Source organism: Nonomuraea sp. NPDC052129 (assembly GCF_040680095.1).
Taxonomy (GTDB): Bacteria; Actinomycetota; Actinomycetes; order Streptosporangiales; family Streptosporangiaceae; genus Nonomuraea.
On record NZ_JBFAVX010000028.1, the window covers coordinates 1 to 115343 of the forward strand.

The window sequence follows — 115343 nt, forward strand, 5'->3', positions numbered from 1 at the left end:
GCTGGGCACGCCGACCACATCGCAGCCCGCAACATCGCCACACGCGGCATCGCGGGCTGGGCTGCCATCAACCAGCCACACGCTACCGACCTCCCTTCAACCAGACGGGACCGCGAGAGCAAACCACCAGCTTCAACCAGTGGTAGTTGATCTACCGATTCACCGCACCGGCCGGGACCCAGCAGCTCCTGGTCGAGGTCGACCTGTGGAACCAATACCTGGTCACGGCCGCCACCACCGCGCCCACCCGGGTGGAGCCCTTCCCGTATTTCCGGGACTACGCGGCGGCGATGCGCGCAATGGTGTTCTGGCTGCCGCCCTCGGGGGAGACGGGCAAGTTGCTCGACGAGATTCTCAGCAAGGTGAAGCCCACCATCCCTTACACGGGCTGGTTCTCCAATGGCGTGGCGGGTGAATGGGGCGGCGTGGACCGCGCCGCGCCACCGGCATGGACCTGGTCTACGCCTACAACTATCGCAACCCGGAGAACACCGGCTGGGTGGCGTTCGACGAGCGCATCGCCGGCTCGTACCGGAAGAACACCCCGGTGCGCGGCATCATCCAATCCTGGGAAAGCGGCGATCTGCAGACCCGACTGGCCGGCATTCCGCTGATCGGCAATTTCTCTCCCCAGGGAAAGGCCCAGGAGTATCGCGACACGCTGCTGAAGCACATCGAGGGCTGGGACGGGAAATCACCGCTGTTCATCGCGGGCGCGATCAACGCCTGGAACTGGACACCGGCCGACGTCGCCGAGCTCGGCGCCCTGCTCACGGACCCCTTTGAGATCGTCCGCGGCGACACGTTCTTCAAACTGCTGAACGACGACTTCGAGCGCCGTGGCACCCACTGATCCGATGCTCTGACCGTACGAAACGTCAGTTCACGGCCGGGTAGGTCCATAAGATCCCACCGTCTCCCCGCCGCTCATCTGGTTTTCCCGGGCCGGGCCGGCGGCGGGAGAGCGGCGACACTGCGGTCGCGGCCTCGTTGACCACCCGTTAGGATACGACTGTATCTATAAGGGAGATGAGGCCATCATGCGCATCCCTGACCGACCCTCCGCCTTCACTAGCGACTCTGCCCGCGACAAGTACTACGCCGCCTACGACCGAGTGCTCGGCGAGCTGTGGCCGGTGCCGGTGGACGCCATCGATGTGGAGACCCGCGCCGGCAGCGTGCGGATCCTCCGGGCCGGGCCCGCCACGGGAAACCCCATCGTCCTCGTGGCCGGCTCCGGCGGGAACGCACTGGCCTGGTACCGCTACATGGAACCGCTGGCACGCATGCGTCCGGTCCTCGCCGTCGACCCGCTCGGCGAGCCCGGCCGCTCGGTCCAGAGGCAGCCGCTCTCGACCGGTGCCGAGGCCGGTGGCTGGCTCACCGACGTCCTGGTCGCGGCCGGTGCTGAGCGCGCACATGTGGTGGGTTCCTCTTACGGCGGCTGGATCGCGGTGGAACAGCAGCTCGGCGGGGGCGGCCGGGTCGCGGCGCTGACCCTGGTGGACCCGGCCGGCTTCGCGCCGATGACCGGGCGGTTTCTCCGGTGGCTCATCGTCGGCGGTATGGCCGCCCTGCTTCCTCGTGCGCCGCGACATCGTGTCGCTGACGCAGTGGGCAACGGCACGCTACGCGAGGACGCGCTGATGAAGCTGGTGGCGGCCGGCCGGTCCTTCCGCCGGCGCCTGCCCATCCCGCCCGTCTACACCGACGAGCAGGTGCGCGAGCTGTCAGTGCCCATACAGGTGCTGCTGGGCGCCCGCAGCGCGATGCACGACGCGCAGGCGATGGCCGCGCGGCTGGCAGAGATCGCGCCGTCGTGGCGGGTGGAGATCGTGCCCGGCTCCGGACACGCGCTGCCCGTGGAAGCCCCGGACCTGGTCGTCGAGCGGATCCTTGCGTTTCCCGGCCAGGCACGGCTCGGCATCGCGACGTCGAAGCACAGCTAGGAAATCGACATGCCCAAACAGGTAGACCATGATGCGCGACGGCGCCAGTTGACCGAGGCGCTGCTGCGCATCGCCGGCACCCGTGGCTTGCAGGCGGTGTCGATGCGTGAGATCGCCGCCGAAGCCGGGGTCTCGCTGCGCGTCGTCCAGTACTACTTCACGAACAAGCAGGCCCTGCTCGACTCCGGCCTCGCCGAGTTGGGCGCCCGCATGGATCGCCGGGTCAAGCAGCGGGCCGCCGCTGCGGCGGGCGGGCTGTCCACGCGAGATGTTCTCGCCGCCGTCCTCGGCGTGATCATTCCCTCCGACGACCAGAGCCGCCTGGACTCGCTGGCTTGGACCGCCTACTACACCGCCGCCCTCACCGACCCGGCACTCGCCGCGGCCGGGCTTACCCTGCCCAACGCACTGGAGAACTTTCTCACCGTACGGATGACCGCCGCGCAGCAGGCAGGGGAGATCGACGCCGATCGTGACCCGCGTATCGAAGTCGCCGGCCTGCTGGCTCTCGTCAACGGCCTGACCTCCAGCGTCCTCAGCGGGCAGCGCAGCCGCGAGGCGGCCATCAAGATCATCGACTACTACTTGGACCGCCTGTTCGGGCCGGCGGCGGCTTGACCTAGCGGATCCCCCTTTTACGCGTACGCTGGGTGCCGCAGTTTCCGAAGCTCGTCGAACCGCCGAAGGCCTGGACGCTGGAAGCCGACGAATTCTCGTTGGCGCGTAGGTTGGTGACAAGCCCACTGAAGGCGACACAGACGTCCTTGGCCTGCGCTATCACCGGACCCGCGTAGTACTTGTAGGCGTCCTCTTCCTCGAACTTGTCGGCGTCGTTTCGGCCGGCGACCTTGACGAAGAGGGTCGCCCTGGTCAGGGTGGGCTGCCCCACGAAACTCGACTTGATGGTGACGACGCAGTTCTCCCCGGTACGCGCGTTGTAGAGCAGGTGGACATAGCCCCGGACGACGCGCTTCACGTCGGTCACCGTCCGGGTGCCGCCTGCCACCTTCCCGAAGCCGCTGCCGCACACCTGCTCGGGGGTGTACCCGCTCGCCGCGGTGGAGGCGGAGGCCGGTAACGCGCTGAGGGCGGTCGCGAGCAGGGCCGCTGCGGCGAATCGTGCCGTGAGCCTGCTCATCCGCTCGTTGTCGCTGAAGCTCATGCTCAGAACCTCCTTGGGTACGGTCGGCCGGAATCTTTGGCAAAAGGCCCGGTACTTCGGAGGTTGGCGGGTGCGGCGGTTGTCCGGAACCGGTTCGGCGTGAAATCGCTGGTGAAGTCCGGACAATGAGTTGTCCGCGGACAACCGTTCTGCTCAACTGATCATCAGAGAGGGAGGGGAGCGGGAGGGAGGCGACCGCGATGAGCGGCCGGGTGGGCAGGCCCCAGGGCAAGCCGAGAGGGAGCACGGAGCAGGCGAACGCGCTGGCGGAGTTCCTGCTGACGCTGACCAGCGGGATGACCGTCCGCGAGCTCGCCGGGCGCTACCACGTGGGCAAGACGCTCTGGGGCGAGTACCGCTCCGGCCAGAAGATCATCCCGCTGGAACTGCTGCGCCGGCTGATACAGGACCGCACACCGGACGAACGCACCCGCCAGGTACGCATGGAGACGGCCGCGCGGCTGCACCAGGCGGCCCTTGAGGGACCACTCCAGACGCCCGCTCCAGCGGCCTCGCCGTCGATCACCGGACCTTCGACAGCGCCAGAGCCCGCAAAGGCCCCGGAGCCCATAAAGGCCCCAGAGCACCCACCGGGCCTGGACTCTGCGCCGACAGCGGGACCGATACTGGCCGCAGGAGTGGTATCGGCCGGGAAAGCGGCATCGGCTGGGAGCCAGCGCGCACGCCCCCTGACGCGCAACCTGCTCAGCAGCGGTGGAGCCGGAATCGTGGTCCTCGCGGTGCTCCTGCTGCTACTCGGGTTAGGCCCGGCCAGCAGCATGGACAGCGCCGCGAGCGCGCCGGGCACCCCCGAAGTCGGCGATGCCCCGACGGTCGCGCCGCTCACGGGCACCAGCGTCTTCGCCATCGGACCAGATGGCCGTGGCGTCTTCCAATGGGACGGCGACGACGCGACCCGGTGGACCAGGATCGGCGCCGCCGCGAAGCAGCTCTGGTCCGGGCCCGCGGGCCTGTTCGCGACCGGGATGGACAACCTGCTCTACGCGTACGGAGGGCGTCCCGGTTTCTGGTTCCCCATCGGCGAACCGGGCGGCGACCTCGCGGTCAGCGGCACACACGTCTACCGGCTGGCCGCGGACCGTCAGGCCGTACACATCTGGGACGGACACGGCACGTCATGGACCCAGATAGGCGGCCCGGCGGCGCGGTTGTACGGCGGTGAGCCGGGCCTGTTCGCGACCGACCCGAACGACGGCCGGATCTTCACCTACCTGGGCCGCCCCGGCCAATGGGGTTTCGTCGGGACGGCGGGCGCCTCGTTCGCACTCACTGACCGGCACCTGTACGGCCTCACCCCGGAACGGACCACGGTCAACCGCCGGCTCGCGGGAGCGCGACCACTCTGGGTCTACGCGGCGGGCCCGGCCGACGACCTGTACGGAGGCGCCGCCGGCCTCTTCTCCACCGACCCGTCGCGCGAGCGGCTGCGCGTCCTCACGGAGCCGGGGACCGACGCCAAGAACCAGAACTGGCAGGACATCGGCCCAGCGGGCGCGGAGGTGCGGGTCGGCCGACAGGAGGTGTACGTCCTGAGCAAGGATCGCTCGCAGATCCTTCGCTGGTCCCGCGACACCTCCGCCTGGCGCCGCATCGGCGGACCCGCCCGAACTATGACGGTATGGGCAGCACAGGATGACCCGGGCGCGGGGCGAACCGGCAACCCGTAACGGTTTGTGGGATGCGCTGCTGTCAGAGCTCGCCACCGCCGTCACGCCGCGTGTATCGGCCGCTCCCCGTGCTCACCGGCGCCGTCCGCACGGGCCGGGAGAAGCACAGCGGTGACGATCACGGCCACGGACAGCACCGCGCCGATGATGAAGGCCAGCCGCATGCCGTCGAGGGTGGCGAGCACCTGCGTGACTCCCTCGGATCTCAGGCTTTCGGCTCGCGCGCTCATCACGGTGACCACGAGCGCGGTGCCGATGGCCGCGGAGACCTGCTGCAGCGTGCTCAGGATCGAGCTGGCGTGGGAGTAGAGCGGCGGGGGAACCGCGCCGAGCCCGATGGTGAACACCGGGGTGAAGGTCGCGGCCAGACCCACCATCAGCAGCGCGTGCAGACCGAGGAGCTGCCAGAACGGCATGGTCATCGTGATCTGGGTGAAGCCGGCGAGCGCGAGCGTGATGCCGATCGCGCCGGGGACGACCAGAACCCGGCCGCCGTACTTGTCGAACAGGCGGCCGACGATCGGACCGAGCAGCCCCATCGCGAGGCCGCCCGGCATCACGAGGAGTCCGGTCTGCAGGGGGGTGAGCAAGCGGATGTTCTGCAGGTACAGCGGCAGCAGGATCATCGAGCCGAGCATCGCCATGAAGGCCACGGACATCATGATCAGCGCGACCGTGTAGGTGCGGTGGCGCAGGGTACGCAGGTCCAGCAGCGGCGTGCCGCGCTTCTGCAACGACAGCTGGCGCACGACGAAGACGGCGATGGCGAGCAGGCCGGCCGCCACGATCGCGGCGGCGACGCCGACGTCACCACCTTCGAACCGACTGAGCCCAAAGACCAGCCCGCCGAAGCCGGCCGCCGCGGTCACGACGCTCAACCAGTCGATGGTGCTGAACTCGGTCTCTCCGACGTTCTTGAGCTGCTTCAGGCCACCCCAAGTGATCAAGGCGGCGATGGGCAGCACCACGGCGAACAGCAGCCGCCAGGACCCGAATTGCAGGATCACCCCCGAGACCGCCGGACCCATCGCCGGCGCGACGGAGATGGCCAGGGTGACATTGCCCATGACCCGGCCCCGCTCCTCCTCGGGCACCACCTGCATCAGCGTGGTCATCAGCAGCGGCATCATCACCGCGGTCCCCGACGCCTGGATGATGCGAGCGCCGAGCAGCACCTCGAACGACGGCGCGACGGCGGCCAACGCCGTGCCGGCCAGAAACAGGCCCATAGCGGTGGTGTACGCACTGCGCGTGGACACCCGCTGCAGGAACCATCCGGTGATGGGGATCACCGCGGCCATGGTCAGCATGAAAGCGGTCGAGAGCCACTGCGCGGTCTGCTCGGTGATGTGCAGCGCTTCGATCAACCGAGGGATCGCATTGATCATGATCGTCTCGTTGAGGATCACCACGAAGGTGGCGAGCACCAGCAGCCGGATCACGGCCGGGGTGCGACCCGAAACGGCGGTCGCGGATTTGGCGGGTGAGTCGAGCTCTGGGCTGAACACGGCACCTCTATCTGGGTTGTCGGACATGATGTGGTCATCGGGCTCACACGATGTTGTGGTCACGCAAAGACTGACCGGCACCACCGACAAAACTCATCGCCCCCGCCCCAGCATTCCGGTGAGTGATGCGAAATGTCACCCGGTTTTCACTGGCGGCCGATGACGATCTCCAACTGGTACGGAGGCCGCTACTAGGGGTCACTGGAATGGCAGGCGTACGGCGCACGATGACACATGACGGGGAGGCCGCTCGCCACGTCCAGCACCACGCGATCACCCAGCGGCTGGTCGAGGCTGATGACGTCGTGGCCGGACAGGCCAACCCCCGCGCACGGGCCGCCGCTTCCCCGATAGGGGACGTCGATCCCCAGGACCACTACATCCGGCTTCTCGCTGACTCGTGTGCGGACATCGAGCGGCTCTCCGCCGCAGGAGCCGTAGTCGTAGCTCACCCATACTGTGCGTTCGTCGAGCACCTTGAAGTCGGTGATCCCTTCACCTGACACGCGTTCCTCGACGGCGTCTTCGACGGTGCCGACCGCGTCCTGATCGACCGCGACGTAGTCGATCGGTCCAGGCAGGTTCGAGAAGTGCAGCCGCCATGCGGGCACGGTCGCCATGCCGCGTAGGGTCTCCAGCCGCATCGTCGTGTAGGTGGCGCTGGTCAGCTTGTACGCCTCTCCGTCGGGAAAGGTGTATTCCTCGGGCCAGTGGAACAGGGCCTGCAGCGCCTTTCGCGGCCCGATCACGGGGACACGCATGGTGGACCCATCGTCCCAGCGGACCTGCGCCTCGGCCGGGGGTGCGGGGAGCGGGCCGGCCACGACCCAGCCGAACTCCTCATCGTGCTCGATCTGCTTGTACACCTCTTGCGACATCGCGCTCAGGTCTCCAAGGGGGACGAACCCCTTGCGCCAGATCTCCGACGCTCCGCTGGTTCGCCACGTCCAGGCGGTCCATGCGGCATATTCGTCAAACGTGAGCGGTCTCATCCATAACTGGCCACTGCTGAGGAGCAGCACCACCGCCAGGAGCGTCATGACTAATCGCGGCATGTGGTGATCATGGCAGGATGCCCTCTGGCCGGTAGGTTGAACGACCATTACCCTGTGCGGTGATGAGCGTTGAAGGTGATCAACGCCGAAGTGGGCTCCGATGCCCGCCGCCTGTTCGAGCGCGAGTTCGCCATTCTGCGGCGCGTCTCCAGCTTCTGTACGGCGCAGGTCCTCGACGCCGATGTGACGGCCGACCCGCCGTACATCGTCAGCGAGTACGTCGCCGGTCAATCCCTCCACGCCTTCGTCGCCGAACACGGGCCTCTCACGGGAGCCGAGCTCCCGCTGTCCATCATGGATCTCGGCGTCGGCTCCCCAACCGAGCCGCGTCCTGCCGTGCGAAAACCAGCGAGATGGGCGCGGCGGACGATATTAGCGTCGAGCGCGATCGCCACGGCCCTCATCCTGGCGGGCGGCGCGCTCTGGTGGGCGAGAGGAAGCGTCGCCTACACGATCATCAACAGCTTCGACTACAAGACGCTCGACAAGGACCTCCGGGCAGTGGATGACGCGACCACCGGACGTGCGGGCGTGGAGTACACCGGCCACCTCCAGGACCAGGCGCGACAGATCCGCGACGAGAAGATGGTGCAGCGTGCGGTGGCATCCGAGAGCGGAATCGTCACCGCACAGGCTGATCAGGTCGTCGTACTGGTCTGGGGCCAGATCAACACGACCAAGGGTTCCACCTCCGACTACCATCTCGGCGGTGTGGTCATGGAGATGCGCAGCGTCGGAACGGTGTGGAAGCTGGACCACGTCTGGCCGCTGAGCCCGCAGCCGGATTCGGCCGAGATGACGACGGGGAGTGGCCGTCCGGCCGGACGACGGCGCTGCTGTCGGCCGCGTCGGGCAACGGTACGCGCGCCATCGCCTTGGAAGCGCTCACCGCGACGGGCGCGCGGGTGTTCAGCCTCGGCACGGACGGAAATGTGAGCAGGCTCAACCTGGTCCCCGACGGCAGTTCCTTCCGGGTCGAGAGCAGCCGGGAGCTTGGCGCGTCCTGAGCCGGCATGTTATGCCGAGGCTTTATCGGGGCTTCTGCACGTGGGTGGTGTCGGTGCCAAGGCGGGTGCCGTCGGCGCTGGTCGGCGCGATTTCCGGCACAGGGGCGCCGTGCTGGTCGACAAGGGTGGAGTGGGTCTCGCCGGGGGCGAAGGCGTGGCGTTCTCCCCACTGTCGCAGGGTGAGGATGACCGGGAAGAGGTCGCGGCCGACGTCGGTGAGCACGTATTCCTGGCGGCGCCCCGATGGCGCGGTGCGCTGGGCGAGGAGCCCGTGAGCGATGAGCTTGCGGAGGCGGTCGGTGAGGATATTGCGGGCGATGCCGGTCCGCCGCTGGAACTCGGTGAACGATCGCGCCCCGTCCATCGCGTCGCGGATGACGAGCAGGCTCCACTTGTCGCCGACGAGGTCGAGCGTGCGGGCGACGGGGCACTCGGGGTCGGTCCAGCCCGAGTTGGTGATGCTCGGCACGACACCTCCCGATCAGTTGCGGATTGAAACCATTATGCCGTACGGTCAAATTGGTTGCAATCTGCTACTGATCGGGTTTGGAGTGCGATGGACGTGTGGCGGCGGTTGCTGCTCGCGGTGGTGTGTGGTGTCGCGGTGGCGAGCATCTATGCCGCACAGCCGGTTCTGGAGCCGATGGGACGCGATCTCGGTCTGTCGGCGGAACTCACCGGGTGGATCGTGGCGATCGGCCAGTTCGGCTATCTGGCCGGGCTGTTGCTGCTGGTACCGCTTGGTGATGTGGTCGACAGGCGCCGACTCATCGCCGCGCACCTGGCGCTCACCGCAGTGGGCATGATCCTGACGGCCTCGGCGTCAGCCGCATGGGTGGCGTTCGTGGGGCTCGCGATGGCGGGGGTGTTCGCGGTCGTGGTGCAGACCACGGTGGCCTACGCCGCGTCGGTCTCGCCGCCCGCCGAACGCGGACGGAACATTGGCGTCGTGACCTCGGGCGTTGTGGTCGGCATCCTGGGCGCGCGGGTCGTCACCGGCACGCTCGCCGAGGTGTGGGGCTGGCGGAGTGTCTATGCCGTACTCGCGGTGCTGTCACTCGGGCTGGCGGCCGTCGTCCTCGTCGTACTGTCAGAGGAGCGCCCCAACCGACCTGCGGGGTACGGGCGGGCCGTCGTCTCACTCGGCGGACTGTTCGGGCAGCGCGTCTTCCTGACGCGCGGGCTCATCGCGTTCTTCTTGTTCGCATCCTTCGGAACCCTGTGGAGCGGACTGTCCCTGCCGCTGGCGGACACGCCGTGGCAACTGAGCGAGAGCCAGATCGGGCTGTTCGGCATCGCCGGACTCGCCGGCGCACTCGGTGCGGCACGCGCGGGACGGTGGGCGGACGCGGGACGGGCGACCCCGGTCACCGGTCTCGCGCTCACCCTGCTCATCCTGTCGTGGGCAGCGATCGCGCGGCTGCCGTGGTCGCTGTGGCTCCTCATCGTCGGAATCGTGGTTCTCGACTTCGCGGTCCAGGCCGTGCACGTGAGCAACCAGCACCTGCTCGCCGCCGCGCATCCGGAGCGCACCAGCAGCGTCATCGGCGGCTACATGGTCTTCTACTCGCTCGGCTCCGCCCTCGGCGCGGCCGCGACCACCGCCATTTTCACCGCTCACGGCTGGGCGGGCACCACTCTCCTCGGTGCCGGATTCGCGGCCTGCGCGCTGGCCGTCTGGGCAACCGCCAGGCGACTGCCCCTCGATAGTGTTGCCAGACCCGGCATCCTGTGCGCTGATCAGGGGTGATAGGTGAAGCCCGCGAGCCCTGCCGCGCCCGCCACGCACACCCCCGAACCGTCGGGGAACCACGCGACACCGTGCAGCTCGCCGTCCAACACGATCCCGCTCTCACACCTGCGCAGGCCGAAGTGCCACACGCGCAGGCATCCGTTGGCCGCGGTCGTGGCCAGGCGGGTGCCGTCCGGGGAGAAGGCCACCCCGGTCAGCTCGTCGTCGTGCCCGAACCGCGCCACCCGCTCGCCCTCCATGACGTCGAACAGCTCGACAACGCCGCCCATCGTGCCCGCCGCCACATACCGGCCGTCCGGTGTGACCGCCAGCGCTTGGACGTGCTTGTCCGCCTCCATGCCGGGGCCGAGCGCGCGGCCGTCCCGCGTCCACCGTCGTACCTCCCGGCCCGCCGCGACAGCCACCCAGGAGGAGTCCGGGCCGATGGCGACCGCGCGGACGTCGTCGTCGTACGGTCCCAGGACCACCGACCCCTCGCTATCCCGGGTCAGGATGTGGACCTCGTCGTCGGCGGCGATGGCCATCCAAGCGAGGTCCGGCGCGATCGCCGCCGACGGCAGATTGGCCGTGGGCCTGTCGGAGGGCACGTTCTCGGTCCTGCGTACGCGGCCGTCCGCGTCCAGCATCAGGATGAGCCCGCCCCCGTCGCCCGTGAGCAGGAACGTCCCGTCGGGGGAGACCGCCACGCTCTCCGCCCACGCCCGGGGCCCCTTCCCGCGCGGGCTCCCGTCGGCATTCCACAAGCGGACGCCGTCCGGCCCGGCCGTGGCGAGGTAGGAGCCGTCAGGTACCACCGCGACGGCATACGCGATGTGCCGGCCGCCGCCGGGCTCGGCCGGAGCCTCCCGCAACGCCAGGTCCACGTCCCAGATCCGCACCGTTTTGTCGAGACCCACCGAGGCCAGCCGGTCGCTGTCGGGCGTGACCACCAAACCGTTGATTACGGCGGTGTGGCCGTGCAGGCGGGCGCGTACCGCTCCGCCCAGGTCCACGACCACCACGTTGTCGTCGTAGTCGGCGACCGCGAGCCAGTCGCCGCCCGGTGCGACGGCAAGGGCGTTGTCGATGCAGGATACGTCGAGCAGGGCGCGCCGGCTGCCGTCGGCGTTCACCAGCAGGACGCCGTCCTCGACGCCCAGCAGCGCCAGCCACTCTCCCGAGGGCGCGATCACCAACGCTCCGGCGTCGTCGTCCTCGAGGATGGTCGCCCGGTGCGTTCCGTCGGCGTTCCACAAGCGGGCGCCGCCCGGCCCGGTGGTGGCCAGCCATGTCCCGTCAGGGGAGATGGCGATGCGCTCGTAGTCGTCGCCCTCCTCGACGCGGGCGCGCAGCGTCCCGTCGGCTCCCCAGAACCACAGGAACCCGTCCCCGGCCGCAGCCAGCCACGTCCCGTCCGGCGCGATCGCCACCGCCTCGACGCCGCCGGGATGACCGGTGAGGACCGCACGCGGCGTCCCGTCCGCCTCCCACAGGCGGACGGTCTCGTCCCAGCTCGCGGTGGCCAGCCAGGAGCCGTCACGAGCCGAGGTCACCGACGTGACCATGGCCTCGTGGCCGAGCAGGCTGCCTGGCCGTACGCCGTCCAAGCCCCAGCGCGGCACCCGGGCATCACCCGAGGCCGCCAGCCAGGCTCCGTCCCCGCTGATCGCGAGGTCGGGTAGCCCCACAAAGTCATGGCGGAACGTGCGTAGCAGCGCCGGATGCGGCAGGCCCGGCGGCGTCCAGCGGGACTCCAGCCAAGGCCTGCCGACAGCGTGCAGCAACCTGCGGAACTCTGCGGGCCGGCCCGGGATCGCGTGCAGGCGGGCGGCGAGCGTGGCCAGGACGCCCACGCCGATGCCGTGACGCGCCGACTCCAGCACGTGGGCCGAGCCACCCAGGACACGGCCGAACGCCTCGGCCGGTCCGGCGCCTGCCTTGGCCAGTTCCGCCATCGCCGCCTCGACGCCGGACTGTTGGATGCGGGTGGCCAGCCAGAACCCATCACAGACCATATCCCGCAACTCTTCCATGTCTCCGGCGTCGGCATACAGGGTGGCGATGCGCCGCAGCAGCCACTCGAAGGTGCCGGGCAGGTCGACCCAACCCTCCGGGTCCTGCTCCATGTCGGCGTCGATCAGCGCCCGGCGCGCCCGGGCCAGGCCCTCCGGGCCGAGCAACTCGCGGACACGGGCGCCCGCCTCGCGCACGAGCACCAGATTCGCATCATCGGTACGCCGCCTGAGCAGGGACAGCCCCTCCAGCCTGGCGATCAGCGCGTCGAGCCTGCCGCCTGCCATGCCGCCGTCCGCGTTCCACATCATCGCGGCCACACCCATGGGAACGGTCTCGTCCGCGCCGAACAGGCCGAGCTCCAGGAACCGCTCGGCGGCGGACGGATCGACCGTGCGCAACCAGCCGACGGAGTGATCCACGAGGGCGCCGATCAGCGCCGCACGCGAAGCGGGGTCGGCAAGATCGACCCGTTCCGCGATCCGCCCCGCGATCCGCGCCGCCACCGCGCCGGCCGGGTCTCCCGTGACGACCTGATCGGCGATGGCCCCGTGGATCATGTCCAGGGCGAGCGGCCAGCCACCGGTCAGCTCCGCCAGCCGGGCGGCCGCCGCCTCCTCCAATTCGGGCAGATCGCGACGCAGCAGCTCGACAGCCTGCGCCGACGTCATCGGCCCGACGGGCACCGTGACGGCGAACTCCGGCAGGTCATCGGCGACGGCGGTGGTGACCAGCCACGTCCACCCCGGTACCCAGGAGACCAGCGGCACGACCAGGCCCGCGTTCGGCAAGCCGTCGATCACCACCAGCCGAGCCCCGGGCTTGAAGATCACTTCACCCAGGACCTCCGACACCGCGTCCTCGTCGTGGATGTCCGGAATGTCGTCAAACCGGGACAGGAGCTGATCCTCCTCGCCATACAGGCGGCCCAGAACGTCGATCATCTCGGAAGCCCACTGCTCCGGGTCCCCGCCGCCGGCGTTGAGCCAGCCGATGCCCTCGGTGAAATGTTCGGCCACTTCGGGGCGGCGCAACGCGGCCGCGACGACGGCGGTGACGCCCATCCCCTCCACGCCGCCCACCTCCGGGACCACCGCCACCAGGCCGCCGTCCCCGGAGGTCAGCGCCGCCACGACCCGATCCACCTCCGCCGAACGCTCGACCCACCCGTTCGTACCGGGAATCGCCCCTGCCCGCGCCATCCGCGCCCCCTTCGTCGCCTAGAGGATCAACGACACAGAGCGCCGAAACGTTCGCCCCGCGTACGCGGCGCCTGCGGCCCGACACGGAGACCGGCCGAGCTCACGATCACGTACAGGCCGCACCTGCCCGCCCTGGCCACCTCTCCGATGGCGTCGTACCGCTTGCTGATCTTCTTCCCTTTGATCAACGGGCCCATGGCCGCGACCATCCGGGGATCGTCACAGCTCTTCGGCAGAGCGAACGGCCGCGCCAGTGCGGTCGTCGCCGTCAATGTGGGCGGTGCGCTTGATGTGACCGGTGAAGTCGGTGCGGAGGACCTTGAGGGAGCGGCGGGGCTGCCACCACTGCACCCTGTGAGCAAGCTGCCGAGGGGTGTCTCCCCTAATAAGACCCTGGAAATCATGGACATGCGCCAAGTACCCAAGATCGCCGGGTGGCCAACCAGGACCGTTTCTCAGGGAGTTCTAAGGCGGGCTTTATAGCACTTTCGACTGAGTTTTATGAATATGGGGTGATGGAGCGCGGGCCGCAGGAGGCTGATGCGGCCGAGGCTCAGGGAGCCATGGCCGGGAGGGCTCGGCGGTTCGTCGTCTGGGGCGGCGCGCTCGTCGTCGTGGCGCTGCTCGCGTACTGGCTGGGAAGCAGCGGTGGGAACGGCGAAGGCGCCGCGCCCAGGCCGAGCCCGACGCCGACGCCCAGTGCGACTCTCACGGCATCCGAGGTTTTCAAGAGGGTCGGGCCGTCGGTGGCGGTCATCGAAACCGGGAAGTCACTCGGAACCGGGGTGATCGCGGCCGAGGACGGGACGATTCTGACGGCGTACCACGTCGTCAAAGGCAGTAATAAGGACAACGTCACCGTGACGTTCGCCGACGGCACCAAGACGAAGGCCACTATCGCGTCGGCGAACCCCAAGCGTGACGTCGCGACCCTCAAACCCGCGAAACTGCCGGAGATCGTCGTCCCCGCGACGCTCGGCGGCGCCGTGGCCGTGGGCGCGCCCGTCACGGCGATCGGCAATCCGCTGGGCCTGACCTACAGCGTCTCCACCGGCGTGGTGTCGGGCCTGAACCGGAGCGCCGAAAAAGGCGACCTGAGCGGGCTCATCCAGTTCGACGCCTCCGTCAACCCGGGCAGCTCCGGCGGTCCCCTCCTGAACGCTCGCGGCCTCGTCATCGGGATTGTCGTCTCGATGGCCGACCCGGGAGGCGACGAGGCGTTCGCCGGAATCGCGTTCGCGGTGCCGATCGGTGTGGCCCTGGGTACCGAAGGCGACGGCCCGTCAGGCCCGCAGATCTAGAAGGAAGACAATGACCTCGACCAAGTCCCCCGAGTCGGCCCATCCGCTCGAACAGGTGTTGTTCGAGGTCAAACGTACGATCGTCGGGCAGGACGTCCTGCTGGAGCGCATGGCCGTCGCGCTGATCGCCGACGGTCACCTGCTCGTCGAGGGCGTGCCGGGCCTGGCCAAGACGCTCGCGGTGCGTTCGCTGGCCGCCGCGATCGCCGGGAGTTTCCAGCGCGTCCAGTTCACCCCCGACCTGGTGCCCGCCGACCTCGTGGGTACGCGGGTCTACCACCAGCACTCCGGCGAGTTCCGTACCGAACTCGGCCCGGTGTTCGCCAACCTGCTGCTGGCCGACGAGATCAACCGCGCCCCCGCCAAGGTGCAGAGCGCCCTGCTGGAAGTGATGCAGGAACATCAGGTGACGATCGGCCGTGAGACGTTCCAGGTGCCGGAGCCGTTCCTGGTCATGGCGACGGAGAACCCGATCGAGTCGGAAGGCACCTACCCGCTGCCCGAAGCGCAGGTCGACCGCTTCATGATGAAGGTGGTCGTCGACTATCCGACGCAGGCCGAAGAGCAGGCGATCGTCGCGCGGGCGCTGCGTCCGCCGGAGCCGCCACAGCCGATGGTGACGGCCGAGGACCTGGTCGCGATGCGGGCCCGCGCTCAGGAGGTGTACGTCGATCCGGCGATCGTCGATTACGCGGTACGGCTGGTCGCCGTGACGCGTTCCCCTGCCATGGCCGGGCTGGGCGAGCTGGAACGGTACGTCACCTACGGGGCGAGCCCACGGGCGTCCATCGCGCTCGTCACGGGCGCCCGGGCGCTGGCGTTCCTGCGCGGTCGCGAGTACGTCCTGCCGCACGACCTGTCCGAACTCGCGCTCGACGTGCTGCGTCACCGCCTAGTGCTGTCGTACGAGGCCCTCGCGGACGATGTCGACGCCGACACGATCATCACCAGGGTGCTCGGCGCCGTCCGAGCGCCCGACGTCGTCCTGCAGAAGCGCTGAACCATGGCCACCGCCCCCGAGAAGCTCCTGCTCCGCCTGGAGTGGAAGGTCGTCCGCCGACTCGACGGCCGGCTCCAGGGCGCTCATCGCACGGTGCACCGCGGCTCCGGGATCGACTTCACCGGGTTACGCGCGTACGGCGACGGCGACGACGCCCGGCACATCGACTGGAATGTCACTGCACGGCTGGACGAGCCGCACCTGCGCGTGTTCACCGAGGACCGCGAGCTGACGGTGTGGCTCGTGCTCGACCGGTCGGCGTCGATGGCGGCCGGTCAGCCGGGGCGTGGCAAGCACGACGTGCTCGCCGAGCTCGCGCTCGTTCTGGCTCGGCTGTTCGGCCGGGGTGGTAACCGCGTCGGCGCCCTGCTGTTCGACACCGGGATGCTGCGTGTCGTGCCGCCCGGCACCTCCCGGCGGCACGCGCTGCGGATCGGCGCCGAGCTGGAACGCACCGCCGAACGTACCGCTGGATCGAGCGGCGGCAAGCTGGAACGAACCGCTGGGGTGCGCGGTGGCAAGCTGAAACGCACCTCCAAGGCGCGTCCCGGCGTCACCACCGACCTGGCGGAGATGCTCGATGCGGCCGGACGGCTCGCGCGCCGCCGCGCCCTCATCGTCGTCCTGTCGGACTTCATCGGCGACGGTGACTGGGAACGCTCGCTCCAGCGCCTGGCCCGGCGGCACGAGGTGGTCGCGCTGCGGATCGTGGACACGGCCGACGACGTACTGCCCGAGGCCGGACTGATCGTGGTCGAGGACGCCGAGACCGGCGAGCAGCTCGTCGTCGACTCCGCCGACCCGCTGTTGCGGGTACGCTTCCGCGCCGCCGTCGACGCCCGCGACGCCCGGCTCGCGGCGGGCATGCGCCGGGCCGGGGTGCCCGTCCACCGCATCGACACCGACCGCGATCTGGCCGAGGCGCTCGTCGAGGTCGTCGTCCGAACCCGGGACCGGTCGCCATGACCGAGCCCATCAAAGGCGAAGGAGGGCTCATGACCCTGTCCTCCCCGCTGCTGCTGGTTGTCGGACTGCTCGTCACAGCGGCGCTCGCCTGGGCAGCGGTCGTCTCGGCGCGCCGCCGGACGGCCGCGCTCGCCGCGGCCGGTGTCGCTGTGCCGGGCGGACGCCGGGCGTACCTCGGCATCGGCCTGACGATCGCCGGCGTCGCCGTACTCGCGATCGCCACCGCCGGACCCGCGGCCATGGTGCCCGTCCCACGGACCGCGGGCACCGTCATCCTCGCCATGGACGTCTCCAACAGCATGGGTGCCGACGACGTCGCGCCCACGCGGCTGGCGGCCGCGCAGCGGGCGGCGCGCGCGTTCGTGGCGGCGCAGCCCGATAGCGTCGACATCGGAGTCGTCGCGTTCGAGAGTGGCGCGCTCACCACCGCACGGCCCGCCGCCGACCACTCCATCGCGCTCAAGGCCATCGACCGGCTGAAGATCACCGGCGGTACCTCGCTGGCCACGGCCATCACGGCCTCGCTGACGGCGATCACCGGCAAGCAGGTGGCCATCGGCCGCGACGGCACCGCCCCCGACATCGGCTACTGGCCGTCGGCGACGATCGTGATGTTCTCGGACGGTCAGGACCGGGGCTCGGACGTCGAACAGGCGGGCGTCGAACAGGCCGCCGCCGTGGCCCAGAAGGCAGGCGTACACATCCACACGGTCGGGGTCGGCACGACGGCCGGTGCGACGGTGCAGGACCGCGGCTACCACCTGCAGACCTCGCTCGAAGAGGACACCCTCACCTTGATCGCGCAGACCACCGGCGGCGCCTACCGCCCCGCCTCCGACGCCGCGCGCCTCGACGGGATCGCCGACACGATCGACCTGCGGCTCACCGTCTCCGACGAGCCGCTGCCCCTCGCCGGCGGGCTGATCGGGCTCGCCCTCGCGCTGCTCGCCGCAGGAGCGGCGCTCACCGTGCTCCGGTCTGGACGGGTGATCTGAATGGTGTTCTCATGGCCGTGGGCGCTGCTGTCGGTGCTGGTCATCCCGCTGATCTTCGCCATCCGCGAGTGGGCTAGGCGCCGCCGTCGGCGGGCCGTCGTGCGTGTCACTTCGATCGCGCTCGTACGGACTGCCCTGCCCAGTCGTACGCGCTGGACGCGGAAAATCCCCGCAGCACTGTTCATTGCCGGACTCGCGCTGCTCGTGGTCGGAGCCGCGCGACCGCAGGCGTCGGTGCCGGTGCCGATGAAGTCGGCGACGATCCTGCTCGCGCTCGACACTTCTGGCTCCATGTGTTCCACGGACGTCGACCCCAACCGCATCACCGCCGCGAAGAAGGCCGCCGCGGACTTCATCGAGTCGCAGCGGGGCGGCCCGCGCATAGGCCTGGTCACCTTCGCCGGCAACGCGGGCCTGCTCGTCCCTCCCACCGACGACACCAAGTCGCTGATCGACGCGCTGGACGGACTCACCGTGTCGCGCGGCACCGCGATCGGGCAGGCCATGCTCACCTCGATCGACGCGATCGCGGAGGTGGACCCGTCAGTCGCCGCCACCGGGGCGAACCCCGTCGCCGGCGGGGAAGGTTACGCCGGTGCCGCGATCGTCGTACTCACCGACGGCGCCAACACCCAGGGCGTCGCCCCGCAGACCGCCGCCCAGGAAGCGGCCGTGCGCCGCGTCCGCGTCTTCACCATCGGCTTCGGCACCACGAACCCGGCCCCGATGGTCTGCGACAACTCACAGTTCGACGGCGGCTTCGGCGGCTGGGGCGGCGGCTTCGGCGGCCGCGGCGGATTCGACAGAGGCCGCAACCCCCGCACCATCGACGAGCCCGCACTCAAGCAGATAGCCCAGACCACCGGCGGCTCCTACCACCGCGCCGAGAACGCCGACCAGCTCCAAAGCGCCCTCGCCGCCCTGCCTGGCAGCTTCACCGTCATCCAGCAACGAGTCGACACAGCCGCCGCCTTTGCCGCCGGCGGCGGCATCCTCATCACCGCGGCCTTGTCCCTCTCCCTCTGGTGGAACCGCCCCCGGCCTCCGACCCGCTGACGGTACGGGTAGCCGAAACGCCTCAGCGGTCCCCGCCGGTTCGCGGCGGTCCATCTCGGCGATCTCGTTCTCGCGAAGCAGGCCATGATCGTGGGCGATCGCCTGCTCAACGCCCCTCGGGGAAGCTGATCACCCCACCACCCGTCGATGCCGCGCGCCCCAGCCTTTCCACGACCTGGACCTCATCAGCGTGAACTCGGTCCCCTCGCTACTATGCCCGGCGTGAGCGATGACCCTTCTGCAATGAGCACCGGGCGCCTGGAGGCGTTCAGCGACGGCGTGTTCGCCATCGCGATCACCTTGCTGGTGCTGGAGATCCGCCTGCCCGAAGGCTGGGAAGAGGACCTCGGGGGCGCGCTGATAGGCCTGTGGCCGTCCTACCTCGCCTACGTGGTGACGTTCCTGCTGGTGGGGATGATCTGGATGAACCACCATCGGATGTTCCACTTCATCCACAGGACTGATGGCATGTTGCTGGCCCTCAACGTGCTCCTCCTGATGGATGTCGCCTTTCTGCCGTTTCCCACGCACGTGCTAGCAGAGGCGTTGCGCTCCGAACACGGCACCCAGATGGCCGCCGTCTTCTATGGAATCGTGCTGGTGATCGGCGGCATTTTCTACAACGCCGTGTGGTGGTACTCCTCGTTAGGACACCGCCACCTCGGCGGGCACATCACCCCGGCGGAGGCCCGCTCGTTGCGATTTCGCTGGGGAATGGGGCCGGTGCTCTATCTCGTCGCGACCGTCATCGGCGCGTTCAGCGCGATAGGCGCGCTCGTGTTCTACGTGTTGCTGCTCGTCTTCTACATGTTCGACATGCGCCCCAGGCGAAAGGCCATGTAGCACCACGTTTCGCGCCCTTGCTGTGCGGGCGGCGCCGTGCGTCAGTGCTTCGCGGCGCAGTCGTAGAGGGTAGTGCTGCCTCCAGCCATTGGACTGCTCGGTGCGGAGGCGGTGGGACTTCCCCCATACGCGGCGGCGGGGACTTCGGTGCAGTTCTCTTTCAGCCATTGCGAGCGGTGCGTGCTCGCCCCGCCCATCATGGCGCTGAAGCCGCCGAAACTGGATCCCAGGACGAAGCGTAGTTGCCCCGAACTCGTCCACTCCTTCAGCTGCTGGACGGTCGGGGCGTCGTCGATGCCGATGAAGCCGCCCATGCCGATGACGGTGGCGTCGCTGTTCAGGATGAAGGTGGAGGCGAACATGGCCCCGCCCTCGGTGGCGAGTTTGATCCGGGCGGGGCCGGACTGCTTGACGGCATAGTCCAGGATTTTGCGCTGGTCGGAGGTGAGCTCGGCGCCGCCGCCGGGGAAGCCTCCGGAGAACCCGGGTGGCATGCCACCATTTCCGCCGGGAAATTCCCCAGGAAGTCCTTCGGGGAGCTGCATCCCTTCCGGGAGCTCCATGCCTGATGGGAGTCGCATCCCTCCTGGGAGCTTCGTGCCTGGCGGGAGCTGCATGCCTTCCGGGAGTTCGAAGCCGCCCGGAGCCGGGCCGCCTCCGCCCGCCCCGCGGCCGAACGGCATGGTCGGCGGCCCCGCGGTGGGGTTGGCGCCGCCCATCGCCGATGTGGAGCCGGGGACGCTGATCGCCCAGGCCGCAGGCCCCGAAAGCACCGCCAGGACCGCGACGCCGACGGCGGCGGGCAGCAGCTGTGGCCGCCCGGCGGGCAACAGCCGCCGACCCGCCGACAGCAGGAGCAGGACGATCGCCGCCACCCCGGCCGCGCCCACAAGCCACGCCACCCAGCCGTTCCAGGACGGGGCCCGCCCGATCACGACATACGCCCAGGCCGTGGTCACCGCGACGGCCCCGGCTCCCAGCGGAAGCGCCCAGCGAGCCCCCGCCCGGTGGGCGCGGGCCAGCGTTGTGGCGAAGCCCGCGGTGACGGCGGCGACTGCCGGGGCAAGCTGCGTCGTGTAGTACGGGTGAAAGGTCCCCTTCTGAGTGGCGAACACCAGACCGCAGACCACCAGCCAGGTACCCCACAGCACCCATCCGGCTGCGGCAAGCGGCTCACCGGGCAGCATGACTCCGCGCCAGCGCAGCACAGCGCCAGCCACGGCCAGCACCAGCGCCACCCCGCACAACGGCAGCAGCCAGCTGATCTGCCCGCCGACCTGATCATTGAAGAGCCGTCCCAGACCAGCCGCTCCACCGAACGAGATGCTGAAACCGCCCTCGCCACCGAAGATCCGGCCGAGACCGTTGTAGCCGACGACCAGGTCCCAGGCACTGCCGTCAGTGCTGCCACCGATGTACGGACGGCTCCCCGGCCAGAGCGCAACCACGGCGACCCACCACAGAGAGGACACCACGAGCACGACGCCCCCGATCAGCAACTTGCCAAGCCGCCCGAGCCAGGGACCGCGCGCCCCGACCAACCAGGCCGCCGCGAACGCCGGGATCACCATCCAGGCGGCCAGCATCTTGGTCATGAAGCCGAGGCCGATCAGGAACCCGGCCGCGCACAACCACCTCAGTCCGGAGGTTGTCCGCATGGCGCGGGTCAGCGCGTACGCCGCCCCCACCAGCGTCAGCACCAGCAGCGTGTCAGGGTTGTTGTCGCGGTTGATCGCCACCGTGATCGGGGTCAGCGTCAGAACCAGCGCGGCCAGCATCCCCGCCGCCTCACCTGCCCACAGACGTACGGTCCGGTGCAGGAGGAACACCGTGGCGATGCCCTCCAGCACCTGAGGCAGGATCATCGCCCAGCCGTGCAGACCGAAGATCTTGGTACTGAGCACCTGCGGCCACAGCGCCGCCGGCGGCTTGTCGACGGTGATCACGCCCGCCGGGTCGTACGCGCCGAACAGGAAGTTCGTCCAGCTCTGGCCCATGGACTTCACGGCGGCGGAGTAGTAGCTGTTGCCCCAGCCGAGGGAGCCCAGAGCCCAGCCGTACAGCACGGCGGCCAGGAGCAGGATCACCGCGAGCGCCGCCCGTCTGGGGAGCGGGCGGGGGGTGGATGGCGGAGTCATCTCGTACGTCACTCTCTGGAAAGGATCAGGGGGTGCTGCGGCGGAAGACGGCCAGCCGCAGCACCAGGAAGCGGACAACGGTGACCAGCACGGACGAGGCGGTGAGCACCAGCGTCTCTGCCGCGGCCGACGCCTCGGGCTGTACCTCGCGGAACAGCAGCACGGCGGCGGAGGTGACGACGTACCCGAGCAGGAACAGGAGACCGGCTCCCAGGTGTGCCCGCCCGGCCCTCGTACCGGACCAGCGGAAGGTGAGACGGCGGTTGGCCTCGGTGTTGAGCACGGTGAGGACCAGCAGCGACACCAGGTTCGCGAGCACGGGCGGCCACCAGGCGCGCAGCAGCCAGTACAGCAGAGCCTGACCGGCCGTCGAGAGCACGCCGATGGCCACGAAGCAGCCGACCTCCCAGGTGATCCGGGAGCGCGCCCTGCTGGGGGCCAGCACGGCGTCGGGGTGCTCGGCGGTGGGAGCGGGGCGACTCGGCAACGGGGCCCGCGCGGCGCCCGACGCCTTCATGCGGGCCACCCGCCACAGCCCGCGCAGATCGTCCGTGGCGGTGCTGACGACGTCGACCCGCGTGTCCACATCCTCGACCCAGTCGACCGGGACCTCGTGGATGCGCAGCCCGTTGTGTTCGGCGAGCAGCAGTAGCTCGGTGTCGAAGAACCAGGCGTCGTCCTGTGTCCGTTCGAGGAGCGGGCCGAGCACGTCCGTACGCGCGGCCTTGAAGCCGCACTGCGCGTCACTGAACCGGGCTCCGTGCGTGAGCCGGATGATCGCGTTGTAGCAGCGGGAGATCAGCTCGCGGCGCGGTCCACGTACGGTACGCGCGCCGGGAGCCAGGCGGCTGCCGATGGCGAGGTCGGAGTGGCCGCTGGCGAGCGGGGCGATCAGCGGCATCAGCGCGTCCAGGCGCGTGGACAGGTCGACGTCCATGTAGACGACGATGTCGGCCTCGCTCGCGCCCCACACCGTACGCAGCGCGAGCCCGCGCCCTTTCCTGTCGAGGTGGACCACGTTCGTTCCGGGCAGTTCGGCGGCCAATTCCCGGGCCACCTCCAGCGTCCGGTCAACGCTCGCGTTGTCCGCCACGGTGAGCCGCCAGGGGAACGGCATCCACTGACTGAGGTGTGCGTGAAGGGTACGCAGACAACCTGGGAGCGCCCGCTCCTCGTTGTAGACGGGGATGACGATCTCGACCGTGGGATGCGGAAGCTTCGAGGGCTGGAAATCCCGGAGGACGCTCCGGCCGCGGGTCGTGTTGGTCATCGATGTCCTCCGGAAACAACTGCCGGCTCTCCGGGGGTCTCGGCGATGGGCGGTACGGCGGATCGCGGCGCGCGTCTGGCCCGGATCTTCTCCTTCCGGCTTTCGACCATGGTGTACAGGGTTGGGACCAGGATCAGCGTGAGCAGCGTCGAGCTGATCAGCCCGCCGATGACCACGATGGCGAGTGGCTTGGAGATGAACCCGCCGCCACCGGTGATCCCCAGAGCCATCGGCAGCAGGGCGAAGATCGTTGCCAGCGCGGTCATCAGGATGGGACGCAGCCTGTTGCGCCCGCCTTCCACGACAGCCTCATACAGCGGCATCCCCTGACCGCGATACTGGTTGATCAGGTCGAGCAGCACGATGGCATTGGTGACCACGATGCCGACCAGCATCAGCAGACCGATCATCGCCGCCAGCCCGAGCGACGTACCGGTGATGAGCAGCAGCCCGATCGCCCCCGTGGCGGCGAACGGGATCGACACCAGGAGCAGCAGCGGCTGGATGAGACTGCGGAACGTGGCAACCATGACGAAGAACACCAGCGCGATGGCCGCCACCAGGGCCAGCCCGAGGCTGCCGAAGGCTTCGTCCTGGTCGGCGCTGGCACCGCCGACGGAGTAGGTGGCACCGGCGGGCAGCGTCAGCTTGGCGAGTCGGCTGTCCAGGTCCGCGCTGATGGCACCGAGGTCGGCGCCGGTGCTCTTGCCGGAGACGGTGACGGTACGCTCCCCGTCGACCCGGCTGACCGAGACCGGCCCGTTGACCTGCTTGACCTCGGCCACGTCGGCGAGGTCTCCCTTCCCGGGCAGGTCGAGCTTGCGCAGCTCACCGAGTGAGACGGGCGCGTCGCCGGTGTCCACGACGACGTCGGCGGTGGTGCCGTCGAAGGTCAGCTGGGTCACGGTACTGCCGCGGAACGCCTGGGCGACCAGCTGGCCGACAGCGGCCTCGGTCAGGCCGCGCTCCGCCGCCTCCTTGCGATCGACGGTGACGTCGATGCGGGGCGCGGTCTCGGCCAGACCACTGGTCACCTCGGTGACGCCGGGGATGGCCGACATGGTCTGCTGTACGACGCGCGCCGCGTCGCTCAACGTGTCCTGCTCACTGGCGTGTACCAGGACTTCAAGCCCGTCGCCGCCGAAGCCGCCCGTCTCGCCGATGCTGATCTCTCCGGCGTCGGGCAGCTTGCCCAGCTGGTCGCGCAGGGTGTTCTCCACGGCCGCGGTCTCACTGCCCTCGCGCAGGGTGAGCGAGTAGCTGGCGCGGGCCGTACCACCGCCGCCTCCGTTTGGACCTGCGCCCGCGAACCCGACGCCGCTCGCGCCACCCACCGTGACTTGGTACGACTTGACCGCGTCGAGGCCGGTCAGGACCTTCTCGACCTCCTTGGCCTTCCTGTCGGCTGCGGCCAGGGACGTGCCGACGGGCAGGTTCTGGGTGATGTTGACCGTGTCCTGTCCCGCGTTGTCGATAAAGCTGGTCTCCAGCCGGGGGACCAGGGCGAGTGTGCCGATGAGGATCGCCAGAGCGCCGGCGACCGTCGTGAGCCGGTGCCGGGTGGCGAACCGGATCACCGGGACGTAGGCGCGCTGGAGCAGGCTGCGGCGTTCCTTCTCCTCCGCCTTGTGCCGGTCACCGTTCTTGGGCGGCTTGAGGAACCAGTAGCTCAGCACCGGTACGACGGTCAGCGACACCAGCAGCGACGCGAGCAGCGCCACCGTGACGGTGATGGAGAACGGCCCGAACAGCTCACCGACGAAACCGCCGACGAAGGCGATCGGCAGGAACACCGCCACGGTGGTGAGGGTGGAGGCGGTCACCGCGCCCGCGACCTCGCGTACACCGTTCTCGATCGCCTGCCGTTTGGGCTCGCCGTAGGAGAGGTGGCGTTTGATGTTCTCCAGGACCACGATCGAGTCGTCGACGACGCGGCCGATCGCGATGGTGAGGGCGCCGAGGGTGAGCATGTTGAGCGAGTAGTCCCAGGCCCACAGCGCGATCAACGCGATCAGCACCGACAGGGGGATGGAGACCGCGGTGACCAGCGTGGAGCGTACCGAGAAGAGGAAGACCAAGATGATCAGCACGGCCATGGCCAGGCCCAGGAGTCCCTCGGTGGTCAGGCTCTCGATCGACTTCTCCACCTGGGGTGCCTGGTCGTAGACGATGGTGAGGGCGGCGTCCGTGCCTAGGGCGGTGGCTAGGGCGGGCAGCTTGGCTCGTACGTCCTCGGAGATCGACACGGCATTGCCGCCGGGCTTCATGGTGATCGAGACGCCCAGGCTGGGCTTGCCGTCGGTGCGGGTGAGCGTGGTCGATTCGGCCAGGCCCAGCTTCACGGTGGCCACGTCGCCCAGGCGTACGGGCTTCGGCTTCTCTTTTGTTGGGGTTGCCTGTGGGGAGCCCGGCCGCTGATTTTGGTTTTGGGGCTGAGCCTGGGCCTGGGGCTGGGATGTCTGCGCGGCGGGGGCGAGGTAGAGGTCCTTGAGATCCTTGATCGACTCGAACCTGCCGCCGACCTGGACGCTCAGCGTCGTGTCCGCATGGGTGAGGGATCCGGCGGGAATCGGCTGGCCAGCGCCCTGGATGGCGGTGGAGATCGCGCTGGTGTCCAGCCCCTTCTTCTTCAGCTCATCGGCGTCGGGGGTGATGGTGATGACCTGATCCCGGGTACCCGTGACGGAGGCCTCCTTGACCCCCTCGATGCCGGTGAGCGTCGGGACCACGTGGGTGGTCAACTGCTCGGCGAGCCGCTGCTGGGATTTGTCGGAAGCGGCGGCGAGCTGGATGACCGGCAGATCGTCGGTACTCCCCACGACAACCTTCGGCTCAACCCCGTCCGGCAGCCGGTCGGCCAGCCCGCTGACCACCTGCTGGATCTTGCTCTGCGCGTCGTCGATATCGGTCCCGAAGTCAAAGGCCACCTGGACCGTCGAGCTGGACTCCCGCGAAGTCGAGTTCACCCCGGTGACGCCGGTGACCCCGCGTACCCCCTCCTCCAGCGGCACCGTGACCCGGTCCTCGACGATCTCTGGAGCGGCGCCGGCGTATGACGCCACGACCGATACCTGGGGGAACGACAGGGAAGGCAGGAGTTGCTGCTGCAGCGCCGGCGTGACGTAAACGCCGAACGCGAGCACCACGACCGTGATGAGCGCGATGAGCCCCCGTTGGGCAAGGCTCAATCTAGCCAGAAACGACATCTTTCCACTTCTCTTTGCATGGGGGTCAGATCGCACGGTGCGCGGGAACGGGCGAGCCGGACCACTTGGGTCACCACTTCAAGCCTCGGGGCGTGGCTTTGGGCGGGCGTCCGCCTGGAGGAGGGTTCTGATCTGCGGCGATCGCAGTAGACGCGGGCGCGGGCTACTGCGTCCGCGGTTCGTGGGCGATCAGCTGGCCCGCTTTTGTGAGTAGGGGGGCGCCGTGGCCCCCGCCTTCGGTTTGCGGGCGATCAGGGGGCTGCGGTGGCCCGCGCCTGTGGTCTCTATTTGGGGGCGATCAGCGGGACTGGGGACGGACGAGACCAGTCTCGTACGCGATGATCACCAGCTGGGCGCGGTCGTGCGCCTTCAGCTTGGTCATGGCCCGGTTGACGTGCGTCTTTGCGGTCACCGGGCTGATCCCCAGCAGATCGGCGATCTCGTCGTTGGTACGCCCGTGGGCCACCAGGATCATCACCTCGCGTTCGCGCTCGGTGAGCACAGCAAGATCTTCGGGCACATGCTGGGCCGAGACGCCGCGCCCGTCCAGGAAGCGGGTGATCAGCCGTCGGGTCGCCAACGGGGACAGCAGTGCCTCGCCCCTGGCTACCACCCTGATGGCCTCCTGCAGCTCGCCGGCCTCCACGCTCTTGCCGAGGAACCCGCTGGCACCCGCCTGCAGCGCGGCGAAGACGTACTCGTCGATCTCGAACGTGGTCAGAACCAGCACCCGTACTCCGGCAGTGGCCTCATCGCAGGTGATCTCCCTCGTCGCGGCCAGACCATCCATTCCGGGCATACGAACGTCCATCAACACCACGTCGGCCATGGTCTCCCGCGCCAGCCGTACGGCATCATGACCGTTGGCAGCCTCGCCGACCACCTCCAGGTCCGGGGCCGAGTCGATCAGCACCCGAAACCCGGCACGGACCAGCGCCTGGTCGTCGGCCAGCAGCACTTTGACGGTCATGACCTGTTCTTCCTTGAGACGGGGAGCGTGGCGTGCACCCGAAACCCACCACCGTCCACGGGCCCAGCGAGGAAGGTCCCATCGACTGACAGGGCTCGCTCCCGCATACCGATCAGCCCGTGACCGGTCCCGTTCCCGGAGGAGGCTCCACCCGCATCACTCCGCCCGTTGTCGGCCACATCGACGATCACCTCGTCGGCGGCGTAGTCGATCCGCACGGTCGCGGTCGCCCGCGGCGCATGCTTGCTCACGTTGGTCAGCGCCTCCTGAACGATCCGGAACGCGGCGAGGTCCACGGGAGCAGGCAACGGCCTCGGATCGCCGTAGATGAGCCAACCCAGCTCCAGCCCGGCCGCAGTGAAGGAGTCGACCAGCTCAGGCAGCCGATCCAACCCCGGCGCAGGCTCGGTCAGCAGCTCCTCGCGGCTACCTGGCCGCCGCAGCAGCCCCACTGTCGTCCGCAACTCGTCCAACGCCTCCTTGCCCGCTTCGCGAACATGGCCCAGCGCCGTACGGGCCTGCTCGGGTTCGGTCGCCAGCAAATGCGCGGCAACCTGCGCCTGTACGTTGATCAGCGCGATGTGGTGAGCGAGAACGTCGTGCAACTCCCGCGCGATGTACAGCCGTTCCTCCATCACCCGCCGTTCGGCCTCCTCCTCACGCGTCTCCTCGGCTCTGCGCGCCCGCTCCTCGATGGCGGCCACATAGGCCCGGCGACTGCGCAGCGAGTCCCCAACCGCGGTGGCCATACCGATCGACGCGATGGGTGCCAGCATCTCGGGCGTCAGCCACGCGCTTCCACCGAACGCCACCCTGGCCACAGTGACCCCGAGCGCGGCAAGTCCTCCGTAGGCCCACGCGTGCCGACGCGGGACTCGCGAGGCCACTGTGTACACCGCGATCGCCGACCCAAGGTTCAACGGGCTCCGCCCGCCGTCGATCACGGCGTAGGCGACGAACCCGGCGACCGTGACGGCGAGAACCGCGCGGGGCCATCGCCGCCGGAAGACCAGAGCACCGCAGACGACCGAAGCCAGCACGATGCCGTAAGCAGTGAGGGGCTGCATTTGGCCGCGCCACTCCGCGCCCGGCGGCGGGGGCGCGCCCGGCGCCAGCAGGGTCATCGCATACACGCACACGGCCAGGATCGTGTCGGCCACATAGGGTCGGGAAAGGAGCTCCCGTCGCAGCCAAGTCACGGTACGCACCCCTAAACAGTAGGTCTGACCTGGGCGAATTCCCTCATCCCGTGGTACCCCTCGGCTCTACTGCGACCGCAGTACGGCCGGGTCGGGGTGCTGCGAGGTCAGGTGATTCGGGCGCACGACCAAAGTCCGGAGGGCGAATCGGCCTGGCGGAGCCGACGCGCACCTTGTCGGCAGCCGCAGCAGACACCGGGGGTGGCCGAGGCTGGGTCGGCGCACGGCCCCAGATCGCGGTGCCACCGGTCACGCCCTGGAGCCAAGGTGTGGTCCTCAGGCTCGTCAGTTGCGTCGATCACCGGCTGCAACTGCGGTTTATCTTCTGGACGAAACGGTTGCATTTCGTCATAAACCGCCACGGCCAGCCGAGGCTACTCCTCCTCGGGTGCTCTGCGGGCGGCTCCGCCTCGGCACGCGGGCAGCGCATGAAGCGTTACCTGCGGGACGCGTTCATGTGCCGGACGCACTATGCGGCCCAGCTCAACGGTAACGCTCAGCGCGTCGGCGCCATCCTCTTCCGCGCATCCAGAAGGGCACTGAGGATCTTGTCCTGGTGGTCGTGTCGGCATGGTGGACCTCGGGGGTTCGAGGCCCAGGCGGGGGAGAGTCCTTGGCGGATTTCGAAACCATGAATCGCTGAATCTCAGAAAGGTATACCTCCGCGGAGGTGCCCACTTTCAGGCTGGAAGCATCCTTGGACCATCTGCCGGAGGGTGACGTTTCCCATGCGGTGAGTATGGAGCTGCGGCTCAGGGCCAGTCGAACTCTCCCCTTCGCACGCCAATCACAAAGGCGACCCAGTCCGAACGACTGAACTCAAGAACGGTTCCGTCGGGTGAGTTGGAGTCCCGGACGTAAGCAGAAACTGGGCCGAACGCAACCTCCACGCACTCGCCCGACGCACTCGCGGAACTCTTACACCAGATCAGCTCAGGCGGATCGCCAGGACCTTGAGTCATCAAGCTATCCTCCAATGTCGGTACTGAGAATAGCCCGGCCAGTCAAGATCGTACAGAGCTGCTCAAACTGGCGGCAACGCTGGCCGGCGGTACTCCAGCGCGCGAGAACGGGACGGCCTCATCTCATGCCGTCAGCGACGTCGGTGATGAACGAAAGCGATTCGGCTGGGCTCAGCGCCTCCTCGAGGATGGCCTTGAAATCGGCATGGACGTCGGAGATTCGTGGATCCTCGCCGGTGACCGTCTCATGGAGATCACCGCATTCGATGTGCAGCAACTCACCCAGTCCGCTATCGAACTTCAGCAAGGTAAAAGCGCCGCGAAGCATGCCGATGTGGGACCCCACGCTGAATGGCACGATCCTGATATTGATCTGTTCGCTACGCTCCGCAACACTCACCATATGCCGAAGCTGGGTCGGCATAATAGTGCGATCTCGACGCACCCCGACATGTCGGCGAACTACCGCTTCGTCGAGCACAAAGATCTCACGCGGGGGAGTCGAGCGCTGCCTCAATGTCTCCTGGCGCATGAGGCGGAGCTTGACCAAGCTATCAAGGGCATCCGGATCATGTTCGGCGTGCGCGAGAGATTCCGCATACGCCTGTGTCTGCAGCAGCCCGGGGATGGCCAAGGGCTGGAACTGCCTAATTTCGGATGCTCCCGCTTCGAATCCTACGTAGGCCAGATAGGCGTTACTCACGTCATTCTTGAAGTCGCTCCACCAGGCCTTAGCGCGCGCTCCCTGATTTAGCCTATGGAGTTCGTCCATAAGAGCAGGGTCGGTGACACCGTAGAGACGCCCCAGTGCGTCTAGATCAACCTTAGATATTCCGGTCCGCCCGCCCTCGACTCGGATCAACTTAGACGTGTGCCATTCCAGAGCTTTGGCGACGTCATCCTGAGTCAAACCGCGTTGCCTACGCAGCTCCGCCAGCCTTCTCCGGAGGAGCGCTCCCTGGATCACAGGGCCGCATTGATCCACCGCACCGCACCTCACCTTCCGTAGTCGCCCATGGCTTGCCTACTTGCAGCGCGCAACGTGACGAGCCCACGCTACCCCAACCCTCTTAGGGGTCCCTCGACTGCCTGATGACCTCACCCAGCAGTACAGACATCTGCCCATGTTCCCGGCGTGGCGTGTTGTGCGCCGGTTCTTTACCCTCTGCTAGGGTATGCCATGCAAGGTAGTAGTTTGCTACCTTGCACAGCGATTGTACTGACGGAGTGTGATGCTCATCACGGGGCTTGATGCGGAGAGGTGACCCGCGGACGCGACAGGAGTATTCGCGGGGGAAAGCAGCCAGAGGTCTGAGGAGGTCGCTACGACACAAGATGCGATAGGCCACCGCTCTGGGCAGCCACAAGAAAAGTCTTGGCAGTCGGGGAGGGAAAGTGTCCAGAGTCCTGTGGCACGGGATGGCGGGTGCCGATCTAATGGGAATCGGGAACAGGGCCGTCCTGCGCAGGCTTCTGAAAACAGCAGAGGAAGACCTCCGCTTCCCGCCGCGCGAAAACTCTTCCGACGAGGGGTGGGTCCGTGGCTGCGAGGGGAGGATAGCGTGGCGACGCGCGACTCCGGCCTTGGGGGACCCGAGTGCTTGCGATGAATCGGCCGACTATTACTTGGTATATCGCGAGCCCACCGAAAAAGAGTATCGCAATTCAGAGAGTGGGCATATAGCCTTCTGCATCATGCGCGTGCTGCACTGCTCGGACTTGGAATCGCTTGGAACATAGTCAAGGCCAGTCGATGCCGAGACGCCTTGCCAGGTCTTCCGTCAGCTGATCGCCGACTTCGACATCATTATCGACCTGATTTGGCTCCTGCCCGCTCTCCTTGGCCTCGCGTTCAAGGTAGCGGGCAATGAGCTCACCTTCCAAGCCTTTATTGAGCAAGGGAGAGATGAGGGCCACGAATCTGCCATGGCGGGTGATGATCGCAGGCTCGCCGGAGTCATTAATCTCCTGTATCACTTCGGCCGTTCTCTGATTGAGGTCGCGCATCTTGTAAATACGCACGTCTCCTCGACCCGCTCGTGACTTCTCAACAGTCATAGGACATCCCCGCAAATCTGCGTACTACCTTTGTACTACATCTATCCTTCCGATGCGACCCAAGGCCGCAATACAGACAAGGACTTGGCCATGAGCATCCCCGCCACCGAGCCGACTCCGTCGGCGGCGAGCGACGTGTCCCAGGCTGCCGACCTGCGTGTAGCTGCGCGGTGGCTGGTGGGAAGCAGCGCTTCGGTGGTCGCCTTATTAGTCGTCCCAATTCAGTTACGAAACTTTTCGGATCTCACAGAAGTCGGGCCGTGGGCGGTTGCGTTGGCTCTGCTAGGGTTCCTTGCCGCGCTGGCGAGCGTCGTATGGACGCTCTACAGTGCGGCGGCGGTTCTGGCCGTGCCCCGTCGAAGCATCGGCGAGCTTGCCGAACTCGACCGTGCGGACAACAGCAATTATCCGGATTCCCGCGTAGAACCACCCACGTCAGCGCTCATCACTTATCTGGTTGACAAGCGCCGCGCAGACTTGCTGGGGAGCGCTCGGGATGCTGTCTGGCAACTCGCCACGGACATGGTTATAGCCCACAAGGCATCAATGCTGCCTCGAACGGGAGAAAAGATACAAATAGGTACACGCGAGTACGATCTAGGAAGCTCTGCGGACAACGCGGCGTTGGCGACTCTTGTCCTCGACCTCGAGAGACGCGCCCAGCGCGTCGTGGACGCTGCAGCGGCCTTCGAAACTCAGCAGCGCTATGAACGATTGGCAAAGGGCATGAAGCTGGTGGGCGCGCCCTTCGCTGCCGGCTTTCTGCTTCTCCTGTGGTTACAGACGCTTCCAGCTGCATCTATGGCTGTGAAGACTCCGACCAGTGTTCAGATCGTCGTACCGGCGTCTGGGAAAGATCCCTGCAGGGGAAAGGTTCTGGAGGGCGTCGCCGTGGGCGGCACAATGGACGCCCCGGTCGTAGTGATCCCCTCGCAGCCGGGTTGTCCCGCCAGGAAACTTACCGACACGGACGAGTTCATCGTCATACCACGCACCGCCAAGTAGCTCTCACAAGACCGCCTGCGCTTGTCAGCTTCACAAGCAGGCCGGCGTGGCGGACGTTGCTAGTGATGGCAGGTCGATATCGCGCCTGGACGAGGTGGCATCAGAGCCCCGGACATCCCAGCTGTGCGTCGAGCCCCGCGGAGAGGCGGCCTCCGGTTCATCCGTGGCCACCAGTCGCATTCTTCTGGACGTGATGAAGTAGTCGCGTGCTTCTCGGTAGCCGTACCGCTGCAGGAAGGCGTCGCGGCCTAGTTGGTCGTGCTCCTCGATAGCCGCCAGGACCATCTCGCGATCGAGCTCGGATAAAGCTATTGGATCACGATATGCCTGGAGACCGGCAGCCGTGTGGATGCTGGGCCTCCCTCTGGCATCGAGCACGGGCTGGACTGGCGACCAGCCTGTTCGATGCGGTATGCCCGTTCACTCCGGGTCGGGCCCGGTGCTCCGCCCCTCTGCCGTCGGGCGTCTGAGTAGCTTGTCGATGCTGCGGCGTTCGCGTTTGGTGGGGCGGCCCGCGCCTCGAGTTCGTACGGCCACGGTGACGATCTCTTCGCGCGGAGGGGGCGGAGGGCTTTGTCGATGTAGCATTCGGCGGCCACGGGGGCGCCGACGCGCTTGGTGATGATCCGGGAGACGACCACTATGCGTTCGTGGCCCTCGTGCCGCAGGCGGACCTCGTCACCGACCCGGACGACATGCGCGGGCTTGACCCGCACCCCGTTAAGGGTGCTGTGGGCGGCTGCTGTGGCGTAGCCGGAGTGCGGCGACGACGAGCAGAGCGACCGTGCCCGCGGTGAGGATGGCGTTGCTGGTCAGATCCTCCGCCGGGCTCGCCGGCTCGATGGACTTCCATGGGAAGGAGTGCCAGGCGTAGGTCAGCATGGCCCCGCCGGCGAGCGCCAGGCGGTGGGCGTCCGACCAGCCGGGGCGGCGCGACCAGCGGACGATCAGCGTGCCGACGGTGACGAACAGGGCCAGATAGATGACCACGCTGAGCCACGCGGGGAGGGGAAGCGCCTTCGCGAGCCACGGCGACAGGCCTGTGGGGTCGACCGCGTACAGCAGTACGAAGACCGCTCCCGCAACCAGCGCGAGTGCGCCCGCCGCCCACGGGCTCGGGGCACGGCCGGCGGTCGGCAGGGCGGTGCGCCTGCCGAGGCTGAGGCCGATGGCGATGATCGCGGCGATCACTACGCCGGCGCCGATGAGCTGGGGCGCGGAGGCGACGCCGTCGCGGTTCATCGTGACGCGGGTGCCGAGCAGGACGATGGCCAGGAACAACGCGCCTGTGACAGCGAAGCCGACCTTCCCCAGCCACGGTGTGGTGCGCCGTGAGCCGGCGAGGATTTCCACTACCGCGATCGGGACGCTGATGCTGAACACCGTGTGGACGCCCACCATGAACAGCGTCCAGGGCGCGGCTATGCCGAGAGCGGGGATGAAGCCGTAGTCGAGGATGCGCACGCCGGACCAGTTCGGGTTCCACAGCGTCTGGGTGGTGTACGCCTCCTCGATCATGCCGTAGGCCAGCGCGAGGGTCATCATGGTGGGCCACCCGCGTCCGGTACGGCGGGCGAACTCACGGATCAGTAGCGCGCCGGTGCCGTATGGGGCCAGGGCGATCACAAAGACCACGCTGATGCTGGTGACCGGCGCGTTGCCCATCAGATATTCGGCCACCAGGGGAGCCAGCACGATCAGTCCGAGCACGGGTGCCAGGCGAGTAAGTAACGGGATGCGGGGGTGGATGGGTGATTCAGATGCGGTGGCTCTGGTCATGGCGCCCTCCAGGGGCGGGTGAGGGTGGGTGGGGCGTGGGCGCCTCACCCTGCACACAAAGAAAACCGCAGACAGCGCATTTTTGCAACCTATGTATAAACGCAGGGTCTGTTAGAATCGCGACGTGACTGCTGAGCCGGGACATCGCGAACGCAAGAAGCTGCGGACACGCCGCGCCCTGGTCGAGGCGGCCGTGCGCCTGTTCGAGGAGAAGGGCTACGACAACACCACCGTGGCCGACATCGCGGCCGCGGCCGACGTGGCTCCCCGCACCTTCTTCACCTACTTCCCCAGCAAGGAAGACGTGCTGTTCCTGCCTGTCGAGGGCCGGTCGGAGGCGCTCGTGGCGACACTGGCCGACCACCCGCCCGGGGAGCCCCCCGGTCAGGCGCTGCTGCGGCTGTACGACGCCATCGTGCGGTCACAGGCAGAAAGTGATGGCCTGGACATCGTGCTGTCCCCCGTGCGAGCCCGGCTGATCATGACCGAACCTGCCCTGCGCGCCCGCGCCGTGACACTCATGTCCGACGCGCAGCCCCGGCTCGCCAAGGCGCTGCACCAGGCCTACTCCGACCAGCTCGACCTCATCACGGCAGCCGCCGCCGTCGGCAGCTTCCTGGGCGCCATCACCTCGGCCGAGATGATCGCCCGCGAACGCGGCGACTCTCCAGAGCAGGTGATGGGCGCGGGCCGGAAGGCCGTGGAGATCGTCGCCCGCGGCCTGGCCCACATGGATGATCCCGACCCGAGCGCACCCGGGAAGTTCAGCGTTTCGGTCGCGCCATAAGCCACTGATCCCTAGCGCTTCAGAATGCACTGCACTGTTACAGGCCAGTAGGGGGCTTGTCGGCGGTGCGGTCAGGTACTCGTGCGGGTGAGCAGGCGCAGCCGGCAGTCCAGGCCGTGGTGCACGGTGTGTCAGGCGGGCCAGGCTGTGAGGGCGACTTCGGCCAGGCGCTCGAGGTCTTCGTGGCTGGCTCCGTCGCAGGCTTGGGTGTTCATGCCCTGGACGACGGCCGCGTAGAAGGTGGCCAGTGCGCGGGCGTCGGTGTCCTTCGGTAGGCGGCCGGCGAGGACGTCGCTGGTGATCTTCTCCTCGATTGCGTGTTTGGTTCCCTCGCGTACGGCGCGGAGTTCCGCCTTGACGTCTTCGGACGCCGGCGTGCAGTTGGTCGCGCCGCTGATGACCAGGCAGCCCGGGGGATGGCTGGGGTCTAATGAGGGAGCCCGTCATGCCTGTACACGCCCTGCCCAAGACGGCCTACGCCCGCACCGTCCGCGGATCCGGCCCCGGACTGGTCCTGGCACACGGCGCCGGTGGCGGCGTCGAAGCAAATTTCGGCCCGATCCTGGACGGGCTCGTCGCCCGCCACACTGTCGTCGGCGTCGACTATCCGGGCGCCGGAGCGACCCCCCGGTCTGAGGTGCCCCTGGACGTGGACGACCTGGCCGACCAACTGGTCGGCGCCGCGGACGCCGAAGGACTGGACACCTTCGCGATCGCCGGGTTCTCCCTCGGCGGTTCTGTGGCGATCTGTGCCGCCGCCCGCTACCCCGACCGCGTCAGCGCCCTTGTGCTGACCGCCGCCTTCGCTCACCGGGACGCCAAGCTGGGCCTGGCCGCCAGCCATGGTTCGTTCCGGGGCCTTCCCAATGCTCGGTGAGCCGCCATTCGTCCTTGGCTGGGACATCAGCGGTGTCGTCGAAGAGGTGGTGCCCGGCGTGACCCGCTTCCAGGTCGGTGGCGAGGTCTACGGCATGCCGTTCTTCCCCCGCCAAGGCGGCGCGTACGCCGAGTACGCCGCCGTGCCGTCCCGCCAACTGGCCCGCAAGCCCGCCACCATCGACCACACCCACGCCGCGGCCCTGCCGCTCGTTGGCCTCACAGCCTGGCAGAGCCTGGTTGACACCGCGAAGATTCAGGCCGGACAGCGGGTCCTGATCCACGGCGGAGGTGGTGGGGTGGGTCACCTGGCCGTACAGATCGCCAAGGCCCACGGCGCCGAGGTCATCGCCACCGCCAGCGCGGCCAAGCACGACTTCGTCCGCCGCCTCGGCGCGGACGAAGTCATCGATTACCGCACCGACGACTTCACCGAAGCTGTCACTGACGCCGATATCGTCCTGGACACCGTCGGCGGCGACTACGGACCGCGCTCGATACGCTCACTGCGCCCCGGAGGGCTCCTGGTCACCGTGGTAGACCGGACCAACACCGCACTTCGGGACGCGGCCATCGCGGCCGGGAGGCGGTTCGCCGGCGTCACAGTCGAACCCGACTACGTGGGGCTGCAGGGCATAGCCGACCTGGTTGAGGCTGGAAAGCTGTACCCGTACGTGGAGCACACCCTGCCGCTGGCCGAGGCCGCCAAGGCTCACCAGCTCATCGAATCCGGCAGCACCCAAGGGAAGATCATTCTTACGGTCTGAGCTGTCCCGCATGCGATCACTGCGAGCCGCGACTGTGCTCCGGCTCGGGGAGAAGCATCACAAGAGATGTCCTTCGCCACCGGCCTTCGACTGCAAAGGACACCCGGCGCTTCGGGAAGCGTGAACCGTGCTACTGGCAACCCGGGAAACGATCAGCTCCCATCCCGAAGCGGTCTCCATTCCGCGCTCTCCCTCGCAGGTCACCCGCACTCGTGAACAACCCCTGATGAGCCTTTGCGATCATCCGGTCGCCTTGGTGTCCCAGTCGGTCCGGTAGTCGAAGATCCAGGTCATCTTCTCGGGGTTGCCCAGTTTGCCGAAGATCCGGATCGCGTACGCGTTGATGATGCGGCCGACCGGCCCCGCCGCCTTGCTGGCGTTCTTGCGGGTCGTCTCCTTGATGACGCGGTCGACGCGGGGGCGGCGCTCGGCCTCATAGGCGGTGAACGCTTCGGCGTAGGGGAGGTCGCGTAGGCAGCGGGCGAGCTGGATCGCGCTCGAAGCCGGCGTATTCCTCGCTGTCGAGATCGAAGGAGACCAGCAGGTCGTACAGGTCGGTTGGGTGAGGCATGAGGGCCTTTCGATGAACGGCTGAACAGGTGCTCGGCATGGCCCGGGCACCTGTTCAGCAGGCTGCTATCTGGCGAAGACACGCTGCTATTGATCACTCGGTAACGAGCGTAGAAGAGCCAGAGATCTCGTTTGGCCACCTGGCTGTGAGCTGTTTTCGCCACGGCCACGCGTCGTGTCGGTGGGCGATGCCAACGGCGGGGTCGGCCAGCCACTGGGCGTGGGGATGCTGGTCGGACAACGGTCGCCCGAGATGGCAGATGGGCCCTGCTCGGGAAGGTGTGGTTTCGCCGCAAAAGGTGAGCTGGACACTCGTTTCATATATTTCTGCAGCTAGTGAGGCTGTCATCCAGATGTATGCCGGTATGAGCGTTTCCTGAGGGTTTGCTGTGAATGTGATCATCGCGGCGATGTGGTCTGTTCGTGGCGACCTGCGCTCTTTACGGACAGTCACGTTGACGAACGGTCAGCTCTTACGTGGACTGGATCGATCTTCCCTGCAGGAGGCCTCTGTGGCCGTGTGGAGCTCGAGGTGCTCTCGGCTCCATATGTCACTGTGCGCGAATCTTGACGGTTCGTGTCGCTTTATGGCCTGATTCGGATGTTTTGCGCTTATGGCCTTTATGTCGGCCTTATGCGCTGGCTTCCTGCGTGAGTGGAGTACTTGTGTCGTTATCGCCTCCCCAGCGGCCTCGTGTGCCCAGGTCGAGTCGTCCTCGTGGTCGCGCCCGGTTACGGCGTGCCGTCGTGGTCGTCCTCACGATGGCGTTGGTGGCCTCGCTGGCGCCGCCGTCGTCGGCTCTGGCCCAGGCATCGTCCGTGGCTGGCGAACCGCATGTGCTCAGCCGGTTCACGTCGTGGCTGAGTGATGCGGTGGCCGGTTGGTTCGCCGAGGATCCGAAAGGTGAGGTACGTCCGGGGAAGGGCGAGATCACCTTGCCTGGCCGCAGCGCCGACGGCCGGACAGGCCGGCCGGTGGCGCAGCCGCCGGGCAAGCGGGTCAAGGAGGTCGCGGGCAAGCGGTCGCGGTTCGCGACGGTGTTCGAGCTCGAGGACGGCCGACTGCAGGCCGAGGTGTCGTCGCAGCCAACCAACTTCCTCGACGGCGACGGCAAGTGGCAGCCAGTCGACACGCGCGTGGAGGACGCGTCGGAGGACGGGTTCCCGCACGGCAACGACAAGGCCGGGTTCTCCACGCGATTCGGTGACAGCTCCGACCGGCTGGTCAAGATCAAGCTGGATGGGCGGCAGGTCACCTTCGGCGTGGCGGGCGATGCGCGGCCGGTGTCGGCGAAGGTCGAGGGCTCCACGGTCACCTACACGGGCGTGTGGGACGGCGTCGATGTGGTTTACAAGATCACCTCTGAGGGGGTGAAGGAGTACCTGGTGCTGACCAAGGCGCCGGCGGCCGATGCGTCGTTCGCGTTCACCGTCAAGACCGGCGGGGTGCAGGCGCGGCAGAACCAGGACGGCTCGATCTCCTTCGTCGGGGAGGACGGCACCGCGGCGTTCACCATCCCGAAGCCGTTCATGATCGACGCGCAGGCGGATCCGGCCTCGCCGTACGGCAAGCGCCATTCCGACGCGGTGACCCAGAGCGTGGAGCAGCACGGCGCCGAGGCGACCATCACCCTCAAGCCGGACGCGGTGTGGCTGGGCGCGGCGGAGCGGAAGTGGCCCGTGGTGATCGACCCGACGGTGCGGATCACGCCGGAGTCGTGGGACGCCTACGTCGATTCCAGCAAGAAGACCACGAACTTCGACGCCGCCTGGCAGTTGCCGGTGGGCAAGACGAGTTCGGGTGCGACCAACCGGGCGCTGCTGCACTTCAACATGCCCTCCGATCTGCTGATCGGCACCAGGATCGACGACGCCCGCCTGGAGACGTACTTCGACCAGGCGCTCGGTGAGGCCGGTCCGGTCACGGTGGAGGCGCGGGAGATCACCGGTGACTGGCAGTCCGGGCTGGTGAACTGGAACAACCAGCCGGCCGTGGCCGCGACGCCGGCGGCGACCGTGACGCGCAATCCCGGTGAACTGTCGCGCTGGCACTCCTTCAACGTCACCAGCGTGGTCGACAGGTGGATGAACTCCGACGGCGACACCCCCGGGTTCATGCTCAAGGCGGCCGATGAGGGTACGACCGGCAAGGTCGGCGGGCCGGTGTACGAGGCGAGCGAGAACCTCTACGGCGGCGACGGCCAGTTCGGTGAGACGGCCAACCACCCGCGGCTGCTGGTCACCTGGGGTGTGCCGAGCGTGACGCTCAAGCCGGTGACCACGGCCACCTCGGTGGGGGCGTCGCTGTCGTGGACGGCCTACGCCGATCCCACGCCGGGCGACGAGTCCGATGATCTGGCCGGTTACGAGCTGCACCGCACGTGCCCGTCGGGTTGCCAGACCGGCGGCGGGTTCACCGCCGGCTACGACACGCTGATCACCACGCTGCCGACGGATGTCACCTCGTACGTGGACACCGCCAGCGGCGGCGAGCCGGAGGCGGTGGCCGACCCCGCCTACATCCACCAGGCGACGTACTGGGTCGAGGCGGTGCTGAAGGACGGCCGTCGCTCCCCGTCGCAGGAGATGACGGTGACCCTGCCCCGGCCGGGGCAGATCGCCAAGACCTTGTACGGGACGGCGGACACCACGCTCGCCTCCGGCGAGCCGTCGACCGGCCACGACCAGGTGGGCGGGCAGAAGCGGCTGCAGGTCGGCAACACCGCAACCGCGCTCGGCAACACCCGCGCGGTGGTGACCTTCGGCGATTTCGCCGCCGAGATCCCGGCCGATGCGCAGATCAGCCAGACGACACTGTCGCTGTGGGGAGCCACCTCCACCGGGACGGGCGCAAGCTTCACCGCGCACAAGCTCACCACCGGCTTCGACGAAGCAGCCACCTGGAACAGCCCATGGAGCAGCGCGGGCGGGGACTTCGACGCCACCGCGCTCGGGTCGGTGACGGGTGTGACGACCGCGCCCGGCTGGCGCACCTGGACGGTCACCGACGCGGCCAAGGCGTGGGTCGCCGATCCGGCCACCAACAAGGGGCTGCTGGTCAAGGTCGCCAATGAGGCGGGCACCGCCAAGCAGTCGGCCTCGTTCCTGGCCTCGGAGGCCGATGAGCCGGTGCTGCGCCCGAGCCTGCGGGTGACGTACGCGGAGAAGAGCACAGGCGCGTCCGCCTTCTACGTGCCGGGCACCCCCGAGCGGCTGGATTCCGGCGCCACCCGGCAGATCACCGTGGTAGTTACCAACACCACCACTGAGACCTGGCCCGCCGCCTCGACCGCGGTGAGTTACCACTGGAAGTTGCCCGACGGCACCGACATTTCCACCCCGGACAACCAGCTCAAGACCCCGCTGCCGAACGACCTCGCTCCGGGCGAGAGGGTGGCCGTCCAGGCGAACGTCAAGGCGCCGACGGTGAGCGGTGGCGGCACCAACCTGGCCGAGGGCCTGCAACTGGTATGGGACGTCCAGGACAAGCTCACCAACAACTGGAAGTCGGCCTCGCACCAGTTGCCGCAGCTGCCGCAGCAGATCCGCATCGACTCGCCGACGTCCGACCTGCTCGGGTTGGAGAAGTTCTACCAGTTCACCGGCAAGAACACCGGCGCTGGCGCGACCGCGCTGGTCAACCCGTACGCCGGAAACGTGGTGTGGAACTACAACGCTTTCTCCAACCCCTCCCGTGGCGCGCAGACGTTCGTCCGGATGACCTACAACAGCCTCGACACCAGCAGCGCATCGCTCGGCTACGGCTGGTCGCTGCAGACCTCCACGCTGGCGAAACTCGGCTCCCAGCTGTACTTCCACCCGCCCGGCCAGGAATGGCCCGATCAGGTCCGATTGACCGACGGTGACGGCACCACACACGTGTGGACACTGGACACCCACGGCCTGGACCGGCGCGACTGCGACTACACCACCTGCGACTACACCCACCCACGCGGCGTACACCTGTACCTGCAGCAGGTCGATCCGAACTCCTTCCCGCAGGAGCAGCGGGAGCTGGCCGAGCAGCGGCGCTGGGTGTTCACCAAGCCGGACCGCACCCAGTTCTTCTTCGACGAAGAGGGCTTCCAATCGGCGATCGTCGACAAGAACGGCAACACCATGTCGTTCACCTACGAACGGCGCCGTTCCAACAACAAGCCGACCAAGTTCCTGCAGCACATCACCGACGCGGCCGGCCGTAAGACGCTCGCCCTGACCTACTACCAGAAGGGCCAGGACTACACCTACGTCAACGACGCGGGCCAAGACGTCGACGACACCAAGCTGACCAACCCGCACATCATCGACAACGTCGAGTCGATCACCGACATCGCCGGCCGCAAGGTGACCTTCGCCTACACCGACAAGGGCCTGATGGCCAGGATGGTCGATGGTGCGGGCGACGACGGCGCGAAGACGTTCCGGTTCACCTACGACGCCACCCAGGGCACCAAGAACGTCAAGCTCGTCAACGTCAAGGATCCGCGCGGCAACACCACCTCGCTGAAGTACTACGAGGCGCCGGTCGACCCCAAGGACAAGTGGAAGGTCGAGACCCTCACCGACCGGCTCGACGGCGTCACCAAGTTCGACTACGTCGACCCGGACGGGCCGCAGGGCGGCATGATCCACGCCACCGTCACCGACCCGCTCCAGCACGCCACCAAGTACGTGCTCGACGCCTACGGCCGCACCGAATCGATCACCAACGCCAAGGACGAGACCACGGCGCTGGAGTGGGATCCCGACCACAACGTCACCAAGCTGACCGAGGACAACGGCGCGTACGCGACCTGGAGCTTCGATCAGAAAACCGGCTACCCGCTGGAGCTGCGTGACGCTGAGGCCAACGTCAACGACACCAACCCGACCACCCTGGCCTACCAGTCGTTCCTGAACGGCTACGTTGCCGACCTGATCGAGAAGACCTCACCTGAGGGCCGTAAGTGGCAGTTCGGCTACGACGCCAACGGCAACCTCAAGACGGTCACCGACCCCCTCGGTGTCGAGTCCGCGACGGCCGGCGACTACACCACCTCCTACGACTACGACCCGCTTGGCCAGCTGACCAAGAGCACGGACGCCAACGGCAACCCCACCGGCTTCAGCGACTACCACCCCTCCGGCTACCCGGAGAAGATCACCGACGCGTACGACAAGGTCACCGCCACCACCTACGACGTGCGCGGCAACGTCCTGACGGTCACCGACGCGCTGGGTAAGCAGGCCACGCAGACGTACGACGTCTTCAAGCGGCCGCTGGAGTCGAAGGTCCCCAAGGATCAGGACGACGGCAAGTTCATCACCACCCCGGCGCCGATCTACGACCCCAACGACAACATCACCAAGACGACCGCCCCCAACGGCGCCGTCGCCACCGCGGCATACGACAAGGCCGACCAACTCCTCGAATCCAACCTGCCGAAGGACACCCCGACCGGTGAGGAGCGCAAGGCGTCCTTCACCTGGGACCTGGCCGGCAACCTGAAGACCCAGACCGAGCCGAAGGGCAACCTCACTCCGGCTGATCCCGCCGACTACACCACCACCTACGTTTACGACCAGATCTACCAACTGACCGACGTCCTGAACGCCGAACAGCACAAGATCACCTACAGCTACGACAACGTCGGCAACACCAAGGTGGTCATCGACCCGCGCAAGAACGCCACCCCGGACGGCGGCGACTACACGGCGATCTATGGCTACGACCTCAATCATCAGGTCAAAACCGTCACCGACGCCGCCGGATACATCGCCAAGACCGACTACGACCTCGACGGGCTGGTCGTCAGTGCAACCGACCAGGAGGGTAACAAGTCCCTCACCGGCTACAACAAGCGCGGCGACGTCATCGAAACGCGCGTCCCGCACTCCGAAACCGACGGCGTCATCAAGTACGTCACCATCCAGTTCGCCTACGACCAGGTCGGCAACAAGACCAAGACCATCACCCCGCGCGGCGTGGAGCGCGGCGGCGACCTGGGCGACTTCGTCGCCGAGACCAAGTACGACAAACTGAACCGGCCCGCCGAGGAGATCTTCCCGTTCGACCGACAGGACCCGGTCTACAACAAGCCCGACAGCGTCCTGTACGCCTACGACGCGGTCTCCCGGCTGAAGGAGATCTCGGCCCCGCCCTCACACGGTCAGACCATCCGCAACATCACCACGATGACCTACTGGGACAACGGCTGGTCCAAGACCACCAACGACCCATGGGACATCAAGACCACCTACGACTACAACGACCTGGGCCTGCAGACCAACCGCACCGTCACGTCCGCGGGCGGCTCGTCGCAGCGGGCTTTGGACTGGTCGTACTATCCCGACGGCAAGCTCAAGACCCACTCTGACGACGGCGTCCCTCTCGGGCTCGACGTCGTCATGGGGGACAACTCCGACACCGGCCAGGTCACCACCACCGGCACCTGGACCCTCGGTACGGGCGGCACATCCGCTTCCAACATCGTCGGACCCCAAGCCGAGCCCGCCACCGGATTCGTCGGCTACGACTACGCCACCGCCCCCTCGGGCACCGGCCAGTCCTCCTTCACGTGGAACCTGACCACCCCCACCGACGGCACCTACAAGGTGCAGGTCCAGTACCCCTCCGGCGCGACGGCCACCAACGCCAAGTACACGGTCAAGCACCAGGGCAGCCAGGACACGGTCACGCTCGACCAGACCAAGGACAGCGGCACCTGGGTCGACCTGGGCACCTACACCTTCACCGCCGGCACCGCTCACTCGGTCACGTTGAGCGATGACGCCAACGGCACCGTCGCCGCCGACGCCGTCAAACTGGTGCGCGACAACACCGGCGACACCGACACCGAGAAAAAGGACTTCACCTACACCTACGACCCCAACGCCAACCTCACCCTGCTCGAGGACAAGTCCCCGACCGCCAAAATCGACCGGTGGGAGATCGGCTACACCGGGCTCAACCAGATCGACCAGATCCAGGAAAAGCTCAACAGCGTCCTGAAGAACACCACGACCTACCGCTATAACGAGAACAGCGCGGTGGTGGAGCGTACGCACGACAAAACACTGGCCACCTACGGCTACGACACCCGTGACCTGGTTGAAGAGGTCGTCAACAAGAAGTCGGCCACCGACACCGCGCCGAAGACCACCCGCTACACCTACACCCCCCGCGCCGAACGCCTGAAGGAAACCAAGGCCAACGGCAACACGGTCGACTACGACTACTTCCTGTCCGGCGTCCTGCGCCACTCCATCGAAAAGAAGCCCAACGCCACACTCGTCGCCGAACACACCCTCGGCTACCAGGGCAACCTGCAACGCGCCCGCGACACCGCCAAAATCCAGAACGCCGACAGCCCCGGCGCCTACCTCGAGAACGACTACACCTACACCTACGACCCCCGCGACCGCATCGCCAAAACCGTCAAAACCCCGACCGGCGGCGGCGCGGCCGAAACCGAAACCTACTCCCATGACCCCAACAGCAACGTCTGGGAAGAAGAGGTCCTCGGTAAGAAGACCACCTTCACCTACGACCGCAACCGCCTCCTGACCTCGATCACAGGCGGCCAGACGTCGACGTACACCTACGACCCGTACGGGCGGCTGCGCACCATCCAAGGCGGCGGCAAGACCTGGGAGAAGTACACCTACGACGGCTTCGACCACGTCACCAAGCACGAAAAGCTCGGCTCCGACGGCACCACCAACACGGTTACCACCTACACCTACGACCCGCTCGACCGCACCACCACCAAGACCGAAAAGGAAGGCACCGCCAACGCCAAAACCACCACCTACTCCTACCTCGGCCTCTCCGGCGAGGTCCTGGACGAAGAGGTGGCCGGCAAACTCACCAAGTCCTTCCAGTACAGCCCGTGGGGCGAACGCCTCTCCCAGGTGAAGGTCGCCGACGACGGCCGCGAGGAATCCTCCTACTACGGCTACAACCCGCACACCGACGTCGAACAGATCACCAGCGAGACCGGCGACACCCGCGCCACCTACGGCTACACCGCCTACGGCAAGAACGACGACAAACTCTTCACCGGCATCGACAAGCCGGATCCGGTCGACCCCACGGCCAAGGAGGAGTACAACCCCTACCGCTTCAACAGCAAGCGCTGGGACAACTCCACCGGCATGTACGACATGGGGTTCCGTAACTACAACCCCGGCCTCAACCGCTTCCTCAACCTCGACAGCTACAACGGCGCCCTCGACGACCTCTCCCTCGGCACCGACCCCTGGACCAGCAACCGCTACGCCTTCACCGGCGGCAACCCCATCAACAACATCGAACTCGACGGCCATGAACCGCGCCCCGGCCACTGCCAAAGCACCTGCCCCACATCCCAGGCCGCGATAGACAAGGCAAACGCCGAAAACCGCTCCGGGCACGAAAGGATGCTTGCAAACTTTGCCAAGCGGGACATGCAGAAGTGGATGGCAGAAAACGGGTATGACCCCAACACCGGGAAGCACACGCGGAAGGGGTACGATCCTTTCACTCCCTTTGCGGTCACTCCTGACTACTACGCTGGCGATGAGCGCGGCGGGAAGCGTGCCCTCTGGGATTTGGCATGGTCGCTGGCCGTCGATGACTACGTAGAGTGCTCTCGCGGTGATGTCGCTGCGTGCGCTTGGGCTGCTTCAAACTGGGTGACCCTCGGCTTGTCGAAGGTCTTGAAACCTCTCTTGAAAACAGGGAGAGGCGTCGACGCGTTCCTGCTCGCCGATGCCGGTGACGGTATGCAGTCGATCATGAAGCGTGGCGCGAAGGATCTCAAAGGAATCAGGCTGTCGCGCTCCTATGAAGGGCTGGACTACGCCCATGTCCGAAACAACCACTTCCCCAAGGGGAGCGGCGTCACATTGAATAAGGACCTCTGGCCTGAGGATATGACCAATGGGCAACTCGATGCGATCGGGCGCCAAGCGCTGGCCAACAATCCGGAGGTCGTGGGATACGACTCCGTCACGGGAATGATTCAGGGCCGGGCTGTCGTGCAGGGAGTCCGCGTTCAGTTCCAAATTCCCAGAGGAGGGGGAGAGATGCGCTCCATTTACCCTCTCGGTCCTTGGCCTGCCAGGTAGTGTAGAGCGCGTAGCGAAACGCTGACGCGAGGTGTGTGCGTGAGGTTCTGATTCACGCACACACCTGGTATATTCGGCGTGACGTGTGAAAGTCCAGAGAAAGAGGCTTGCTTGTTCGAGCTGATCATGCCAGTCGAAGAACTCGAAGTACGCTCACGAAGCCCGCTTTTCGTCGCAGGGCAGATATGGGCGGTGATCGACGGAGTCGACTTTCCGGGCGCTCGCTGGACTGATTCACCGATCTCGGTACTCGGCTCTCTGGGGACCGCCATTCAAGCTGTTCGTCGAGGCGAAGTCGGTGAAGTTTATTTCTTTGACGGGCCATATTATTTGAAGTTCATCCCAGAAAATCGCTTGGACTCCACGTCATTGAAAATCGGCGTGGTGGCCGTATGTGACCGGGATTCCGATGAAGGTGTCGCTTGGATTCGGGGGAAAGTGGCCTTGTCCGAAGTCATGCAGAAGTATCAGCTAACTATTTCTTTCTTGCGCGGATGGGCGGAGAGCCAAGGAGAGGCCGCTGTGCTCGACCTGCTGTCACATATGCCCTCTGTCACTCCGCATTGATTCATGGCCGGCGACCTTGGTCCCGGCGGACCAGAAGGACATGGGGCAAGGTATCCCTGCCGCCTCCGCTACGTCCTCGACCCGGACGTTGTCGAGGCCGCGCTCCAGCGCGCGCTGGACCGCGGCCTTCGACGGAGCATCCCGGGTCTCCTGTCGCTTGGCCCGGTTATGCCCCCGGTCTACAAATACTCCGCAAGGATCACCGTCCACGAGGCGGCGGGCAACCGCGCCGTCAGCCGGTCACCGTCAGCCTGTACGGCCAGCGGCCCCGGAAGGGCCTCCACCCGGTGCGGGTCGTCCCCGGCGGCGATCACCGAGACCGACACCGGCCTGACCGCCGCCCGGAGCCGGACGGAGAGGTCGAGATCCTGGTCGGGCGACCGGTTGACGGCGAACAGCGCCACCTGGGACCCCTCGACGGTGGCCACCGCCGACAGCGCGGGCGCCTCGCCGTACCGCTCGGTCACCAGGAGCGGCCCGGACGGCTCCACCCGCAGCACGGTGCCGCGCGCGTGCCGGGCCGTCAGCGCGAACGGGTGGAAGATCGTCTGACGCCAGGCCGGACCGCCGGGCTCGGTCCTGATCGGCGCGATGATCGCGAGCGGGCTCCGCGGTCTGCCCGTATGCCCCCGGTGCGGTTGGGATAGGCCATTGCATGACGCTGCGGAGGCGCCGGGTTCCACGGGCCCGGAACTGGGCTCCTTCCTGATCGTTGTGGCGAGGGCCGGCGCTCAGGCAAGGGCCGATAGCTGGGTGAGGCGCTTCCAGGCCAGGACGAATGTCTAGGCTCAGGGCCATGTGCGCTCGATTCGCAGGTGACGGCGCCGGGCGTGGGCGGTCAGGCGGGCGGGCAGGTGGTAGAGCCGGTAGCGCATGCTGCCCGGCTCGGCGCGCTCCATGCCGGGCTGATCATGCAGGGTGAGCAGGCGTAGCCAGCCTCGTTGTTGGTCAGACGGCCGAGGGCGTACACGGCCGTCGCTCGTATGACGGGCGCGGGCGCCAGAAGGTAACGAGTGGACCGAGCCCTACGCAGCAGGGCGTCACAGGTATCGGCGCGGATCCGGTGGAGGAGGAACCGCCGTCGCGTGAATCAAGGTCTGAGCTATGGACGGGGCTGGGTGAACGATCCCGGCTTGGCCTCGATGAGGAGGTCGCGGCTGACCAGGCGGTTGAGCTTGGCGCGGATGTTCTCGGTGTTCGTTCGCGCGCTGGGCAGGTCCAGGGCCTGGCGCAGGTCGCGTGCGCGTATGGGCTGGCCGGTGTCGGCGACGACATGCGCACCCTGCCCCTCCAGGCAGGCTGCGGATCACACACGCCCAGCTCACGGTCTTACAACATGAGAACGCTTCGGCTCTGGTCCCGGACCGGTACCGTACTCACCTGCTCGCTGCGGCATGCCCGCTCAGTCCGGGTCGGGCCCGGTGCTCCGCCCCTCTGCCGTCGGGCGTCTGAGTAGCTTGTCGATGCTGCGGCGTTCGCGTTTGGTGGGACGGCCCGCGCCACGGGCTCGTACGGCCACTGTGACGATCTCTTCGCGCGGAGGGGGCGGAGGGCTTTTGTCGATGTAGCATTCGGCGGCCACGGGGGCGCCGACGCGCTTGGTGATGATCCGGGAGACGACCACTATGCGTTCGTGGCCCTCGTGCCGCAGTCGGACCTCGTCGCCGACCCGGACGACGTGCGCGGGCTTGACCCGTACTCCGTTGACCCGGACGTGACCGCCGCGGCAGGCGTCGGACGCGATCGATCGGGTTCTGGTCAGTCGCACCGACCAGATCCAGCTGTCCGCCCGAGCACTCAGCTGCTCACCTGCCACTCCCACACTGTACTGAGACCATCGCGTCGCCAGCATCCAAACCTCGCCTGACCAAGGGCAGGCGCCCGCCGGTACTGCTGGCCATGTCCTTCTGGCCATGTCCAGAAGGACATGGCCAGAAGCTTGGTGTCGACGCGCGGATTTGCGGTTGATAAGGACCACCCTCGACGAGCGCGGCCACGGACAGCGGCTATCCCTTGGCGGCGAGCCTCCGCGCAACGTCCTCACGGGTCGCGGACGGCAGCAAGGGCAGCAGGCGGTCGCGGCAGGGAGGCGGGCAATGCACGAGCAACCCGGCGATCGTGGCGGATGGAAGGCGGCTCAACGCCTGACCAGCCGGGCCCTCCGGCATCGCGGCGACGACGAGACCGGCCTGCCGGGTGTCGATGACAGCCATCGCTTCGAGGGCCGCCGCGGAGTGCCGATCGTGCATGTGACCGAGCATGCGTCCGCGGTGGTGGGGCTCCATCGCCAGTACGACCCCGGCCACCAGGTTCGGGTCTCGTACCTGGTCCAGCAGCCAGCCGACGCGGTGCGGGAGCAACATTTGCAGGATCTTCGCGCTCTTCGTCGCCTGGCGGCACAGCTCCTCCACCGCGGCGGTCGTGAACAGCTGCCACTGCTGGGCGAGGAGGACCGCCGCCTCGGCGGCGGGCAGCGCGAGGACCATCGAGCCTCTTTCCGCGGCGCCGGCACCGGCGAGCGTCCGACGCACTCGTTGCGTCGCCCCGTCACCACCCGTTCCCGCGCCGTTTCCACCTCGGCCGCCACTCCGTCCGGGGATACCGCCGTTCCGTCCGGGGATGGCTCCGTTCGCTCCGGGTCCGTTCGCCCGGTGAGGCGGACGTGGTCGAGTGGCGGAGTCTTGCCGCGTCCGCCGCGGCCCTGTCCCGGGATCGCCCCTGGGGACCTGTTGCAGTCGCCGCGCCAGTTCATCGGCCGTCATCCTGTTGGCCGGGCTCTTGACCAGCAGGCGGTTGATCGTCGACTTGAGTTCGCCCGCCCGGGTCATGGGGTCCGGGGGGAGAGCGATGATCGCGAACTTGGTGGCTTCCTCAGTGCTCCGGTGGAAGGGTGGACGTCCCTCCAGGGCCGTGTAGAGGGTGGCGCCGAGCGACCACAGATCGGCCGCTCCGTCTATCGGGATACCTCGTAGCCGCTCAGGGGCTATGAAGTCCGGGGTGCCGATCACGTGACCGAGCGTGGTGATGCGCTCGTGGCCCTCGATGGCGGCGATCCCGAAGTCCACCAGGACGACCTCGCCGGAAGCGGTGATCAGGATGTTGTCCGGCTTCACGTCGCGGTGGAGCACCCCGACCGCATGCGCGGCCGCGAGCGCGGCGAGCGCCTGGGCACCGATCCGCACCACGTCGCGCTCGGACAGGGGTCTCTTCTCGATCAGCGCGCCGAGCACGGTGCCTGGCACGTAGTCCATCACGATCCATGGGCCGTCAGGGGCGTCGAGCACGTCATGGACCCGGACGATGCCCGGGTGGTCGATCCGGGCCAGCGCCTGTGCCTCCTGTTCTGCCCGCGCCTTCAGCTCTGGCAGGCGCCCGACGTCCGCGCGTACCTGCTTGAGCGCCACCACGCGGTCGAGCTTGCCGTCCCGGCCGCGCCAGACCCGTCCCATGCCGCCGCTGCCCAGTCGCGCCTCGATGACGAACCGACCGGCGACGCGCTCACCAATCATCGTTCAGTCCGGCGTACTCGGTCCGCGGGCCGTCGCCTGCCCGAGAGGCGCGGTTGTCTCGGAGGTTGCGAAGTGCCTCGTCCTCGAAGCTCCTGTCCTCAGGGTGCTCCGCCGACGGGGGTGAATACGGGATGCCGGGTTCGTAGAAGACTCCGGTACGAGGTTCGTCCGCGACGTACGGCCGGGTCGTGCCGTCCCGCCAAGAAGCGCGACGTGGCCGGTCTGCCTCGTAGATCTGGTCGATGGCCACGTTGACCTCCCGCTTCTCCAACGCGGCCAGGATCATGTCGTAATTACCAGGCCGCTGCATCAGCTTGACGAGGACCGGCAGACACTCGATGAGCAGGATGAACAGGAACAGCAAGGTCCGGGCCATGTTGAGGGTCGCGTTGTCCCGCGACACCCTGCCGAGTGCCTCCAGTCGCAGCATCAGGCCGTCGGATCCCTGGATCTCGGCGGCGAAGCCGTCCCTGAGCCCTCCCTGCTGCTTGGTCAGTTTGCCCAGCTCCGTCTGTACGCCGCGCAGATCCTGCTCCGCCTGGGCCAGCCTGCTCGCCTTGCCGGCCTCCTGGCTATCGCCGAGTTGTTTCCTGCGCAGCGCCATCTGCCGGTCGATGTCCTTTACCCGGTCGTCGGCGGTTCTGTACGCCTTCTCCGCCGCCTCCGCAAGAGGCCCGGACCCCTTCTTTGCGCATTTGGGCGGCCCGACGTACAGCTGGCACTGCCATTCCTGGTAGAACTTGTCCCGCTGCTTCACAGCCTGGTCGTGCGACTTACGCAGTTCCCGGATCCGCGGATCGGCCGCCGGATCGAGCGTGACCTCCCCGCGGGAGGCGATCACAGCTTGCAGAGCCGCCGCGGACTTCTTCAGTTCGGCTACGCGCCGGCCGGTCTCGCCGCTCTGCTGCGCGCTGGTGAACGCGTCGGCTTTCTCCTGCTGAATGTCGACGATCTCGGCATCGATCTCGGGCTTGAAGATCTGCAGGACCAACGGCGTGGAGATGACGGCGCCCAGCAGCAACGCGAGGAGCACCCGGGGCAGGGCGAGCCACAAGCGCCGTCCACCTTGTGCCGGCAGGGATGTGACGAGCCACCGGTCCAGGCTCAGAATCGCCACACCCCAGACGATGCCGATCAGGACGGCGAGCGGCGCGAACAGCTTGAGTGCCGAGGCGAGCGCGAACGTCATGGAGATGGCGGCGACGCAGGCCGTGGTCAGTATGGCGCCGCCCAGGCCGTGAAACCTGGCGCGCTCCCCCTTGCACCGCTCCAGCACATCCGGACGGGCACCCGACAAGACAATCAGCCATCTACCGACCACGCGCGGCTCCGGGGGGGAGGGGACAGGACGCCGTACGCCCTACCCCGTGAGTAATCCACTGACTACCATAAACAACCGGCAATCTTGATTTATCACAAGAGGATAGATGTCAACTCGCGGAGGTTACGTCCAACGGCCCGCCACGGACGGCTTTCCCAAGGGCGACCAACGGTTACAAATCGCCATAGAACGGACAAAGATTGGCGATCCACTCTTATAGCCATAAGTTCCATTAATGATGCCATAAGGACTCATCGAATAAAGGTTCGAAACGGGCGGGGAAATCTTTGCACCATTTCGCAGAGGGCGGGTTGCGTGGCGATCTCGCCGATCTGATCGTCTCGTTCAGGGAGCGGCTGGCCGTCGTGGAGATCGGCGCCGCCGGAATACGGATCTTCGAAGTCCGCGTCGACGAGGTCGGCACGCCGTTCCACACGCGCAGAGCCTCCGCCAAGTGGTCCACCTTGACCGCCTCCGGCGATGAGGTCTTCGACGCGGTGCTCCGGATCGCCGGAGATCTGATCTCCGACGACGAGGAGGACCCGCTGATGGTGGTGTGTTGCGCCGACGGGCACGAGCAGGAGGCGGCGCTGCGCGCGCTGCGACAGTGGCGCCCATCGGCTCAGGTCGTCGAAGTGGCCGGGGTCAAACTCGGGGAGCTGCTCCCGGAGCTGATCGTCGGTGCACCCCTGCGTCATGCGTACGACCTGATCGTGGCCCGGGAACGCGTGGACGACGGCAGGCTCGAACTGGTGGGACGGCGGCTCTTCGGCTCCGGAGCGAAGCCCGGGGACGACGCCCATATGACCATTACGTGCACCGACGCGGGCGGCGTGCTGCTCGCGGTCTCCGCCTGGTCAGGCCTGCTCCAGCCTTCGGACCTGGTGTCGGTCGACCACGCGCCGCTCTCGCCCGGACCACATCGGCTGCGGGCGGTGTTGGAGCGGCCCGGCGTCGTCCGCTTCCCCGAGGTCCCTGGTCTTCAGCCGGACACGCGTCCGTGGACGGAAGTGGTGGCCACGCTGCCGACACTGCTGCCGCCCGTGCCCCGGCCCGCGCACCTGGTGTGCGCCATAGAGACGGCGGGAACGCTGAAGGAGTTCGAGGATCGCTGCCACTGGGCCGGCTACGTCATCGACCTTCTCACCGAGCACCGTCTCGGCCCCCAGCACCTCCAGGTGTCCGTCGTGGGATACGGCACCCACGTGTTCGGCACCAGGCACGCAGACCGAACTCGACCGGCCTTGGCCGTCTGGTCCGGCTCCACGGCGCAAGCACGAGCCGCCCTGGAGTCCCTGCAACCCACCGCGCCGACGTACCCGAACGCCGCCCGGCTCGAGGACGTGCTCGCGGAGGTGAGCGACCGGCTGCTCCCGCAGCCGGGCAACACGCGGACGGCGCTGCTCACCATCGGGGCGCGGCCTCCGCATCCCCCGCGGTCCGGCCTCGACCGCGTACCCGCCTGCCCCGCGCGGCACGACTGGCTGGCGCTGCTGCGCGACATGGAACAGCGCCACGATTTGAGGAGCGCGGCCATCTGCGACAGTCCGCCCGCCTCCCCCTCGTCCCCCTGGCATCGGCTCGGCTCGGCCGCGCTGTTCCAGGTGGACGCGGTGAACGCGGAAGAACTCGTGATCCGGCTCGGCCTGGTGGGATCGTCCGCCGCGCTTTCCCTTCCCTTCGTCTCCCAGAATTTCGTCTCCCAGAATGAGGACATCGGTGGTCGACACTGACTCCGCCCCCGGCGATCCCGAGCGCGATCGCGAGCCCGACATCGCGATGTGGGGGGCTTCGGGCAGCGGCAAGACCGCCTTCCTGGCGGCGCTGAGCATCGCGCTGAACAAGGCCCGCGACGCGGGCTGGAGGCTCATCGGGGAGAACCCGGTGTCCCGGACCGAACTGGCGAAGCTGCGCAACACGCTGCTGCAGGCGCGCACGTTCCCGGCCCCGACCGAGGCACTCACCCACTACAGCTGGTTGATCATCGGCCCGGCGGCGGCGGCGCGCAGACGATGGTGGTGGCCGTGGGCGACGCGCGTGGCGAAGGCGCCGAAGTTCAAGCTCGACTTCCTGGACCTGCGCGGGGACCTGTTCGCCGAGTCCGAGTCCAATATCGACAAAAAAACCCTGGTCGACAGCCTGGTCAAGAGCCGCGGGCTGATCTACATGTTCGACCCCGACCGTGAGGCCCGGGTGGGCGACGCCTTCAAACATCTGGACGCCGCACTGCACGAGGTCGCCGGGCGGATGCTCGTCGGCGACGAGTTCGAAGACGGCAAACTGCCCCACTACATCGCGGTCTGCATCACCAAGTACGACGACCCGAAGGTGTTGCGAATCGCGATGGAAGAGGGGTTCTCGGAACGAGATCCCGGCGATGAGCTGCGAATCCCCCGTGTGCCCGAGGACCGGGTCCCCGATTTCTTCCGGGTGCTGTGCCGGGAGACCCACGACCACAACGCGGAGATGATCCTCGACCTGATAGAGGCGTTCTTCCATCAGGATCGCATCAAGTACTTCGTGACTTCGTCGGTGGGCCTGTTCATCGATGAGGATCTCGGCCGTTTCGACCCGGACGACTTCCTGAACGTCATCGACAACGCGAACGGCGGGCTGACGATCCGGGGGGCCGTCCGCCCCCTGAATGTCATGGAGCCCGTGATCTGGCTCGGCCGCATGATCCGCCCAGGCGCGATGAGGAGCCGGCGATGGGATGGCTGACCGCCCACTGGGCGATCCTCGGTAAGACGCCGGAGAGCCTGGACGACTACGGTGTGATCGGCTGCAGCTCGGGCGCGATCACCAGCGCTGAGTTCGGCATGTGGCTCAAGGCGTTCACCTCCGGCACCATGGAGCCCAAGGCCCTCCCTCGGGTGGCGACCAACTACTTCGCCGTCGGCCCTGACAAAGAGCCCTGGCTGGGGTTGTCCCTGCAGACCGAGCCGGAATCCCAGGACGGCTTCCAACGCCCGTACGCGATGACGTACTACGCCTGCGTACGCTGGGCGGACATCGCCTCCGAGTCGACCAGGCTGTCGTACCGTGCCCTGTACGAGGCGCTGACGAAGGAGAGTTTCTCCGGCGACGCGCCCTTCCAGCTCTCCCCTTCGGGGTACGACGAGCGTCGTCTCGCCGGCGAGGTGCACGGCACGGCACGGCGGGCGGCGGCGCTGCTGCTCACCGGGCGGCCGGTCTGCGTGGTGGGGGCCGGCCACCTGCCTCTGGATCGGCGGCTGGACTTCCTGGACTCCGTGGCAGCGCTGCTTCCGTACGGGTTCCGCCCCTCGCTGGCGGCCTCCACCTGGACCAACAGCGCCTCCCGGCACCGGATCCGCCTCTCCTTCGCCGAGGTGCCGCCCACCCACGGGGTGTGGGAGCTGCCCTGGGAGGACGATGACCCACCAGAGGCGTATCCGCCCCAGGCTCTGTTGTACGAGAAGGAACTGGAGCGCTATCAGGGTGCTGACCTTCACGAGCTGATGAGGTGGCTCACCACCTTGGCAGAACCGCGCGACTTCGACGACGTGTCCCACCGCGCCGCGGCGTTCAGGCTGATCCGAACCAGTACGGGCCCCGGCGAGCAGCGCACCGCCGTCGCAGGCTCCCCGAAGCCCTCGGTGGAGCAGCTGCTGCACCAGTGCCGTGAGAGCATCGCGAACTCCGAGGCGCAGCGGCTCGGTGTCCTCAACACGCAGCTGGCGCAGCGGGCTCGCGAACGTGTGCCGGACAAGGACCGCAAGACCTACCGCGTGTTCATCAGGGCGAACCCCATCCATCCGCCCCAAAGTCTGGCCGATTCGGTTGTCCTGCAGACCTTCTTTGAGGCCCTGCTACGACTGCTGTACGCATCGCCGATGCACGCGGCCGACGTCGAGGAGATGCTGGTCGATCTGGGTGGCCAGCGCCGGGCGGCGCCCGGCCTCCCGCCGGCGCTGCTCGCTGCGATGAGCCGGCTCCTCCCGCGGAGCTCTCCCTCGGGAAGGTTGCTCATCGCGAGCCTGCAGGGCCCCGAGCACCTTCTCAAGATCCTCGACGGCATGTTGGAGGACGAGTTGTTCCACGTCGCCGTCCAGTCCCGCAACCGCAAGGTGCTGGACATCGTCATATCTGAGGCGGACCGCCGTGCCCTGCCCACTGATCCACGGGCCATGGAGGCCGTCAAATACGCGCTGATGCGACACCGCTACCTCATCGACGCGATCAGCTCCATCTGCGCCGCCGAGGAGAGCGTCCTCTACTACCAGAACGTGCTCCAGGTGAGCCATCGCCGTCAGCTCTCCTCAGCGGACATCGAAGAGATCCTCGTGGACCTGGACCGCCCTCCCCAGACCTTCCTGCTCGCGATCGTGGCCCTGAGCGCGCCCGGAACGGCCTCGACCCTGCTGTACTCCCTGGCAGGCGGCGCGGTGCGCAGATTCGGCCTGACCGGAACGCCCGTCGTCAACAGCATCAAGGCCGGCCTCGACCGGATGACCGCCCCCGAGGATGAGGACCATGGCCGGAGGACGTGGTGGCGCCGAGGTCCCAGCCTGAGAAGGCTGAAACCGGCTTCCACCCTCGGGAAAGTCCTCATCGGCACATCGATCATCATCATCGTCGTCGCGGCCATCGCGCTGCGGCTATGGCTTTGACCCAGTGTCAGCGCAGGTGAGCGGCCGTCCAGCAGTCCACCGTGCCGCGTTGGCGCGCTGACGGTAGGAATCATCGCGTGCCGTAGCGTACGCGGCGCCCTGGAAGTCCTCCCGTTCGCCCAACCGCGCCAAGCAGGACCTTCGGCTGTCCATGATGAGCCTTTGCGATCATCCGGTCACCCTTGCGTCCCAGTCGATCCGGTAGTCGAAGATCCAGGTCATCTTCTCGGGCTTGCCCAGCTTGCCGAAGATCCGGATCGCGTAGGCATTGACGACGCGGCCGACCGGCCCCGCCGCCTTGCTGGCGTTCTTGCGGGTCGTCTCCTTGATGACCCGCTCGACCCGGGGGCGGCGCTCGGCCTCATAGGCGGCGAACGCCTCGGCGTAGGGGAGGTCGCGTAGGCAGCGGGCGAGCTGGATCGCGCTCTCGATCGACAGGGACGCGCCCTGCCCCGAACTGGACGACGGCGCGTGCACCGCGTCGCCGACCAGCACGATTCGGCCTCGGCTCCACGTGACGGTGGTGGGTGGCATGTTCTCCATCGGCCCGACGATCACCACGTCCGACGGGTCGGTCCGCTCGATCAGGTCTCGCGCCGGGGTGCCGTCGGCGGCGAACTTCTCCGCCAGGATCGGCAGCCACTCGGCGGCCGTGGTCGCCTGGACCTCGGCGGCGGTCATCGGTTCTGGGTGTGGGAGGTTCACGAACCAGACGGCGTCGTCCGCGCCGAAGACCTGGTAGCCGAAGAACGCCTTCTTGCCGAAGGTCATCGGCATCTTGCCCTCCGTCGAGGGGATCCCCGGGGTCCGGACGCGGGCGCCGAAGCTGATCAGGCCTGCGTACTGCGGTCCTGGGGCTGCCGGGTCGATGAGGGAGCGGACGGTTGAGCGGATGCCGTCGCAGCCGATGAGGATGTCGGCGGTGGCCTGGGTGCCGTCCGCGAAGTGCGCGGTCACCCCGCCGGCGGTCTCCTCGGCCCGGACGAGGCCCTTGCCGTGCTCGGTTCTGACGCCGCGCCGCGCGGCCTCGTCGTGCAGCACCCGGTAGAGCTCGGCGCGCCAGACGAACTGCATCGGCCGGATCCCGGGTGGGTTGCCGAACTCGGCGAGCGGACGGCCCTTCCAGTCCTGGAGCACGATGCCGGTCATCGGCGCGCCGAGCGGCCGGATCAGGTCGGCGCAGTCGATCGCGTCCAGCGCGTCGACTCCGTTGGGGGCGAGGCTCATGCCACCGCCGACCCCGTCGGCGGTCTTCTCGTACGCCTCGTAGACGGCGGCGTCGATGCCCGCCTTCTGCAGGGCCATCGCGGTGACCGGCCCGGCGATCCCGTCGCCGATGACGAGTGCTGACTTCACGGTGTTCTGCTGCATGGCTGCGATAGTTGCATTGCAACTAGTATCTCGTCAACTAGTACCTTTCGGAGTAGTGTCGGTGACATGAGTACTGCGTTCCGGGGTTCGCCGCTGGCCCTCACCGTCCTGGCGCTGTTGCACTACAAGCCCCTGCATCCGTACGGGATCCAGCGGCTGATCAAGGACTGGGGGAAGGATCTGGTCGTCAACGTCGAGCAGCGGACGAGCCTCTACCGGACGATCGACCGGCTCGCGGAGGCCGGCCTGGTGGCGGTGCTGGACACCGAACGGGACCACGCCTACCCCGAGCGGACCGTCTATGAGGTCACCGACGCGGGCCGGGAGGCCGCCCGTGAATGGCTGGTGGACCTGCTCACGGTTCCGAAACGGGAGTTCCCGCAGTTTCCGGCGGCGCTGTCCCACCTGCTGCTGCTTTCGCCCGAGGAGATCCCCGACCTACTGGAGCGCCGGCGGACGGCCGTCACGGCGTCGGTGGCGGAACTGCAGACCGCGCTGACCGGTCAGGCTGAGGGGGGTCTGCACCGGGCCGGCCTGCTCGAACTCGAATACCTGCACGCGGTGGCCGTAGCCGAGAATCGCTGGCTGACCGCCCTGATCGACGACTTCCGCTCCGGCCGGCTGACCTGGTCCCCGGCCGACTTCGCCGATCCGCAAGCCGATCCCCAAGCCGGTCCGCAAGCCGACCCGCAATAGGTGCTCCGCCAGGCTGAGCGACCGCTATGGCAGGACGGCGATCAAGACGACGGGCCGAGCACATGTGTGGGGGTGACGTAATGCTCCCCTGGGGTGCGGGCGGCGGCGAGAACGTTCACGGCGGCGAGTTGTCCCATGGCCCGGAGTTCGAGGTGATTTGTCGTCAGCCGCCGAACCCCTTGATCGACGATCATTCCCTCCCAGTCGTCGACTCCGCCGCCCTGGAGCCGCCGATCGGCTGTAGCCGACTGCGCGACGTCGACCGGCTGCACGCCAACCTTTCACTTCTCGAATCCACGCGGTTGGATGTCGACCTGGTCACGGCCCACGTGGTTAACGACGTACTCATAGCCATACACGGGATCGGACGCGTGCAGGCCGTGGCCTTCATTGATCATGACATCGATCAGGTGTCGAACGGGGTCGATGGCGGACGGGCGGCGGGGCAATGGCTTGCGGGGCCGCCGAACGGGCGCTCCAACGCGCACTACGCGGCATGAGCGGAGGTCGTCCGGCGGTGTCCCACCGAAGCGTGGTCCCTCTCGACACGTTATGTGACACCTACGGCTTGGCCGACGAGGTGACCGGCGATCCGGCCGGGGCTGCGGAGTCCGGCACCCCCGCGTAGTCGGGCAACTCGATGCCGTTGATCGCGCGCCCGACCAGCTCGGTGAACCATTCGCTGGCGAAATCGGGGCTCGGCTCGGTGTCGGGCCCGGGGACCTCGCGGCTGCGGGCGTTCAACCGGCCGATCTCCTGGTTGGCCTCGACGAACGAGCGCATCCGCGTCTCGTAGCGGGCGAACCCGGCGTCGGGGTCCCATCCGGCGGCGGCCAGCTCTCCGGCCAGCAGGTAGGCGCCGACCAGCGCCAGCCCGGTGCCCTGCCCCGACATCGGCGAGGAGCTGAACGCCGCGTCCCCGAGCAGCCCCACCCGTCCACTCGACCAGCGGTCCATCACCACCTGGGCGACTTCGTCGAGGTAGAAGTCCGGGGTGTCGTCCAGGTGCGCGAGGATGCCCGGGGTCAACCAGCCCAGGCCCGCCATCCGCTCACGCAGCAGGACCTTCTGGGCCGCGACGTCACGGTAGTCGACGTCGAAGTCGGCCGAGGCGAAGTAGAACATGGCCATCGCCCGGGTGGCGTCCTGGATGGGCCGCAGGAGGGCAGAGCGCCCGGACTCCTGGTCCTGGTACTCGAGCAGCCAGCGGTCCAGCCCGAACTCGTTGGGCACACTGTAGAAGGCGAGCACGTGCCCGAGATGGCGGAGGAACCGCTCATGCGGTCCGAAGACCATCGCTCGCAGCTCCGAGTGCAACCCGTCGGCCCCGACCACCAGGTCGAAACGCCGCCGGTTGCCGCCCGCGAAGATCACGTCGACCCCGTCCGCGTCCTGGGCGAGCCCCGCGATTCGGTCGCCGAAGATGTACTCGACGCCGTCGCGGGTGTCGTCGTAGAGCACCTGGGACAGGTCCCCGCGCAGGATCTCGATGTCCGCGATGAACCCGTCGCCGCCGTCGTCGTCGGCACGGAAGGTCTCCAGCACTTGCCCGTCCGCGTCCACGGTGTGCGCGCCGGCGGTGTCGGTGCACGCCGCGCGCACCGTCGCGTCCAGCCCCATGCGCCTGATGACCTCCTTGGCGACCCCGCGCGCGTCCACCGCCTGCCCGCCGGGACGCAGCTCAGGAGCCCGCTCCACCACGGTCACCTCGGCCCCCCGCCGACGCAGCCAGTGGGCCAGCGCGGGCCCCGCGATGCTCGCCCCCGCCACCAACACCCTGGGACCGCTCACCCGCGTCCCCTGCTCGCCAGCCCGGATGGTGTGCTCCTGCTCGGAGTCGTCGACGCTCATCACTGCCTCCATGTGCTTCCTCCCGCGCTGGACGTTCCCAGCGCAGGCCCACCGCTGTCGGTGTGTCCAGCCGTATCGACCACGGATCCGCACAAAACTCATCGGCACGACCGAGATCGCGTCCATGCTTCGGTGGCACGAAACTAGTGGTCATCAACCTTCGGTGACAATGACCAGCCTTCGCTGTCACAGGACAACCGAGCGGGGAGCCGCGTTTGAGACCGCTGGTTCTACGTGTGAGTTTTGGTGCCAGCGACGAAGTGCATCGATGCGAGCCTGGCGGGATCAGCCAAGATCGCGATGGCGGCAATCCGGCCGTCGGCGACCGTGAACGAGATGATGGAGAGCGGGGTTCCGTCCTCGCGCCACGAGACGTACCCGGGAAGGCCGTTGACGAGTACTGCTTGATGTCGTGCGACAGCGCCGGAGACCATCCGCGCGCCGGTGGCGACCGCGGTGGCGCCGAGAGTGACGACCACTCCGTTCGGAGTGTCGACCGTCAGTTTCACGTCCGGGTCGAGCACGCGCAGCAGCGCCTCGAAATCGCCGCCCATCGCGGCCGCGCGGAAGGCTTTGATGACCTGTCGTTGTTCTCGTCTGGCGATTGTCGGCCGTTCGGTTGCCTGTACCTTTCTGCGGGCGCGGCTGGCGATCATCTTGGTGGCGTCGGCAGACTTGCCGAGGATCTGGCCGATCTCGGCGAACGGCACCGCGAACAGGTCGTGCAGCACGAACGCCAGTCGCTCGCTGGGCCCGAGCGAGTCCAGGACGACGAGCAGCGCGAGCCCGACCGAGTCGGCGAGCGCCACGGTTTCCTCGGGTTCGGCGCTGTCGTCGACCGTGATCACGAGCTCGGACAACCCGTCTCCGTAGGACGCCTCGCGGCGGGACCGCAGGACGTCCAGGCTGATCCGGCCGACCACCGTGGTCAGCCAGCCCGCCAGGTTCTCGATGGCCGCCGCGTCCTGGCGGGCGAGGCGCATCCAGGCCTCCTGGACCACGTCCTCGGCGTCGGCGTGCGATCCGAGCACGCGGTAGGCGACCGCGCTCAGCCGGTCGCGCTGGGCCTCGAACGCCTCGGCCAGCTGGTCGGTCCGGCTGGTGTCAGTCATCGGGTGGTTTCCTCGGATCATGGGTTATGACAGGCCCGGATCGTCGCGTGGTCTACGGTCGGTCAGCCATCGGCACGGTTTGGGCGGCGCGGCTGGCGGAGCGAGATCTGGTTGCCGTCCGGATCCACCGCCTCGATGCGAACGCCGAACGGGTAGTCCTCCGGTTCGGGCCGATCGAATGTTACGCCTCGCCGGCGAAACACCTCGAAATCCTTCCTCAGGTCGTCCGACTCGAGGATGAGCGGGCCGGGGGCAGCATCCGGCCGCTTCTCGACCGGCTGTCCCGCGGCCGGCGCGGGCGACCAGAGGATGATCTCGATCGGACTGTCGCCAACACCCACGGTGAGGAAGCGTCCTTCCGGTCCCGGGTAGTCGATGCGCTTCTCCAGGCCGAGCCCTTCGGTGTAGAACTTCAGCGCGCGGTCCTGATCGGTGACGTTGACCGTCACATACATGATGTTCGTCAGCACCCTGGTCTCCAATCTCGTTGTTGGTCCGACGACCGTGGGCGTACACGGCCGTCGCTCGTATGACGGGGGCGGGCGCCAGAAGGTAACGAGTGGACCGAGCCCTGCGCGGCAGGGCGTCACGGGTATCCGCGTGGATCCGGTGGAGGAGGAACCGCCATCGCGTTCTTTAGGCGGTCGCTGATTGCTTCTCGCCAGCGGGGCGTTCGGTGAGCTCGCTACCGCGCCCACCTGTTCGATGCGGTATGCCCGTTCACTCCGGATCGGGCCGGGCGCCCCGCCCCTCCGCCGTCGGGCGTCTGAGCAGCTTGTCGATGCTGCGGCGTTCGCGTTTGGTGGGACGGCCCGCGCCACGGGCTCGTACGGCCACCGTGACGATCTCTTCGCGCGGAGGCGGCGGAGGGCTCTTGTCCACGTAGCACTCGGCGGCCACGGCGGCGCCGACGCGCTTGGTGATGATCCGGGAGACGACCACTATGCGTTCGTGCCCATCGTGCCGCAGTCGGACCTCGTCACCGACCCGGACGACGTGCGCGGGCTTGACCCGTACCCCGTTGACCCGGACGTGACCGCCCCGGCAGGCGTCGGACGCGATCGAACGCGTTCTGGTCAGCCGCACCGACCAGATCCAGCTGTCCACCCGAGCACTCAGCTGCTCACCTGCCACTCCCACACTGTACTGAGACCGTCGCGTCGCCTGCATCCAAGCCTGCCGATGCTCATCTACCTTGGCGACGAGGAAGGCCATTCCGATGTTGAGCGGGCGATCTGCGATGTCATCGCCGCTTTCGGCCTCCAGGACATCCCCTCCGGTCCGCCCATCCGAGGCTCCTGGCTCAAGCGGCATCAGCTGGACTTGAGTGAGTAATTGCTGTGCACGGCGCTCAACCATTTGGCGTCGATCTCGCGCCCCGGTGATTCGGCCTGCCAGCCGTAGGGCGGATGTGGCGGTGCTCGTGTGTCGCGCGACACCTCTGGAAGGAAGGACAGCGGTGAGCGGTAGAGGTTGAACAGTAAGGCCTGTGCCCAGCCGTTGGCTGTACCGGCCCACATGGCGGGGCCTGGCTCAGCTTCGGGTCGCGCCAGGTTGTTGATGTCGCACCGGAACGCGCTGGCCGGCTCGCCGCCCAGACGACGGCACAGCTCGTTGCCGCCCATGTCCTCCGCCCACAACAGGTGGAAGCCCGAGTATTCCTCGCTGTCGAGATCGATGGAGACCAGCAGGTCGTACAGGTCGGTTGGGTGAGGCATGAGGGTCTTTCGATGAACGGCGGAACAGCCGCCCGGTCGTTGTCTCCTTCCGCGTCAGCGAACGACCGGCACATACCGGTGAACGAGAGAAGACTGGAACCCTGCGTGAAACCGCTGTGCACCCGAAGGGGCAGCCCGTGAACGAATTACTTGACGTCATCGCCACCTGGTTCGACGGCCATTCAACCACCAACATGGTGGTGTGGGGGTGGTCCATGCTGGTGTGGGGCCGCGTCGGGAAGGTCATGCTGTACTTCGCCGCGCTGTCCATTGTTCTGGACCTCCTCGATCCCAAAAAGCTGCGGCGGCGGGGCAGCGGATTGAAGGTCCGCGCTACAGACGCCCTCTCCCGTGCCCGGCTTAGGTTGTCTCAAGCCGGTGTGGCCGGCCTCTCCACGAGTATCCGGGGGCACTTCATATCCATCTCCCCAAGCACTTCCTATGACCAGTGGGGGATAACCGGCCAGCGCGGCGACCGCCGCAGCGCTGTGCGTGGTCGTCCGGATTACGTTCCCCGCGCGCTGGGTTGCTCGCTTGAGGAGTACCAGGCATTCCATGGAAGCGTCATCGCAGAGCTGCCCCGAGTCCACTCATGCGGCGGCGAACACGACGGTCTGTGCTCAGCACAGGATGGTCACATTCAAGCGCGAATCGACGTGTTCCTGACGGAGCACGTGCCCAGTGATCGGCGCCGGTACGTGAACGCGATCCGGAGCTGGCTGCTCGCCAAGGCAGCGTGGTGGGCGCTGATGGGCGCGGCCGAGACACTCCTTGGCGCGCTCCTGCATCGCACTCGGCCGCTGCATGTGTTCCGCTGGGCGGCGTTCGCCCTGGTGCTGGTCGGCGGACCGCTCGACATGCTCGCCGCATGACGGCCGGTCAGTGGTCCAGGAGCATCGCGAAGATCGCTACGACGAGGGCGCGCACATACTGCGCTGCCACGCAATCGGGATCTTCCAGCAGTACGGGCCCGTGAGGCCGGAGAGGTCTCATTCCCCGACTCTTTGCCAGGGAATTGCCAGAAATGACTGCCACGCTGCCGCGCGTGATCGCATCGAAGCTGGCCACAGCCACCGTCCTCGTCACATCCGTTCAGCCTCCCGCCGCCGCTGCCGAGCCGTCGCTGCGGGACCCGTCGCGGAGCGGCGGTCAGGCCGCCTCGGCCCGCGACGGCGGAGACCGGTAAGCCGTGCCCTCGTCACTCGGCTTTCACATACTTGGCCCGCTTGAGGTCATCGCAGACAACGTCCGCTTCACTGTCACCGGGCTCCGCCAGCGGACTGTCCTGGCCGTGCTGCTGCTCACTCCCGACCGGGTTGTCTCGGTCGACCGGCTCATCGAGGCTGTGTGGAGTGGTACGCCGCCGACCACGTGCCGCAACCAGATCGCCATCTGCGTCGCCGGCCTCCGCAAGGTCTTCCAGGAGGCGGGCTGCCACGAGGACGTGATCGTGACAGCGGCTCCCGGCTACATGCTCGTGTCCGGCGACCACCGCATCGACGCGGTCGAGTTCGCGGCCCGGGTGGAGTCGGCCCGGCAACTCGCCCAGGACCACCGGCAACTCGCCCAAGGCCAGCGACAACAGGGCGAGCGGCAACTCGCCCGGGACCAGCGGACGGCCCAGGCCGCCTCTCTGCTCAGGGAGGCGCTCAGCCTGTGGCGGGGGACCCCGTTCGCTGACACCTCCAGTTCGCGGCTTCAGGAAGAGGCGAACTTGCTGGAGCAACAGTGGCTCAACGCGTACGAGCAGTACGCCGAGCTCCAGCTGGAGCTGGAGAGGTACAGCGAGATCGTGTCCGAGCTGTCCGGGCTCGTGCAGGAACAGCCGCTACGCGAGCACGCCCGAGCGATCCTGATGCTCGCCAACTACCGGCTTGGCCGCCGCTCCGAGGCCCTGGGACTGTTCCGCCAGGCCCGCCAGTACTCCATCGACGAGCTGGGGCTGGAACCGGGCAAGGAGCTCCAGGAACTGCACGCCGCCATGCTGCGCGAGGATCCCTCGCTCGTGCCGACCTCCACAGCGTCGACCTCCACGGCATCGGTCTCTCTTAATGCCGACCTTCCCGCCGGCTTCGGTGAGGCGCGGCTGCCTGCAGATGTGCTGTCCTTCGTCTCCCGGGAGGAGGAGCTTGCGAGCCTCGATGCTCTGCTGGAGGGCGGCCCCGACCCAGAGTCTGCCGCCGTCGGGCTCATCACCGGGGGACCGGGGGTGGGCAAGAGCGCCTTGGCGGTCCGCTGGGCTCACCGAGTGGCGCAGTCGTTCCCCGACGGACGGCTCTTCGCCGACCTCACCCGGACAGGAGACGGCGAGGAGTCTGTCTCGGCCATGCTCGCCCGGTTCCTGCGCGCTCTGAAGATCCCGGAGTACGAGATCCCGGCGGACCCGCAGGGGCGGGCTGACCTGTTCCAGCGGTCGGTCGCCGGACGGCGGGTGCTGGTCGTGCTCAGGGGAGTGCGGGACCTGCGCCGCGTTCAACGGCTGATCCCCGCGTCCGGGACCTGCTGCGTGCTCGGGACCAGCTCGTACAACCAATCGAGCCCAGCCCAGGTACGCCTGCGGCTGGACGCGCTGGACACCCGCTCGGCCGTCGAACTACTCGACGCGCTCGTCGCCGATCACCGCGTACGGTGGGAGCCCGCTGCCGCCAGGAAAGTGGTCAGGTACTGCGACAACCTGCCCCTGGCCGTGTCCGCGGCCGCGGCGCGGCTCACCGCGAAGGCACACTGGAGCGTCTCCCATCTGCTGGCCAGGCTGCGCGACCCGCTGCACCGGCTCGATGAGCTGAGCCACGGCGGGCCGCCCGGGATCCGCGAAAGCTTCGACCGCGCCTACAGCGGCCTGGAGCCGGATGCCGCCGCTCTGTATCGCCGGCTCTCGCTCTGGGACACCCCGGAGCTGGACGTCTGGAGTGGCGCGGCGCTCATGAACATCGACCTGTCGAGCGCGGAGAACCTCATGGAGCAGCTCGCGGACGCCGCGCTGCTCGAGAAGCGGGGGCGGCGGCCGGACGGCCTGTTCCGTTATCGCCTGCCCAGCCTGCTTGCCCTGCACGCTCGGGAGAGCGCCGATTTCCATGACCTGTCGGCGGCGCGGTTCAAGTTGCCCTATCCGTCCGCGATGTAGGGCGTGTATTGGAAGTGGATCTCGTGCGTAGGGTGTTGGCATGTCGCTGAGCCGCATAGTCCTCTCGTCCGGCCGTTCGATCGAGCTGTCTGAGCTGCGGTTGTCTTCGACCTACGGCGGAATGCTGGAGGGCTATCCGTGCAAGCCCGTTAACGACATGAAGGTCCGCGGTCTCCTGCGGACCGCCGAACGCGCTTTTCCCGCCACGCCGGTCCATCTCGTTCCGCCCTGCCGTGAGTACCCGGACCAGACCGTGGGTGCGTTCGGTCCAGTCGAGGTGCTGCCCTCCGTGGTTTGCATCGGCGCCTTCCGCTCAACAGCGGTTGCTCCTGATCACGATCCGGTGCTGTACCGCTCCGCCCTCACCGTCGTTTGGTTCCAGCCCACCCCGGACGTTCCGTCAGGCGACAGTGCCGATCTTGCCCTCCGCAACATCCGCTGGGAGGAGCTAGCCCAGGACTACGAGCTCTAGCGACGCGTGTCGATCACAGCCAATCGTTGATGGCCGCGACCAGGATATTCGCCTCATAGCGACCGAAAGCTTGTCGTAACGGGTGGCCACGGCCCGATGCGGGGCACGCGGACCTTCTCCAGCACAGGCTCGAACTGCGGTGCGTTCCTGCGCTGTCCGGCTGTGACCACGATCGACATGGGCTTCTGTCCTTGCTCGGTCTGGCGCGAAGGTACGCGAGCGTGATCGATCAGCGATGGGCTGTTGCGATGAGACGTCGCAGTGCGGCGTGGGCGGGTGGGCCCCATGTGGCCTTGCCGCCTGGGCGGCCGCGGACGCCGGCTTCTCCGATATGGATGCCGCCGAGGGCGCGGCGTACTGCCCATCCGCGTGCGCGACGCAGGGTCGCGGCGTCCGGGGCCGGCTGGTAGGCGTCATAAAAGCGGTCGGCGGCGCCGTCCGGCAGCAGGTTCCAGGCGGCGGCGAGGTCGCCGGCCGGATCGCCGGCGAAGAGGTCGCCGAAGTCGATCACGCCGCAGATGGTGCCGTCCGCGGTGAGGACGTTGGCCGGATGCAGGTCGCCGTGGAGCCAAAGCGCCGGGCCGGTCCAGTCGGGCGCGGCGACGGCGTCGTCCCAGACCGCGCGGACGGCGTCCGGGTCGGGGATCAACCCCATCTCGGTGGCCGAGGCGAGCCCCTTGATGAACCCCTCGGAGTAGTCGGCCAGCAACCCTCCGCGGTCCCGGCCGGCGGGAGCCTGTTCGGGGGCGGGTTCGTGAAGAGCGGTCAGGAAGGCGGCCAAGGCGTCGGCCGCCTCCGCGGCGCGCGTGACGGGGGCGCGGTCGGCGGGCTCGCCCGGCACCCAGGTGGTGACGATCCAGGGGCGCGGAAACCGCGGTGAGGGCTCGCCGAGGCGCTGCGGGACGGGAACCGGCAGCGGAAGGCGCGAGGCGAGGGCGGGCAGCCAGGTGTACTCCTTGCGCAGCAACTCGTCCGCGTCCTGCGTCGCCCAGGGCAACCGGACGGCGAGGTCGTCGCCGAGCCGCCAAAGCTGGTTGTCCCAGCCACGCGCACCAAGCCGTACGGGGCGATCGGCCAGGTCGGGGTGCTGGTCGCGCAGCAGATCCCGCACGAACTCCGCGTTGATGTCGATCTCGGTGTGCGTCATGCGGAGTAACAGTAGCCGGATGGCGGCCCGCCCATTTCCTCCCCGCTTCGGGGCTTCGGGCCAGGAATTCCAGGGTTTTGGGCGTTTCTCGGCTGAACTCGATGGCAACTTGTTTCTCCCATTGTCGCCGACAATTTCCCTGATTTTCGCCGCGATAACGAGATGAAATGCCGTTCGCCTATCGTGGCTGCGCACTGCGACCGTGGCGTTCACGGGGATGTGCCGCCAGTGGCCAGGGGCGTAGCAGGAAGGAAAAAGCTATTGATCGGATCGTCCGTCGAACTGTCAAAACAGTTCGGCGGAGGCGGAAGCATGCCCGAATTGAACCCCGACAGCTTTACCGGAAGTACGCCCACAAAAACAAATCCAAGAGATGAGGGATCACAATGGGTGAAATCCATATAACAGGCCGACGGCTCGCCGCGGGTCTGGCCTCCATGGCGATCATGGCCACCGGCCTCACCACCGTCATGTCCGCCCCGGCCTCCGCGGTGAGCAGGTCCGCGATCGTCTCCGCCGCCCAGGACGAGCTGAACAACGGCACCCGAGATCATGAGAGTCCCATGGGCAGCGGGTGCAACTACTACACCGGTGTCTTCCGTACGTGGAAGGACTCCGCCGGCTGCCCCAGTAGCGATGGCGTGCAGTGGCGCGACAGCAACTGGTGCGCGGACTTCGCCAAGTACGTCTGGCGCAAGGCCGGTGTGCCCCACGCCGACGTCCCCGAGTTAGAGGGTGGTGTGCTCACCGGGTGGGCCAGCTCGTTCAAGGACTACGGGACCAAGTACGGGACCTGGCACACCAGAAGCAGCGGCTACACCCCGCAGCCGGGCGACGCCGTGGTCTTCGACTGGGAGCAGAACGGTGACATCGACCACGTCGGCATAGTGAAGAGCGTCGACGGGAGCACGATCTACACGATCGAGGGCAACAGCGGCGACCGGACTAAGGCCAACTCGCACTCCCGGTCGAGCAGCGACATCGTCGGTTACAGCGCGCCGGTCGAGGCCAACGACGGTCCGTCGAACCAAGACGGTGGGGATTTCAACACCGATGGGGTGGGGGACATCTTCTCGGCCGCTACCGGGACGTTGACCGTCTGGAACGGTAAGGGGTCGAACGACTTCAACTCCGCTACTGAGATCGGTCCTGGCTGGGGCGCTTACAGCAGGCCCATTGCTGGTGACTTCAACGGTGATGGGATCAGTGACCTGGCGGCGGTCAAGGATGGCAGCACGTTGACCATCTGGAATGGCAAGGGCGACAACAACTTCTCCAGTGCCGTCGAGGTCGGTCCCGGTTGGGCGCTGTATGACAGCACGCTGGTGTCGCTGGGCGATGTCAACAAGGACGGGAATACCGACATCGCTGCCGTGCGTGAAGGCACCGGCACGCTTTACCTCTGGAACGGTAAGGGCGACAACAACTTCGCCTCTGCCGTCGAAGTCGGTCCGGGCTGGGCCGCTTTCAGTAAGCCCGTCGGCGGTGACTTCAACGGTGACGGCATCGGTGACCTGGCGGCGGTCAAGGATGGCAGCGCGCTGACCATCTGGAACGGCAAGGGCGACAACAACTTCGCCAGCGGCGTTGAGATCGGTCCCGGTTGGGCGCTGTACGACAGCACGCTGATGTCGCTGGGCGATGTCAACAAGGACGGGAATACCGACATCGCTGCCGTGCGTGAAGGCACCGGCACTCTCTACCTCTGGAACGGCAAGGGCTCGAACAACTTCAGCTCCGCCATCGAGATGGGCCCCGGCTGGACCCCGTACTTCTAACCACCCCACTCCGCCGGGACGGCCCGGCGGGGGCATTCCCACGATTTGGAGCGTCAGACAGTGTCGAGAACATTCGCCCGCCACACGACGACGGCAGCGCTGGCCATCTTCGCGATCGTCGCCTTATCCCCCTCGGGGTACGCCCAGGACGATCCGGCCGGACCACCTACCGGCCGAGTGACCGCCTCCTACGCCACCGCCGCATGCGACTCCAACGGCACGACCAGCACGGACGCGGCCCTGGCCACACAGCTGAACGGCGTCTTGACCGCCACGATGGAGGGCTACATGACGGCGTACCGGGTTTCATGCGCCCGCATGATCGTCAAGGCCGTACACGATCGCGGCATGGATCCCAGAGCGGCGGTCATCGCAGTCACCACCGCGATCGTGGAGTCGACCATCCAGAACGTCAGCGAGACGGTCGACCACGACAGTCTCGGCCTGTTCCAGCAGCGTGCGTCGTGGGGCAGCGTCCAGGAGCGGCTCAATCCGATCTGGGCCACCAATGCCTTCCTCGACAAAATGGTCAGGGAGTACCCGAACAACTCCTGGATGACAGCGCCGATCGGCGAGGTCTGCCAGGCGGTACAGGTCTCGGCCTACCCGTCCCGCTACCAGCCCCAGGCCGGAGACGCACAGAAGATCGTCGATGCCCTTTGGCAGCCGCGGAGTTCGTATGGTGGGGACTTCAACGCCGATGGGGTGGGGGACATCTTCTCGGCCGCTACCGGGACGCTGACCGTCTGGAACGGTAAGGGCTCGAACAACTTCAACTCCGCCACCGAGATCGGTCCTGGCTGGGGCGCTTTCAGCAGGCCCATCGCCGGTGACTTCAACGACGACGGTATCAGTGACCTGGCCGCGGTTAGGGATGGCAGCAAGCTGACCATCTGGAATGGCAAGGGTTCCAACAACTTCTCCAGCGCGATCGAGATCGGTCCTGGCTGGGAGCCGTACGACAGCACCCTGGTGTCGCTGGGCGACGTGAACGGCGATGGTCATGCCGATATCGGCGCCGTCCGCGAGGGCACCGGCACGCTCTACATCTGGAACGGCAAGGGCAGCAACAACTTCTCGAGTGCCATCGAGATCGGTCCTGGCTGGACCGCCTACAGCAAGCCGATCGGCGGAGACTTCAACGGCGACGGCATCGGTGACCTGGCTGCGGTCCGGGATGGCAGCAAGCTGACCATCTGGAATGGCAAGGGTTCCAACAACTTCTCCAGCGCGATCGAGATCGGTCCTGGCTGGGAGCCCTTCGACAGCACCCTGATGACGCTGGGCGATGTCAACAAGGACGGCCACACCGACATCGCTTCCGTCCGTGAAGGCACCGGCACTCTCTACATCTGGAACGGCAAGGGCAGCAACAACTTCTCGAGTGCCATCGAGATGGGCCCCGGCTGGACCCCGTACTTCTAACCACCCCACCCCGCCGGGACGACCCCGGCGGGGCAACATCTGTAGTCTGCGGCGGTGACCGCGTACCGGATCCTGGCTGTGGACGACGATCAGGCCATCCTGCGTTCGCTGCGGCGCGGGTTGCGGTTGGAGGGCTTCGTCGTGGACACCGCCGAGTCGGGGCGGCAGGCGTTGGAGCGGGCGGCCGGGCAGCCCGATGCCATCGTCCTGGACGTGTCCATGCCGGGAATGTCGGGCATCGAGGTGTGCGGTCGATTACGGGAGGCCGGGTCGCAGGTGCCGGTGCTGATGTTGTCGGCGATGGACGAGGTGGCCGACCGCAGGGCGGGGCTGGCGGCGGGTGCCGACGATTACGTGATCAAGCCGTTCGACCTGGGTGAGCTGGTGCTGCGCCTGCGCGCCCTACTCCGCCGTGCCGGGCGCGCCACGGGCACGACAGTACGCATCGGGCCGCTGGTCATCGAGCCGGACGCCCGTGTGGTCACGTTGCGCGGCCGCCCGGTCGAGATGACCCGGCGCGAGTTCGACCTGCTGGAGGTGCTGGCGCGGAACGCCGGGATCGTGCTGACCCGTGCCGTGCTGCTGGAGCGGGTCTGGGGCTACGACTTCGAGGTGAGCGACAACGCGGTGGACACGTTCGTCGGCTACTTGCGGCGCAAGCTGGAGGCGGGCGGCGAGCCGCGCATGCTGCACACCGTACGCGGCGTCGGGTTCGTGCTACGAGAGCCATGAAGCCGTGAAACTGCGCGAGCCATGAACATGAAGCTGTCCACGCGCTTCGCGCTCTGCCTGGCCGTTGCCGTCCCGCTGCTGGTGGCGCTGGCCGGGCTGGTCGTGCTGATGCTGCTCTCGCAGGATTTGCGCGCTCAGCGGGATGAACAGCTCGCGGCGCGGGCGCGGGCACTGGCCCCGATGGCGACGGCGTACGCGTGGCGGACCGGTCTGCTGCGTGCCGTGCCGCCCAACCTCCTGGAGCAGCGACTGCTGGCCGCGGCCGCCGGCCCAGGCGGGGCGTGCGTGGTGGCAGGTGACGAGAAACTGCTGGTCATCGGGGACGTGCCCGGCACGCTCCCGGCCGGTGCCGGTCCCGGCGACTACGCCGAGGGGGATCGGCAGTGGCGGTTCGTCGCCGCCGAGCTGGGGCCGCGGGGGAGGGCGCGACTGATCCTGTTCGAGTCGGATGAGCGCCTCGCCGGCCAGATCGCCGCCCTGCGCGACCGGCTGGGCTCGGTCACGTTGGTCGCGGTCGGTGTGGGCGTGGTCGCGGGGCTCGTACTCGGCAGGTTCGCGGTGCGGCCGCTGTCGAGGCTGGGCGGGCAGGCACGTGCGATCGACGCGCCCTCCTCCTCCGGTACGCGGCTGGCGACCACGGCCGGCGTCACCGAGATCGACGAGCTGGCCCGCCTCCTGAACGACCTCCTCGACCGGCGGGACGCGGCCGTGGCCCGTACCGGCGAGGCTCTGGAGACCGCGCGCGCGTTCGCCGCCACCGCCGCGCATGAGCTGCGCACTCCGCTCACCAGCATGGGCACCAACCTGACCCTCCTGGACCACCCCGGGCTGGATGCGGCGGATCGCGCCGAGACCGTCGCCGACCTGGCCGCCGAACACGGTCGCCTCCAGCGGCTCATCACCATGCTGCGCCGGCTCGCGCGCGGCGAGCTGCTCGACGCCTCCGCCTTCGCCGAGACCGACCTGGCCGGCATCGTCAACGACGCGATCGAGGACGCCCGGCGCCGCCACCCGCACGCCACGATCACCGCTCGCGTGCCGGACGCCGTCCGGGTACGCGGCTGGGCGGAGGGCTTGCGCCTGGTCGCCGACAACCTCCTCGACAATGCCGCCGTGCACGGTACGGACGCGTCCGGCCGCACCTCGATCACGGTCACCCTGGAGTGTGGGGATGAGATCGTCCTCGCCGTCCAGGACACGGGTCCGGGGATCGAGCCCGAGTGCCGCGAGGCGGTGTTCGCCCGCTTCCACCGTCGCCCTGGCAGCCCGGGCTCGGGGCTCGGTCTCACGTTGGTACGGCAGCAGGCGGCCCTGCACGGCGGCACCGCCTGGCTGGGCGCCTCCCTTGACGGTCCGGGTACGCGGGCCGAGGTACGGCTGCCGGTGACCGAGCGGGAAGCTCCGCGATCCGGGCGGTCCTGGCTGGAATAGCTTCTTGCCAGAGAAATGCCAGAAAAGCACGTCACCATCCCTCCGAACTAATCCTTCGGAGGAGATGACATGCGCATCACCCATTACGCGGTCGCGGTTGCGGCTGCGGTCACGCTGTTCATGCCGTCAGCGGCCTTAGCTGAGACCACTGACGTCATGCAGCCGTCGGCGCACCCGGTCAAGCTGCGTACCGCCCTCAGAGATCTCTCGGTGACCTACACCTACCAGGGCGAAGAGCACACCTTGGACGACTTCCTCACCCGTACGAAGACCAACGGCTTCCTCGCCCTGGACGGCCAGGACGTCGTCGCGGAGCGCTACACCGGCGCGAACCGTGACACCCGCTTCCAGTCCTGGTCGATGGCCAAGTCGTTCACCGCGACCGCCGTCGGCATCGCGCTCAAAGAGAAGCACATCGGATCGATCGACGACTCCGTGGACAAATACCTGCCCGAGCTGAAGGACTCCGGCTATGCCGGGGTCTCCATTCGCGACCTGCTGCATATGTCGTCCGGCATCGACTGGGACGAGGCCACCGACGCGCCACGCCTGATGGCCGCGGCCAACAAGGGCTACTCGATCAGCAAGATGGCCGCCCTCCAGAAGCGCGGCTGGGAGTCGGGCAGCCGGTTCGAGTACACCAGCATGAACTCCTTCGTCCTGGCCCGGCTCGTCACCAAGACCACCGGAATGCCGTACTACGACTACGTCGAGCGCAAGATCTGGCAGCCCGCCGGCATGGAGTCCACGGCGACCGTCGGCAACGACTCACACGGCGACAGCCTGGGCTACTGCTGCTACTACGCCACCGACCGTGACTTCGCCCGCTTCGGCCTGCTCTACCTGCACGGCGGTAAGGCGAAGGGCCACCAGGTCGTACCGGCCTCCTGGGTGAAGGCGTCCATCAAACCGTCTTCGGTCAACCCGAACTATGGCCTGCACTGGTGGCTCGGCGGCGACGGCGGAGATTTCATGGCGGTCGGGCTCGGCGGCCAGTACATCTACGTCTCACCCGAGCAGGGCGTCGTCATCGTCAAGTCGTCCATCGCCGGAAGCGCTCTTGACCAGGAAGAGGCCATCGTCGCGTTCCGCGCTGTGGCGGCCGAGGTGGCCAGGACCTCGTGAGTTTCCGGCTTCTGAGGTTCGTTGTCGCCGCAGGCGTGCTGACGTTCGCGATCGGGCTGGGCAAGCTCGTGGACGGTGACGTACGGGCTGGACTTCCGCTGTTCGTCGTCGGACTCGTTTTCGCCGGTGTACCGGCGGGACTGCTGGTCCGTCATGTGATCGCGAACTGGACGACGACAGATTTCCGGCGCTCACCGGCGATGGCGGATCCCGCGATACGGCGCAACTTCCGCAGCGTCGCCGTGCTCGTTATGGCGTACAGCGTGCTGTGGTTCCTCGCGGCCATCGCGATCCTCGTCTTCGCCTATCGGATCCCGCACGACAGCGGCAGCAGCGGCGGATCGATCGTCACCGTGATGGTGATCGGGTGCTTCCTCGCCGGGATACCTACGCTGCTCGGCATCCAGTTCCTCCGGTGCGGGCAGCTGGTGCGGCACGGAGGCACTGAGGGCATCGCGGCCGGGCTGCGGCTCGGCTGGATCGTCGTCGTCATCGGCGGGCTCGCCACCGTGGGCTCGCTGACTCATGACCGCCCCGGCTACGACACGATCGGGCTCGTCGCCGGCTGCCTGGTCGCCTTCACGCTGGTCAACAACCTCCGATTGAGCATGCTCAACACCCGGGTCGTCGCCTACGAGCGGCAGGCTTCGGGTCAACCGTAAAGGAAGATCATGACCGACATTCGCGTACATACCTACAGCGCCGCCGAGACCGGCATCTTCGTCAACAGCTACCTGATCGAGTGCGAGCCTGCTGGTCTCGGACGCCAAGGCGTTGGCCGCCCGGCTGGCCGCGTTGCACAAGCCTCTGCTGGCGGCGTTCGTGACGCATCCCCACCCCGACCATTCAGCGCCGACCTCGCGGTGTCCGGACGGCACAGCGGATACCTCAAGGCGGACAACGTACTGATCCAGCCCAATGCCATGACCGGCACGATCGAATCCCAGCTTGACGGCCGACACCTCACCCTCGGCCCTCTCCCCTAGCGTGTGGCTAATCGAGCTTGGCTTCGCGGCCGTGGACGATGAGCGCGTACAGCACGAGCACGTCGACCGCGATGACGGCGAGTGACCACCAGGGGTTCACGGCGATCCAGGTCAGTTGCGTGAGGGCGTTCAGCATCACCAGAACGATGCCGACCACCCTGGCCCAATCCTGGCCCAGGGTGACGGCGATGCCTGTGGCCAGCACGAGCACGCCGAAGAGGAGATGGAGCCAGCCCCAGCCGGTGACGTCGAAAAGCAGGAGCCGGGCGGGCGTCTGCACGTAGACCCGGTTGGCGAAGACGGCGGCGAGACCGGTGATGATGTTGAACAGCCCGGCCAGGACCATCATCATCCCGCCGAACCAGATCCAGCCGACCCAGCCGGTCACATGGCGTGCTTGGTGATAGGTCATCGAAATCCCCCTTGAGCTCTGACTTCGTCGTGGGGCCTGGCTCCCTTGTTCGAGGCCGCTCCCCAGTTGTTTCCCTCACCAACCCGACAAACACGACAGAAAGGGATGTAAAGGCATGTGGAGGGATAGTGTTTCCCCCGCCTTGGCGAATTCGATACGCAAGATCGTCCTCCCATGGCAGCCCCGCTGAGTCGGGCCGGACCTGGCGTCCGAAGGATCACGATTCCGATACGTTGGGCGGTATGCTCCCCGCTCTCCCTCAAGCCGCTCGTGCCGACGTGCGACAGGTTCCGTCCCGGTTCGCCTGGCTGGACGCGTTGCGCGGCATCGGCGCGCTGGCCGTGGTGGGGGAGCATCTGACGACCTGGGCGATGCCGTGGCTGCGGCCTACCTCCTTCAATCTCGGCGTCTACGGCGTGCTGGTGTTCTTCCTGGTCAGCGGCTACATCATCCCGTCCTCGCTGGAACGGCACGGCGACGTGCGAGCCTTCTGGATCGGCCGGTTCTTCCGCCTTTATCCGCTCTACCTGGCGGTCATCGCCCTGGTCCTCGCTCTGGCCTGGTGGATCCCGGTACGGCCGGAGGTGCCCAGGGACCTGTCCTCGGTGGCCGCGCACCTGACGATGCTGCTGGACACGGTGGGTGCGGCAGGTGTGCTGAACACGATGTGGACGCTGTCGTACGAGATGGTGTTCTACCTGCTGGCCGCGGCCCTGTTCGTGACCGGCGTACGCGACGGACGGAACCTGCTTCCGGCCGCGTTAGCGCTGATCGCCGCCGTCGCTGGGCTGGTCCTGGCCGGGCCGCCGCTGTCGGGCGGCTGGCTGGCCTGGGTGTCGTCCGGCCTCTTCGTGGTGGGGCTCGGCTGCGTGGTCTCCGGCCGCGGGCGCACGGTCGCGGCCTGCGCGCTGGGTTTGATGGCGCTGGCGTTGGTGTTGCTGAGCAGCCGCGTCCCCTGGTTCGGGCTGGCGATCCTGGCGGTGATGTTCGCCGGTACGGCGATCCGTCGCTGGGAACGAGGGCAGGCGCCGCTCTGGCCCGTGGTGGTCACCGCGATGGTCGTGGCCGCGACGCCGCTCTGGGCGCTCAACGCCGGTTGGTGGTGGGTGCGACCGGACGTGTGGGGGCTGACCGTCCTCCTCGCCGCCCTCACCTTCGCCGGTGGCATGGCCTTACGTGCGCGCCCCCTTCCTGCCGTGCTCACCTGGCTCGGCACGATCAGCTACTCCCTCTACCTGGTCCACCTGCCGATGCTGCTGATCGTCATGGAGTTGGCCGGTGAGATGCGCTGGTCGCCGTTGCCCCTGCAGATCGGGATCAGCGTGGTCTTTTTGAGCCTGCTCATGCCGGCCAGCTGGCTCAGCCACCGCTTCATCGAAGGCCCCATGCAGCGCCTCGGCCGTCGGGTCATTTCCCAGCAGGTCAGTCTTCGGCGAGGACGATGACCAGGTCGCGGGGGCCGAGCGTGACCGGGTCGGACTTGCCGGGGTTGAGCACCACACCGAAGCTGGGCGGGGCGGTGGACTCGACCGCCAGCCGGTAGCCGATGGCGGTCTCGCCACGGGCCCGGGCGGCGGCGATGACGGTGGCGAAGCTGACCGTCATCCCAGGGCGGAGGTAGTCGGTCGCGGGCTTGAGGTAGATCTCCGAGCCGTCGGCGTCGAAGAGGTAGCGGAACACCGCGCCCAGGTGCGGGTTCTCCGACAGCTGGGTCATCAGCAGGCTGATCAGTTTGGTGCCGACCACGAAGTCGTCGGCCTTGGTCACCTGGGCCAGACGGCGGTTGCGGTCGTCGTTCATCTCGCTGACGATCGGGAAGCGCTGCCCGGTACGGGATGCCAGGTCGCGCAGATGCAGCAGCGTCACCAGCGTGCGTGAATCCGCGTACTGCGACTCCAGCCGGTCGTCGGCCAGCACGATGATGTGGTCGAACATGCCCGGCTCCAGCGACTCCAGCGTGATCCGGTCGGTGGTGTCGCACTCCTTGACGTTCAGGGCCAGGTTGGTGAGCTCGAACGCGAACTCGGATTCGTCGACGGCGGCGGCCACGTTCAGGATCGAGCCGGGGGCCACGTACTGGTCGAGCTCGGCGACGATTTTCGGGGCGCGGCTGTTCCAGCCGAGCATCAGTGTGCTCTCCGGGGGTTCGGCCTCGCGGGCGGGAAGGCTGATCGCCTGCTCAACGACGGGTGGGAAGCTGCGGACGAGCCGGACGGTGGAGTCGTCCTCGGCGATCACGATCATCTGGTCGCCCTCCATGACCTGGGTGTCCATGGGCGGGTTCAGGACCACCGAGCCGTCGCCGCGCCGGATCCCGATCAGCGAGGCGGTCTCGTACGCGAACAGCGCCTCCCCGTACGGGAAACCGGTCAGCTTCGGCTCCGTACGCATGTAGATCTCGTCGCCGCCGAAGTCCAGCAGATCGGTGACCACCACCGACAGGCCCGACTGGCGGCAGGTCTGCACGATGAGCCGGGAAGCGATGTCGTCGGTGTCGACGACCTGCGCGTGCCCGTTGGCGGCCAGTTCGGCCGCGACGCGGTTGCCGGAGTCGGTCACCGAGGCGATGATCGGCGGGCGGCGGCGGCGCCAGTTGCGGTTGGTCAGACCGAGGAGCGTCTTGACGACGTGCGCGTCCGGATCCTCGCCCGCAGGGGAGAGGACGATGATGGACCGGGCGGTGTCCGGGCTGAGCAGGTCGAGATCGGTCGGTTCTATGGTGCTGCCACTGCGTACGACGACGCGGGTCTTGCCGGTGTCGCCGACGCGCGTGCGCAGTTCCTCCTCCATCTCCAGCTTGTCGCCGTCGCCGAGGATGGCGATGCAGGACTTGGCTTCGCTGGCGTTGGCCTCGACCAGCTCGGGGATGATCGTGAACACCTGATCCGACCAGCCGACCAGCACCGTGTGGCCGGACTCGACGATGCGTGACCGGCCCTTGCGCAGCTCGGTCAGCTTGTTGTCCAAGCCCGTGGTGAGCACGCCGACGAGGCTGGAGACGATCAGCAGGCCGCCGATCGTGATGGCGAACCCGAGGATCGTGAAGATCGTGCTGCCCTCGTTGTCGCCCGCGACGGTGCCCGGGTCCATGGCGCGCATGAGGCTGCCCCAGAGGGCGTCGTACCAGCTGTCGTGGACGTCCTTGTCGGCGAAGAGTATGGACAGGCCCGCGAAGATCACGACCATCACGACGGTGACGAGTGCGAGCCAGCCGATCAGGGCGGGTGTGCCCTTCGACATGCTGTTGTCGAACCGGTAACGCAGACGTTCTCGTCGTGTGGCCATGACCTAACCCATCGTTTTGGGCATCCTCTCGCCAGCGGCGGTAGGGGATGTGCGAAAAGTACCAATCGCCACAATTTTCCCCTTACTTCTATGCCGCCGCTTGCATCTCGCTAACAAAGGAGCGAAGTCGCTCCGCTAGGTCTTCGCCTTGGCGGGCACGCATGACGAGTCCAGCGTGTCCAGCCGGTCGGACTGCTGGGCGGGCTGGCGTGGCGACCGCGTGGTGGTGGGCGTACTGGTAGCCGCACTGGTAGGGGATGGGGTCGCGACCTTGCCCGCGCGGGCGATGGCTATCTTCACCGCCCTGCGGATGCGCGGGTAGTTGGGATAGGCCGGGTTGTACGCGGGTGGTACGAAGTTCACCTTGGCCACCTTGGCGCCCTTGACCTGCTGAGCGAGCGGCACCAGGTCCTGCAGCAGATCGCGCGGGATGTCGGTGAGGAAGGTCTGCTTGGCGGCCTTGGCCAACGCGTTGAACTTCAAGAGCACGTTGCCCGGGTTGAGCTGCTTGAGCATGGCGCTCATCACGCACTGCTGGCGGAGCATGCGGGTGTGGTTGTCGGCGCCGGCGCAGGTGCTGCCCGGATGGTCGCGGGCCCTGCCGTACCAGAGGGCCTCGTTGCCATCGAGAGTACGGGTGCCGGCCTTGACCACGCCGCCGTCGGAGCGGCCCACGCCGTAGCAGACGTCCCGCTCGACGTTGATGGTGACGCCGCCGAGGGCGTCGATCAGGTGTGCCACGCCCCACATGTTGACGAGCATGTAGTAGTCGATCTTGAGGCCCAGGATCTGGCCGAGCGTGCCCTTGACGGCCTCCGGGGCGCGGTCGGCGGAGCGGCCGACGACCTCGGGATGCATGTCGGCGTACGCCCAGACCCCGTTGAGCAGGTCGGCCGAACCGCGGCCCTGGCCCGGCGGCAACGAGAAGTTCTTCGGCGGCGGGAACCGCTTGGCCAGCGCGGATCCCGGCGGGAACGGCGCGTTCTCCAACTCGCGCGGCAGCGCCAGGACCACGGAGTTGCCGGTGTGGACATCGATGCTGACCACGTTGATGCTGTCGGTACGGATGCTCACGCCCTTGCGGGAGGCGGCGCCGTCCCCGCCCAGCAGCGCGATGTTGAGCCGATCGCGTCCCCGCCACGGATCCTTGTGATCGATCGGCTTGGACGGTGAGGACTTGAAGACGCTGCCGATCGCGTCGTCAGAGGTACGAGCGGTCGTGGCGGCCAGCCCGAAAGGCAGCGCCACGGTCACCGACAGCACGCCCGCGACCGTGGCCGTACCGAGCTGTCCCCACTTGCCGAGCCTGGCGGGTCGCAGCACGATGTACGAGCTGATCACGACCCCGGCCCAGGCCAGCCCGCCGACCACGCACAGGACGGTGATCACGGCCAGCCAGGTCGGATCGAGCAACAGGCCGGCCAGCGCGTTACGGTTGATCAGCGCGATCACGGCACCGATCAGCAGCACGCCGAAGGTGCCCATCATGATCATGCCGGTACGCTTACGGCCCGCCAGAAAGTGCGCGACGCCCGGAACGACGACCGACGCGAGCGTCCAGCCGATCACGGATGGAGCAGTCCACCTGCGCATCCAACCTCCCCCATAGGCAACATATGCCTCATTGCGTAGGGAATTTAGCAACTCACCACGCTTGGGGTGACCTAGACGGAGGTTCCCTGGGTTCCCTGGCAAGCGAACGGCCACGGGCACAACCCGTGGCCGGGACGCTCTAGCTTCCCTATTTTCCGCGTTTGCCGTACAGGCCGACCGTCAGCGAGACGCCCAGCGCGGCCAGGGCGACCTGGATGCCGAGCTCGATCCAGTCGATCCCGCGGGTGTCGGCCACGCCGAGCGCGGCGGCGAAGGCGGTGCCGACGAGCGCCGCGACGACGCCGATCACGATGGTCAGCCAGATGGGGATGCGCTGGCGTCCGGGGATGACGAGCCGTCCCAGAGCACCGATGGCGATGCCGATGATGAGGCCGGAGATGATGCCGGTGACTTCCATACTGAGACTCCCGATTGGTCGGCAACCTATCCGGGCAACGAACCGCCTCCTAGAGAGGGTTCCTCAGGCGGGAGGAAGACCTTAAGAGAGTCGTAAGTCGGCTCTGCGAGGCTACAGGCACATCGAAAACCGGTCCTTACCAGGAGGAACATCATGAGGACGATCGCCGCAAGCCTCTTCATCTCTCTCGACGGCGTCGTTGAGGAGCCGGCGGAGTGGCATTTCCCGTACTTCAACGACGAGATGGGCGCGGCTGTGGGTGGCCAGATGGCCGACACGCTGCTGCTGGGCCGCAAGACCTATGACAGCTTCGCCGGAGCGTGGCCGGAGCGGGAGGCGGAGGGCGGCGAAGACGCCGGCTTCGCCAAGACGCTGGGCGAGGCGCGGAAGATCGTGGTGTCGCGCCAGCCGTTGGAGTTCACCTGGCGCAACTCCGAGCTGCTTCAGGGCGATCTGGTGGAGGCCGTGACCGCGCTGAAGAACGAGCAGGGTGGCCGGATCGCGGTGAGCGGCTCGGTCTCGGTGGTCCGGCAGTTGTTGCAGGCGGGGCTGCTGGACGAGCTGCATCTGCTGGTGCATCCGATCGCGGTTCGTAAGGGCGAGCGGTTGTTCGACGAGGGGGACACGACGGTCCCGCTGGAGCTGGTCAAATCCGAGACGTTCGCAACTGGGGTGCTGTATCTGGTCTACCGGCCCGCCAAGGCCGCCGCCGACGCCTCCTACGACGACGCCAAGACGCACCTGCCCCAGGACGAGCAGTAGAGGCCGACAGCGGCCTCCCGGCCGGTTCGCCGCCGCCGTGTCACTGGGTCTGTCGGGGGGAGCGGATCAGTAGGGTGGCCAGGACTTCGTCTGGGCCGACAGCGCAATAGATGTGTGGGACGTCGGCCTGCCAGGAGATGTGCTCACCCGGGGCGGCCAGCAGGGGGACGTCGGCCGGGCCGGCGCGCAGCACGCCCGCGTAGACCGTTACGTGTTCGGTCACGCCGGGGGCGTGGGGTGGCGAGTGTTGTACGACGCCGGGGCGGACGCGCATGCGCAGCAACTCGAACGTCGCGGTCGGTTCCTCGAAGACCTCCAGCAGCGTGGCCGTCACGGCGGCCCCGGGCACGTGGACGGCCTCCGCGGGCGGTGCGCCGGGCTCCAGAACCAGGGCCGTCAACGGTACGCCCAAGGCTCCCGCCACCGCGTAGAGCGTCTCCAGCGTTGGGTTGCGGGTGCCCAGTTCCAGACCGGACAGGGTGGCCTTGCCGATGCCGGCGCTGCGGGCCAGCGCCGACAGGGAGATGCCGCGGGCCTCCCGCAATCGCCGCAACCGGCTCCCGATTTCCGTGTCACGGCCGTCCACCCGGCAATCCTTGCATTCCTCTGCCGGACTTGTCCCACTCTGGCCACGTGGCTATGGTTCGTTCCGTAAACGGAACGATGGAGCGGGTGGTGGGCGTGCGGGTGCAGGCCGTCGTGGCGGGGCTGGTCAGTGCGGTGGTGGGTTACGCCAGTTCGTTCACCGTCGTGCTCGCCGGACTGCGTGCCGTCGGGGCGACGCCGGGGCAGGCCGCGTCCGGGCTGCTCGCCCTGTGCTGCGGCATCGGGGCGGTGGCGGTCGTCCTTGGGCTGCGGTACCGCATGCCGATCAGCATCGCCTGGTCCACCCCCGGCGCGGCGCTGCTGGTGGCGACCGGTCCCGTGCCCGGCGGCTTCCCGGCCGCGGTCGGCGCGTTCATCGTCTGCGCCGGGCTCATCGTCCTCGCCGGCCTGTCGCCATGGCTGGCCCGGGCGATCGCCGCCATCCCGCGTCCGATCGCCGGTGCCATGCTGGCGGGCGTCATCCTCAGCCTGTGCACCGCACCGGTCCGCGCCATCGTCGACATCCCACTGCTGGCCGTGCCCGTCGTCCTGACCTGGGCGGTGTTACAGCGGTACCTGCGGCAGTGGGCCGTTCCGGGCGCGCTCGTCGTGGCGGTCATCGCCATCGCGGTGCACGGGCCCGGCGACGGCCTGTCCGGCGCGTCGCTGCGGCCCGTGGTCGAGTTGACCACCCCGACGCTGAACCTGTCCGTAGTGGTGAGCATCGCCATCCCGCTGTTCCTCGTCACCATGGCCGCGCAGAACGTCCCCGGTATGGCGGTCATGGCGACATACGGGTACGAGCCGCCCGTGCGCCCGGTCCTCGTCGCGACCGGCCTGGCGAGCGCGGCGGCGGCACCGTTCGGTGGCCACGCCATCAATCTGGCCGCGATCACCGCGGCGCTGACCGCCGGCCCGGACACCCACCCTGACCCCGGCCGCCGGTGGATCGCGACGGTGGCCCTCGGCGCCGGGCAGCTGACGCTCGGCCTCGGCGCCGGCCTGGCCATGGCTCTGGTGCTACTGTCCCCACCCGTGCTGGTCATCGCGGTGGCCGGCCTCGCGTTGCTGCCGGCGCTCGGCTCGTCGCTGGCCGGCGCGGTGACCGAGCCGGAGGGACGGGAGGCCGCGGTGGTCACTTTCGTGGTCACCGCATCGGGGATGACGATCCTGGGCATCGGCGCGGCGTTCTGGGGCTTGGTCGCGGGCGGCCTGACCGCACTCCTCCTGCACAGGCGACCACCGCCGTCATCTACTCCGGAAACCGGGGCGGAACGTCCCGTGGGCCAGGTGCCTCAGCCGTCATAGTGGTACGGGAAGATCACGAACGCTCTCGGCGATTGATCCGGCCTCGCCCCTCAGAACCACATCGTGGGCCCGTCAGCTGACGGATCCAGTCCGGTGAGCGGATCGGCCAGCCTGCCGGTCAGGTCGGCGATCACCAGCTCGGTGAGGGTGCCGGGGAAGGTGTGCCGGTCGAATTCGACGTCCCAGATCATCGTCCACCGGTCGGGATCTGGTTCGCTGGTGTCCCACCAGATGGTGTCGCGGCTTTCGGTGTTCGCGCACCACAGCAGCCCTTCTGGCGCGGGATGCACGGGCATCGCCTCGCCTTCGCTCCAGTCGAGATATTCGGCTTGCTCTTCGTGCTGCTCCTGGAGATCTTCCGGCTGCCCGATCGTGATGCCGTTGATGCCAATCGTCCCGTACATCTCGAACAACCGTTTGTAGTCGCTCGGCAGCCGCAACCCGAGCGACCGCTCGATCGTCGGCCAGTCGTAGGTGTGGCAACCGGTCCGCGGCTCCCCGATGATCGTCGCCAACTGCGCCAGCGTGTCTCGCGGCCCCTCCTCCACAGTCGTGGCCGAAGCGGCGGGGTCGATGCCCGGCGGGTACAGCACGCGCGGACGCGGCACCGCCGACACCGACAGCACGGGCAGGTCCAGCCGCCCGTCCAGCCACCGGTCGAGGAACCCCGACGCGCCGTACGGCAGCCGCTGCCATCCCAGGCCGTCGGCGTCCAGCAGCACCACCGGCCACTCATCCGGCTCGCCGCTGACCGGAAGCCACCAGCACGTCTCACCTCCGTCGAACACCCCCCACAATCGCAACCCGGCCGGCTCAGGCGCGATCGGCGACGGGACCACCCGCTCGCCCGCCGCCCGCCGCGAACGCAACCGCTCGCTCACCACGGCCTCCGCATCCACGTCGAAGCCCTTCGGCGCCCCCGGAGCAAGCAGTCGCAGTACGCCGGCCAGCCTCCCCACGCCGTACTCGCCGACAAGCGCGGCATAGTCCTCGGGCACGCCCGTGGCCTCGACCGTCGCCGCCGGGCTGACGACCTCGAGGGCGAGCGGCACTCCCGGGAAGGAGACACTCTCCGGCACGTCCTCAAGTACGAGCGGGGCGAAGTCCCAGGCGTACGGAGGCGACACCGCGGGCAGGGCCTCTCCCAGATCCAGACTGCCGCTCACTCGCGCGGCGAGCACCTCCGTCATGGGTGCGTCCACCAGCCGCCACGTCTCATTCGGCCAATGCTGGGTGAAGATGCTGGTCGGCCAGTCGTTCGGGTCGGTGGAGACCGAGGTGTCCCAGAAGTAGTACTCGCTTCCGCGCGACTCACCCCACACCAGGAGCCCGCCCGGTTCGGGATGAAAGGCGTACGGGTGAGCCGGCGGGTCGGCGGCACGGATGGCGCGTTGCAGCCCATGCCGCTGGTCGAGCTGTCGGTAAGAGCCGCCGCGGCCGGAGTGATGGGGCACCACGACCCAGATCCACTCCCCGACCAGCACAGGTCCGTACCTCTCGGTGAACTCTTTGTAGTCGTCGGGAAGCCGGAGACCGAGCCACTGTTCAACGCCGGGCCAGTCGACGGGAAAGGCGGCAGGGGGCGGCGGGCCGATGACGGCGGCCAGGGCGGCAAGATCCATGCCTGGATTGTGCTGCATTGCACCCGGCCGCTGTTTCGCTGAGATCGCCTCTGATCAGACGCACGTCACACCCGGCTTCCTGTCACGGATAGCCCGGGCTATCCGGTCAATCGTGTGTAGCGCCTCGACTCGTCGCCGAGGCCCCTTTCCCTCCGCTTCGGTGCTGCGACCTGAAGGAGAAGACACATGTCCCAGCCTCTCCCGTTCGTCATCGATCCGACCGGTGCCGACCGGAATGCTGAATACCAGGCTCTGCGGGCTCGTGGCGCGGCCACCTCCGTGGACATCCTCGGCCTGCGCGCCTGGGCAGTCACCGACCCTGTCCTGCTCAAGACTCTGTTCACCAGCCCAGATGTCTCCAAGAACGGCCGCGCTCACTACCCGGCCTTTCAGCAGACGATCAGCACGTGGCCGCTCGCCCTGTGGATCGAGGTGCAGAGCATGCTCACCGCATACGGCGCCGACCACCGCAGGTTACGGCGGATGGTCGCCCCCGCCTTCAGCGCGCGTCGCATCGCCGAACTCAAGCCGATCATCCGATCCCTGGTCACGGAGTTGATCGACGACCTGGCCGCGGTGCCCCCCGGCCAGGTGGTGGACCTGCGCGGGCGACTGGCCTACCCGCTGCCCATCGCCGTGATCGGCCACCTGATGGGCGTACCTGAAGACCAGCGCGACGATTTCCGGCAGCTCGTCGACAACGTCTTCGACAGCACGCTCACGCCTGCGCAGGCCCAGGCCAACACCGCACTTCTCTTTGAGACCATCGACCAGTTGATCGCCACCAAGCGCGGCGACCCCGGCGACGACATGACCTCCCTGCTCATCGCGGCACGCGACGAGGAGTCGGACGGCATCGGCTTCACCGACGTCGAACTGCGCGACACGATGATTCTCATGATCAGCGCCGGGTACGAAACGACCGTCAACGTCATCGACCAGGCCGTGTTCGCGATGCTGACGTCCCCCGACCAGCTCCACCTCGTTCGTACCGGCCAGGCCACCTGGGAGGACGTGATAGAGGAAACCCTTCGCGCCGAGCCCGCCATCAAGTACTTGCCGCTGCGCTTCGCCGTGAGCGACATCAAGCTGCCCGACGGACAGGTCGTCGCCGCGGGTGACCCTATCCTCGCCGCGTATGGGGCCGCCAACCGTCACCCGGACTGGCACGGGCCGGACGCCGACACCTTCGATGTCACCCGCAAAGTGAAGGACCACCTGGCGTTCGGCTACGGCGTGCACTTCTGCCTCGGCGCTCCTCTGGCTCGCCTCGAAGTCGCGGAAGCCCTGAGTCAGCTCTTCGAGCGTTTCCCCGCGATGTCACTCGCGGTACCGGCCGCCGCATTGCGGCCGATACCCACCCTCATCAGCAACGGTCACCAGGAGCTCCCCGTGCACCTGCGCGTCGTCGAGTAGCGCGGCCGGCAGGTGCACTGTTCGGGACGTTGCGGGTTGTCCGGGCTGGTGAGGCGTTCTCGGAGCCTGGCGGGGACGTGATCCACTACCAGGACGGCAACCACCTCGCCGAGGAGGAGTAGGCGTTCGTGGTGATCATGTTCTGCGCGCCCGGGCAGCCGATGCTGATCCCGGTCAGCGCGGAGGAGTTGGAAGCTCGGCGAGACCGCCGGGCGCCGCAGTCATGACCAAGGACTGCGCGTTCCTGTTCACCAGCGCACGTTGAAAGCGGAGAAGGCGGGAACCGGGTTCGGTTCCCGCCTTCAGCGTTGCCGGAAGGTCATTCGACCAGCTGGCCGGAAACTCCGCCGCTGAAGACCCGTGGCCCGTGTCGCCACTCATACATCGCTAATGTCTCAGATAGGATTTGGCGCCCAAGGCAGTACATATCGGTAAACCCCCAGCGAAGGTGGCACCGTGACAGAGACCACGCCGCTGCGGGGACGGCATCGCGAGTTGGCGGAGCTGGACGCGCTGGTGGGCCGTGCCCGCGCCGGTCACAGCGGCGCTCTGGTCGTCTCCGGTGAGGCCGGCGTCGGCAAGACCGCGCTCTTGGACCACATGGTGACGCGTGTGACGACCGATGCCCGGGTCGAGCGCATCGTCGCGTCGGAGTCCGAGATGGAGCTGGCCTACGCCGGCCTACAGCAGTTGTGCGGGCACATGATGAGCTCGGCCGGGCGCCTTCCTGCCCCGCAGCGCGAGGCGATCGAGGCGGCGTTCGGCCTGCGTCAGGCCTCCGCGCCCAGCCCGTTCCTCGTCGGGCTCGCACTGCTCGGGTTGCTCACCGAGGCCGCGGGTGACCGGGCGCTGCTCTGCGTCGTCGACGACGCGCAATGGCTCGACGAGGCGTCGGCACGCGCTGTCGCGTTCGCCGCCCGGCGTCTCGACGTCGAGGGGATCGTCATCGTGCTCGCCATGCGTACGGTCGACGAGGTGTTCGCCGGTCTTCGGCAGATGGTCGTCGAAGGGGTGGGCCACGACGATGCGCGTGAGCTCCTGCGCCTCTCGGCCCCCGGCGGCCTCGACCGGCGGGTGCGCGACCAGCTGATCGTGGAGGCGCGCGGCAACCCGCTGGCGCTGCGGGAGCTGCCCCGGTCGCTGAGCCCGGCCGAGATCGCCGGCGGGTTCGCTCTCATCGGCGCGATGCCGTTGGAGAGCCGCATCGAGCAGAGCCTGGTCGCGCAGCTCGAGCCGCTGCCCGAGTCGGCGCGCCTCCTGCTGCTGCTCGCGGCTGCGGACCCGACTGGCGACCCCGAGCTACTGTGGCGGGCGAGTGCGGCGCTGGGATTGGGCCCAGAGGACTTCGACGCCGCCAAGGACGCCGATGCGCTCGTCGTCGGCACACGCGTCGGCTTTCGCCATCCGCTCGTACGGTCGGCGGTCTACCGGTCTGCGTCGCCGCAGAACCGGCGGCGCGTCCACGCCGCGCTGGCCGACGTCACCAGCGTCGATCACGACCCGGATCGCCGGGCATGGCATCGCGCCAGCGCGACGCTGCACCCGGATGAACAGGTCGCCGCCGATCTCGAGCGGTCCGCGGTACGTGCGCGCACCCGCGGCGGCGCGGCCGCCGCAGGTGCGTTCCTGGAGCGGGCGGCCGAGCTGACGCCCGAGCCGGCCCGCCGCGGGCAGCGGCTGATCGCGGCCGCCGTCGCCAAGCACGAGGCGGGCGCGCCCGCAGCCGCCCTGCACCTGCTCGACACTGCCCGCGACCATCCCCTCACCGCGTTGCAACAGGCGCTCGTCGCCCGCCTGCGCGCTCGCGCCGGATACGCGCTGCGCCGCGACAGCAGCGGTGCGCAGCTCCTCCTCGCCGCAGCGCAGGGCCTCGAAGGGCTCGACCCGGTGCTCGCCCGCGACACCTACATCGAGGCGCTGTCGGCCGCGATCTACGGCGGCCGGCTCGGTGACGCCGAGCAGGTGGCCGCCGTCTCGAACGCGATCCTGGAGGCGACCGCCGGCGAGGAGTCCGACCGTGCGCGGGACCTGATCCTGCGCGGCCAGGCGCTGCTCGCCGCCAAAGGGCAGGAGGCCGCGCTCGAGACCCTGCGCCGGGCGCAGCGCGCGTTTCTCGAGCAGGCCCCGGACTCTCTCGAACTGCACTGGATGTGGTTCGCCTCCCGTGCCGCGCAGGACCTCTGGGACGCCCGTGGGCTCCGCGCGCTCGCCGATCGGCAGGTCGAGCTCGCCCGCGCCGAAGGCGTCGTGACGGTGCTGCCGATCGCCCTGAGCCTGCTGATGGTGGCGCAGACGGTCGACGGCGAGCTGGGCGCGGCCGAGGCCTCCTGCGACGAGATCGACGCCATCAAGGACGTCACCGGCCACCCGCTGCCGCAGTACGGGCGGTTCTTCCTCGCGGCCTACCGAGGGCAGGCCGACGAGGCGGAGCGCCTGGCGGAGCAGATCCGACCCGACGCGCTCGCGCGGGGCGAGGGGTACGGGCTGAGCGCGGTCAACTTCGGGGAGGCCATCCTCTACAACGGCCTGGGGCGGTTCGCCGAGGGGGTGACCTCCGGTCGCCGTGAGCTGCCCTACACTCACGAGCTGAGCCACGCGATGCGCACGCTGCTCGAACTCGTGGAGGCGGCCACACACACCGGCGAGCGGACGCTCGCCGAGGAGGCGTTCGAGAAACTGGCGAGCGTCACGCGGCCGGTGGGGACCAACTGGGCCTTGGCCGTGCTGACCATGGCAGAGGCGCAGTTGCGCGCGGGCAACGAGGCCCAGGCCCTGTACCAGAATGCGATCGAGCGCTTCGAGCGCGAGCGGATTCCGATCATGGTGGGGCGCTGCCGCTTGCTGTACGGGGAGGAGCTGAGCCGCCAGGGCAGGCACGACGATGCGCGCGAGCAGCTCCGGGCCGCGTACGAGGTGTTGTCGGGCATCGGCTTGAACGGCTTCGCCGAGCGCGCCGCGCGCGAGCTGAGGGCGAACGGCGAGACCTTGCGCGTGCGCGCGCACGGGTCGGCGGCGCAGCTCACCGACCAGGAGCTCAATGTGGCGCGCCTCGCGCGCGAAGGGCTCACCAACCGGGACATCGGCGCCCGGCTGTTCATCAGCGCGCGCACCGCCGAGTACCACCTGCGCAAGGTCTTCATGAAGCTCGGCATCAGGGGGCGCGCCGAGCTGAAGGCCGCGCTCGCCGAGCTCGATCAGGCGGCGACGATCGCCAAAAGCCCCGGAGAAGGACCGGGCTTCGGCACCCGGTGATGCTCGCGGCAGCCCGCCCGCTCATCGGGACTCCGGTGGCACGTAGTCGAAGGTAGGGCCGGCCACAGTGCCGTCCTCGTCGGGCATCCCCATCAGGGCCAGTGCCTGGGCCTTGAGCGCGTACATGGTGCCGGTGGCGACCGAGAGTAGTTTCGGGTCGCCGTTGAAAGCCTGCTCCAGCTGGTTCAACAGGGTGCAGTAGGTGCTGTTGAACTCGTCCTGGGCCTTGCGGATGGTGCTGCCCGGGTCGGCTGGCTGTGGGTTGTGTCGCATGGGGCGGACGGTGGCGAGGTTCATGGAGAATGTTTCGCCGGTGGGGCCGGATTGTGGGGTGTCGCCGCGCTGGTAGCGCTGGCCGAGTTTGAGTTCCTGGAAGCGGTAGTAGTGGGCGACCTCGTCCCGATCGGGGTGGAAGATGTCCTGGTCGCCGTCCCAGACTTCGCCGCGGGCGGTGCCCTCGCCTTGTTCGACGATCTCTTCCAGTGCTCCCAATGCCGATTTCAGATCCTTCACCGCGAACAGCGATCCCGCGGTGTGGCGGAAGTGGCTGCCGGTCACCTGGCGGGCGGGGTCGCCGCAGAAGACTTCCTGCTCGCCGAGTTGCCGGCACAGGTGGCGTAGTCCTTGTTCGATGGCGTCGTAGAACTGGCCGATGGTCTGGTAGTGGTCGTCTTGTGCGGGGGCGTCGGGTGGTGCGGGTTGTTCCAGGCGTAGGAACATCTCCAGGGCTTGTGGGCCGAAGGGGAGGAGTGACAGTTCCAGGTCGCTGTGGGGCAGTTTCCGGGGGTGGGGCGGGAGCATCCCTGGTGTGTCGAGGCGGGGTTGGCCGCCGACGGCGTTGAGGAGGTTGGCGGTCAGTGCCAGATGCAGCATCTCTTCGGCGAAGACGCTGCCCAGCACCTCGGTTGCCTCGGGGTTGTGTTCGGGGTCGAGGGAGTACAGCGCGCACAGGTACGGCGGCAGTGTCGCGTGTTCCAGCTCGATCGCCCACTGCAGGTGCTCACGCAGACTGTCGAGCGTGTCGATCCGTGCAGACCCGGGAACAGCGGCAGTCCCCTGCGGTTCCAGATTCGTCATCAGAGTCCTACCTTCATTGTCGGAAGGGGTGTTTCGCGCAGCGTGATCGCCGGCAGACGAGCCGGTGCCGTAGGGGTCTCATCGGCGCGGCAGCCGGCCCATGGGGCCGCCGGATCAGGCGGATTGGTGGCGCTGCCAGTGCTCTTCGAGGGCGGCGGCGACCTGCGCCGGCCTCTGGAGCACCGGCCAGTGGTTGCAGTCGAGCTTGATCACGTTTTCCGCCCGGATGGCCCGGCCCAGTTCGTCGGCGAACTCGACCTGACAGGCGGGGTCGCGTGCACCCCAGAACACGAGGCTGGGCGCGGTCATTTTCGCCAGCTCGGGTTCCCACTCGCTGCCCATCCGCACCGCGGAGCGGTAGAGCATGAGAATGCTGTCCTGATCCCCTCCGGGCGGCCGATCAGCCAGTGGGCGTACTCCTCCTTGGTGCTGCCGAAGCCGTCCGGACGTGGAGCGCCGAAGCCCGGCAGGTCCCAGGCCTCCACGTCGCTACGCGTCAGGTGCCGGCGGACGCCCGCCCAGACACGGTGGGTGTCGGGGACGCCGTGGATGAGGATCGCGGGCACGGGAGTGTCACTCCTGCGCCTGGTCGGCGGCGTCGAGGATGGTCGCGGTCACGGCGTCGGGCTGCGAGGCGGCGACCGCGTGGGAGGCGCCGTCGACCTCGCGGGTTCCGCGGGAACCGGCGCGTTCGGCCATGAAGCGCAGCGCCGCGGCCGGGATGTTGAGGTCACGCTCGCCGTGGACGAACCAGGACGGGGTGGTACGCCAGGCGGGCTCCTTCGCCGTCAGGGCGTCGGTCAAGGCCCGCTCGGTCACCGGCCGCTGGGTCGCGGCCATCAAGGCGGCCTCACCGGCGTCGAGGTCGGCGCAGAACTGGTGGTGGAACTTGTCCCCGGCGATGCGGAACTCGTTGCCGCCGGAGGCCACCGGGTAGGCCTCCAGCGCGCTGCCGAGGGTGCTGCCCTCGAACTTGCCGGACAGCAGGAACGCGTTCTCGCCGGGTTCGGGGGCGAAGGCGGCGACGTAGACCAGGGCGCGCACGGCCGGGTTGCCGGCCGCCGCCTGGGTGATCACCATGCCGCCGTAGGAGTGGCCGACCAGGACGACCGGGCGTCCGATGCCGGCGATCACGTCACGCACGTAGGTGGCGTCGCCCTCGACACCGCGCAGCGGGTTGGCCACGGCGACGGCGGTGCGCTGATTGCCGTGCAGGCGCTGGATGACGCGGTTCCAGCTGGCCGATTCGGCGAAGGCGCCGTGGACCAGGACGATGACGGGCTGCTCGCTCATGAGTGCGCCCTTCCGGTGTTCAGGGCGGCCTTGAGGACCTCGATGGCTTGGGCGGTGGCGGCGCGCGCCGCGCGGGTGTCGCGAACCGGATTGAGCATCATGAAGTCGTGCAGCGTGCCGTTGTAGCGGACGCTGGTGGTCGGCACTCCGGCCGCGGTCAGCTTGCGCGCGTAGGCTTCGCCCTCGTCGCGCAGCACGTCGTTCTCGTCGACGATGACGAACGCGGGCGGCAGCCCGGCCAGGTCGTCGAGGGTGGTGCGCAGGGGTGAGGCGGTGATCTCGGCGCGCTGGTCCGGGTCGGTGGTGTAGGCGTCCCAGAACCACGCCATGGCCTTGGCGGTCAGGTACGGGCCGTCGGCGAACTCGCGATAGCTGTCGGTGTCCTGGGCGGCATCCGTGACCGGGTAGTAAAGCGACTGCTGCACGAAGGTGACGTCGCCGCGCTGCTTGGCCATGATGGTCAGCGCGGCGGTCATGTTGCCGCCGACCGAATCGCCGGCCACCGCCAGCCGGGAAGCGTCCAGGCCCTCGTCCGCACCGTTCCGGGTGATCCACTGGGCGGTGGCGTACGCCTGCTCGATCGCCACCGGGTAACGGGCTTCGGGGGAGCGGTCATACTCGACGAACACCACCGCCGCGCCCGTCCCGACGGCCAGCTCTCGTACGAGCCGGTCATGGGTGCCGGCGTTGCCGAGGATCCAGCCGCCGCCGTGGACGTACAGGACAGTGGGTAACACAGCCGTCGTCCCGGCGGGCTTGACGATCCGGACTCGCACGTCGCCGACCTCGGCCGGCACGGTGATCCACTTCTCGTCCACGTCCGGCTTGGTGACCGGGGCGGCCTGGAGGTCGTCGAGCACCTTGCGGGCGCCGTCGGGGCCCAGCTCGTACAGGAAGGGGGGCTTGGAGGTCGCTTCGGCGAGCTCCTGCGCCGCAGGCTCCAGGACGTTGTCGTTCATGCGGAATTCTCCGTTTCTATGTCGTTTTTCCGTACGGAACTTGCGGGTCTCGGCGCGTCGTCCGCGCGGGCCTTCGGAAGGTGGGCGGTTCGGAGTGATTCGCCCACTTAGACCGGACAGCCCCTGGATTCGTGACAGCGGGGGCGTGCGCTACGGCTGAGGTCCCGGTGGCGCCGCCGTGGACCTGACCGAACGACGAGGCTGGGTACCTACCACCAGCCCCTAGTGGCCCGGGCCAGGGTACCGACCAGGCTCTCCCCAGGGCGCGATGGAGGGGTTCAAGAAACGACCGTGAGCACAGCGGCATCGCCGGATGCTGGGGTGCGAACGGAGTCGAGATCGTGACCATGAACCTGTTGGAGTCGCGCGGAGATCACCCGGAGCAGACCGACGACCAGGCGTTCAGAAGATGGGAAGGAGCCGTTTCGGCGTTCGTCAGTGCCGCGCCCCGGCTCTTGGCGATCGGTCTGCGCGTCCTGCAAGACGTGGGCGAGGCCGAGGACGTGGTACAGGAGACGTGGCTGCGATGGGCCCGCGCCGACCGCTCGGTCGTCATCAGCCCGCCCGCATTCCTCGCGCTGACCACCACCAGGCTCGCCCTCAACGTCGCCCAGTCCGCCCGCAAGCGCCACGAGACCTCCGCCGGTCCCTGGCTTCCCGAGACGGCGGACCGCTCTGTCAGCCCCGAGACGGCGGCCGAACGACGCGAGGCGGTCGACACCGCGATCCGGCTGCTGCTGGAGAGACTGACCCCCGCCGAACGGGCGGCTTATCTCCTGCGCATAGCCTTCGACTACCCCTATCGCCGGATCTCCGAGATCCTCCACCTGGGCGAAGACCACGCGCGGCAACTCGTGCGGCGCGGCCGCGACCACCTCGCCGGCGAGCGATGCCACCCGGTGAGCGCCGCCGCGCACCTGCGCCTCGTACGGACGTTCCTCGCCGCCGCGCAGACCGGTGACCTCGCCGAGCTGGAAGAACTGCTCGCCGCCGACGTCGCCCCCCAGGTGGTCGGGCCGTCATCTCCGTGTCACTCGCCTACTGAGTCTGGTCGGTCGGGCGGATGAGGATCTCGTTGACCGCGACGTGCTCCGGCTGGTTGATCGCGTACACGACGGCATTGGCGATGTCGTCGGGCTGCAGGGTTCGCATTGAGGCGGCTATGTTCTGCGCGGCGGCCTGCATCATGGGGTGCGTGATGTGGTCGACCAGTTCGGTGGCGACGAAGCCGGGCTCGACGACCACGACACGCACTCCCTGGGTGGTGACCTCCTGCCGCAACGCCTCGGAGAAGGCGTTGATGCCGAACTTGGTCGCGGCGTAGGCGCCGTTGCCGGCCGACGCGATCCGGCCCGAGGTCGAGGAGACCTGCACGACGGCGCCCTTGCGCTCCAGTAGGTGCGGCAGCGCCGCGTGGACCATGTACATCGACCCGAGCAGGTTGGTGTCGATCATGCGCGTCCATTCCGTGGTGTCCGCACCCGCGATCGGACCGGCGAGCATCACCCCGGCGTTGTTCACCAGGATGTCCAGGGCGCCGAAGTGCTCGACGGTCTTGGCGACCGCGGCCCGCACCGACTCTGGGTCGGCCACGTCCAGATCGAGGGCCAGCATCTCGCCGGGCGCCTTGCCCACCAGAGCCTCCAGCCGGTCGGCGCGCCGGGCCCCGACCGCGACACGGGCCCCCTCCGCTGATAAGGCCAGCGCAGTAGCCTCGCCGATGCCCGACGACGCTCCAGTGACCAGGACGACCTTTCCATTCAACGTGTTGCTCATGATGTGTTTCCTTCATCTGTTCGGGCCGGGATTTCCTCCCGGAAGTCGATCTTTCGGTGGGTGCCGTCGCACAGCGGTTTGTTGCCGGAATGGCCGCAGCGGCACAGCGTCATCCTGTTGCGGGTCTCCACTGGCTGGCCGTCGGCCCGCAGGACCGGGACCTTGCCGGTGACCCACAGCGCGCTGGCCAGCTCGTCCTCTTCTTCCAGGACCGAGATGGCCTGCGGGAGGTCGGGCTCGATCGGGTCGCCGCCGCGTTCGAGGGTGTAGCTGTAGGAGCCGGAGGGGCAATGGTCGATGCGGCCCATGACGTTCGAGCGCACGTCGCTGTCGCCGGTGTCGGCGAGCATTTCGGCGATCGGCCTGGTGCGGCCGATACAGAAGGCGGCGTGGATGCACAACTCGCCCACCCGTTGCGCCGAGATGCCCGCACCGTCGTGCACGTGCTGCAATTCCTCGTACGGACGCATGACCGGGCTCTCCGTGCCGACAAAACCGACCACGGCGTGGGTCCCGTCGCAGAACGGCTTGGCGCCCGAGTGGCCGCAGCGGCACAGCGCGTAGGTGTCCTCGGTCGCTATGGCGTCGGCGGTCTTCCAGGTCAGCGCGTTGTTCTCGGAGGAGACGATCTTGCGTTTGCGCCGGAGTGGGATGCCTCCGTACACGACGTACGGGCCGTCGCGCAGGACGACGATTCGCCGCTGGTCGCCGACACTCCACCGGCGGCGTTCGGGCGCCACGTACTCGAAGGTGAGGCCGGCCGTGGTGCCCTCGCCGTCGGGCATACCCATCAGGGCCAGTGCCTGGGCCTTGAGCGCGTACATGGTGCCGGTGGCGACCGAGAGTAGTTTCGGGTTGCCGTTGAAGGCCTGCTCCAGCAGATGCAGGATCGCGCAGTAGGTGTGGTTGAACTCGTCCTGGGCCTTGCGGATGGTGCTGCCCGGGTCGGCTGGCTGTGGGTTGTGTCGCATGGGGCGGACGGTGGCGAGGTTCATGGAGAATGTTTCGCCGGTGGGGCCGGATTGTGGGGTGTCGCCGCGCTGGTAGCGCCGGCCGAGTTTGAGTTCCTGGAAGCGGTAGTAGTGGGCGACCTCGTCCCGATCGGGGTGGAAGATGTCCTGGTCGCCGTCCCAGACTTCGCCGCGGGCGGTGCCCTCGCCTTGTTCGACGATCTCTTCCAGTGCTCCCAATGCCGATTTCAGATCCTTCACCGCGAACAGCGATCCCGCGGTGTGGCGGAAGTGGCTGCCGGTCACTTGGCGGGCGGGGTCGCCGCAGAAGACTTCCTGCTCGCCAAGTTGCCGGCACAGGTGGCGTAGTCCTTGTTCGATGGCGTCGTAGAACTGGCCGATGGTCTGGTAGTGGTCGTCTTGTGCGGGGGCGTCGGGTGGTGCGGGTTGTTCCAGGCGTAGGAACATCTCCAGGGCTTGTGGGCCGAAGGGGAGGAGTGACAGTTCCAGGTCGCTGTGGGGTAGTTTCCGGGGGTGGGGCGGGAGCATCCCTGGTGTGTCGAGGCGGGGTTGGCCGCCGACGGCGTTGAGGAGGTTGGCGGTCAGTGCCAGATGCAGCATCTCCTCGGCGAAGACGCTGCCCAGCACCTCGGTTGCCTCGGGGTTGCGTTCTGGGTCGAGGGAGTACAGCGCGCACAGGTACGGCGGCAGTGTCGCGTGTTCCAGCTCGATCGCCCACTGCAGGTGCTCACGCAGACTGTCGAGCGTGTCGATCCGCGTCTCACGCGGCATGATCGCCTGACCCTGAGCCGTCCTCCAGCACCTCCACCGCGTCGAGCAGACCCCGCAGGCCGATCTCCTCGCGTTCGACATCCGTCGGATCAAACAGCCACTCGGTGACCGACAAGCTTACGGCTTCCTCCGGATGACTGGACTCGGCCAGGATCACTTCCGCCTCGATCTCGATTTCGAGCTCGTGTAGAGAGTCGTCCTCGCCGCTCGGAGCGCTCATCATTCCTCCATACGTGGTTCGAGTGAATGTCCGGCTGACCGCATGGATCAGTTGCGCGCTCTCGTACACCTCGGCCGGCCAGGCCGGTGCGGCCGGACTCGCGCTGCCACGGCAGGTGACGGTTGTGCCGCGCCGCTCGTGCGCCTGGGGCTACTTTCCGGTCGCGTTCTGGCCGAGCCAGTCGCGGTAGCGGATCGTGCCGAGGGTGGCGCCGTCACCCGGAACGAGCGACCGCTCGCTCAACTCGCTGCCGAAGTAGCGCGCGTGCGGGTCGGTGACCACCTCGCGCGAGTCGCCCCAGGCGGCCAGCGCCTGGCGGAAGAACTCGTCCATCCCGAACTGATCGGGTCCGGCGATCTCGATTCTGCCGTTCAGCGGCGATCCGACCGCGGTCCGGCCGACCGCCTGTGCCACATCGTCACCCGCGATCGGCTGGAAGAGCACGGGCGCCATGTGCACCTTGCCATCCACCGTGCCCTCGTCGGCGATGCCGCGGGCGAACTCGAAGAACTGGGTCGAGTGCACGAGCGAGAACGGGATCCCTGACTTCTCGATCAGCTGCTCCTGAGCGATCTTCGCCGCGAAGTAGCCGTTGTCCGGCATCCGCTCCGTGCCCACGATCGACACCGCGACGTGGTGCCCCACACCCGCCGCCGCCTCCGCCGCGAGCAGGTTGCCCGTGGAGGTCTCGAAGAACTTCAGCACCGCCGCCCGCTCGAACGACGGCGAGTTCGACACGTCGATCACCACCTGCGCACCCAGCAGCACCTCGGCCAGTCCCTCGCCGGTCAGCGTGTTGACGCCGGTGTTCGGCGACGCCGCCACCGCCTCGTGACCATGCTCGCCCAGCTTCGTCACCAGCTTCGACCCGATCAGGCCCGTCCCGCCGACTACCACGATCTTCATCGCGATCCCTTCGTCCACCGGGCCACCCGTTGCCACCCGGTCGCCAGCTAAGACCGGACAGACTCCAGGCTTGTGACAGCCGCCGCGAAATTTCTTTCCGGCCGCTGATGACGTCATCGACAACGACCAAGATCTGCGCTGAAACCGCTGACTGACCGGTCATGCGACGGCTTGCGCGTGATCGGGAGCGCGGCGCCCCGGGTGAGTCCGGGCGGCCGCGGAGTGCGGCCGCCCAGCCGTCCCCTCACGAGGGCAGCGTGATCGGCAAACGATGAATGTCGGAGTCAGCGTGGCCCTTGGCCGGCACACGAGAAGTTCTTGGCCTGGCCGACATCACCGTGGCCTCTGTACTTCGGCCACAGCGGGTATTCGCACAAGGGCCGTGTGCGGTTCTTTGTGGCGGGGTTGGCGTCGGTCGCCACGGGATTGGCCGGCGGGTTGTTCCGGCTCCTCCAGTCGTCCAGGGCTGTGAGAGAGTCCCAGGCCAGGTCGAAGCGTCCGCTCCCGTGGGCGTAGCCAGGCTGGACGTAGTAGCGCACGAAGCGGCGGATCGATGGGCCGTAGCGTTCGGCCATCCGTTCGTAGTAGGCGTTGGTCAACGCTTCTGGGACCGCCATGTCAGTGGTGCCCTGGACGATGATGAGCTTGCCGCCGTGGTCCGCGAAACGGTCGATGTCGGGGTTCGTCGCGTTGAGAAGCCCGGACAGCTCCTTGATCGGCTTCTCGTACTGTCGATAGTCGAAATTCGCCAGGGGCCCGTCGGCGTCCTGCTCGATGAAGTAACGGATCACCGGTCCGAAGAGTGCGTGGTAGCCGGTGGCTTCACCATTTCCCGCGCTGTCGAGCATCAGGGGGGCGAGGTCGGCGCCCCGCAAGACGGGATAGGGGCCTATCCCGGCGACTCCGTTCGCCAGTGGGAACGCGAACGTGTAGCGAGAGGCCGCTGTCCGCAGGGTTTGGATCTGAGTCTCGGACAGACAGGTGTCCGAGCTGTCGGTTCCAGCGGGGCAGCGTAGCGACTCGACGGAGAAAGCATCGTCGCAGCCCCGGACATTGGAGATCACTCCGTCGACGGCACCGTCGAGGTTGTCGCACGTGCCGTACACGGCGTTGGCGACCAGCTGCTGCTTGGCGGGGTTGAGATAGCCGCCGGGACGGCTGTATGCCTGTTGCCATATGTGGTGCCAGCTGAGCACCATCGCCTGGTTCTCAATGGCCGGGTAGTAGGCGATGATCCCATCGTAATCCGCACCGTATCGCTGGGCGGCGACGAGTGCCTCGTGTCCTCCCTTGGAGGCTCCCACGTAATACTGTTTGCTGGGCCGCTCACCGTAGTACCTCTTCACGAGGTCGATGACAGCATCACGGGTGCGTTTGACGCTCTGTCCGGACCAATTGGCGAGCGCCTCCTTGTTCAAAGCAAAGGATCCGGTGGGGCCAGTGCCCACGGCGGTGCCTCCGTCGCTCCCGAACGTGGCGTAGCCACGGTTGATCGGCGGCTCTCCGTGCGCCGGATCGGTATTGACGAAACCGGGTGCCACGTCGAGTCCGGTGATGACGACTCCGTTGAAGCCGCTGCCGCCGAACTGCACCGACTTCCTGTTCCAAGAGGTCGGCAGATTGACCTGGAAGTTGATGTCGGGTGCTTTGGTATCAAAGCTGTGCACCCTGCCCCGGGCCAGGCAGAACTCGGGCCGGCCGCCGGCCGGGTCGGCGCTGTTGAGCGTCGCGGAGTCGACCTCGCCACCGCGGGTGGGCAGGCCGATGTCCGTGGCGTCCAAGCGCAGCCTGGTGAGCGACGGGCACCTGGCCGCGGCGCCCGACACGGTCGCCCGCGCCGGGTCGGCGATCGGGGCGGCGACGGCCGGGGAGGGGCCTTGAAGCATTCCGAGGCATGTCGCGGTCAGCGTGGTGATGGTGGTCGCGAGGATGTGTCTCTTCATCTGTCCTCCGGCGGAGTACGACTCCGCTTCCTGCCGATGATCGTGAGCACCCAAATGTATTCATGGCGAGCAGAGCGGCTACGGCGCAGGCGCCGAGGATCGCGGGAGGCGGTTCGTGCGAGTCGGCCAATCATCGCCACTGACCTGGTCGAACGTAGTCACGTGTACTTCATGGCAGCTCGGTCGTCGAAACCCCGAGTCCGGGAACTTGGCCTGGCGCGTTCTTGGGTGTATGCAGAGTCGTGCAATTGGGGCAAAAAGCGGGGGACTGTGCACCAACGTAAGCGGGGCGTCGGACATAGCGTCGGGTTGCTCGGGCGTGGGTCGGAGTGTGCTCTCCTCGATCAGCTGATCGCGGCCGTCCGCATGGGAGAGAGCCGCGTGCTCCTGGTCCACGGCGCGCCAGGAGTCGGAAAATCGGCGCTGCTGGAGTACACGGAGAACTCGGCGACCGGCATGCGGGTGCTGCGTGCGGTCGGCGTCGAGTCCGAGATGGAATTGGCTTTCGCCACATTGCATCAGTTATGTGCGCCGCTGCTGGATCGGCTGGAGAACCTTCCCGCGCCGCAGCGCCACGCGCTCGAGACGGTGTTCGGGATGCGAGGGGGTACGCCGCCCGAACGCTTCATGGTCGGGCTGGCGGTACTGAGTCTGCTGTCGGACGCTTCGGAGAGGGGTCCCCTGCTCTGCGTGGTCGACGACGCGCAGTGGATGGACCGAGCCTCGGCGCAGGTCCTCGGGTTTGTCGCCCGGCGACTGCTGGCGGAGTCGGTCGCCCTCGTCTTCGGATCTCGCCAGCGGGTTCAGGACCTGCTCGGACTACCGGAACTGGAGGTCACCGGGCTGACGGCCGCGGACGCGCACGCCCTGCTGAACTCGGTGACGCACGTCCGGATCGATCAGCACATCCGCGATCGGTTCGTGGCCGAGACCAGAGGCAACCCGCTCGCCTTACTGGAGCTACCGCGTGAGCTGGCCCTGACCCAGATGGCGGGCGGATTCGGCCTCCTGGACGCCGACACGCTGCCGGGCCGGATCGAGCAGAGCTTCCTGGCCCGAATCCAAGACTTACCTGAGCAGACCCAGTTGCTCCTGCTCATCGCCGCCGCCGAGCCGGTCGGTGACCCCTCGCTGGTGTGGCGTGCCGCCGAACGGCTCGGCATCACGCCGGCGACGGCCCTGGCGAGTGGGACGGACGGGCTGCTGTCGTTCGACGTACGGGTGATCTTCCGTCACCCGCTCGTGCGGTCGGCCGTGTACGGGTCGGCGAAGGCGAGGGATCGCCGTGCGGTCCATCTCGCGTTGGCGGAGGTCACCGACGCGCAGGTCGACCCGGACCGCCGTGCCTGGCACCTCGCGTCCGCGACGGCAGTACCCGATGAGAGCGTAGCCGCCGAACTACAACAATCCGCCGGCCGTGCGCAGGCGCGCGGTGGGCTGGCCGCCGCGGCGGCGTTCCTGCAGCGATCCGTGGCATTGACCATCGACCCCTCGCGGCGCGCCGAACGCGCCCTGGCGGCCGCGGACGCCAGCCTTCGGGCGGGCGACATCGAAGCCGCGCGCCGATTCGCCGACATCGCCGACCGGGATGCCCAGAGCGAGTTCCAACGCGTACGAGCTCACCTGGCACGCGGTCACATCACGTTCGCGGCCGGCTTCAACAACGAGGCGCCGCTGATGTTGCTGACAGCCGCGCAGCGGCTGGAGCCCTTCGACATGGACCTGGCGCGGGAGACGTATCTCATCGCCTGGAGTGCCGCGTCATTCGGTGCCGCAAACCGGGACAGCCTCATGGCCATCTCTCGGGCAGTGAAGGAACTCCCCACTCCCGAAGGTAGTCCGCGTGCCCTCGACCTCGTGCTCGAGGGCTACGCGCTGCTCATCACCGACGGCCGGAGCGCCGCGCTTCCCACGTTGCGAAGGGCGCAGATCGCGTTCACGGACTATCCCGTACAGGACCTCCTGAAATGGGGCTGGGCGGCCTTTGGCGTGAGCCCGCTCCTCTGGGAAGACCGGATCATGCCCGAGGCGCCGGCCAGGGCGCTCGAGGAGGTGCGCACGGCCGGTGCCCTGTCCGAGATTCCCCTGTACCTCCACTCGTTGGGGATACCGATCTTGTTGAGCGGCGAATTGACCGCCGCAGCCGCGCTCGCCGCCCAATCCGAAGCCGTCGCCGATGCGACGGGCGTACCCATGACGCAGCACACCCAGCTCCTGCTGACGGCAATGCAGGGCAAGGAAGCCGAGGCCTCGGCACTGATCGCCGCCACGATCGAGGAGGCCGGTGCCAGCGGTCAGTTGAACGGCGTCGCGTCCGCCCACTGGGCGGCCGCGGTCCTTTACAACGGCCTCGCCCGCTATGGGCAAGCGCTGCCGGCGGCCCAGGCCACCACCCGGAGCGCCAACCTGATCGTCTCCCAATGGGCCCTGCCCGAGCTCGTCGAGGCGGCGGCGCGCGTGGGAGACGACACGGCCGCCCGTGGGGCGCTCGAAGGTCTGGCGGACGCGGCAGAACCGTGTGACACGGACTGGGCACAGGGAATCCTGGCTCGCTGCCGCGCGCTGCTGAGCGACGCCGCCGCCGCGGGCGACCTCTACCGCGAGGCGATCGAGCGGTTGGGCCGGACGATCCTGCGCCCCGAACTGGCGCGCGCTCACCTGCTGTACGGCGAGTGGTTGCGCCGAGACCGTCAGCGGGTCGAGGCGCGGGCTCACCTGCGTACCGCGTACGAGATGTTCATGTCGATCGGGATGGAGGCGTTCGCCGAGCGTGCCCGCCGCGAACTTCTCGCCACGGGCGAGACCGTCCGCAAGCGCAAGAACGAGACCTCGGCGAGTGGCGAGTTGACGGCGCAGGAGAAACAGATCGCCCTGCTCGTGCGGGACGGCCTTTCCAACCTGGAGATCGGGGCTCGACTCTTCCTGAGCCCGCGTACGGTCGAGTGGCACCTCCGCAAGATCTTCACCAAGCTCGGGATCGGCTCGCGGAGGCAGCTTGGCGACGTCCTGTCTCGCGGCGAGCATCCCTGACCGAAGCTCTGGGGCTGAGCCTCCGGCCGCCGTCTACGTCGTGGCGTGGGTCGGTCTCGGCGGCGGTCGCGCCGACCCGGGCCTGCCCTGGCCGCGGTCGACCGGTGACACTCCCTGGTGCGACCCGGCAGCCGGCTGCGTGAGTCTCGTCGTGTCGGCATTTCGTCCGAGCGCAGGAAGAGCGATCATGGACATGAAGCTTGAAGGCGTCGTGCTGCCGATCTCGGACGCCAACCGGGCCAAGAACTTCTACACGGCGCTGGACGCCATCGGCGTCTTCTGTCACGCGGGAACCGACGCCCGGGTGCCCGGTCCGGATCCACAGCGCAGAAGCCAGGGCTCGTTCCTTTCGTTCAGCGACCCGGACGGCAACGGTAAATGATCTGCGGCGACGCCTGCTTCCGCGTCGTCCTCGACCCGAGGGAATGAGGCAGTCATGTACGATCGGCCGCTGGACGGAGCCGTCGCGCTCGTCACCGGCGCCAGCAGCGGAATCGGCGCCGCGACCGCGCGCCGCCTCGCCCGCGAGGGCGCGGCGGTAGCCCTGGTCGCCCGTCGCCGCAACCGCCTGGACCAGGTCGCGAGCGACATCGCGAAGCTGGGCGGAGAGGCGGTCGCCTTGGAAGCCGACCTCACCGAACCCGAACGCGCCGACGATCTGGTGCAGGACACACTGGAACGGTTCGGGCGTCTGGACATCCTGGTCAACAACGCCGGGATCATGCTGCTCAACTCGGCGCTGCACACCACCGTCGAGGAGTGGGATCGGATGATCTCACTCAACGTGGCGGCGCTGTTGCACGTCACGCACGCCGCCATCCCGCACCTGATCTACGCGGCGTCCACATCCCCACGGCAGGTGGCGGACCTGGTGAACATCAGCTCGACGGCCGGGCGAGTCGCCCGGCCGGGGAGCAGCGTCTACGGCCTGACCAAGTTCGGCCTGAACGCGTTCACCGAATCGCTTCGCCAGGAACTGCTCAGCGAACGCGTCCGGGTCAGCGTGGTGGAGCCCGGAATCGTGGACACCGAACCGGTGAACCATCTCAGCGACGCCACCCGGGACGCGACCCGCCAACCGATCGACGGCATCGAAGCGCTGCGACCGGAGGACATCGCGGACGCAATCAGCTACATCGTCACACGAGAGCGGCGGGTAGCCGTCAACGAGATGCTGGTTCGTGCAGGCGACCAAACACGGTAGCCGCGTCTACTCGAGCGCGAGCCTACGGTGGTCAGTGCCGGCGACGCTCGTCATCTCATCGTCGGCTCCTCGCCGGCCCACCCGTATCCAGCAACGCGGCCCCTGGGAAGGCATTGGGAAGGATCATCCGCAAACGGTCGACGACAGCGCCAGGACCACCGTCTCGGCGCCTCCCCTCTCTTCCAGGGACGATCGTCCAAGGTGAGGATGGCGCCGACGAGGATGGCCGCGGGGATGTGCATCACACCCCACCCCCGCCGCGGCAGGCGTGTGAGCACGGGGAAGGGGTGAGGGGCGTGCTGGGCGGGGTTATCGGCGGCTGGCCCAGCGGCCCGAACGAGGGCCAGTGCGCCGGCCGGTGATCAGGTTGTAGACGAGCAGCAGGACTGCCGCGCCGACGATGGCGCAGACCCAGGTGGACAGGTTGAAGAAGCCCTGGATGCCCGAGACGTGGAACACCTTGGTGGCCACGAAACCGCCGAGCAGCGCGCCGGCGACGCCGAGTACGAGGGTGATGATCAAGCCTTGCTGGTCTTTGCCGGGGACCAGCATTCTGGCCAGCAGTCCGGCGACCAGTCCGAGGATGATCCAAGCGATGATGCCCATGACCGAACTCCCTGTGGCGGTGCGTCGATGTCTGCGCGGGATCGGTCTTCCGGACCGGTCGAAGCAGGAGGCCGGCCACCGCATGATTGGCGGCACCGACCGTCGAACACTTCCAGCCAACACCCTGCGTAATGGGGCAGAAACCGGCGATATGTGAAGGATTCATCTCCAGGACCGATCACCAGGGTGCGGCGCGACCAGGGTTGAGCCCGGCGCGTCACAACGGATCATCGCTGCGGCGGCTGGTGGCTGCCGGAGCACCTTCGCCGGACGCCGGCTCGGCGGCCGGGGCGACGGGCTCCAGCCAGTCGAGCCGTTCGGCCAGCCGCCGGGCGATGTCGATGACGATGGCGATGTGCGGGGAAGGGTTGGCGTCGTGCCACAGCAGCGACCAGGGGTAGTGCGTCGCGGGGTCGGCCAGAGGCCGCCAGGTGGTGCCCGGCCGGTTGGAGGAGCGGAACGAGGAGGGGACACAGTGCACGCAGCGATGCTGGAGTACGAGGTCGGCAGCGGCCCGGGAGCTTTCGACGGTGCCCTCGTAGAGGGTGGGCGCCAACCCGGCCGAGCGGCACAGCGCGAGGACGAACTGATTGAGCTCCGGCGTCTGCGATTCCTCGCCGAGCAGTAGCAGCTCGTCGGCGAGGGCGGCTACGGGCACGCCGTCGAGGTCGGCGAAGCGGTGGTCGTCGGGTACCAGCACGCCGAGCGGATCGAGCCTGATGAGCTTGGAGGTCACCTCGGCCGGGGTCTGGGAGGCGTGTCCGATGGCGATGTCCAGGCGGCCGTCGGCCAGTTGCCGGTACTGCTCTGGGGTGCCCGCCTCGACCTGGTGGATCGTGATGCCGGGATGGTTGCGCTGGAGCTCGCGCAGGATCTGCGGCATGGTGTCGTAGCCGGCGTCGATGATGCCGACGCGCAGCGTGGGCGCCGAGGCGGCGGCGGTGCGCGCGACCTGCGCGGCTCGGCTGACGTGATCGAGGATCTGGCGCGCTTCGACGAGGAAGGCCGCACCGGCCGGGGTCAGGTCGACGTGGTGGGTGCTGCGGTCCAGTAGTCGCACGTCCAGCTCGCGTTCGAGCCGCTGGATCTGCTGACTCAGTGCCGACTGCACGATGTGCTCGCGGGCGGCCGCGCGGCCGAAATGCAGCTCTTCGGCCAGCGTCACGAAATACCGTAGCTGCCGTAATTCCATGCCCGCCACCCTCTCTGCCCAGGCGGCGCCGATGCGGACTGTCGTCTCCCACTCTAGGTTCCTCGTGGGCGGGTGAACTTCTGGAGGCGAGCCGGGCCCTACTTGCTGGGCTGAGGTGTCTGGCAGGCGATCTGCGGCTTCATGCCGAAGTAGTTGAGGGGGCCGGCCAGGATCGTCACCGCGATAGTGGCCACCTGATTGCAGTTCTCCACCGGCCCCGTGTAGTAGTTGCGCTGGCCTGCGGCGACGGCACCGACGATCAGCCAAAGGATCAGCGCTCCTGATGCTATGCGCATCGGTTCTACCTCCATCTTCGTGCTTGCACGGGGGTGGACGGGGTCATCGCGGAGCTCGCCGGCGTCCGACCTCGACTCCGTAGCCGCCGAGCGGTTGTCGAAGCGGAGGGTCAGCGTTTGAAGGCGTCCCAGATCTTTCCGCCGGCCTGCTTCAGATTGCCTGCGACCTGATCGCTCTTGCCCGCGTTCTGCTGGCGCCGGTCGCCGGTGAGGCGGCCGAAGAGTTGCCTGACCCAGCCCTTGAGGACCTGGACCTTGTTGCTGATTTCCGAACGCAGACTCATCGTGATCTTCCTTCACTGCTGTGCCGCGGTCAGGCGGCTTGGAAGCCCAGTGTCCGTCCCGGCCTGATGGGGGGAAACGAGCAATGGCGGCGCCGGTTATCACCGGAACCGATGATCGCTGGGCGTATCCGGGATCGTGATCGTGGAATGTCCTGTTTGTCTGTGTCACGAGCTGTGCGGGCGGTTGGATGCCGGATGCCGTGCCGTCCGGCGCTTGCCTCTCGCGCCGGGGCGCTGCCAAGCCGGCGATCGTGGTCGTGGCCAGAACGGTGAGGATCACGGTAAGGGAGAGCCACACGAGGATCCGCGGCAGCGGGATTGACGGGGAATCGGTCAGTCTCCGGCCGGTGAGAGCGGGCCGGTACGGCGGTGCCGGAGGCGTTCGGGGTCGGGCCAGTGCACGTCACTTGCCCAGCCCAGCCGCTCGAACAGGCGGATCACCCCGCTGGACAGGTCGATCTGGCCCCGGTCGAGACCGTGACGGGCGCAGGTCGGCTCGCTGTGATGGCCGTTGTGCCAGCTCTCGCCGAACGACAGCAGGGCCAGCGGCCACAGGTTCGTCGCCCGGTCGTGGTTGCGGGTCTTGAACGGCCGGCTGCCGATGAGGTGGCACAGCGAGTTGACGCTCCAGGTGACGTGCTGCAGCAACGCGATGCGGATCAGCCCGGCCCACAGGAAGGCGGTCAGGCCGCCGTACAGGGTGCCGGTGATCGCCCACCCGGCCAGGAACGGCAGTGCCAGCGACACCACGCACAGCGCGGGGAAGGCGCGGGCCACCCGGGTCATGGCAGGATCGGCCAGCAGGTCCGGGGCGTAACGCTCGGCCGGAGTCTGATCGTCGGCGAACAGCCAGCCCAGATGGGCGTGGGCAAGCCCCCGAAGCTGCCCACGCAGGCCGGTCCCGTACCGGTAGGGCGAATGGGGATCGCCCGGTCGGTCGGTGAAGGCGTGATGGCGGCGGTGCACCGCCACCCAGTCGATCACGTTGCCCTGGAAGCCCATCGACCCCGCGACCGCCAGCGTCACGCGCAGCCATGGCCGGGCGGTGAACGAGCCATGGGTGAGCAGCCGGTGGAAGCCGACCGTCACCCCGAGCCCGGTCACCACGTAGAAGCCCGCGGCCAGAAGCAGGTCGGTGAGCGCGACCCCCTGCCCCCACGCCAGGTAGATCACCGCGCCGAGCGCGGCGAACGGCGCGATCACGATCGACGAGGTCAGCGCCATCTGCGCCCGCCCGGCCGGCACGTGCTCTCCGGCCCCGGGGAACGGCGAGGTGCCGTCGTAGTCCTGCCGACGTTTCACTGGTCGTTCAGAAACCGCTCGTTCAGAAACCGGTCGTTCGGAAACCGGTCGTTCAGAAACCGGTCGTTCGGAAACAGTCATGAAGTAGCTTTCTCCTCATCTATACCGTCCGCCGGTGCACGTAGCACCAGCGCCAGGTCGACCTGGGCCCCAGAGTGGCGGCCACCGGATGGTCGGTCTCCTGGTAGTGGGCCTTGGCGTGACCGCCCTGCGAATCGTCGGAACAGGCCACCCAACCGCAGGTCAGGCACACCAGCAGGCGTGTCCAGGTCTGGCCGAGGGCCAGGCATTCCTTGCATTCGGGCGGTCCATACCGCACGGTGGGAAGCTGGTCGATGTGATCGCAGCGGGGCGCCTGACCGTTCAGGCCTGCACGGTCGGTCGCGTCCATGCCCTGTGCGTCCAGGGTCATCGCGACCCCCTCACGGTGACAGCGACGCAAGGTGCGCCAGCTGGTCACTCACCAGTCAAGGTGCTCAGCCGTCCGGCGGAAACACGCAATCCCAGCTCGCCTCATCAGCTGCGGCGATAGCCACCTGCGAGCACGCGGCCGCGCCATGTCTGCCCTGCCAGGGGCGGGGAGATCTTTCAAGAGGCCACCGGATCGGCTTGACCTGCCGGATCGCGACTTCGAGGCCAGCCGGACAGCGAAATCGGCCGGAGAATTCAGCGGTGCGAAACCTCCTGCCATCTTATGCCGAGAGTGGAATTCGCTCAGTTGTGCGAAATTTCCCTTGCTATTTATTGCGGATGGGTATTGAATGGGGAATGCAAGCCAAAGAAAAGGGAGGCTCTTATGAGCTTCGTACAGATTCTGGAATTCGATACCAAGCGTGCCGGCGAAGTCGAGTCGCTCATGAACGAGTGGCGGACGCAGGCCAAGGGCAAGCACTATGTAAAGCGCGAGGTCGTGGCGAAGCACCGCGATCGACCCGATCACTACGTGGCCATCGTGGAGTTCTCCTCCTACGAGGAGGCCCAGAACAACAGCAAGCTGCCGGAAACCGACCGGTTCAACGCGCACATGGCCAAACTGTGCGAGGGCCCGATCGAGTTCTCCAACTACGATGTGATTCGCGACAAGAGCTGATCATCAACTGAACATCGCGGAAAGCTCAGCCTGTGCTGTGGCGTGCGAGAATATTCTCGCGTCATGGCGCGGGCATTTTTATGCCGGCCTTCAAATATCGAGCGGGCGGCAAAGGAGCTGCCGGCGTCCCGGGCACCCGGGATTCACATCCCGCATGACCGAAGGCCCGGAACGGGGCCGTGCGGCGTTGACCGCCTGGCCGGCCGCTCTGGTGAGCGCCCGCTTGGCGTGCCGGGTGAGTGACGTAGATTCGAGGTATCCGGAAACGACGACATCCCGCCGCATTAGAGGTGCCTGCCAGGCCGGCTCACCGAAAGGGTTGTCATGGACATCCTGCACCGCTTCCGCACCAGATCCGGGCCATCTGCTGAGACGGCTGAAGCCGATGTGCCTCAAGGCGAGAGCTTACCGGCGCCGGCCGAGCGCCCCGCGGGCCCGGGCTCAAGCGCCGAGAACTCCAGGCCGGTGCCCGTCACCCGTACCAGCGTGGCCTGGGCGGGTGTGTGGGTCGCCACGCTCGTGTCCGTCGCCTTCATCGTGTTCATGCTGCAGAACACCACCGCCACGCAGGTGTCCTTCCTCGGCCTGCACGGCACGCTGCCGCTCGCGGTCGCGATGCTGATCGCCATGCTCAGCGGGATCCTGCTCACTCTTGTGCTCGGCACCGCTCGCATCACCCAACTCCGGCGTCTGGCCAGCCGGCGACGCGGTCAGAACCGCTGACCGGCGAACACTTTCCCCGCCCCGGCGACCACGCCTCCTGATCACACGTCTTGGCGGGACACTGCCCGAGCGCTACGGGTTCCTCCTGGCGAGCGTCTGCTCGGCCGCGGCGCTCAGCAATCGGGAGGCGGCGGCCACCTCGGCGAGCCGACCAGGCGTCATCGTCTCCAGACAGGCGGCCAGCCGCTGCCGGTCACCACGACAGGCCATGCGCATCGCGTGCTGAAAGGCGAGGGCGCGCGAAGCGGTACCGATCGCCATCAAGACGTCGGTCAGAGCCTGGTCCACGCCGTCGTTCTGATCCGGCGGCAGCGGAGGTTGAGCAGTCAACGCCATTCACCATGCCGTCCTTGAGCTCCGACCGCGATCCGCCCCGATGATCACGGCTGATGATAAGCCTTGTGCGGATTGCCGCTTTCCACCTGGTCGAGCCCGCCAGATGATCAGACCATCGCACCAGACGGCTCCGCTCACGCCGCCCCTCCGCAACGTGTTCATGACCGCCTCACACCCGCGGCCACCTTATCCCGCACTCCCCGCCCGTAGGAGCCAGCATGAACACCGCGGACACACTCGGCGCACGCACCCCTGACACGCTCGCCGATCGGCTCTTGCGCATCACGCCGCTGGTCGATCCCGTGGGCCTGCGGATCGAAGGTGAGCTCGACCACGCCACCCTACCGGCCCTGACCGGGGCACTGGCCGCGCTGGCGGGCGGCGGCGGCTTCTGCGTCGACCTGAGCGGCCTGGTGTTCTGCGACGTCGGCGGACTGCGCGCCCTGGTCGCCGCCGCCGCCGGTATGCGCGACGGCCATGCTCTGACGTTGCGCTCGCCCTCCCCGCAGCTGCGACGCCTGTTCCAGCTCACCGGCTGGCACCAGACGGCCGGTCTTCGCCTACAGGCTCGGAGCACCTCATGACGGCCCTCCATCCCCGCATCGGGACAGGTCTGTGGCTCGTCCCCGCCACCGCCACCGTCGTCCGCCTGTGCGACGAGTTGGACATCGTCCTCGGCCTGGCCGCCCCCCGCCCGCACCTGGCCAGAGTGCTGCGCCTCACCGGCCTGGACCACAGCTTCCCGATGTACGGCACCCCGGGCCGAGGCAGGGCCGGGTTCGGCTCCGCGGCAGCGCGCTGAGACGTCGTCGGCACATGTCTGTTCTCGCCGCCGCTGCCACCAGGACGACCGCCGGGCCACGCCCTTGCCTTCCCGTTGAGGCGACGGCCGAGCTGGATCGGCTACGCCATCAGGTGCTGGGCGAAGCCCGGATCCAAGCCGTGGCGATCCTCGCCCAGGCCCACAACGACCCCCAGCGGTTTCGCACCTTCCTACGGGAAGCACGGAGCATGCGCCTGCACCACCGGCACATCGGGCAGATCATCGACGCCGGCCAGGATCCCAGATCCCAGGCGGTCTACCTCATCTCGCCCCTCTACCAGCCAGGCAGTCTCAACCTCCACCTCCACGGCAGGCCAGGCGCCGACGTCTCCCTGGGGTGGAGCCTGCGGATCCTGGGCCAGGTGCTGGCCGGGTTGCAGGCCGCCGCCCTGAGCGACATCATCCACCTCGACATCAAGCCGCAGAACATCGTCCTGGACGGCCCCGCCACCATCAAGATCATCGACTGGGGAATGTCACAACTGCACCAGGCCGGCAAAAGCGTGTCGACGGTCCTGCCCGGCGGCACCAAATGGTTCGCCAGCCCCGAGCAACTCGGCGTCACCGACGCCGCCCCCAGCAGTCTGTCCGATCTGTACGGCGTCGGTGCCCTGGCCTACTGGCTGCTGACCGGCCTGGCCCCGCTGCGACGCGAAACCGACGCCGGCACCGATCCGCTGCAGGTGCACCACCTGATGCGGGCCGGAACCCGGCCCGAACCCGTTGACCGCTACAACCCGCTCGTACCCGAGTGCCTGAGCCGGCTCATTGACCAGTGGCTCAGCTACACGCCTGCAGACCGCATCCCCCCAACGATGGCGGCCTCCGCCGCGCTCAGTTGGGCATGCGCGGCCCTGAGCCGGCAGACGTGCGACCTCTCCTGATCAGCGGAGGTGATAAGCCATGCGCACCCCGTCATTGGTGAGCACGTAGCGGTTGGAGCGGGGAAGGCGGCGGATCAGCCCGTTGAGTCGCAGGCATCGCAGGTCGTAGGTCATCTGGCCCGTGCTGTAGGCGGTGCTGGCGAGCAGTCCGGTCATCCAGACGCGAAGGTTCTTGTTGGTAGTTTGGGAGCCATCCGGGGCTACTCAGGGATCGGCGGGCGGTCATCTGCCGCTGTCGTACTCCAGAGTTCGCGAGGGCAGCAGCGTGGCCAGTGCCCAGCGTCCTGGCCCGAAGACGGCGATGATCAGGAACGACCAGCAGAAGAGGGCGGCCTGTTCGCCGCCGTTCTGGATCGGGAACAGCGCCTGGGGCTGGTGGACCACGAAGTAGGCGTACGCCATGGTGCCGGAGCAGACGATGGCGGCGATACGGGTGCCCAGCCCGAGCAGGACGAAGATCCCGCCGGCCAGTTCGATGACCGCGGCCCACCACCCGGGCCACTGCCCGAAGCCGGGTGCCTGGCCGTGCGGCCCGCCCAGCACGTTGAAGAGGGTCGCGGCGCCGTGGCAGGCGAACAGCAGACCCACCACGAACCGGTACAGGGCCAGGACCAGTCCCTGATTCTTGGCCAGAAGCTCCATGGCGCATCCCTTCCAGAAAGAGATCGAGAAGCGGGTTCATGGCATGTCGGCAGCCGGCCCGGCGGAGGGCGGCCGCGATGCCGTGCCACGGCATGACCCGCTAGAAGGACATTGGGAGCGCTCCCAACGAGTTTCTGAAAGCTGATCGTGAGCTGTCAATCTCGGTCCCCGGAAAAAGGCGCCCCCAACGGTCGGCAAACGCCTCATGTGGTCGGATACCCGCGCCGACTCGGCCGGTCAGTGAAATTTTCACCCCTGCATGACTGGGTCGGGGCCAGGACAACACACTCCCGGCCGGCCTGTTGGCCGTCCGCAGCCGATGCTGTGGTCTCGTCGGGCATGTGACTCTTGGATACCTTTCGGGTAATCGCAGAGATCCGAGTGGAAGGTCGCTTTTACCGCTATTGGCCGCTCCCTTGTTCCACCAGTAGGGGCCGATCTTGAAACGGCCGTGCCCGTCACATCTGTGTTGCGGCTTGACCTCTCTTACCCGCCACAGACGCTTGCCGGAAAATACTTCTCCACATGACCAGCCGGGAGCAGATCTTCGACGACTTCGCCAAAGCCGTCTTCACAAAGGTGCTTCGCCGCAGGAAGTGGCGGAGCCGCCTGCTCATAGGAATTCATGAGGGAGCCGCGGGCGGTCCGGCCACTTTGGCGGCCACGGTACTCATCGATGCCCTGACAAACCGGCTGCGACTGGGCAAGACACCGCTGGTGCCGCACGCGGTGGTGGATGAGCGGGCTCATGTGGCGCAGCAGATCGCGACCGGGCTGACAGCTCCGAGAGGGTGGGGCACGCTTCGCTTCCCCCAATACAACGTCTTCAGGGCACTCGAGTCGGATGCCTTCGCCGGAATGGATCCGCAGGATTGTGCCTTCAGAAAGCTCCACCCTTTCCTGTGCCGGTTCATCCAACTTCCGGGCGCGCCTGATCCGGTTCTTTGGTGGATCCGCTTGGTCGGCTTCGTCATCGTGTTCGCGGGCTGGTTCGAACAGCTGCGGTTCGGCGGGGCATGGCGACATCGCATGCGCCGCAACTGGTTCGCGAAATTCGCTGGGGGAAGCCACGGGGATTTTTTCGAGCAGGCCGCGACCATCATGCGCGGCAGCGATGAGCAGAAGAAGGAAGGCGTGCTTCTGCGCGCGCTCCTGTGCGATCTGGACGCGGCGTTCACCCCGTGTCTGTCTCCTTGGCGGAGACGCCGGCAGAGCGGATTCATGCTGTTCATCAAGAACGGCGACGAGCTCGCTGATCTCGTTCGGCAGGCGATAGAGGACACCAAAGCGCGACACATCACCGTGATTTTCGCTCGATCCGGTCAAGCCGCGGGTGCGCCGAATCTCGCGGAGGGCACGCTCCGTCTCATCCTGCACGGAGACACCGAGCTTCAGGTGACGACGAGGGACATAGCGGCGGGTGCCACCGCGGAGAAGCTCGCCGGCGCGTACAAGATTCCGGTGCGGCTGAGAAGCTCCGCCCTGGTTGTTGTCGTCGCTGTCCTGCAGATCGTGATCCCCGCCGTCGGTGGCTATTTCGGCGCCGCGCGGCTTTTCCAATTCTGGCCCTGGTCCAGGGATGAGACCTGTCTCGGCGAGACCGCTGGTCATGCGGCGACGGCGACCACGCCGGTCGGCCTGCTCTCCTCTCAGGAGGCGACCCGTCTCTACAACGCCGACAAGCAGGCGATCGACGACGAGAACACCCGGGTCAGGGGCCTGGCCAGTAAGAACCCCGACATGAGATACACGATCAAGAGGATCGTCTACCTGGGCTCCGGCGTCGCGGGCGCCTTCGACGCCGGAGTCGCCTACAACGGCGTGATCCCAGAACTGCACGGCATCCGACTGGCGCAACGGAAGATGAACGAACTCGCCGAGGGCAATCCGCGAACGAAGGATCAGCTCTCGGGCAACGTCTTCGTCATCGTCGACATCCGGGAGGCCGGCAAAGACTATGCCCAAGCGCCTCAGATCGCTCAGCAGGTGGTGCGGCAGTCAACCGAGACCGTCCTCGGTGTCATCGGGCTTGGCGAGAGCAGACAGCAGACACTCGAGGCCCTGAAGACCCTCGGCGACGGCGGGCTGCCCATCCTCGGCATGGGCGCTACCTCCGAGGATATGCAGGCCCATCCGCTCTACCATCAGATCTCCTTCGACAACCCGTACCAGGCGCGCATGTTCGCGGCGTTCGCTCGACAGGCCAACATCATCCGGGCAGGTGAATCCGGCCGCTGTGTCCCCGCTGACAAAGCACTGGTCATCGGCGACCCCACTGACAACTACAGCCTCCGGCTCGGAGAGGACCTCGTGACCGAGTTCCCCATGGACAAGGCTCACGTCATCTGGTTCCCGCCGCCGGGATCGGCGACGTCCGTCCATCCCGCGGGCACGTTCGTGACCAGCGACTCGGAGTTGCTCGAAAAGGCGTGCGCGCAACTGGCTCAAAGTGCCGACGACCGCACCGTGGTCTTCTGGTCCGGCAGGGGGGAGCGCCTGCGGGACTTTCTCGTCGCGGCCAAGGACAGCGCCGCCTGCCCCGCGTCGTTCACGGTGGTCAGCGGTGGCGACATCTCGACCACGGCCGTCCTCAAAGAGCGATTTCCCACCGACTTCGCCGGCGTGACGCTCTTCTACTCCGCGCACGCGCTGCCGAGCAGCCCGCCCAACAGCGCCGGGGATGACTACGCCCACCGTTACCTGGACCTGTACAAGACCACCAACGACCCCTGGTACGACAACTGGCGAGGACCGATTGCCTATGACGGTCTCGTCACCATGGTGTCGGGAATCAACACCGTGTGCCGGGAGAACGGGCCGGCCGGCTGCGGGAGGGGATCAGTGGCCAGCCATTTCCGCTACCGCATCGGAGGAGAGTCCGGGCTTCGGGGCGCGACAGGGATCATCCGTTTCGTCAAGGATCCGTGGGCGACCGCGGTTCCCGCGCCTCTCCAGAAGCGGTTCCTGATGCTCCGCGCGACGCCTTCGGGACCATCGATCGTCATGGAGTGCGGGCAGCGCGACACCAATGACCTCAGGACCACCTGGGGGCCCAAGGACGCGTTCGACTGCCCGAGCACATAAAGGTCTTGCGGGCGGCCGCCCTTGGATGCTCAGCCGGACATAGCGCATCATTTCCGCCCGAATCGGAATTACTTTTGGACTTGACGCGCAACACGTATCACGGTGGCCGGAACTTTTCTTTCTGGTGT

The 115343-nt window shown here is 67.7% G+C and carries 100 protein-coding genes and 2 pseudogenes; 50 read left to right on the plus strand and 52 right to left on the minus strand.

Annotated features, from left to right (window positions below):
• Positions 1-251: 251 nt before the first annotated feature.
• From AB0L53_RS41960 to AB0L53_RS41975, 4 genes and pseudogenes are all read left to right on the plus strand, one after another.
• Positions 252-425, plus strand: a pseudogene (locus AB0L53_RS41960) (hypothetical protein); the annotation flags it as partial.
• Between the two features lie 23 nt (positions 426-448).
• Positions 449-853, plus strand: coding sequence for a hypothetical protein (locus AB0L53_RS41965; RefSeq protein WP_364006880.1), 405 nt, complete (start codon positions 449-451; stop codon positions 851-853).
• 187 nt (positions 854-1040) lie between these two features.
• Entirely contained in the window at positions 1041-1949 is a 909-nt protein-coding gene (locus AB0L53_RS41970) for an alpha/beta fold hydrolase (protein ID WP_364006882.1), read from the plus strand.
• 9 nt (positions 1950-1958) lie between these two features.
• Positions 1959-2567, plus strand: coding sequence for a TetR/AcrR family transcriptional regulator (locus AB0L53_RS41975; RefSeq protein WP_364006885.1), 609 nt, complete (start codon positions 1959-1961; stop codon positions 2565-2567).
• Between the two features lies 1 nt (position 2568).
• On the opposite strand, the gene AB0L53_RS41980 is transcribed toward AB0L53_RS41975, so the two are convergent.
• Positions 2569-3111 carry a hypothetical protein gene (locus AB0L53_RS41980; RefSeq protein ID WP_364006888.1) on the minus strand — a complete coding sequence of 181 codons (543 nt, stop codon included), beginning with the start codon at positions 3109-3111 and terminating at the stop codon, positions 2569-2571.
• Positions 3112-3311: 200 nt separating this feature from the next.
• Between AB0L53_RS41980 and AB0L53_RS41985 the strand changes: the two genes are divergently transcribed.
• On the plus strand, positions 3312-4799 hold the full coding sequence (locus AB0L53_RS41985) for a hypothetical protein (protein WP_364006891.1): 1488 nt from the start codon (positions 3312-3314) through the stop codon (positions 4797-4799).
• 41 nt (positions 4800-4840) lie between these two features.
• Here AB0L53_RS41985 and AB0L53_RS41990 read toward each other — a convergent pair whose 3' ends face one another.
• Together AB0L53_RS41990 and AB0L53_RS41995 are read right to left on the minus strand one after the other, a co-directional pair.
• Positions 4841-6307, minus strand: coding sequence for an MDR family MFS transporter (locus AB0L53_RS41990; RefSeq protein ID WP_364006894.1), 1467 nt, complete (start codon positions 6305-6307; stop codon positions 4841-4843).
• Positions 6308-6498: 191 nt separating this feature from the next.
• Positions 6499-7362 (minus strand): hypothetical protein, encoded by an 864-nt coding sequence (locus AB0L53_RS41995; RefSeq protein ID WP_364006897.1) that lies wholly within the window; start codon positions 7360-7362, stop codon positions 6499-6501.
• Positions 7363-7437: 75 nt separating this feature from the next.
• Here AB0L53_RS41995 and AB0L53_RS42000 point away from each other — a divergent pair, with 75 nt between their 5' ends.
• Positions 7438-8298, plus strand: coding sequence for a hypothetical protein (locus tag AB0L53_RS42000; RefSeq protein WP_364006900.1), 861 nt, complete (start codon positions 7438-7440; stop codon positions 8296-8298).
• A gap of 93 nt (positions 8299-8391) precedes the next feature.
• Here the strand turns inward: AB0L53_RS42000 and AB0L53_RS42005 are convergent, their stop codons facing one another.
• Positions 8392-8838: a helix-turn-helix domain-containing protein gene (locus AB0L53_RS42005; RefSeq protein ID WP_364006903.1), complete on the minus strand. Its 447-nt coding sequence runs from the start codon at positions 8836-8838 to the stop codon at positions 8392-8394.
• A gap of 87 nt (positions 8839-8925) precedes the next feature.
• Between AB0L53_RS42005 and AB0L53_RS42010 the strand changes: the two genes are divergently transcribed.
• Positions 8926-10119, plus strand: coding sequence for an MFS transporter (locus AB0L53_RS42010; RefSeq protein WP_364006906.1), 1194 nt, complete (start codon positions 8926-8928; stop codon positions 10117-10119).
• On the opposite strand, the gene AB0L53_RS42015 is transcribed toward AB0L53_RS42010, so the two are convergent.
• Complete coding sequence (locus AB0L53_RS42015) at positions 10110-13316, minus strand: hypothetical protein (RefSeq protein ID WP_364006909.1); 3207 nt, start codon at positions 13314-13316, stop codon at positions 10110-10112. The two genes, AB0L53_RS42010 and AB0L53_RS42015, sit on opposite strands and share 10 nt — an antisense overlap.
• A 26-nt stretch (positions 13317-13342) precedes the next feature.
• On the minus strand, positions 13343-13525 hold the full coding sequence (locus AB0L53_RS42020; RefSeq protein ID WP_364006912.1) for a hypothetical protein: 183 nt from the start codon (positions 13523-13525) through the stop codon (positions 13343-13345).
• Between the two features lie 225 nt (positions 13526-13750).
• Here AB0L53_RS42020 and AB0L53_RS42025 point away from each other — a divergent pair, with 225 nt between their 5' ends.
• The 6 genes from AB0L53_RS42025 (at position 13751) to AB0L53_RS42050 (ending at position 19477) form a co-directional block, all read left to right on the plus strand.
• On the plus strand, positions 13751-14617 hold the full coding sequence (locus tag AB0L53_RS42025; protein ID WP_364006915.1) for a trypsin-like peptidase domain-containing protein: 867 nt from the start codon (positions 13751-13753) through the stop codon (positions 14615-14617).
• A 10-nt stretch (positions 14618-14627) separates the two neighbouring features.
• Complete coding sequence (locus tag AB0L53_RS42030; RefSeq protein ID WP_364006918.1) at positions 14628-15617, plus strand: MoxR family ATPase; 990 nt, start codon at positions 14628-14630, stop codon at positions 15615-15617.
• A gap of 3 nt (positions 15618-15620) precedes the next feature.
• Positions 15621-16583, plus strand: coding sequence for a DUF58 domain-containing protein (locus tag AB0L53_RS42035; protein ID WP_364006920.1), 963 nt, complete (start codon positions 15621-15623; stop codon positions 16581-16583).
• Positions 16584-16612: 29 nt separating this feature from the next.
• Positions 16613-17578, plus strand: a complete 966-nt coding sequence (locus AB0L53_RS42040) for a VWA domain-containing protein (protein WP_364006923.1) — start codon at positions 16613-16615, stop codon at positions 17576-17578.
• Positions 17579-18634 carry a VWA domain-containing protein gene (locus tag AB0L53_RS42045; protein ID WP_364006926.1) on the plus strand — a complete coding sequence of 352 codons (1056 nt, stop codon included), beginning with the start codon at positions 17579-17581 and terminating at the stop codon, positions 18632-18634.
• 222 nt (positions 18635-18856) lie between these two features.
• Entirely contained in the window at positions 18857-19477 is a 621-nt protein-coding gene (locus AB0L53_RS42050; protein ID WP_364006929.1) for a TMEM175 family protein, read from the plus strand.
• A 41-nt stretch (positions 19478-19518) separates the two neighbouring features.
• Here AB0L53_RS42050 and AB0L53_RS42055 read toward each other — a convergent pair whose 3' ends face one another.
• From AB0L53_RS42055 to AB0L53_RS42095, 9 genes and pseudogenes are all read right to left on the minus strand, one after another.
• Positions 19519-21615 carry a glycosyltransferase family 39 protein gene (locus tag AB0L53_RS42055; RefSeq protein ID WP_364006932.1) on the minus strand — a complete coding sequence of 699 codons (2097 nt, stop codon included), beginning with the start codon at positions 21613-21615 and terminating at the stop codon, positions 19519-19521.
• A gap of 25 nt (positions 21616-21640) precedes the next feature.
• The gene (locus AB0L53_RS42060; protein WP_364006935.1) at positions 21641-22885 is read right to left on the minus strand and encodes a glycosyltransferase; all 1245 of its coding nucleotides are present in this window, start codon (positions 22883-22885) and stop codon (positions 21641-21643) included.
• The gene (locus AB0L53_RS42065; protein WP_364006938.1) at positions 22882-26091 is read right to left on the minus strand and encodes an efflux RND transporter permease subunit; all 3210 of its coding nucleotides are present in this window, start codon (positions 26089-26091) and stop codon (positions 22882-22884) included. The genes AB0L53_RS42060 and AB0L53_RS42065 overlap by 4 nt, the downstream gene beginning before the upstream one ends.
• A 298-nt stretch (positions 26092-26389) precedes the next feature.
• Entirely contained in the window at positions 26390-27061 is a 672-nt protein-coding gene (locus tag AB0L53_RS42070; RefSeq protein ID WP_364006941.1) for a response regulator transcription factor, read from the minus strand.
• Positions 27058-28269 carry a sensor histidine kinase gene (locus AB0L53_RS42075; RefSeq protein ID WP_364006944.1) on the minus strand — a complete coding sequence of 404 codons (1212 nt, stop codon included), beginning with the start codon at positions 28267-28269 and terminating at the stop codon, positions 27058-27060. Before AB0L53_RS42075 ends, AB0L53_RS42070 begins: the two co-directional genes overlap by 4 nt.
• Before the next feature lie 743 nt (positions 28270-29012).
• The gene (locus tag AB0L53_RS42080; protein ID WP_364006947.1) at positions 29013-29222 is read right to left on the minus strand and encodes a DUF397 domain-containing protein; all 210 of its coding nucleotides are present in this window, start codon (positions 29220-29222) and stop codon (positions 29013-29015) included.
• Between the two features lie 118 nt (positions 29223-29340).
• On the minus strand, positions 29341-29994 hold the full coding sequence (locus AB0L53_RS42085; protein ID WP_364007266.1) for a DUF5753 domain-containing protein: 654 nt from the start codon (positions 29992-29994) through the stop codon (positions 29341-29343).
• Positions 29995-30222, minus strand: a pseudogene (locus AB0L53_RS42090) (helix-turn-helix transcriptional regulator); the annotation flags it as partial. It abuts the gene before it with no gap.
• A 740-nt stretch (positions 30223-30962) separates the two neighbouring features.
• Positions 30963-31244 (minus strand): type II toxin-antitoxin system Phd/YefM family antitoxin, encoded by a 282-nt coding sequence (locus AB0L53_RS42095; protein ID WP_364006950.1) that lies wholly within the window; start codon positions 31242-31244, stop codon positions 30963-30965.
• Positions 31245-31370: 126 nt separating this feature from the next.
• On the opposite strand from AB0L53_RS42095, the gene AB0L53_RS42100 reads away from it, so the two are divergent.
• The gene (locus AB0L53_RS42100; protein ID WP_364006952.1) at positions 31371-32285 is read left to right on the plus strand and encodes a hypothetical protein; all 915 of its coding nucleotides are present in this window, start codon (positions 31371-31373) and stop codon (positions 32283-32285) included.
• A gap of 720 nt (positions 32286-33005) precedes the next feature.
• Here the strand turns inward: AB0L53_RS42100 and AB0L53_RS42105 are convergent.
• Entirely contained in the window at positions 33006-33995 is a 990-nt protein-coding gene (locus AB0L53_RS42105; protein WP_364006955.1) for a hypothetical protein, read from the minus strand.
• A gap of 193 nt (positions 33996-34188) precedes the next feature.
• Here AB0L53_RS42105 and AB0L53_RS42110 point away from each other — a divergent pair, with 193 nt between their 5' ends.
• The 3 genes from AB0L53_RS42110 (at position 34189) to AB0L53_RS42120 (ending at position 36494) form a co-directional block, all read left to right on the plus strand.
• A complete protein-coding gene (locus tag AB0L53_RS42110) occupies positions 34189-34851 on the plus strand; it encodes a TetR family transcriptional regulator (RefSeq protein ID WP_364006958.1) in 663 nt (220 codons plus the stop codon).
• A 445-nt stretch (positions 34852-35296) separates the two neighbouring features.
• Positions 35297-35728 carry an alpha/beta fold hydrolase gene (locus tag AB0L53_RS42115; RefSeq protein WP_364006961.1) on the plus strand — a complete coding sequence of 144 codons (432 nt, stop codon included), beginning with the start codon at positions 35297-35299 and terminating at the stop codon, positions 35726-35728.
• On the plus strand, positions 35718-36494 hold the full coding sequence (locus AB0L53_RS42120) for an NADP-dependent oxidoreductase (RefSeq protein WP_364006963.1): 777 nt from the start codon (positions 35718-35720) through the stop codon (positions 36492-36494). The genes AB0L53_RS42115 and AB0L53_RS42120 overlap by 11 nt, the downstream gene beginning before the upstream one ends.
• A gap of 240 nt (positions 36495-36734) precedes the next feature.
• On the opposite strand, the gene AB0L53_RS42125 is transcribed toward AB0L53_RS42120, so the two are convergent.
• Positions 36735-37115, minus strand: coding sequence for a hypothetical protein (locus AB0L53_RS42125; RefSeq protein ID WP_364006966.1), 381 nt, complete (start codon positions 37113-37115; stop codon positions 36735-36737).
• Between the two features lie 696 nt (positions 37116-37811).
• Between AB0L53_RS42125 and AB0L53_RS42130 the strand changes: the two genes are divergently transcribed.
• Positions 37812-46154, plus strand: coding sequence for a DNRLRE domain-containing protein (locus AB0L53_RS42130; protein ID WP_364006969.1), 8343 nt, complete (start codon positions 37812-37814; stop codon positions 46152-46154).
• Between the two features lie 111 nt (positions 46155-46265).
• Positions 46266-46721, plus strand: coding sequence for a hypothetical protein (locus tag AB0L53_RS42135; protein ID WP_364006972.1), 456 nt, complete (start codon positions 46266-46268; stop codon positions 46719-46721).
• Positions 46722-46900: 179 nt separating this feature from the next.
• Here the strand turns inward: AB0L53_RS42135 and AB0L53_RS42140 are convergent, their stop codons facing one another.
• The 4 genes from AB0L53_RS42140 to AB0L53_RS42155 form a co-directional block, all read right to left on the minus strand.
• The gene (locus AB0L53_RS42140; protein ID WP_364006975.1) at positions 46901-47404 is read right to left on the minus strand and encodes an alpha-L-arabinofuranosidase C-terminal domain-containing protein; all 504 of its coding nucleotides are present in this window, start codon (positions 47402-47404) and stop codon (positions 46901-46903) included.
• Positions 47405-48123: 719 nt separating this feature from the next.
• The gene (locus tag AB0L53_RS42145; RefSeq protein WP_364006978.1) at positions 48124-48537 is read right to left on the minus strand and encodes an RNA-binding S4 domain-containing protein; all 414 of its coding nucleotides are present in this window, start codon (positions 48535-48537) and stop codon (positions 48124-48126) included.
• 190 nt (positions 48538-48727) lie between these two features.
• Entirely contained in the window at positions 48728-50230 is a 1503-nt protein-coding gene (locus AB0L53_RS42150; RefSeq protein WP_364006980.1) for a serine/threonine-protein kinase, read from the minus strand.
• On the minus strand, positions 50220-51551 hold the full coding sequence (locus tag AB0L53_RS42155) for a DUF4407 domain-containing protein (protein WP_364006983.1): 1332 nt from the start codon (positions 51549-51551) through the stop codon (positions 50220-50222). The genes AB0L53_RS42150 and AB0L53_RS42155 overlap by 11 nt, the downstream gene beginning before the upstream one ends.
• A gap of 287 nt (positions 51552-51838) precedes the next feature.
• Here AB0L53_RS42155 and AB0L53_RS42160 point away from each other — a divergent pair, with 287 nt between their 5' ends.
• Genes AB0L53_RS42160 through AB0L53_RS42170 form a run of 3 tightly spaced genes read left to right on the plus strand, consistent with a single transcriptional unit; the run spans position 51839 to position 56182 of the window.
• Positions 51839-53284, plus strand: a complete 1446-nt coding sequence (locus AB0L53_RS42160) for a hypothetical protein (RefSeq protein ID WP_364006986.1) — start codon at positions 51839-51841, stop codon at positions 53282-53284.
• Positions 53271-54272: a hypothetical protein gene (locus AB0L53_RS42165; protein ID WP_364006989.1), complete on the plus strand. Its 1002-nt coding sequence runs from the start codon at positions 53271-53273 to the stop codon at positions 54270-54272. The genes AB0L53_RS42160 and AB0L53_RS42165 overlap by 14 nt, the downstream gene beginning before the upstream one ends.
• Entirely contained in the window at positions 54260-56182 is a 1923-nt protein-coding gene (locus AB0L53_RS42170; RefSeq protein ID WP_364006992.1) for a hypothetical protein, read from the plus strand. The genes AB0L53_RS42165 and AB0L53_RS42170 overlap by 13 nt, the downstream gene beginning before the upstream one ends.
• Before the next feature lie 168 nt (positions 56183-56350).
• Here the strand turns inward: AB0L53_RS42170 and AB0L53_RS42175 are convergent, their stop codons facing one another.
• Entirely contained in the window at positions 56351-57553 is a 1203-nt protein-coding gene (locus AB0L53_RS42175) for an NAD(P)/FAD-dependent oxidoreductase (protein WP_364006994.1), read from the minus strand.
• Between the two features lie 66 nt (positions 57554-57619).
• Here AB0L53_RS42175 and AB0L53_RS42180 point away from each other — a divergent pair, with 66 nt between their 5' ends.
• Positions 57620-58249, plus strand: coding sequence for a PadR family transcriptional regulator (locus AB0L53_RS42180; protein ID WP_364006997.1), 630 nt, complete (start codon positions 57620-57622; stop codon positions 58247-58249).
• An 80-nt stretch (positions 58250-58329) separates the two neighbouring features.
• Positions 58330-58749: a hypothetical protein gene (locus AB0L53_RS42185; RefSeq protein WP_364006999.1), complete on the plus strand. Its 420-nt coding sequence runs from the start codon at positions 58330-58332 to the stop codon at positions 58747-58749.
• A 61-nt stretch (positions 58750-58810) separates the two neighbouring features.
• On the opposite strand, the gene AB0L53_RS42190 is transcribed toward AB0L53_RS42185, so the two are convergent.
• From AB0L53_RS42190 to AB0L53_RS42210, 5 genes are all read right to left on the minus strand, one after another.
• A complete protein-coding gene (locus tag AB0L53_RS42190; RefSeq protein ID WP_364007002.1) occupies positions 58811-60100 on the minus strand; it encodes an FAD-dependent monooxygenase in 1290 nt (429 codons plus the stop codon).
• A gap of 230 nt (positions 60101-60330) precedes the next feature.
• Positions 60331-61212 (minus strand): sigma-70 family RNA polymerase sigma factor, encoded by an 882-nt coding sequence (locus tag AB0L53_RS42195; RefSeq protein ID WP_364007004.1) that lies wholly within the window; start codon positions 61210-61212, stop codon positions 60331-60333.
• Positions 61213-61274: 62 nt separating this feature from the next.
• Positions 61275-61682 carry a VOC family protein gene (locus AB0L53_RS42200; protein ID WP_364007007.1) on the minus strand — a complete coding sequence of 136 codons (408 nt, stop codon included), beginning with the start codon at positions 61680-61682 and terminating at the stop codon, positions 61275-61277.
• Positions 61683-61932: 250 nt separating this feature from the next.
• Entirely contained in the window at positions 61933-62346 is a 414-nt protein-coding gene (locus AB0L53_RS42205; RefSeq protein ID WP_364007010.1) for an RNA-binding S4 domain-containing protein, read from the minus strand.
• A 179-nt stretch (positions 62347-62525) separates the two neighbouring features.
• Positions 62526-62930, minus strand: a complete 405-nt coding sequence (locus AB0L53_RS42210) for a hypothetical protein (protein ID WP_364007013.1) — start codon at positions 62928-62930, stop codon at positions 62526-62528.
• A 137-nt stretch (positions 62931-63067) separates the two neighbouring features.
• Between AB0L53_RS42210 and AB0L53_RS42215 the strand changes: the two genes are divergently transcribed.
• The 4 genes from AB0L53_RS42215 (at position 63068) to AB0L53_RS42230 (ending at position 66526) form a co-directional block, all read left to right on the plus strand.
• Positions 63068-63802, plus strand: a complete 735-nt coding sequence (locus AB0L53_RS42215) for a hypothetical protein (protein ID WP_364007016.1) — start codon at positions 63068-63070, stop codon at positions 63800-63802.
• A gap of 173 nt (positions 63803-63975) precedes the next feature.
• Positions 63976-64116, plus strand: a complete 141-nt coding sequence (locus tag AB0L53_RS42220; protein WP_364007018.1) for a hypothetical protein — start codon at positions 63976-63978, stop codon at positions 64114-64116.
• A 3-nt stretch (positions 64117-64119) separates the two neighbouring features.
• Complete coding sequence (locus tag AB0L53_RS42225) at positions 64120-66054, plus strand: BTAD domain-containing putative transcriptional regulator (RefSeq protein ID WP_364007021.1); 1935 nt, start codon at positions 64120-64122, stop codon at positions 66052-66054.
• 40 nt (positions 66055-66094) lie between these two features.
• Positions 66095-66526, plus strand: coding sequence for a hypothetical protein (locus AB0L53_RS42230; protein WP_364007022.1), 432 nt, complete (start codon positions 66095-66097; stop codon positions 66524-66526).
• A gap of 229 nt (positions 66527-66755) precedes the next feature.
• Here AB0L53_RS42230 and AB0L53_RS42235 read toward each other — a convergent pair whose 3' ends face one another.
• Positions 66756-67673, minus strand: a complete 918-nt coding sequence (locus AB0L53_RS42235; protein WP_364007024.1) for an aminoglycoside phosphotransferase family protein — start codon at positions 67671-67673, stop codon at positions 66756-66758.
• A 386-nt stretch (positions 67674-68059) separates the two neighbouring features.
• Here AB0L53_RS42235 and AB0L53_RS42240 point away from each other — a divergent pair, with 386 nt between their 5' ends.
• The 7 genes from AB0L53_RS42240 (at position 68060) to AB0L53_RS42270 (ending at position 75150) form a co-directional block, all read left to right on the plus strand.
• Positions 68060-69451, plus strand: a complete 1392-nt coding sequence (locus tag AB0L53_RS42240) for an FG-GAP-like repeat-containing protein (RefSeq protein ID WP_364007027.1) — start codon at positions 68060-68062, stop codon at positions 69449-69451.
• A gap of 60 nt (positions 69452-69511) precedes the next feature.
• On the plus strand, positions 69512-70876 hold the full coding sequence (locus AB0L53_RS42245; protein ID WP_364007029.1) for a VCBS repeat-containing protein: 1365 nt from the start codon (positions 69512-69514) through the stop codon (positions 70874-70876).
• Between the two features lie 54 nt (positions 70877-70930).
• Positions 70931-71608 (plus strand): response regulator transcription factor, encoded by a 678-nt coding sequence (locus AB0L53_RS42250; protein ID WP_364007032.1) that lies wholly within the window; start codon positions 70931-70933, stop codon positions 71606-71608.
• Positions 71609-71629: 21 nt separating this feature from the next.
• Entirely contained in the window at positions 71630-73039 is a 1410-nt protein-coding gene (locus AB0L53_RS42255) for a HAMP domain-containing sensor histidine kinase (protein ID WP_364007034.1), read from the plus strand.
• Between the two features lie 69 nt (positions 73040-73108).
• Complete coding sequence (locus tag AB0L53_RS42260; RefSeq protein ID WP_364007037.1) at positions 73109-74164, plus strand: serine hydrolase; 1056 nt, start codon at positions 73109-73111, stop codon at positions 74162-74164.
• The gene (locus AB0L53_RS42265; protein WP_364007040.1) at positions 74161-74826 is read left to right on the plus strand and encodes a hypothetical protein; all 666 of its coding nucleotides are present in this window, start codon (positions 74161-74163) and stop codon (positions 74824-74826) included. Before AB0L53_RS42260 ends, AB0L53_RS42265 begins: the two co-directional genes overlap by 4 nt.
• A gap of 9 nt (positions 74827-74835) precedes the next feature.
• On the plus strand, positions 74836-75150 hold the full coding sequence (locus tag AB0L53_RS42270) for a hypothetical protein (protein ID WP_364007043.1): 315 nt from the start codon (positions 74836-74838) through the stop codon (positions 75148-75150).
• Between the two features lie 7 nt (positions 75151-75157).
• Here AB0L53_RS42270 and AB0L53_RS42275 read toward each other — a convergent pair whose 3' ends face one another.
• Complete coding sequence (locus AB0L53_RS42275; RefSeq protein ID WP_358178744.1) at positions 75158-75562, minus strand: hypothetical protein; 405 nt, start codon at positions 75560-75562, stop codon at positions 75158-75160.
• 278 nt (positions 75563-75840) lie between these two features.
• On the opposite strand from AB0L53_RS42275, the gene AB0L53_RS42280 reads away from it, so the two are divergent.
• The gene (locus tag AB0L53_RS42280; protein ID WP_364007046.1) at positions 75841-77007 is read left to right on the plus strand and encodes an acyltransferase; all 1167 of its coding nucleotides are present in this window, start codon (positions 75841-75843) and stop codon (positions 77005-77007) included.
• On the opposite strand, the gene AB0L53_RS42285 is transcribed toward AB0L53_RS42280, so the two are convergent.
• The 3 genes from AB0L53_RS42285 to AB0L53_RS42295 form a co-directional block, all read right to left on the minus strand.
• Positions 76985-78847, minus strand: coding sequence for a potassium transporter TrkA (locus AB0L53_RS42285; protein WP_364007049.1), 1863 nt, complete (start codon positions 78845-78847; stop codon positions 76985-76987). The two genes, AB0L53_RS42280 and AB0L53_RS42285, sit on opposite strands and share 23 nt — an antisense overlap.
• A gap of 135 nt (positions 78848-78982) precedes the next feature.
• Entirely contained in the window at positions 78983-80440 is a 1458-nt protein-coding gene (locus tag AB0L53_RS42290; protein ID WP_364007052.1) for an LCP family protein, read from the minus strand.
• Positions 80441-80588: 148 nt separating this feature from the next.
• Positions 80589-80858: a GlsB/YeaQ/YmgE family stress response membrane protein gene (locus AB0L53_RS42295; protein ID WP_364007055.1), complete on the minus strand. Its 270-nt coding sequence runs from the start codon at positions 80856-80858 to the stop codon at positions 80589-80591.
• A 153-nt stretch (positions 80859-81011) separates the two neighbouring features.
• On the opposite strand from AB0L53_RS42295, the gene AB0L53_RS42300 reads away from it, so the two are divergent.
• A complete protein-coding gene (locus AB0L53_RS42300; RefSeq protein WP_364007058.1) occupies positions 81012-81620 on the plus strand; it encodes a dihydrofolate reductase family protein in 609 nt (202 codons plus the stop codon).
• A gap of 40 nt (positions 81621-81660) precedes the next feature.
• Here AB0L53_RS42300 and AB0L53_RS42305 read toward each other — a convergent pair whose 3' ends face one another.
• On the minus strand, positions 81661-82206 hold the full coding sequence (locus AB0L53_RS42305) for an XRE family transcriptional regulator (RefSeq protein WP_364007061.1): 546 nt from the start codon (positions 82204-82206) through the stop codon (positions 81661-81663).
• Between the two features lie 53 nt (positions 82207-82259).
• Here AB0L53_RS42305 and AB0L53_RS42310 point away from each other — a divergent pair, with 53 nt between their 5' ends.
• The gene (locus AB0L53_RS42310) at positions 82260-83513 is read left to right on the plus strand and encodes a benzoate/H(+) symporter BenE family transporter (protein ID WP_364007064.1); all 1254 of its coding nucleotides are present in this window, start codon (positions 82260-82262) and stop codon (positions 83511-83513) included.
• A gap of 50 nt (positions 83514-83563) precedes the next feature.
• Here AB0L53_RS42310 and AB0L53_RS42315 read toward each other — a convergent pair whose 3' ends face one another.
• On the minus strand, positions 83564-85135 hold the full coding sequence (locus AB0L53_RS42315) for a hypothetical protein (protein ID WP_364007067.1): 1572 nt from the start codon (positions 85133-85135) through the stop codon (positions 83564-83566).
• Positions 85136-85321: 186 nt separating this feature from the next.
• Here AB0L53_RS42315 and AB0L53_RS42320 point away from each other — a divergent pair, with 186 nt between their 5' ends.
• Positions 85322-86551 (plus strand): cytochrome P450, encoded by a 1230-nt coding sequence (locus tag AB0L53_RS42320; RefSeq protein ID WP_364007070.1) that lies wholly within the window; start codon positions 85322-85324, stop codon positions 86549-86551.
• 456 nt (positions 86552-87007) lie between these two features.
• Complete coding sequence (locus AB0L53_RS42325) at positions 87008-89803, plus strand: AAA family ATPase (protein WP_364007073.1); 2796 nt, start codon at positions 87008-87010, stop codon at positions 89801-89803.
• A 21-nt stretch (positions 89804-89824) separates the two neighbouring features.
• On the opposite strand, the gene AB0L53_RS42330 is transcribed toward AB0L53_RS42325, so the two are convergent.
• The 4 genes from AB0L53_RS42330 to AB0L53_RS42345 all read right to left on the minus strand — a co-directional run bounded on the left by AB0L53_RS42330 (position 89825) and on the right by AB0L53_RS42345 (position 93132).
• Positions 89825-90880 (minus strand): ferritin-like protein, encoded by a 1056-nt coding sequence (locus AB0L53_RS42330; RefSeq protein WP_364007076.1) that lies wholly within the window; start codon positions 90878-90880, stop codon positions 89825-89827.
• A 114-nt stretch (positions 90881-90994) separates the two neighbouring features.
• Positions 90995-91246 (minus strand): alpha/beta hydrolase, encoded by a 252-nt coding sequence (locus AB0L53_RS42335; protein WP_364007078.1) that lies wholly within the window; start codon positions 91244-91246, stop codon positions 90995-90997.
• Between the two features lie 207 nt (positions 91247-91453).
• Positions 91454-92173, minus strand: a complete 720-nt coding sequence (locus AB0L53_RS42340) for an alpha/beta hydrolase (protein WP_364007081.1) — start codon at positions 92171-92173, stop codon at positions 91454-91456.
• Positions 92170-93132 carry an alpha/beta hydrolase gene (locus AB0L53_RS42345; protein ID WP_364007084.1) on the minus strand — a complete coding sequence of 321 codons (963 nt, stop codon included), beginning with the start codon at positions 93130-93132 and terminating at the stop codon, positions 92170-92172. Before AB0L53_RS42345 ends, AB0L53_RS42340 begins: the two co-directional genes overlap by 4 nt.
• A 347-nt stretch (positions 93133-93479) precedes the next feature.
• On the opposite strand from AB0L53_RS42345, the gene AB0L53_RS42350 reads away from it, so the two are divergent.
• Complete coding sequence (locus AB0L53_RS42350) at positions 93480-94199, plus strand: sigma factor-like helix-turn-helix DNA-binding protein (protein WP_364007269.1); 720 nt, start codon at positions 93480-93482, stop codon at positions 94197-94199.
• Here the strand turns inward: AB0L53_RS42350 and AB0L53_RS42355 are convergent.
• The 5 genes from AB0L53_RS42355 to AB0L53_RS42375 form a co-directional block, all read right to left on the minus strand.
• Positions 94171-94908: an SDR family NAD(P)-dependent oxidoreductase gene (locus AB0L53_RS42355; protein WP_364007087.1), complete on the minus strand. Its 738-nt coding sequence runs from the start codon at positions 94906-94908 to the stop codon at positions 94171-94173. The genes AB0L53_RS42350 and AB0L53_RS42355 overlap by 29 nt on opposite strands.
• Entirely contained in the window at positions 94905-96650 is a 1746-nt protein-coding gene (locus AB0L53_RS42360) for a ferritin-like domain-containing protein (protein ID WP_364007090.1), read from the minus strand. The genes AB0L53_RS42355 and AB0L53_RS42360 overlap by 4 nt, the downstream gene beginning before the upstream one ends.
• Complete coding sequence (locus AB0L53_RS42365; protein ID WP_364007093.1) at positions 96640-96873, minus strand: hypothetical protein; 234 nt, start codon at positions 96871-96873, stop codon at positions 96640-96642. Before AB0L53_RS42365 ends, AB0L53_RS42360 begins: the two co-directional genes overlap by 11 nt.
• A gap of 147 nt (positions 96874-97020) precedes the next feature.
• Complete coding sequence (locus AB0L53_RS42370) at positions 97021-97776, minus strand: SDR family oxidoreductase (RefSeq protein ID WP_364007095.1); 756 nt, start codon at positions 97774-97776, stop codon at positions 97021-97023.
• A 284-nt stretch (positions 97777-98060) separates the two neighbouring features.
• Positions 98061-99719, minus strand: coding sequence for a tannase/feruloyl esterase family alpha/beta hydrolase (locus AB0L53_RS42375; protein WP_364007097.1), 1659 nt, complete (start codon positions 99717-99719; stop codon positions 98061-98063).
• 270 nt (positions 99720-99989) lie between these two features.
• Here AB0L53_RS42375 and AB0L53_RS42380 point away from each other — a divergent pair, with 270 nt between their 5' ends.
• The 3 genes from AB0L53_RS42380 to AB0L53_RS42390 all read left to right on the plus strand — a co-directional run bounded on the left by AB0L53_RS42380 (position 99990) and on the right by AB0L53_RS42390 (position 103953).
• A complete protein-coding gene (locus tag AB0L53_RS42380) occupies positions 99990-102749 on the plus strand; it encodes an AAA family ATPase (protein ID WP_364007100.1) in 2760 nt (919 codons plus the stop codon).
• A 187-nt stretch (positions 102750-102936) separates the two neighbouring features.
• The gene (locus AB0L53_RS42385; protein WP_364007103.1) at positions 102937-103131 is read left to right on the plus strand and encodes a hypothetical protein; all 195 of its coding nucleotides are present in this window, start codon (positions 102937-102939) and stop codon (positions 103129-103131) included.
• Between the two features lie 54 nt (positions 103132-103185).
• A complete protein-coding gene (locus AB0L53_RS42390) occupies positions 103186-103953 on the plus strand; it encodes an SDR family NAD(P)-dependent oxidoreductase (protein WP_364007106.1) in 768 nt (255 codons plus the stop codon).
• A 309-nt stretch (positions 103954-104262) separates the two neighbouring features.
• Here the strand turns inward: AB0L53_RS42390 and AB0L53_RS42395 are convergent, their stop codons facing one another.
• The 6 genes from AB0L53_RS42395 to AB0L53_RS42420 form a co-directional block, all read right to left on the minus strand.
• Entirely contained in the window at positions 104263-104559 is a 297-nt protein-coding gene (locus AB0L53_RS42395; RefSeq protein WP_364007109.1) for a GlsB/YeaQ/YmgE family stress response membrane protein, read from the minus strand.
• A 217-nt stretch (positions 104560-104776) separates the two neighbouring features.
• Positions 104777-105751 carry a LysR substrate-binding domain-containing protein gene (locus tag AB0L53_RS42400; protein ID WP_364007112.1) on the minus strand — a complete coding sequence of 325 codons (975 nt, stop codon included), beginning with the start codon at positions 105749-105751 and terminating at the stop codon, positions 104777-104779.
• Positions 105752-105849: 98 nt separating this feature from the next.
• Positions 105850-106047, minus strand: a complete 198-nt coding sequence (locus tag AB0L53_RS42405) for a hypothetical protein (protein ID WP_364007115.1) — start codon at positions 106045-106047, stop codon at positions 105850-105852.
• Between the two features lie 110 nt (positions 106048-106157).
• A complete protein-coding gene (locus AB0L53_RS42410) occupies positions 106158-106331 on the minus strand; it encodes a CsbD family protein (protein ID WP_364007118.1) in 174 nt (57 codons plus the stop codon).
• Between the two features lie 333 nt (positions 106332-106664).
• A complete protein-coding gene (locus tag AB0L53_RS42415; RefSeq protein ID WP_364007121.1) occupies positions 106665-107633 on the minus strand; it encodes an acyl-CoA desaturase in 969 nt (322 codons plus the stop codon).
• 100 nt (positions 107634-107733) lie between these two features.
• Positions 107734-108045, minus strand: a complete 312-nt coding sequence (locus tag AB0L53_RS42420; RefSeq protein WP_364007124.1) for a UBP-type zinc finger domain-containing protein — start codon at positions 108043-108045, stop codon at positions 107734-107736.
• Positions 108046-108429: 384 nt separating this feature from the next.
• On the opposite strand from AB0L53_RS42420, the gene AB0L53_RS42425 reads away from it, so the two are divergent.
• On the plus strand, positions 108430-108723 hold the full coding sequence (locus tag AB0L53_RS42425) for a hypothetical protein (RefSeq protein ID WP_364007127.1): 294 nt from the start codon (positions 108430-108432) through the stop codon (positions 108721-108723).
• Between the two features lie 465 nt (positions 108724-109188).
• A complete protein-coding gene (locus tag AB0L53_RS42430; RefSeq protein WP_364007130.1) occupies positions 109189-109446 on the plus strand; it encodes a lipopolysaccharide assembly protein LapA domain-containing protein in 258 nt (85 codons plus the stop codon).
• Between the two features lie 72 nt (positions 109447-109518).
• On the opposite strand, the gene AB0L53_RS42435 is transcribed toward AB0L53_RS42430, so the two are convergent.
• A complete protein-coding gene (locus tag AB0L53_RS42435) occupies positions 109519-109776 on the minus strand; it encodes a hypothetical protein (RefSeq protein ID WP_358542190.1) in 258 nt (85 codons plus the stop codon).
• 224 nt (positions 109777-110000) lie between these two features.
• Between AB0L53_RS42435 and AB0L53_RS42440 the strand changes: the two genes are divergently transcribed.
• Genes AB0L53_RS42440 through AB0L53_RS42450 form a run of 3 tightly spaced genes read left to right on the plus strand, consistent with a single transcriptional unit; the run spans position 110001 to position 111489 of the window.
• Positions 110001-110366: an STAS domain-containing protein gene (locus tag AB0L53_RS42440; RefSeq protein ID WP_364007133.1), complete on the plus strand. Its 366-nt coding sequence runs from the start codon at positions 110001-110003 to the stop codon at positions 110364-110366.
• Positions 110363-110584 carry a hypothetical protein gene (locus AB0L53_RS42445; protein WP_364007136.1) on the plus strand — a complete coding sequence of 74 codons (222 nt, stop codon included), beginning with the start codon at positions 110363-110365 and terminating at the stop codon, positions 110582-110584. The genes AB0L53_RS42440 and AB0L53_RS42445 overlap by 4 nt, the downstream gene beginning before the upstream one ends.
• A 14-nt stretch (positions 110585-110598) precedes the next feature.
• Complete coding sequence (locus tag AB0L53_RS42450; protein WP_364007139.1) at positions 110599-111489, plus strand: serine/threonine-protein kinase; 891 nt, start codon at positions 110599-110601, stop codon at positions 111487-111489.
• Here AB0L53_RS42450 and AB0L53_RS42455 read toward each other — a convergent pair whose 3' ends face one another.
• Positions 111490-111645: a hypothetical protein gene (locus tag AB0L53_RS42455; protein ID WP_364007142.1), complete on the minus strand. Its 156-nt coding sequence runs from the start codon at positions 111643-111645 to the stop codon at positions 111490-111492.
• Between the two features lie 66 nt (positions 111646-111711).
• The gene (locus tag AB0L53_RS42460; RefSeq protein ID WP_364007145.1) at positions 111712-112131 is read right to left on the minus strand and encodes a DoxX family protein; all 420 of its coding nucleotides are present in this window, start codon (positions 112129-112131) and stop codon (positions 111712-111714) included.
• 525 nt (positions 112132-112656) lie between these two features.
• On the opposite strand from AB0L53_RS42460, the gene AB0L53_RS42465 reads away from it, so the two are divergent.
• On the plus strand, positions 112657-115215 hold the full coding sequence (locus tag AB0L53_RS42465; protein ID WP_364007148.1) for a hypothetical protein: 2559 nt from the start codon (positions 112657-112659) through the stop codon (positions 115213-115215).
• The last annotated feature ends 128 nt before the right edge of the window (positions 115216-115343 follow it).

Excerpts from the sequence above, each read along its gene's own strand:
- AB0L53_RS42295 (WP_364007055.1), bottom strand. The coding sequence starts at position 80,858 with ATGGAAGTCACCGGCATCATCTCCGGCCTCATCATCGGCATCGCCATC.
- AB0L53_RS42440 (WP_364007133.1), top strand. The coding sequence starts at position 110,001 with ATGAACACCGCGGACACACTCGGCGCACGCACCCCTGACACGCTCGCC.
- AB0L53_RS42150 (WP_364006980.1), bottom strand. The coding sequence starts at position 50,230 with ATGATTGGTGAGCGCGTCGCCGGTCGGTTCGTCATCGAGGCGCGACTG.
- AB0L53_RS42410 (WP_364007118.1), bottom strand. The coding sequence starts at position 106,331 with ATGAGTCTGCGTTCGGAAATCAGCAACAAGGTCCAGGTCCTCAAGGGC.
- AB0L53_RS42310 (WP_364007064.1), top strand. The coding sequence starts at position 82,260 with ATGGTTCGTTCCGTAAACGGAACGATGGAGCGGGTGGTGGGCGTGCGG.
- AB0L53_RS42170 (WP_364006992.1), top strand. The coding sequence starts at position 54,260 with ATGGGATGGCTGACCGCCCACTGGGCGATCCTCGGTAAGACGCCGGAG.
- AB0L53_RS42180 (WP_364006997.1), top strand. The coding sequence starts at position 57,620 with ATGAGTACTGCGTTCCGGGGTTCGCCGCTGGCCCTCACCGTCCTGGCG.
- AB0L53_RS42260 (WP_364007037.1), top strand. The coding sequence starts at position 73,109 with ATGCGCATCACCCATTACGCGGTCGCGGTTGCGGCTGCGGTCACGCTG.
- AB0L53_RS42385 (WP_364007103.1), top strand. The coding sequence starts at position 102,937 with ATGGACATGAAGCTTGAAGGCGTCGTGCTGCCGATCTCGGACGCCAAC.
- AB0L53_RS42210 (WP_364007013.1), bottom strand. The coding sequence starts at position 62,930 with ATGCCTCACCCAACCGACCTGTACGACCTGCTGGTCTCCATCGATCTC.
- AB0L53_RS42340 (WP_364007081.1), bottom strand. The coding sequence starts at position 92,173 with ATGAGCGAGCAGCCCGTCATCGTCCTGGTCCACGGCGCCTTCGCCGAA.
- AB0L53_RS42070 (WP_364006941.1), bottom strand. The coding sequence starts at position 27,061 with ATGACCGTCAAAGTGCTGCTGGCCGACGACCAGGCGCTGGTCCGTGCC.
- AB0L53_RS42020 (WP_364006912.1), bottom strand. The coding sequence starts at position 13,525 with ATGGTCGCGGCCATGGGCCCGTTGATCAAAGGGAAGAAGATCAGCAAG.
- AB0L53_RS42400 (WP_364007112.1), bottom strand. The coding sequence starts at position 105,751 with ATGGAATTACGGCAGCTACGGTATTTCGTGACGCTGGCCGAAGAGCTG.
- AB0L53_RS42330 (WP_364007076.1), bottom strand. The coding sequence starts at position 90,880 with ATGACGAATCTGGAACCGCAGGGGACTGCCGCTGTTCCCGGGTCTGCA.
- AB0L53_RS42120 (WP_364006963.1), top strand. The coding sequence starts at position 35,718 with ATGCTCGGTGAGCCGCCATTCGTCCTTGGCTGGGACATCAGCGGTGTC.
- AB0L53_RS41965 (WP_364006880.1), top strand. The coding sequence starts at position 449 with ATGGACCTGGTCTACGCCTACAACTATCGCAACCCGGAGAACACCGGC.
- AB0L53_RS42350 (WP_364007269.1), top strand. The coding sequence starts at position 93,480 with ATGAACCTGTTGGAGTCGCGCGGAGATCACCCGGAGCAGACCGACGAC.
- AB0L53_RS42015 (WP_364006909.1), bottom strand. The coding sequence starts at position 13,316 with ATGGCGCGGGCAGGGGCGATTCCCGGTACGAACGGGTGGGTCGAGCGT.
- AB0L53_RS42195 (WP_364007004.1), bottom strand. The coding sequence starts at position 61,212 with ATGACTGACACCAGCCGGACCGACCAGCTGGCCGAGGCGTTCGAGGCC.
- AB0L53_RS42320 (WP_364007070.1), top strand. The coding sequence starts at position 85,322 with ATGTCCCAGCCTCTCCCGTTCGTCATCGATCCGACCGGTGCCGACCGG.
- AB0L53_RS42040 (WP_364006923.1), top strand. The coding sequence starts at position 16,613 with ATGACCCTGTCCTCCCCGCTGCTGCTGGTTGTCGGACTGCTCGTCACA.
- AB0L53_RS42100 (WP_364006952.1), top strand. The coding sequence starts at position 31,371 with ATGAGCATCCCCGCCACCGAGCCGACTCCGTCGGCGGCGAGCGACGTG.
- AB0L53_RS42190 (WP_364007002.1), bottom strand. The coding sequence starts at position 60,100 with ATGAGCGTCGACGACTCCGAGCAGGAGCACACCATCCGGGCTGGCGAG.
- AB0L53_RS42235 (WP_364007024.1), bottom strand. The coding sequence starts at position 67,673 with ATGACGCACACCGAGATCGACATCAACGCGGAGTTCGTGCGGGATCTG.
- AB0L53_RS42115 (WP_364006961.1), top strand. The coding sequence starts at position 35,297 with ATGCCTGTACACGCCCTGCCCAAGACGGCCTACGCCCGCACCGTCCGC.
- AB0L53_RS42425 (WP_364007127.1), top strand. The coding sequence starts at position 108,430 with ATGAGCTTCGTACAGATTCTGGAATTCGATACCAAGCGTGCCGGCGAA.
- AB0L53_RS42315 (WP_364007067.1), bottom strand. The coding sequence starts at position 85,135 with ATGGATCTTGCCGCCCTGGCCGCCGTCATCGGCCCGCCGCCCCCTGCC.
- AB0L53_RS42390 (WP_364007106.1), top strand. The coding sequence starts at position 103,186 with ATGTACGATCGGCCGCTGGACGGAGCCGTCGCGCTCGTCACCGGCGCC.
- AB0L53_RS42370 (WP_364007095.1), bottom strand. The coding sequence starts at position 97,776 with ATGAAGATCGTGGTAGTCGGCGGGACGGGCCTGATCGGGTCGAAGCTG.
- AB0L53_RS41995 (WP_364006897.1), bottom strand. The coding sequence starts at position 7,362 with ATGCCGCGATTAGTCATGACGCTCCTGGCGGTGGTGCTGCTCCTCAGC.
- AB0L53_RS42445 (WP_364007136.1), top strand. The coding sequence starts at position 110,363 with ATGACGGCCCTCCATCCCCGCATCGGGACAGGTCTGTGGCTCGTCCCC.
- AB0L53_RS41985 (WP_364006891.1), top strand. The coding sequence starts at position 3,312 with ATGAGCGGCCGGGTGGGCAGGCCCCAGGGCAAGCCGAGAGGGAGCACG.
- AB0L53_RS42375 (WP_364007097.1), bottom strand. The coding sequence starts at position 99,719 with ATGAAGAGACACATCCTCGCGACCACCATCACCACGCTGACCGCGACA.
- AB0L53_RS42465 (WP_364007148.1), top strand. The coding sequence starts at position 112,657 with ATGACCAGCCGGGAGCAGATCTTCGACGACTTCGCCAAAGCCGTCTTC.
- AB0L53_RS42240 (WP_364007027.1), top strand. The coding sequence starts at position 68,060 with ATGGGTGAAATCCATATAACAGGCCGACGGCTCGCCGCGGGTCTGGCC.
- AB0L53_RS42420 (WP_364007124.1), bottom strand. The coding sequence starts at position 108,045 with ATGACCCTGGACGCACAGGGCATGGACGCGACCGACCGTGCAGGCCTG.
- AB0L53_RS42030 (WP_364006918.1), top strand. The coding sequence starts at position 14,628 with ATGACCTCGACCAAGTCCCCCGAGTCGGCCCATCCGCTCGAACAGGTG.
- AB0L53_RS42035 (WP_364006920.1), top strand. The coding sequence starts at position 15,621 with ATGGCCACCGCCCCCGAGAAGCTCCTGCTCCGCCTGGAGTGGAAGGTC.
- AB0L53_RS42175 (WP_364006994.1), bottom strand. The coding sequence starts at position 57,553 with ATGCAGCAGAACACCGTGAAGTCAGCACTCGTCATCGGCGACGGGATC.
- AB0L53_RS42335 (WP_364007078.1), bottom strand. The coding sequence starts at position 91,246 with ATGCTCTACCGCTCCGCGGTGCGGATGGGCAGCGAGTGGGAACCCGAG.
- AB0L53_RS42275 (WP_358178744.1), bottom strand. The coding sequence starts at position 75,562 with ATGACCTATCACCAAGCACGCCATGTGACCGGCTGGGTCGGCTGGATC.
- AB0L53_RS42455 (WP_364007142.1), bottom strand. The coding sequence starts at position 111,645 with ATGACCGGACTGCTCGCCAGCACCGCCTACAGCACGGGCCAGATGACC.
- AB0L53_RS42045 (WP_364006926.1), top strand. The coding sequence starts at position 17,579 with ATGGTGTTCTCATGGCCGTGGGCGCTGCTGTCGGTGCTGGTCATCCCG.
- AB0L53_RS42080 (WP_364006947.1), bottom strand. The coding sequence starts at position 29,222 with ATGACTCAAGGTCCTGGCGATCCGCCTGAGCTGATCTGGTGTAAGAGT.
- AB0L53_RS42405 (WP_364007115.1), bottom strand. The coding sequence starts at position 106,047 with ATGCGCATAGCATCAGGAGCGCTGATCCTTTGGCTGATCGTCGGTGCC.
- AB0L53_RS42360 (WP_364007090.1), bottom strand. The coding sequence starts at position 96,650 with ATGCCGCGTGAGACGCGGATCGACACGCTCGACAGTCTGCGTGAGCAC.
- AB0L53_RS42185 (WP_364006999.1), top strand. The coding sequence starts at position 58,330 with ATGCTCCCCTGGGGTGCGGGCGGCGGCGAGAACGTTCACGGCGGCGAG.
- AB0L53_RS42085 (WP_364007266.1), bottom strand. The coding sequence starts at position 29,994 with ATGGACGAACTCCATAGGCTAAATCAGGGAGCGCGCGCTAAGGCCTGG.
- AB0L53_RS42395 (WP_364007109.1), bottom strand. The coding sequence starts at position 104,559 with ATGGGCATCATCGCTTGGATCATCCTCGGACTGGTCGCCGGACTGCTG.
- AB0L53_RS42010 (WP_364006906.1), top strand. The coding sequence starts at position 8,926 with ATGGACGTGTGGCGGCGGTTGCTGCTCGCGGTGGTGTGTGGTGTCGCG.
- AB0L53_RS42060 (WP_364006935.1), bottom strand. The coding sequence starts at position 22,885 with ATGACCAACACGACCCGCGGCCGGAGCGTCCTCCGGGATTTCCAGCCC.
- AB0L53_RS42270 (WP_364007043.1), top strand. The coding sequence starts at position 74,836 with ATGACCGACATTCGCGTACATACCTACAGCGCCGCCGAGACCGGCATC.
- AB0L53_RS42290 (WP_364007052.1), bottom strand. The coding sequence starts at position 80,440 with ATGCGCAGGTGGACTGCTCCATCCGTGATCGGCTGGACGCTCGCGTCG.
- AB0L53_RS41980 (WP_364006888.1), bottom strand. The coding sequence starts at position 3,111 with ATGAGCTTCAGCGACAACGAGCGGATGAGCAGGCTCACGGCACGATTC.
- AB0L53_RS42345 (WP_364007084.1), bottom strand. The coding sequence starts at position 93,132 with ATGAACGACAACGTCCTGGAGCCTGCGGCGCAGGAGCTCGCCGAAGCG.
- AB0L53_RS42230 (WP_364007022.1), top strand. The coding sequence starts at position 66,095 with ATGTCGCTGAGCCGCATAGTCCTCTCGTCCGGCCGTTCGATCGAGCTG.
- AB0L53_RS41975 (WP_364006885.1), top strand. The coding sequence starts at position 1,959 with ATGCCCAAACAGGTAGACCATGATGCGCGACGGCGCCAGTTGACCGAG.
- AB0L53_RS41970 (WP_364006882.1), top strand. The coding sequence starts at position 1,041 with ATGCGCATCCCTGACCGACCCTCCGCCTTCACTAGCGACTCTGCCCGC.
- AB0L53_RS42355 (WP_364007087.1), bottom strand. The coding sequence starts at position 94,908 with ATGAGCAACACGTTGAATGGAAAGGTCGTCCTGGTCACTGGAGCGTCG.
- AB0L53_RS42255 (WP_364007034.1), top strand. The coding sequence starts at position 71,630 with ATGAACATGAAGCTGTCCACGCGCTTCGCGCTCTGCCTGGCCGTTGCC.
- AB0L53_RS42285 (WP_364007049.1), bottom strand. The coding sequence starts at position 78,847 with ATGGCCACACGACGAGAACGTCTGCGTTACCGGTTCGACAACAGCATG.
- AB0L53_RS42300 (WP_364007058.1), top strand. The coding sequence starts at position 81,012 with ATGAGGACGATCGCCGCAAGCCTCTTCATCTCTCTCGACGGCGTCGTT.
- AB0L53_RS42450 (WP_364007139.1), top strand. The coding sequence starts at position 110,599 with ATGTCTGTTCTCGCCGCCGCTGCCACCAGGACGACCGCCGGGCCACGC.
- AB0L53_RS42055 (WP_364006932.1), bottom strand. The coding sequence starts at position 21,615 with ATGACTCCGCCATCCACCCCCCGCCCGCTCCCCAGACGGGCGGCGCTC.
- AB0L53_RS42065 (WP_364006938.1), bottom strand. The coding sequence starts at position 26,091 with ATGTCGTTTCTGGCTAGATTGAGCCTTGCCCAACGGGGGCTCATCGCG.
- AB0L53_RS42365 (WP_364007093.1), bottom strand. The coding sequence starts at position 96,873 with ATGATGAGCGCTCCGAGCGGCGAGGACGACTCTCTACACGAGCTCGAA.
- AB0L53_RS42460 (WP_364007145.1), bottom strand. The coding sequence starts at position 112,131 with ATGGAGCTTCTGGCCAAGAATCAGGGACTGGTCCTGGCCCTGTACCGG.